Genomic DNA, 113,909 nt, shown 5'->3' on the forward strand with positions numbered 1-113,909 from the left:
GTTTTCTCTTTTAATTTAGAAAGGATTTCCGTATCCGAAGTATTAGTAATAATGGTTGCTCTCTTAACCGGAGCTACCTTGACAAAAGATGTCCGTCCAAGTTTCGACGAGTCTAGAAGAATATAAGTATTCTTTGCATTCTCTAGAATGGCGCGTTTAACGGCCCCCTCTTCAAGATCCGGTGTGCTGTACGACTCTAGGTCGACGCCATTCATTCCAATAAAAGCTCGATCAAAGCTCAACTGGCCGATTTGATTCAAAGCCATTCCTCCGATGCTAGCGTCAGTCGAAGTCTTGACCATCCCGCCGATGATGACCGTTGGAATGTCTCTCTCTACTAAACTAGCTGCATGGTGGATGGAATTAGTCACAACTGTTACGGTTGGGTTGGCCAATTCATGAACCAGTAATTCATTGGTGGTTCCTGCATCGATAAAGACAACTTCAAAATCTTTGATCAATTCTGCTGCTTTTTTTGCAATGGCAGATTTTTCTTGCACGTTTTTGATTGCTTTATCTTTATTGCTTTCTTCTTCCTGCAAGGAATGAAGACTTTCAGCCCCACCGTGAATTCGTCTCAGTTTATTCTCAGCTTCTAATTCATCCAAATCACGTCGAATCGTTGATTCTGAAGAGTTTAGCTCTTGAACCAAATCTTCAATAGAAACGATTCGCTCTTTGATAACCTTTTCTAAAATGATGTGTTTTCGTTCAGATTTTAACATACAAGCTCCTTTCGGAAACGATTACAAGGACTATTATACTATCTTATCTTTCAAAGTCAAGCATTAAATATCATTTTCTTTCATTTTTTGTCGTTTTTTCTATCAATTTCTTTCACTCTCTCTTTTAATCTCAGTATTTGACCATCCATCATAGCCCTGTGAATCCTTTTAAAAATCTTCAATTTCAACTTTCTTCACGTGAAAAAGAGAGTGGGACAGAAATCGGTCATTCGTTAGAATTCGATTTCGTCGTCCCACCTCCGCACAGTTGAGTAGGGCTGTAAAAGCTGATGAAATCAGCGTCATAGAGCCCACTCAATCACTGCGTCTTGCTCGATAATCCAAAGACAATTAAGAGGCTAGGACTTTTGTCCCAGCCTCTTTTTGTCATCAGAATAATCCTTCTTCCATTGGAAGTAATGATCCATCATGACTATTATTTATAATTGTAAGCCCAATAATAGTATCCATCTCCATTTACAACTGCTGCTACAGCTCCTTCAGTTGCGTTTGGATCTAGTAACAATTCACGCAAGCCACTGTTGAACCATTTTGTTGCCACAGTTGCTGAATCTTCTTCACGGCGAGCTACAAATCCAGTACTATCGTACTGTCTTGAGATTTGATTTGCTTTTGGAAGAGCAAGATTGTTGTAGATATCATCAGACCAAGTCAACTCTTTCAAGCCTTGAGCTTTTCTTAGTTCATTAATTTTGGTAAATGCTTCTTTAGCCTTATCTAAAGAAATATAGTTAGTGTCGTCTGTTGCTTCTACACGGAATACGAATTTCACATAGCCGAATTCAACGTCTTTGTATTCTTTTTCGTCAACACCACTCTTTAGATTAGCAATTAAGACATAGTCTTTTGCCCATGGGTTATCTTTTGATTGTTCAAAGAGTTCAGGGTCTTCAATTTCCCATTCTACTTTTGCATCCCAGCCAGCATTGTCAATGAACTTAGGATTCATTTTCTTAATGACATAGTCCTTAAACTCTTCGACGTTTTTAAACGGTAAAGGTTGGCCGGCTTTGACTGTTTCCACCACATTGGTAGAGTATAGTTTCACGCTTGAGTCGCGATCGCTATAAGCATACTCGTCATCTTTTGCATCTTCGTGGAATTTTGGATCGATGGCAGGGTCAGTTGGATCAGTCATACCTTGAAGTTTCCATTTTCCATCAATCCACTTCCAGTACGCAGAATATCCTGTAGCTTCAGTATCAGATGGTACATAGTAGTAATGAGTTGTCCCATCAAAGTAATAGTTCTTATCATTACGCAATGCAGCTGATCCAGGCTTACCAGGTGGGTAGACCAACTTAGGAACACGTCCGTTTGGTGCCCAAGGAAGGTGTTCTAATCCTTCTGCTGGTGCTTCAACATATGGTGGAATTTGGTTTTCACTTGGCTGATCTGTTGTTACTAAACCATCATTACCAGGTACTTCAGGTTGAACCGGCACTTCTGGCTTCGGATCCGCTGGATTCTCTGGAGTTGGAGTGAATGGATCAAACTCACCATCTGCACCTACAAATGGAGGATTCTCAGGGAAGACCAAGTTACCAGTATCTTCTGGTGTAGCCGGTTCTGAAGGTTCCACCGGTTGGTCCGGTTTATCAGTTGGGTTTGGTTCCTCTGGTGTTGGAGTAGGATTTGGAGTAGGTGTTGGAGTATCCGGCGTTACAGGGTTTTCTGTTTCAGTAGAATTTTTTACAAATACCCATTTACCATTCTCATAGTAATAGTAATCCCCATTCTCTAATAAATAATAATGGTAACCATTCTCATAAAGGTAATGCGGGTCGTTGGCTAGATTATTTCTAGAGTTATTACGATTGGTCAACGGTTGCCACTGGCCATTACGGTAGATCCGGTAAGTGCCATCATTCATGCGATAGTAGTGATTACCATTCCAGTAGATGTAGTTTTCATCACGTGTGAGATTGTTGTAGCCATAGTAGTTGTTCCAATTGTTATAACCATAGTTATAGCCATAGTTATAATTGTTGTAACCATAGTAATAATCATAATTATTATACCCATAGTTATAGTTGTAATTATTATATCCATAGTTACTGTAGCTTGGGGTATAGTAGCTATAGGCATAACGACTTGTATTCCAGCTATAGCTTTCAGCTTGAACGTTTGACGCAGCAAAAACTGGAACTGCTACAGCAGAGGCCAAGATAGCCCGAGTTACATATCTATATTTTTTATCCATATCAATAATCTCCATTGGGATAGTATTATAAATAAAAAGGATGAAAATACCTATGCATAAGTTTAATTTGGCTGTTTTTCCAGTTTATATAGGGTTTGAGAGCTCCTGAATGAGATATTCATTTATTTCTAAGGCCTATTTTTAAAATGAACACTTCAGTCAGATTCCCACATATTTTTGCCTAAAAAACTGATAACAACAGCATATTTAGTATCGACACTTTTTCTTCCTTTGTGAGAATTATAACACAGAAAGTTTTGAATAGCAAATAATTTGAGAACCTTCTTATTTTACTCATAGAACTATACTCATTCTTTATACAGCTATTATTTACTTCATTTTTAGCCTTTCAAATGGTATGGTTATAAAGGATAAAACAATAGGATAGTATTATACTATTGTTTTAGAAGAGCAGATTAGGCTTCACGCCTATGTAATTTTTTGCTGTTTCTACAATCATCTAGAATATACAAAAAGAGAGAACGAATTCGCTCTCTCTTTTAAGCAGTTGCTAGATGACATTTTTACAGCTATTGGTCTTTTTTAAACCCAAGTCCTCGGAACCATTTGGATAAGCCTTTTTTACTCTTGTGTTCTGCTCTTCCTGCAACTTCTGGTAAGTCATCTTCGACTTGTAACGGATACTCTGTTTGACTAGAATCATCTAGAGAAAGTTGAGCCGGATCAATTGCTTCCTCCTCTTCTCCTACTGCAGTTTTTTCTCCATCCTCAATTGACTGAATCTTCTCTATCCGACTCCTGAAATCTCTAGCCTCTTTTTGATAAGCCATAAAGGTTTCAAACTCTGCCTCAAATTGTACTTTTTTCTCCTCGACTTCAGTTTTAGCAGAGGCAACCAAGGCTTGCGCATCTACTAGCAATTCAGATGCATCGGTGAACAGTTTCAGATGCCCTTTGACTTGTGCTAATTGATTTTTTGCAAGTTGAAGTTGTGCCTGTGCTCCTTCAAGCTTAGATGCAGTCTCTCTCGCCGCATTTTGTAAAACTTCTAATTGCTTTTTATCTTCTTCTAATGCTAGAGTGGCATTTTTTAAGGCCTCTTCTTTTGGGATAATCGCTCCTTGTATCCGAGCTCGTGAAACCGCCAGTGAGCTTGCTGCTTCCTTGGCCTCTGTCGACGCAGCCTGCCATTTCTTCATCGCTAAAGCTAGGTTACTTTGAGCACGCGCTAATAGTTGCTCATGACTTGCAAGAGAAGTCTTGACATCGAATAAATGACCAGAAAGGATATTGATGCGGGATTCTTGATTTGTTCTTTCAACTTTTAGACTCTCCAAAGCATTTTTGACAGTCTTTACATCCGCTTTTGTCGTCCTTGCATTGGCAACGTTTCTCACCCACTTTGTCAGTTCTTCACTGGTATAAAGGGGGGATGACTCTTCAAAGAAAGCTACTTGAGATACCTCTAAATCTGGATCATAGGCAACTGAAATGGCCTTATATTGATTCCCCATCATTTGGACATAGTGTCCAATCTTAGCAAATAACTCCGCTCCCACTTTCTTAGAGATTTGGCTAGGATCTAGTTGACTTTCATCTATTGGTAAACCGTATTGATGAGCAATTTGATGATACAGTTCCTTTTCACTATACCAGAAGGCAACAGCCTCCCTAGGCCGATAGCCCCAAGCAATCAATTCATTCTCTTGCCAGTTGGACAGGGCTTGTCCATGGTTTTGATGATAGTGCGTTTGAAGTTGACTAACCGGTAATTGATAAGGAGCGACCAAGAGCTCACCTAAACCTGCCTGGCGACGGTACTGATTAATGGTATCTACAATTTCTAACGCTTTTAGGACGTTATCTAATCTAGTGGCCTTTCCACCTGTCAGCTGGTCCTCTACACGCCCACGATGATAAAGCGACATAGCTTCAACAGCACCTTGGTCACCAGCCTTGGCCCACTCCTCTAACAAAGTCTCATAGCTTGTCTGTTGAAGATTGATTGGACTAGCCATGGCCGCTTCACGGACTTTTTCTAACTCTACTAATTTTTGGGAGATTTGATAAGTTAATTTTTCAACTTTTTTCTGTACTCCCGCAATTTCGCTGGAAACTTGCTTTAAGACATAGGGCGCTTTGGATTGAGTTTCTGTCAGATTTAGCACTAAGGTTTGAGCTATTTTTAATTCGTTTTGCGCCTGCTCCTCTTTTAGCTGTGCCTGTGCTAATACTGCCTCATCATTCTGGATGGGTTGTTTGGCTTTTCTTAATTCATTTCCTGCGATATCAACAAGTAACTGCTGGGCAGCAATTTTATTCTCTTGACTCTTTATGGCAGAACGAACTTGACTATCAGCCTCACTTGCTTGGCGTACCTTTTCTTGTTCTAGAGTAACAACTGCCTCAGCAACCGCAATTTCATTTTCAGTTTTGCCAAGGGATGTTTGATTGGATTCTTCAATCATCGTTTCAGTTGTCTCTAGGTTTGCTTCAGCAGCTTCCAGACCTGATTTGGCGACATTGTATTCAGATTGAGCCTGGTTCAGCCGTAACCGTTGGTCTTCGACTCTTTTTTCAGCTTTTTGCAATTGGTCATGTAAGATATTTTTATCCATAAAACTTGAATCCATTTCAGTCACATCCGTCGATTGCTGATCGGCAGGATCGTTCTGGACAATCTCTTCAGCCTGTGCCTTATGGCCGGACAAACCTGAAAAGAGGGTTGTCGCTGCGACACCCGTTGTAAAGACTGATTTTCCTATTTTTTTGCCCATTGCAAACACCACCAACACTTTTTCATATCTGTTATCTCTCCATAAGGATACCACATTTTGTTACCAATAACTAGTAGGATGAGGAAGATTTTTTCTATTAATTTTAGGGCAAAAGAAAAACAGCAAATGCTGTTATTCTTCTTGTTTAATTTGCTCCAACATCTTCTCTTCTTCTGGAGTCAAGTCATAGTTTTCAAGCAGGTCTGGACGACGCTCTAGTGTCTTTTTCAAACTCTGATAGAGACGCCATTGACGGATATTTTCATGATGCCCACTCATGAGGACATCTGGAACTGTCATCCCTCGATATTCATAGGGCCGTGTGTATTGAGGGTATTCTAGAAGGCCGGACGAGAAACTATCATCCTGGTGGCTGGACTCTTTTCCGATCACTTCTGGAATCAAGCGTACGGTCGCATCAATCATGGTCATGGCAGCGAGCTCGCCACCGGTCAAGACATAGTCTCCAAGAGAAATCTCATCTGTCACCAGGGACTTGATCCGCTCATCGTAGCCTTCATAGTGGCCACAGATAAAGATCAATTCTTCTTCTTGAGCTAACTCTTCTGCATAACGTTGATCAAAAGTCCGCCCAGCTGGATCTAGTAAAATCACGCGCGGATTCTTTTTCTCAATGGCATCAAAGGCATCGAAAATCGGCTGAGCTCGCAAGAGCATGCCTTGCCCGCCACCATAGGGTTCATCATCCACATGCCGCGCCTTCTCTGCATTTTCACGAAAATTATGGTAGTTGATCTCAAGGAGTCCCTTTTCACGCGCCTTTCCGACGATGGAGTGCTCCAGGGGTGAAAACATCTCTGGAAAGAGGGTTAAAATATCAATCTTCATCGTCTAACCCTTCCAAGATATCTACATCCACTCGGTTTCCTGGGATATCAATATTGAGGACAACTGGCGGGATATAAGGCAAGAGAAGGTCTCGTTTACCTTTGCGCTTCACCACCCAGACATCATTGGCACCCGGTTGAAGGATCTCCTTGATTTGACCGATGAGTTGGTCATTTTCATAAACATCAAGGCCGATGATCTCGTGGTAATAAAACTCGCCCTCGTCCAAATCGGTCAAGTCCTCTTCGGCAACCTTGAGGCTAAAACCCTTGAACTTTTCGATGGCATTGATATGGTACATATCCTTAAACTTGATGATATCGAAGTTTTTGTGCTTGCGGTGACTGGCAATAGTCACCGTTTGGACAAACTGATCCTTCTCATCAAAGAGAGCTAACTCTGCTCCTTTTTTAAAGCGCTCTTCCGCAAAGTCTGTCACAGACAAGACCCGCATCTCACCCTGCAAACCCTGCGTATTGACGATTTTCCCAACATTAAAATAATTCATGATTTCTCCACTGTAGTTTATTCACTCTATTTTATCACGTTCAAAGGTTTTTCTCAAATGGACTTTTCCGCTAGAAACTGCTCTAAATCCTTCTCGTGCTGGTATTTGACAGCTGCTGTTTGATCCTTTTCAAAGACGGTTTTAGTAAGGTCGATGTTATTGATAGATGGGATGGCTACTGTATAGTGTATGATATCAGCCAGTTCTTTGGCCTCTTCCTCATTTGAGTACTGAACACCCTCTTTTCAAACGTCCATTTAAGACCTCAGCCACTTCCCCAACCTCTTCGACGAGCTTAATTAATAGACCTTCTTCTGTTCGAGTGTCTTTTAAATAAGCTTGTAATTGGCCAATGATGACTTCTTTCGGATCTACTGCTTGTAACAAAAAAAACGGGATAGAGTCCCGCCTTTTATTTTTCGTCAATAACGATTCTTACTTTTTTATCTTCAGTTGGGACAGAGTAGACAATCGTTCTTATCGCAGAAATGGTGCGACCTTTCCGACCGATCACTCGACCAACATCGCTAGGATCAAGGTCAAGGTGGTACTCCAAGAATTCAGGAGTATCTTCGATCTTGATGGTTAAAGCATCCGGTTGTGAAATCAAAGGTTTCACAATTGCAATAATAAGATTTTCAATCGTATCCATACATCAACCTACTTTATGATTATTTTGAGAATTTAGAATCGTGGAATTTCTTCAATACACCTTCTTTTGAAAGGATGTTACGAACTGTATCTGAAGGTTGAGCTCCATCAGCCAACCATGCAAGAACGCGATCTTCTTTCAAAGTTACTTGGTTTTCTTCAACAAGTGGATTGTAAGTTCCAACTGTTTCGATGAAACGACCATCACGTGGTGAACGTGAATCTGCTACGTTGATACGGTAGTAAGGTTTTTTCTTAGAACCCATACGAGTCAAACGAATTTTAACTGCCATTTTTATAATTCTCTTTTCTATATTTTAATTTTCGGTGAAATAGACAAGCTATTTAGCACATGATCTATTATAACACATTTTAAAGACCTGTCAAGAAAAAAACTTGACACTATTAAAAATTTTTTTATTCGATCTCAAAGCTATAAGATTCAGCCTTTGGGGAATTAGATTCAATCACATAGTTTCCAGAAGGAAGTCCGCTTACATCCAAGCGCTTCCCTTCAAATTCTTTAGGGAGAGATGTCACTGTGATGGTAAAGGAAAAGCCCTTTATTTGGCGGTAGTTAGCATAATCCAAGGTCAGAATCCCTCGAAGTTCTGTTTCTCCAGCTTTTTCAGCAGCTAGTAAGTCTGTTGCCAATTGATTTTCGAAATAGGGATTATCGATTGGGAACTGAAGACGAACCTCGCTTACCTCTAAGCCCTGTTTACGAAACTCTTCTTTTATTTCCTGAGTCAGTTTTTGAAAACCTTGAGATTCAGCGAAGGCTCTTTCGAAAAATGGTGCAACAAGCCAGCTTTTGGAATGGTAAGCTAGTTCTTCTGCCGTGTCATAGTTTTTCCCACTTTCTTCTTTGGATAGATGAGTAGCATAGGGAAAGTCAAACTGAACCGTTTTTCCCTCAACCCTTTCTTGATAGCTATAGGCATATTTAGTCGACATCCCATGGAGTTCAGCTGCTTTAAAACTTAGGTCTCCTTTAAATCCCGCTTCCTGATAAAAGCCAGAAATTTGCTCTTGGATTTCTTTTTCTTCTTGATTAGTAAAATAAAATAGAAAACAAATTAAGAGAGCGACCACTGTGGCGAATGCAAGAAGCAGATAGCGAAGCCATCTTTTGATGGTAACCCTTATTGATTTAAATTTATTCATTCCACCATGATACCAAAAAACTAGCTTAACAGCTAGTTTGAAATAAGTTTTTACTTAAGGATATCCAGTAACGCTTGATAGTCAGCAACGACATATGTCGGTACTGCTGGACTGGTATTTTCTTTGTGATCCGGATTATACCAGACGGTATCAATCCCCGCAGCATTGCCCCCAGCGATATCCGCCGTCAAAGAATCCCCTATCATAAGAGCTTGCTCCTTGGTAAAACCAGGGATCAAGTTACCGATCTTTTCATAAAAGGCTACTTCCGGTTTTTGAGTTCCTAATTGTTCAGAAATAAAGATCTCCTTGAAATAAGGGGTAATGGCTGACTGCTTCAAGCGTCCTTGCTGAATAGCAGTAACACCGTTGGTAGCCCCATAGAGTTGATAGCCCCTTTCTTCCAATTCCGCCAGCAAGTCTACTGCTCCAGGAAAGCTCTGTCCCTGTTGGCTAATATAATCTTGGTAGCGCAAAGCCATCTCTTCACCATCTACCTGTCTTCCAAAATGAGCAAAGGCAATCGCGAACCGGCTGTTAATCAAGTCTTTTTTGCTAATTTTCTTTTGTTCCAAATCCTTCCAGAGCCCTTGGTTCATAGGTTTGTAGTAATCCTTAAAGGCTTGAATATCTTGAACTCCCTGGTCCTTAAGAAATTGCGTTAAAGCCACTTCCTCCGCTGTATCAAAATCCAACAAGGTGTGGTCTAGGTCGAATAGTAAAAATGAATATGTCATTACAAACGATCCTTTAATTTTTCTACAAATAAATAGGCTGCTGGGCAAGTGAGGGTATTCTTGATAGTCAGATGGTTGATCTGGTAGATTTTCTTGCGGTCCGTATGAGGGAATTCTCGGCAAGCCTTGGGACGCACATCATAGATAGAACAGAGATTGTCGCCACCTAAGAAAGGGCAAGGCATGGATTTAAAAACCTTGTCTCCATCTTCATCGACTTCTAAAAACTCTGCTTCAAAGGCAGGCAACTTCATCTTGAAATACTTGGCAATGCGCGTGATATCTGCTTCCTTAAAATCGGGTCCTAGGATCTTACAGCAGTTGGCGCAGGCGGTACAATCAATTTCTTGAAAGACTTCATCGTGAATTTCATGCGCTATTTTATCTAAATTCTTAGGTGGCTTCTTTTTCAGATTCGCCAATACCTTGCGATGCTCCTTTTGCTTTTGAAGCGCTAACTGATGGTATTTTTCTAAGTCAATTTCTTGAGACATAAACTACTTTCTAATTGCTAAATGGATAAAAGCATTATACCATACTCGATAAAAAAGGGCAGGATAGAACAAATGGAGTTCACCATTTATTCTATCCTACCCCTCAAGTTAATCGATTAGGAAATTGCAATTCCCCATATTAGCTACTTTTCAATCGCCTCATGACTTTTATCAGACGCTTTTGAGTTTGGACATATTGGCTTATTCTTCTTCATAAAAACTTAGGCTTTTGGACCTTTCTCATCCAAACTCCAAGTTTCCTCAATGTAAGGAATAAATTGAGCCAAGGTTTCTGGATCCCCTTCAAAAGACATCAAGTATACCTTATCATCCTTTTGGAAGACCCAAGTAATGAGGTACTGTCCAGATTTAAGGATAATATTGAGCTGCAAGGCTTCATTCCCTGAGACAGTGGTCTTCGCTCCCCACATTTTCTCTACTTCTTTGTTGTCATTCCAATAGTAAGCAATTCGGTTCGCAATCAACTCTGCGTTGAAGACTTCCCCTTCACCGACATTTGCTTTCTCTTTAGTATACCCGTTCATGGTAACGATGTTGTAGGCACTTCCATCCGTAAATTGAATGCTATCTCCACCATCTATATCTGTAAATTTAATCCACTTGCTTGGGATATCGATATAACCATAATCTGCAGAACCAACCCGCTTGGTTTCGACAGAACTCTTGGTATCATCCGATGATTTTGACTCTACCTTGCTAGAAGTCTTTTTACTAGAGGATTTTTTGCTCTTTTTTACCACCTCAGTGGAACTAGATTCAGATGACAATGGTTTTCTAGACTCTTTTTTAGGTGTGCTACAAGCTACAAGGGCAATAGCTGATAAGACCGAGACAGTCGCTAGTAGGAACTTATTTTTCATCTTTCCTCTCCTTTGTGATGGGTTTTGATACCTCTAGTTTATCACGTTCAATGAAGATTTGAAAGCGCTATTTGTCTAGTCCGATACAAAAACGCCCCTAGCGGGACGTTTGATTTGTTGGAATATTTCAGAGAGAAGCTCACTCCTCATCCATTGAAAGAACTGACAAGAAGGCTTCCTGTGGTACTTCTACAGATCCGATAGCTTTCATCCGTTTCTTACCGGCTTTTTGTTTTTCAAGAAGCTTCCGTTTCCGTGAGACGTCCCCACCATAACACTTGGCCAAGACGTTCTTACGAAGAGCCTTGATATCTGTACGTGCAACGATCTTATGACCGATGGCTGCTTGGATAGGCACTTCAAACTGTTGCCGAGGGATAATCTTCTTGAGCTTCTCAACGATCAATTTACCACGTTCATAGGCAAAGTCCTTGTGAACGATAAAGCTGAGAGCATCGACGGTATCGCCATTAAGAAGGATATCCATTTTAACCAATTTAGAAGGACGGTATTCAGACAACTCATAGTCAAAGCTTGCATAGCCACGCGTAGAGGATTTCAATTTATCAAAGAAATCAAAGACAATTTCAGCCAGTGGGATTTGATAGATCACATTAACCCGATTTTCATCGATGTAGTCCATAGTCACAAAATCCCCACGTTTGCGTTGGGCCAATTCCATGACAGCTCCGACAAACTCTTGTGGCACCATGATTTGCGCTTTGACATAAGGTTCTTCGATTGAAGCAATCTTGGTTGGATCTGGGAACTCAGACGGGTTGGACACATCTAGCACTTCTCCATCTGTCAAATTGACCTTATAGATTACAGACGGCGCTGTCATAATCAAGTCAATATTGAACTCGCGCTCCAAGCGTTCCTGGATAACATCCATATGAAGGAGTCCCAAGAAACCACAACGGAAACCAAAACCAAGGGCTTGAGATGTTTCTGGCTCAAATTGAAGACTAGCGTCATTCAATTGCAACTTCTCCAAAGCTTCCCGAAGATCGTTATATTTGTTGGATTCGATTGGATAAAGACCTGCAAAGACCATTGGATTCATTTGTTTGTATCCATGAAGAGGCTCACTAGCAGGATTGGACGCCAAAGTTACAGTATCCCCGACACGAGTGTCCGCAACAGTCTTGATAGAGGCTGCAATATAACCAACATCTCCTGTCGCAAGGAAATCACGACCAACCGCTTTAGGAGTAAAAATCCCTACTTCAGTCACATCAAAGGTCTTGCCATTGCTCATCAACTGGATGGTGTCGCCAGGCTTCACCATACCATTGACCACCCGAACTTGAAGGATAACTCCACGATAGGGGTCGTATACTGAGTCAAAGATCAAGGCTTGCAATGGAGCAGCAACATCCCCAGTAGGAGCTGGAACTTTCTCGACGATTTGTTCCAAAATCTCTTCAATCCCGATACCAGCCTTGGCAGAAGCTAGAACTGCCTCACTAGCATCCAGACCAATGACATCTTCTACTTCTGTGCGCACCCGTTCTGGATCGGCAGCTGGCAAATCGATTTTATTGATAACAGGCAGGATTTCCAAATCGTTATCCAAAGCCAGGTAAACATTGGCTAGGGTCTGGGCTTCAATCCCTTGAGCCGCATCCACTACGAGAATGGCCCCTTCACAGGCAGCAAGTGAACGCGAAACCTCATAAGTAAAGTCCACGTGTCCCGGAGTGTCAATCAAGTGGAAGATGTAGGTTTCTCCGTCTTTTGCCGTGTAATTCAACTCGATGGCATTAAGCTTAATGGTAATCCCACGTTCCCGTTCCAAATCCATGCTGTCCAAGAGCTGGGCTTGCATTTCCCGACTAGAAACGGTCTCAGTTTTTTCTAAGATTCGGTCCGCCAAGGTTGACTTTCCGTGGTCAATATGGGCGATAATCGAGAAGTTCCGAATCTTCTCTTGTCGTTTCTTTAATTCTTCTAAATTCATTTTTTCATCCTTATAAAACTATTCAGTATATTATAACAAAAAAGATAGGCCTTTGCCTATCTTAATCCATTATTTTCAAAAATCGCTTCTGTGTTTTATTTCCTTCGTAGCCTATATGTTCATAAAAAACATGGGCTTCCTTACGATGAGAGGCAGAACTCAAACGAATAAAGGAATAGTTATGAGTTCGAGCAAGAGTTTCAACTCGCTCCATCAATTGCCGACCAATCCCACGTCCTTGAGCAGAAGGGAAAACAGCAAGTCCTAAAACATTTAAACCTGGATCGCTATATATACTCTCATAGGCTTCTGCTTCGACATAGCCTAAAATATTTCCAGTTTGGTCCTCTTCATAAACAAAGCAAAAGTGATCCGAATCTGGCTGATTGAATTTATCGATCTGAGCTGTTACTTTCTCAAGGGTCGAATCATACCCCAATACCTGGTGGCACAAATCACGAATTTGACCTGCATCTTTAATTTGAACGGTCCGAATCATACTTCTACCTCCATGAAGTCTTTTTCTTTATTTTAGACCTTATACCTAAAAATATCAAGTTTTACAATATATTAATAGAATATTTTGTATTTCTATTTAATTCGAATAAAAATAATTAATGAAGAATAAAGGATTTCTATTTACTTTTTCGATTTAATTCGCTATAATGAGTTGTAATGTAAAAAGGAGGTGAAGCTCTTGGCAAGAGGACGTGGAAAAGCAAGCCCACAAGATAAAGAGGCTTTGCGCATTATTTCCGAAAAAATAAGAGAACTATTAAAGGTTCAGAATAAGAGACAGGTCGATTTATCTCGTACTACTGGTATCCCAGCTAGTACTTTGACTGGCTATGTAAAAGGGACTTCTCTCCCAGTTAGTGAGAACTTAGAAAAGATTGCTAGCTTCTTTGAAATCCCCATTTCTGATTTAGATCCTCGTTATGGTCAACCAGATACCTTGGAGGATTCTAAGATTGAGTTTATCTATAAGCAACTGGATGAAGATTTTCAAAATACACTCTTAGAGGAAGCTAATCGCTTATTGGTTTTACAGGCTGAACGGAAACGTATCGAAAAGAAATACACACCATATACAGTCTTCGACAGTTATGCTGCAAGTCAAAGTGCTTCAAAGGGAGATTTGGTTTGGTTTGATCAAAAACTAGCTTATGATCTAGCACTTTGGATTCATACAGACTCGCTGGAACCTAAATATCCAAAGGGATCTGTTGCCCTAATCAAGCAAACTTTCTACGATACTGCTGGTGCCATCTATGCTATTGAGTACGATGGGCAGACCTTGATCAAGCGTGTCTTTCGTGAAGCCCAAGGGATTCGTCTCGTTTCCCTCAATAAAAAGTATAGTGATAAGATTATTCCTTTAGAGGAGGAACCGAGAGTCATCGGAAAAGTCATTGCTAGCTTTCTACCAGCTAAGGAGGATGAGCTATGATTCGATTAGTTGCTATTGATTTAGATGGGACCCTTTTATCACCAGACAAAACCATTAGTCCTGCTAATAAGCAGGCTCTTTTGGATGCTGAAGCTGCTGGTGTACACGTCGTTATCTGTACAGGTCGCCCTCTCTCTGGTGTACGTCCAATTTTTGAAGAAATTGGCTTCAAAAGTAATCACTCCTACTCTGTGATTAACAACGGTTGTACAACTGTCAAATCATCAGATTGGTCTGTCATCAGTTATAATGCCTTATCTGAAGAAGATTTGGTTTATCTTGATCAACTGACTCAGGAGATTTACCCTCAATTGAGTTTATTCGATTTAAATCGCTATATCATTTTGAATCGGAAACCTTCTGAAATAGCTAAAATGGATGCTAGCATTGTTTCTGCAGTCCCTGTGTCACTTGGCCTAGAAGAAATTCTTGAGGCACAACCGATTTTCCAAGGGATGTTTATTGATCAGATAGAGCAGATTGATGTCTTTCAAGAAACCTATGAAGAAGTATTAGCCCAGCGCTTCCACACTATTCGCTCCCAACCGATCCTATTTGAGATCCTTCCTAAGGAGGTAAATAAAGCGACCGGCTTAAAGGCACTGGCTGAATACTTGGGAATACCAAGGCAAGAGGTCATGGCTATCGGCGATGAGAACAACGATATTGAAATGATTGAGTACGCGGGTCTTGGAGTTGCTATGGGCAATGCTCCAGCTGCTATTAAAGCTTTGGCTGATGTCACTACTACTTCTAACGAAGAAGACGGTGTCGCTACTGCTATCAAGCGATATGTTTTACAAGCACAGAACTAGAAAAGGAAAAACAAATGAAATACCCAACATTATTAGAACGTTTTTTAACCTATGTCAAAGTCAACACTCGCTCTGATGAGACTTCAACAACAACTCCTAGTACAGCTTCTCAAGTAGAGTTTGCAAAGAATGTACTTCTTCCTGAAATGGAACGAGTTGGACTGCAAAAAGTTTATTATCTTCCAAACGGTTTTGCCATTGGAACTCTTCCAGCAAACGATCCAAGTCTTACCCGAAAGATTGGCTTTATCTCTCATATGGATACAGCCGATTTCAATGCTGAGAATATCCGCCCACAAGTCATCGAAAACTATGATGGTGGCACTATTGCTCTTGGTGATTCTGGTTATTCACTTGATCCAGCCGACTTTGCTAACCTCCATAACTACAAAGGTCAAACCTTGATCACTACTGACGGTACTACCCTTCTTGGTGCAGATGATAAATCAGGGATTGCTGAGATTATGACAGCCATCGAATACTTGAATGCTCATCCAGAAATCAAACACTGCGAAATCCGAGTTGGCTTTGGACCAGATGAAGAAATCGGAGCCGGAGCAGATAAGTTTGATGCAGAAGATTTCAATGTTGACTTTGCCTATACAGTTGACGGTGGTCCTCTTGGTGAATTGCAATACGAAACCTTCTCCGCTGCAGGAGCTGAAATTACCTTCAAAGGCCGCAATGTGCACCCTGGTACTGCTAAGAACCAAATGGTGAATGCACTTCAGTTAGCAATTGACTTCCACAATCAACTCCCTGAAGAAGACCGTCCTGAAAAAACGGATGGCTACCAAGGTTTCTACCACTTGATGAATGTAGATGGTACTGTTGAAGAAGCACATGCTAGCTACATCATCCGTGACTTTGAGACAGAGAATTTCGAAGCTCGTAAAGCCATGATGGAAGACATCGCAAACAAGTTGAACCAAGAACTTGGTGCCGAACGTGTTCTCTTGACTCTTAAAGACCAGTACTACAACATGAAACAAGTCATTGAGAAAGACATGACACCAGTCAACTTGGCTAAAGAAATTATGGAAGATTTGGGTATTACACCAATCATTGAACCAATCCGTGGTGGGACAGATGGGTCTAAAATTTCCTTCATGGGAATTCCAACTCCAAACATCTTCGCTGGTGGCGAAAATATGCACGGTCGCTTTGAATATGTCAGTCTTCAAACCATGGAGCGTGCCGTCGACACCATTATCGGTATTGTTAGCCATTCTTAATTCCATATACTTAACAAAAATGAGGCTGGGACAAAAGTCCTAGCCTCTTAATTGTTTTTGGATTGTCGAGCAAGACGCAGTGGTTGAGTGGGCTCTACTACGCTGATTTCATCAGCTTTTACAGACCTACTCAACTGTGCGGAGGTGGGACGACGAAATCGAATTCTAACGAATTACCGATTTCTGTCCCACTCTCTTTTAATTTCTTTTAATCCATGTATTCTACCCTAGCAAACTGTCCATCGATTTGACTCTGGTAACTTTCATAAACAGAAAGAGGAATTCGTAAGCAGGTATTAGCCACTTGGCCAACGAAAGGTAGATTACTAAGAAGGACTACTTTTCTCCCAGCTTCCTTCTCTGTTCTCAGACGTTCAATGATTTGTAGAATCCTTCTAGGTTCGTCTGGAGATCCTCGATCAACCAACAAGGTCCAGTCACTCCAATCTGATGCCTCGTCCTCTCCACAAATAGAACTAAAGAAGGTCACTCCTTCTCCAACATGACCAAATCCAGCTGTCAAATCCAAAGGGTGAAACTTTAAAGAATGATTTATTTGGGGCTTTTCTTGTCTCTCGTACAAGTAGATATTATACAAGAACTGGAGATAGAAAGGATCCATCCGACTCAAGTCACAAACTTCCTCCATTTCAAAACCTCTATGTAGAGCTTCTAAAATAGATGAAAATCTGTAGGGCATCCGTTTAGCAATCCGTTGAATCAATTCATCGTCCGAAACATCCTTTAGAATATTCTTAGGCCATTGGTCCGAACCAAAATTGTCAACAGCTTGCTGATAGGCTTCTTCTAGACTAGTCCCAAACCCATAGAGAGAACCGATTGAGTTAATCTGAGTATTGAGGACCCTTGAAATTTTCTCTATTGGAAAGACAGGGAGTTTAAACAAAATTCGGTCAAGACTCGGTTCAAACAAGGCTGTTAATCCCTTCATTGTTGGATGGGGCAGGTCTAAGAGATGATCCCCCAACTTGAGGCACAAAGCTTGATGATAAATCGAATAACCTAAGGCCATGGACATGGTCGAGAAGGAATCCGAAGCAAAAGGATTGACCTCAAGAATATAGAATTGGTAACTCTTTGGATCTAGCGCAAACTTGATGGATGTCGCTCCAACCAGTCTCAAGTGCCGGACAATAGACAAAGCTGCCTCTCTCAAGGTCTGATGCTCGGTATCTGTCAACGTCAGACTTGGGATGACTTGATAAGAATCACTGGAATGGATCCCCACCGGGTCGATACTCTCAATGTTTCCCGCAAGATAATAATTATCCTGACGATCTCGGACGACGATGTATTCCAACTCCTTGAAACCAACCGTTGAGAGCTCCAACAAACACTGAGCCTGTGGCGATACTTCTAGTCCTTTTTCGACAGCATCACATAAATCATCCAAGTTATTAGCAATCCGACGACCTTGCCCATGCTTGCTGGCAAGTGGCCAAACAACAATAGGGAATTGGATCTGCTCTGAGAACTCAATAGCCTCTCGCACTGTCGAAACCAAGGATGAGGAAGGAACTTGATAACCTAAGTCCTGTAGAAATGACTTTTGGTCTGCCTGGTGGTAAAAGGTACGGTACTGCCTAAGCGAAGTTCCTAGAATACGGATTTTGTGTTCCTTGAGAAACCCAATTTCTTCCAATCGGAATAAAAGACCAAGGACTTGCTTATCCGCAAATGACAGCAGTAAATTTTTTGTTTTCGTCGCTAGAAGGGCTTCTTTGAGACTGTCCAACTTTAAACGAATAACCGAAACAGCGTCTCCTGCTTCTTTGGTGACGTCGTTCTCGTCTCCACAATAGAGGATTTCTGTCTGGTAGCCACGTTCTTTTAATAAGGGACAAGACGTGAGTGCTCCAAGCAAACTGACATCATTGAAGGATTCTGCACACAAAAGCGTTACTTGATTCATGACCATAACTCCTCCCTTCTTTCGTCTAATTTACTTTCAATCAGATCCATAAATTCGTCATAGAAATAGAGACTTTCCCTTGGTCCTGGGCTGGACTCAATATGGTAGAGAACACCGATCAAGGGAAGATAGCGGTGACGAAAGGCCTCGATAGAGTGATCATGAAGCTCCTCATGGGTGATCAGAAAATCTCGTGGAAGAGTATCGCGTTCGATGTTGTACTGGTGATTCTGGCTAGTGATTTCGACTTTTCCAGTAGCCACCTCTTTTACAGGAATGTTAAGTCCTCGATGAGGGCTTTTTAGTTTGGTGAGGCTTCCTCCATGGGCAAGGGCCAGCAATTCTGCCCCTAAGCCGATTCCCATGATCGGAATATGAGGATCGATTTTAGCAATGACCTGGCAAATACCATCGATATGATGAGGATTCCCTGGACCACTGGATAGAATGATGCCATCTGGCTGCAAATCCTTCAATTCTTTCAATTTAACGGAATAGGGAACAACTGTTACATTACATCCTCTCGCGATTAATTGACGTAAAACGGAGTGGCGTAAGCCCAGGTCGATTAAGACAATACTCTTACCAAACCCTGGTGCAGCATAAGGGGTTTTAGTCGACACTTGACGGACTTGGTCAAAAGGCAAGACGGTTGCCCGAAGTTGATCTAGGATATGCTCAATCGCATCCCCTTCATTAACCACTGTAGCCTTCATGCTTCCATGTTCTGTAACAATTTTAGCCAGCTTTCGAGTATCCACTCCTTGAATCCCTGGAATGTTGTGTTTTTTCAGGTAAGCATCTAAGGACAGCTGTTTGCGCCAATTACTTGGATGGCTTGCTAATTGGTGCACTACCACTGCTAGACAACCTGGAAAAATCGATTCATAATCATCTCGGTTAATCCCTGTTGTACCGATAACTGGAAATGTAAAGGCTAAAATTTGCCCCTTATAGGACTGGTCGGTGATCAACTCCTGATAACCCGTCATGGCAGAATTCAAGACCAATTCCCCACTAACATAGGTATCCGCTCCAAAACCAGTTCCTTCAAAAACCGTCCCATCTTCTAATACTAAGAGACGTTTTACCATAAATTCTCCTTACAAACTCCAAAAAGAAAAGTGAGAAAAGACCACCAGATTGTAGACCCTCTCACTTCTCCTTTCTTTTTTTACTCTATTATTTACGTCCAGCCAATACTGCTTCGATGATAGCCATGCGGACGAAGACACCGTTGGTCATTTGCTCCACAATGCGTGATTTAGGAGCTTCTACCAAGTGGTCGGCAATCTCCACATCACGGTTTACTGGAGCTGGGTGCATCAAGATGGCTGTGTCTTTCATACGATCATAGCGTTCTTGTGTCAACCCATGCAAACGATGGTAGTTTTCTTTTGAGAAGAGAGACTCATAGTCATGACGCTCGTGTTGAACACGGAGGAACATCATCACATCAACCTCTTCAATCACTTCATCGATGGTGACAAAGGTTCCATACTCTTCAAATTCTTCACTTCTCCATTCGTCTGGACCAGCGAAGTAAAGGGTTGCCCCCAAGCGTTTTAAGATTTGCATATTGGATTTTGCAACCCGTGAGTGATCCAAGTCACCAGCGATACAAACCTTCAAACCGTCAAAGTGACCAAACTCTTGGTAGATGGTCATCAAGTCTAGTAAACTTTGGCTTGGGTGTTGACCAGATCCATCGCCCCCGTTGACAATAGAGGCTGTAATGGTTGGGCTTTCAATCAATTCCTTGTAATAGTCTACTTCTGGGTGACGGATGACGCAGATATCGACTCCTAGAGCTGACATGGTCAAAATTGTATCGTAAAGAGTTTCACCCTTGTTTACAGAGCTCGTTTTCACATCAAAGTCAAGGAGATCACAACCTAATTTCAACTCAGCCACTTCAAATGCTTTGTGCGTACGTGTTGACGACTCAAAGAAGAGGTTAGCCACGATATGTTGCTCGTCATAATGAGCTTTTGCTCCATTTTTAAACTCAATCCCACGCTTAATCAAGGCCATAACTTCTTCGTTTGATAAAGCTTCCATTGAGACAAGGTTTTTAAGTGCGATTTGATTTGTAGACATGTTGTAACTCCATTCCAAAGATATGCATATGTGAAAACGATACAGGAAGCTCCCTCAGTCGCTCCTGTATATAGCGACGATTTGAAAACTACCTTATTCACTCACCTCGATCAAGATACGATCTTGACCATCTAGCTCCGTCATTTCGACAATGATTTCCTCTGATCGACTTGTTGGAATGTTCTTCCCAACATAATCTGGTCGGATCGGCAATTCTCTATGACCACGATCCACTAGGACAGCCAGGCTGACGCGCGATGGACGTCCACGACTGACAAGATTATCGATGGCAGCTCGAATAGTCCGACCTGTATAAAGGACATCATCAATCAGGATGACATCTTTGCCAGTAATATCTACTGGTAAAAAGGTTGAATCTTCTGTTACTTTAATATCATCACGGAAAGGCTTGGTATCCAATTCACAGACTGGAACTTCTATTTGTTCTAGCTGTGCTAACCGTTCTTTGATGCGATTGGCAATGAATACGCCACGAGTTTTGATCCCTACCAAAACAATTTGGCTCAGATCCTTATTCCGTTCGATGATTTCATAGGTGATACGGGTGATGGCCCGTTTCATCGTTAAATCATCAACGACTTCTTTGATCTTCATCTTTTCCTCCTAATTGATAGAAAAAAGCCTCCCTTTGCAAGGAGGCTTCAGAAAAATGCTAAGAGATAGTATCTAGAACGCATCCAGTCTACCCCTTATTTTGATCAGACTCCTTGCCTGCCTCACGGGACAGGATTAAAGGACTATTTAATTATCCATACTATATCACAGTTTATAGAGCGATGCAAGAAAAAACTTATTTTTTTCTTGTAATGTTCGGATTTATGATCACAAAACTTCTATTCTATGGTGGTCCGTTCCTTTTTTCCAATTTTCTTCAAGGCAAACAAACCAAATCCAGCGACTAAATAAGCGACAAAAATGATAGACGCCATCTTAACAACATAGAGCCAGCCGAAACGATTGACATTGATAAAGAAATAAGGGAAAGGACTGTCTTTCGCGCCAGGTACTGGCCATTTAAGGACCAAACCGTTGAGAAGAGCAAAAAGCATATAAAGAACGGGAAGCACAGTCCAAGCCAACGGATCTAACTTCCGATACTGTTTTGGTTTATCAATCACCAGAGTATCAAAAAAGAACATCAAGGGAACAATGTAGTGACAGAGGAAGTTTTCCAAGCGGTAAAACTTCTCAGGTGTCGCGATGGGTGCTAGCATAAAGTGATAGATGACACAGGTGATCATGATAGACATGGTGACCCCACCCTTCAAGCGAAGATAGCCCTGGGTTTGGGTCGAACGACCACGAAGCATGCGCCAAACCATGTCACCCATGAAGAACATGACCAACATGTTGGATAAAATAGTGTAATAGAGCATCATCCCAAAGCCACCATGCTTGGTGAGTTGCAGATAAACACCAATGACACTCAAGATAAACAATAGAAAACGATAGCTAAACAATAGTTTGAATTTCATAGTATTCTCCTGAAAGAAAAGGGCCAGGCCCTTCTTCTTATTTTTAGATCTTCTTCACAAATTCTGATTTGAGTTTCATTGCGCCAAAGCCATCAATCTTACAATCGATGTTGTGGTCGCCTTCAACAATGCGAATGTTTTTCACGCGCGTTCCTTGTTTCAAATCTTTTGGTGCACCCTTGACTTTCAAGTCTTTGATTAAGGTGACGGTATCCCCATCAGCCAATTTGTTTCCATTGGCATCAATCGCAACGACACCATCTTCTTCAACGACTTCAGCTGGGTTCCATTCATAAGCACATTCTGGACAGACCAAGAGGGCTCCATCTTCATAGACATATTCTGAATGACATTTTGGACAGTTTGGTAAGTTATTCATTTCAATCTCCTTAGCAAAATTAACTCCCATAGTATACCATGAAAGGGACGTTTTGACAAATTCTGCTCAACTCTAACAGTTTATATAAAAGAGGAGGCAACTCGGCATCCTAGAATCGATGATAACCTTTAATCTTCTTGCAATTCTTGAATGCCTTGAATCACGCGCACGCCTGCTTGACTCTTATCTCGAAGTTCTTCGTCAGAGTATGGGAAGGTATTGATCAAGATACTTTGCATGCCGATACTTTTCGCCACAGCCACATCTGTAGTGAAGTCATTCCCTACCATGACCGTTTTATCTGGATTTAACTGGTGTTCTTTGATGACTTTCATGAGAAATTCGCGCTGAGGTTTGCGAATCCCTGCATCAGACGACAGATAAATATCATGGAAAATCTCTCTCAAGCCAACCAAATCAATCTCTGGGTTGGTAAAGTCCGCTTGGGCATTGGATAAGAGATAGATCCGACACCCTGCAGCCTTCATATCTTCTAAGACTTCTTTCGTGTGCGGATAGAGCTCCAATCGTTTGCGTGAGAGGACACGGAAGGTCCGAGCGATCAAGCGTCCCCACTCTTTGAGATGATGGACACTAGCTCCAGTTGGATGACTTTCTAGATAGAGTTGAACGAAAATCACAGTCAAGTCTATCTCCGGATAAGTGACCTGTTTTTCCCGAGCGATACTTTGCTCAGCTTGCTGCACCAGCTCCTTATAGCGGACTTGCAAACTTTCCCCTGTATAATGAGCTCCATAGGACTGGTAAATCTGGGCCATGGTCTCCCACAAGACTGGACTCGACTCATCGGTTTCGATATCGACCAAGGTTCCATAAAAATCAAAAATATAGTTTTTAAATGCGTACTTTTGCTGATTCATCTCTTTCTCCCGTTACAAACATGGTAAAGGTCGCCTTACAGACATTGGCACCTTCCTGATTGGTAATATCGACATCGACAACTCGAGTCGTCCGCCCACTATGGACACACTCCCCGTGAATCGTTAGGACATCTCCTAGACGCCCTGCTTTCAAATAATTGATAGATGACTGCAAGGTCACACCATCTACTCCCTGTGAAATCACGACCAAACCACTGATCTGGTCACACAAGGTAAAGAGATAGCCTCCGTGCGCGTTTCCATAATAATTAAGAGAGGATTCGACCACCTTGGTTGTCACCACCACATGGCCATCTCTCATGGTTTCGATCTCGTAATTTTCAAATGCTGCAATGGCATCAAAGTGAAAATCCTTCATATATAATAAATCCCCCTAGATCAGGTATTCCTAAACCCTTCCATCATACTACTTTTTTCCACTTCTTACAAGAATAAGAAAAGAGCTGGTCTACCCAACTCCTTAATAGCGAAATTTTTCCCAATCATCGTCTGTCCGTTTGCGATAATAGAACTCAGACAAGTCCGGGTCTTCCATCACTTCCAGCAGAGGAAGCATATCGTAGGACAAGTCCAACTGATCTAATTGGTCCTTCTCAACCCAAGAAACTTCTCCTTCTTCAGACGACCTTAGCTGGCCTGTAAATTCTGTCGCTTTGTAGCAAAAGACGATATAGCGGGTTCCATCATCTAACTGCCAGTTTTTAACAGCTGCCAAGTGGGGATGAAAGATAGTTAAGCCAGTTTCCTCTTCAATCTCACGGATGACGGACTCGACCAGACTCTCACCTTCTTCAATATGACCACCTGGAAAAGCATATCCTGACCAGTTATTCTTTTCAGGTGAGCGGTATTGAAGGACAACTTTTCCATTTTCAAGATCCTCAACCATACAAAGATTGCACAGTATAGTAGGCGTTGTACGTGACATAAATTTCCTTTCTAATATGTTGACAATTAATCAATATACACTTTTTTCTGTATTTCTTTCTCCATCACAAAGGGATTTACCAGCTCATGGTATTCATCGAAGGCATCTAAAAGGGAGCCTCTCTGAAAGACAATTGTTTTCTCTTTTATACAATATTCCAAATCAATCGTTACCGAACCATGACCATCACCTTGTAATTGAAAACGAAAAGTGTACTTGTCTTAAATAATGATCAATAGAATATGAACACCCAATCGTATCCAATGATCAACGAGAGGCGCATCCGGATCACTTTTTTTGCTATCTAAGTAAAGGCTAAAAGATAATAAAAGCAAAGCAAGAGCAATAACTATTTTAAGCGATAGCATCATACCGCCAATAGCCAGAGTCGCTAGAAATCCAAAAAATGGCAAAGGGCTAAATAAAAATGCCAAAAATCTGAAATAGAACATAAACAAAGAGAGAATCAATAGGCCGTAAACAATAAAATAAGTAAAAATAGAAACCCTTTGACCTTCTCTTTTCATTTTTGAAATTGAAGAAATGACATAGATTATATAGATAAATAGCAACATATTGGATCATCCCTATTTTTTATATTATATTGATAGTTTAACTAAATCCTATTCAAAACACAACTAAAGACACTAACTTATAAGAAGAAACTGACTTTTCATCAGAGTTTCTTCACTTCTACTGCTACCTTTTGGAGATGCTGTTCACGGACGCTAGCTGTATTAACATCCCGTCCAACTTCCCCTAAAATACAGACACGCTTGGTTTTAATCCCACAATGGTTCAAGACAGCATTTTTCAAGACAGAAATGCCGTAACTATCAGGAATGTTGAGAGGGCCTGAAAAAATCTTGTACCACCAAGTAGGGGCCATGGAAGTCGCATAAATACTGGCTGTTTTCCCTTTGAGCAACTTCTTAAATTGTTTGCCTCTGAGGTAATTCCAGATAAAGCTGCCCTGATCATTGGCCGAGTAGGCAATCCCCGGTGTAAAGACCCGATCAATCCAACCTTTCAGGAGACTGGGCATACTACTCCACCAGATGGGATAAACAAAGATCAGGTGATCCGCCCACTGGATCAATTCTTGGGAACGAAGGATAAAAGGATCTTCCTCCATCCGTTTTCGGTAACCATAACGTAAAACAGGATCAAAATCCTCTTCATTAAGATTAATAGTTATAATCTCATGACGGCTTGTATCCAAATTGCTTACAATTGTCTGAAAAATCGCTTGGCAGTAACTTTCCTTATCAGGGTGCCCATGGATGACTAATATTTTCATTCGTATTCTCCTCCAACTCTTTTTTTCGTTCTATCTCTTTCACTCTTTATACTTGATTAATTGATAATGGCTCAAAGATTGATAGATACGTCCTTTAGGAATTTTTATTTGAAGAACACATCATCCGCAATTCCTTAACAGGTTTTCCAAGTTCAAGTATTTTTTCTTGGCCATCAAAAGTAAAACCCATTTTTTGATAGAAAGCAATGGCTCGCTTATTCTCTTTTAATACCCATAAATAAATTTCAGAGAAATGATCAAGAGCACTCAGAACTTCCGTCATTAATTTCTGAGCAATACCTTTTCCGTAATAGTCTTTTAAAACATATAAGGCAATAATTTCACCAGCTTGAACAGCCTCATCACGAAAGTTTCCATAACTGATAAAACCAACTACCTTCTTTCCATCCATCGCAATCAAGGTATTTTCTGGATAGTTTTGACTAAAGAAACGACATCTATCTAATGTCATTGTCTCCTGAAATTCTGCAGGCAAAAGGTCGTCATAAGCCTCTCTCCACGTTTGCCAATGAACGAGGGACTTGCCTTCTATCTCTTCAGGAGTTTCCATTACTTTGATAGTGATGACCATTTGTTTCCTCCCATTCTTCTCTCAAAATACCGTATTTAATACTATCATAATAAACACCTTGATAATAACGAACTTTTGGAATATAAGCTTCTTTTTTCATTCTTAATTTTTCAGCCAATTTCATCATACCAAAATTTCCTGACCAAGTTGTTAAACCAAGATGCTCCAACTCCAAGTAATCCTGAAATGTCCGATCTATCCACTGTAGCATAGCAGTTTTTCCAATTCCAGAGTTCCAAAACTTGTTATCATAAATACAAATTCCCAATTCCATCCATCTTGTTTCTTTACATACCCAGTAGCGGGAAACAGTCCCAACTAGTTTATCATCAACAAAAATACCAAGTCGATTTGAGTTGTTTAGAGTGGATTCTGATTTTTTTAGTTTAAATTCTTGAAAATTAGGAAAATACTGATAATCGTCATAATAGGGAGCGTCATACTGCTTCCAAATTGGATTAGATTGTGAATAAGCAATTTCCCACAAAGACACCAAATCTTCTTCTATTAGTTTTCTTAAATAGATCATATTTATCCCTCAATCCAAGGCCTTGACTTCCAACATCATATCACGGATTTGAGCTGCCAACTCGAAGTCAAGCACTTCGACGGCTTCTTGCATTTGTTTCTCTAGTTTCTTGACCAATTCTTTGCGTTCTTGTTTATTGAGGCTATTGATGTCAACTTCCTTGTCCTCTTCCTTAGCAACTGCCTTAGTTACAGCAATCAGGTCACGGATTTCTTTCTTAATGGTTTGTGGGACGATGCCATGCTCTTCATTATAGGACATCTGAATCTGCCGACGACGAGCCGTTTCATCGATAGCTTTTTGCATGGATTGGGTCATTGTGTCCGCATACATAATAACGTGTCCTTCACTATTACGGGCAGCACGACCAATGGTCTGGATCAGCCCCCGTTCATTACGGAGGAAGCCTTCCTTATCTGCATCGAGAATAGCAACTAAGCTGACTTCCGGTACGTCAATCCCTTCACGAAGGAGGTTGATTCCGACCAAGACATCAAAGACTCCCAGACGCAAATCACGGATGATTTCTGTCCGCTCTAAGGTCTTAATGTCCGAGTGCATGTATTTGACCTTGACGCCCATTTCCTTAAAGTAGTCCGTCAAGTCTTCCGCCATCTTCTTGGTCAGGGTCGTGACAAAGGTCCGCTCTCCACGTTCCACACGCGCATTGATCTCACCCAATAGATCGTCCATTTGTCCCATGGTAGGACGTACTTCGACCTCAGGATCCAGAAGGCCGGTCGGACGAATGATCTGCTCGATGATGGTATCCGTTTGTTCCATCTCGTAGTCGCCTGGCGTCGCAGATACATAAACGATCTGGTGGACATGGCTTTCAAACTCCTCACGACGCAGAGGCCGGTTGTCCAAGGCAGACGGCAAACGGAAACCATAGTTGACCAACATCTCCTTGCGGGAGCGGTCTCCATTGTACATGCCCTTGATTTGCCCCATGGTCATGTGGCTTTCGTCAATCATAATGAGGAAATCTTCTGGGAAAAAGTCAAGAAGGGTGTACGGTGGCTCTCCTTCACTTCGTCCATCCATGTGGCGGGAATAGTTCTCCACGCCATTGGTGTAGCCCATCTCTCGCAACATTTCAATATCGTACTCGGTCCGTTGCTTTAGGCGTTGGGCTTCCAAGAGCTTGCCTTCTTTTTCAAAGACCTTTAACTGCTCTTCTAATTCAGCCTGAATCTTGGCAATGGCTACTTCCATATGGTCATCATTGGTCACAAAGTGAGTGGCTGGGAAAATCGCCAAATGGTCCACTTCACCAAGGACTTGACCAGTCAAAGCTTCAACCTCACGGATGCGATCAATCTCATCCCCAAAAAACTCAACCCGAAAGGCATGCTCATCCCGAGAGGCAGGGAAAATCTCTACTACATCCCCACGGACACGGAATTTCCCCCGTTGAAAGTCGATGTCGTTACGCTCAAACTGGATATCCACCAAGTCGTTGAGCAATTTATCACGAGAAATCTCCAGACCTGGACGCAGACTGACCACGCTATCCGCGTATTCCTTAGGCGAACCCAGACCATAGATACAGGAAACAGATGCGACGACAATGACGTCATTACGTTCTAAAAGAGCGGAGGTTGCTGAGTGACGAAGCTTGTCAATCTCATCGTTGACCGAGCTATCTTTTTCGATGTAGGTATCGCTCGATGGCACATAGGCTTCTGGCTGGTAGTAATCGTAGTAAGAGACGAAATACTCGACCGCATTTTCAGGGAAAAATTCCTTGAACTCCCCATAGAGCTGGCCCGCCAAGGTTTTATTGTGGGCGATAACCAGGGTCGGCTTATTAACCTGGGCAATGACCTGACTCATGGTATAGGTCTTTCCCGTACCAGTTGCCCCCATCAGGATTTGGGCTTTCTCGCCCCCCTCGATATTATCCACCAACTGCTCGATGGCCTGCGGTTGATCCCCAGACGGTTGGTATTTGGAGACGAGTTTAAATTTGTTGTCTGTGATTCTATTAATCATACTTTCTTCCTTCGACTGTACTTCCTTTATTTTACCATAATGAAGGATATTTCTCTGACTTTTGAGGAGAGGATCCTAGTAAAAACAAAGACAGGCTCTTGAGCCTGTCTTCGTATTCATCATCATTTCCTATCAGCCATTTCACATTTGTTCATCAACAACTCTTTCTCTTCTTTCCCCTAAGCGATAAACAATCACTATGGATAATAGAAGAACCAGAGTTGTGATGATAGATCCTTCTGCTCCAAATGCTCCTCCAGTCAGCCAGTCAGGGCCAGTTCCCATGGTAAAGCTAAAGATTGAGGCGTCTGCTCCCGTCCCACTAACTTGAAAACCAAGGAGATTTCCCTGTACATAGTTCCAAGTCCCGTGTTGGGCGACCACTAGCCAGATACTATCTGTGTAGATAAGGAGCAGACCAGCTAGCACCCCATCAAGAACAATATTCACTACGGATAAGAAGGTCACTCCTGAATTTCCCAGATGGAGAAAGCCAAAGAGACTACTAGAAATCGCGATTGCTAAGGGAAGATTCGCTCTTGCGGCAATCCGAGTTAGGAGCCAACCCCGCGTTGCTACTTCTTCCGTTCCTCCTTGAAGAAGCCAAAATGGAAATAACCCTAGAATAAAGAGGATGGGTTCTAAACTTAATTCATTTAGCTCAAAAGACCCGATTCCACTTACTTGGTAGACAAGGGCAATCACTCCCATTTGAAGAAGGGAAAGCAAAATCCCCCAGCCAAGATATTTAAGCCAGTTTCTTCTTACAAAACCTAAAGTCGATAAGGGATTCTTCTCAATGAACTTCACCCAAAAAATAAAGAGGATGAGAATAAATACGAAACTGAAGAGCTGATAATAGAGGATATAATGGTAGAAGAACTCTTGAACACTTGCGCCTCCATTTCCTGGTGAAAAGAGCTCTGTTAAAAACTCTATAACTAGAGAAAATGGTCCTACAAACTCACTCCCAAACCAAAGCCCACCTTCAACAAACAGGAAGGTTAAAAAGACATAGAATAGTGTAGAAATGAGTACTGGCCATGAGGTGTTAGTTTTTATATCTTGAATAATCAATCCTTTCTTCATCAGTAACCTCCATTTATCTAATAGGTCCATTGTAGCAAAGAAAATCCAGACCTGCAACATCCGTTCATGTTAGATAACCTAACATGAGTTGGCGGAAATTCTTGTTTTTAAGGTTGATTTATGATATAATAATTCTTGTAAAAAATAAATGATGAAATTCATACTTGTTTTCAGTATGAATTCTTTATTTTTTTAAACCCTCATAGGGTATTCCTTCCATTGCTCTTCACAAGACAATGGATTAGATATAAAGGAGAACGAAATGAAGAAAAAACTATTAGCCTATTTGCTTTTCTTATTTCCACTATTCGCCTTTGCAAGTCAAGCACAGGCTGAAACTGTTAAAGTCGTTTTCGATACGGCATATGCGCCCTTCGAATTCAAAGACTCAGACCAAGTATACAAAGGAATTGATGTTGAAATCTTGGATAAGGTCGCTGAAATCAACGGTTGGACCTTAGAAAAGTCTTTCCCAGGCTTTGACGCGGCCGTCAACATGGTCCAATCTGGTCAAGCCGATGCCATTATGGCAGGGATGACCAAGACCAAAGAACGTGAACAAGTCTTTACTATGTCCGATACCTACTATGATACAAAAGTCGTGATCGCAACCAAGAAAACTAACAAGATCACTTCCTATGACCAGCTCAAAGGAAAAACGGTTGGAGTCAAAAATGGAACTGCTGCCCAACGCTTCCTTCAGAAGAACAAGGACAAGTACGGTTATCAGATAAAAACTTTTGATACAGGAGATCTCATGTACAACAGTTTATCTACAGGTGCTGTAGATGCTGTGATGGATGACCAACCCATTATCGAATACGCGATTAAGCAAGGACAAGACCTTTCTATTAATATGGAAGGAGAAGCTGTCGGAAGCTTTGCCTTTGGGGTCAAGAAAGATGGTTCCCATGAAAATCTCATTAAGCAATTCAATACAGCTCTTGCTCAAATGAAGAAAGATGGTACGCTGGATCAGATTATTGAAAAATGGACTGGTAGCAGCCAATCATCGTCAGCAACCACCACCGCAAGTACTTCTGCTGTTCCAGAAACGAGCACAAAAGCAGGACAAAAGGCGACTCCTAAGAAGAAAACTTACAAAATTTCTAGTGATACCTCTTTTGCTCCCTTCGTTTTCCAAAATGATCAAAGCAAATACACTGGGATTGATATGGAATTGATTAAGGCAATCGCTAAAGACCAAGGCTTTACTCTAGAAATCAGCAACCCTGGTTTTGATGCCGCCATCAGTGATGTTCAGAATGGTAATGCTGATGGTATGATTGCAGGGATGACCGTTACAGATGCACGTAAGGCGACTTTCGACTTCTCAGATCCTTACTACACAACGAATTCGATCCTTGCAGTTCAAGAAAGTAGTACCATTTCTTCCTACGAAGATCTAAAAGGCAAAACAGTTGGTGTCAAAAATGGTACGGCTTCTCAAACCTTCCTCGAGGAAAACAAGAGCAAGTATGGCTACAAAATCAAAACCTTCTCAGATGGTGCCTCTATGTATGACAGCTTGAACTCTGGTTCTGTAGCTGCCATCATGGATGACGAACCGGTTATTAAATACGCCATTAAACAAGGACGTAAATTTAAAACGCCTATCGAAGGAACTCCAAGTGGGCAAATTGCCTTTGCCGTTCAAAAAGGTTCCAACTCTGAATTAATTGAGATGTTTAACAACGGCTTGGCCAACTTAAAAGAAAGTGGCGAATACCAAAAAATCTTGGATAAGTACCTTTCAAGTGATAGTGAAGAAAACACAGAATCTACTTCAGTAGATGAAACGACTATCTGGGGCTTGCTCCAAAACAACTACAAACAATTGTTAAGTGGACTTGGTGTCACTATTGCACTAGCACTTCTTTCATTTGCGATTGCTATGGTGATCGGGATCATCTTTGGAATGTTCAGTGTCAGTCCTTATAAATGGCTTCGTTGGACTGCTGAGATTTTCGTCGATGTCATCCGTGGTATCCCACTGATGATTCTTGCTGCCTTCATCTTCTGGGGAATTCCTAATTTAATCGAGTCCATGACGGGCCACCAATCCCCAATCAATGACTTCCTTGCAGGTACGATTGCTCTCTCACTCAATGCTGCTGCTTATATTGCCGAGATTGTTCGTGGAGGGATTCAAGCGGTACCTGCTGGTCAGATGGAAGCTAGTCGAAGCCTCGGGATTTCTTATAGCAAGACCATGCGCAAGATTATCTTGCCTCAAGCAACTAAACTGATGCTTCCAAACTTCGTCAACCAATTTGTCATTGCACTGAAAGATACGACGATCGTGTCAGCGATCGGTTTGGTCGAGCTCTTCCAGACTGGTAAGATTATCATCGCTCGAAACTATCAAAGTTTCAAGATGTACGCAATCCTTGCTGTCTTTTACCTCGTCATCATTACTTTATTGACACGCTTTGCAAAACAATTAGAAAAGAGGGCTAACTAATGGCTAAATTAAAAATTGATGTCCATGACCTCCATAAATATTACGGTGAAAATGAGGTCCTAAAAGGCATCTCAACAAAATTCTACGAAGGAGATGTAGTTTGTATTATCGGTCCATCTGGTTCTGGTAAGTCAACCTTCCTACGCAGTCTTAACCTTCTTGAAGAAGTAACTAAAGGACAAATTACTGTGAACGGTTATGACCTGACTGATCCTAAAACCAACATTGATATCGTTCGTGAAAATGTCGGGATGGTTTTCCAGCATTTCAACCTCTTCCCTCATATGAGTGTTATTGAAAACATCATGTTTGCTCCTTTGGAGCACAAACGGATGAGTCGTGAAGAAGCTAGAGAACTAGCAATGGAACTCTTGGAAAAGGTTGGACTGGCTGACAAAGCTGACGTCAGTCCTGATAGTCTATCAGGTGGTCAGAAACAGAGGGTGGCCATTGCGCGTGGTTTAGCAATGAAACCAGATGTCATGCTTTTTGACGAACCGACTTCTGCTCTTGACCCTGAGATGGTCGGAGATGTACTGAACGTTATGAAAGACTTGGCTAAGCAAGGGATGACCATGATTATCGTCACCCACGAAATGGGATTTGCCCGCCAAGTGGCCAATCGTGTCATCTTTACAGCTGATGGGGAATTCCTCGAAGACGGTAAACCAGACCAAATCTTTGATAACCCACAACACCCACGATTGAAAGAATTCCTGGATAAAGTGTTAAACGTTTAAAAAAATACAAAGTCCCATGTGGCTATAGTCTGAATTCATTATTGCTTCTTTCAGTATTCCTGAAGAAACTAATAATGATGTCGGATATCCGAAACTTTCCGCTGTGATTAAAGTTCTTGAAATGAGATCATTTCAAGAACTCGGGAGTATTGAGAGTAAAACAGTTTGGGAAACTGTTTTAGCCCGAGCCTAGAAATTAAAGAGCGAAGGGGCTCAAAACTAAGTCATGGAACTTCTTTGAAGTTCGCTGACGTCCGTACTCACCTTAGGAAAGTTTCTAGGAATACATTTTCTGCAATTTAAAACTGGAGTTAAAGCTCCAGTTTTTTCTTCTTCAAAATATAAAAAATATTAAGAAATTTCATTTAAATAACTTGCTAAATGAAGCAAAAAACTATACCATAGTAGAGTGTCTTTTGACCAAATATGTGACTGAAGGATGATTATGAAAAAATTATTAGAAAAGGTTAGTATCCTTTCTTTATCTCTTGTATTAACAACGTCTTTTTCGATTTCTAGCGCTCTTCCTTATATGTTCGAATACTATAAGGATCTCCCCAAAAGTCAAATCGAACTCTTGGTATCTCTTCCATCCGCAGGGATAATGGTCACCCTCTTCCTAAATACCATTATCGAACGCTACTTGGATGAGAGGAAGATGATTATTACAGGACTCTTCATACTCTCACTATTTGGTATGGTCCCTTTCTTTAACCAAGCCTATCCTGTTCTTTTCATTTCTCGTTTCATTTTTGGGATGGGGGTCGGTTTGATCAACGCTAAAGCCATTTCTATTATCAGCGAACGCTACCAGGGACGTGAACGGATCCAAACTCTCGGATTTCGTGGTTCTGCTGAAGTCGTAGGGACAGCCCTGGTCACTTTATTGGTCGGCTTCCTTCTCCAATTCGGCTGGACTTCTAGCTTTTTAGCCTACGGGGCTGGATTAATCGTTCTGTTTCTCTTCATGGCCTTTGTCCCTTACCACCAGCAAGAAGAAAGCCAGCATACACAAGCCAAACATAAAGAACCACTCCAAAAAGAAGAATGGAAATTAACCATTATCTTGGCTATTGTGGCTGCCGTGATTGTCTTATGTAATGTTGGAATAACTCTTCGTATCCCAAGCATTGTCGCTTACACTTTCAAGGATCAGCACAACTCAGCCAGCTTTATTCTAAGTGCTATGCAATTGATTGGAATTCTAGCTGGTCTCACCTTCTCTGGGCTCGTTCATTTGTTTAAGAGCAAATTGATTACTTATGCTGGGATTGCTTACGGATTCTCAATGATGGCTGTAGCCCTTTCTCCAAGCATTCCTCTCCTAGCTATTTCCGCCCTCTTCTCTGGCTATACATACAGCACTGCTCTCACCATGGTTTTCCAAATCTTGTCAGCCAAGATTCCTGCCAGACGATTAAACCAGGTGACCTCTGTAGCCGTCTTGGGCTGTAGCTTTGGAGCGGCTATTACACCTTTCGCCCTCAATACCATCGGTCTCATCTCCGACAGCAATGCTTTTATCTTTACTGTTTTAGGAATGGCCATGGCACTCCTCGCCTTCTCTCTTCTCTATCTTTTAAAAGATCATCATGAATAAACAAAAGAGGCTGGGACAAAAGTCCTAGCCTCTCAATTGTCTTTGGATTGTCGAGCAAGACGCAGTGGTTGACTGTGCTCTTTGTTCGCTTTTTAAGCTCCAAATATGACCTAATGAGGGAAACAAAGTTTCCTTTATCTGCAACCTTCAACAGTCTCCCAGACTGTTGAAGCTGTGCGGAGGTGGGACGACGAAATCGAATTCTAACGAATGACCGATTTCTGTCCCACTCTCTTTTCTGTCTTACTGATTCGAAAGTTGAGCAGTTTGCATCTGGTAATAGACACCTTTTAGCGCCATCAACTCCCTATGATTTCCATGTTCAACGATATTTCCAGTGACCATGACTAGGATGAGATCTGCATTTTCAATGGTAGACAGGCGATGGGCGATCACAAAGCTGGTCCGCCCTACCATTAACTTATTAAAGGCATCCTGAATAAGTAACTCTGTCCGCGTATCAATGGAAGACGTTGCCTCATCTAATATCAGAATCTTAGGCACCGCAAGAAAGACCCGAGCAATGGTTAGAAGTTGTCTTTGTCCTTGAGATAAGGAATCCCCTGCATCTGCTAGATAGGTATCATAGCCATCTGGAAGCTGTTGAATAAAGAAATCAGCATTGGCAGCCTTAGCTGCTTGAATCACGTCTTCCAGACTAGCATCTGGTCGACCAAATGCGATATTCTCATGAACCGTTCCCACTTTGAGCCAAGTCTCTTGTAGGACCATTCCAAACTGCTTGCGGTAGCTTGCTAGGCTATAGGTATCCACGGCTTTTTGGTCTAAGAGCAAGCGACCCTGATCTACATCATAAAATCGCATGAGAAGATTAATCATGGTTGATTTCCCAGCACCTGTTGGCCCAACAATGGCTACCTTACTAGCAGGCGGGATGGAAATGGAGAGATCCTTTATGAGGGGCTGGTCAGATCGATACCCAAAGCTGACATGATCAAATTGGACAGCTCCTTCGACAGCCTCTTCTTGCAAGTCTCTTTTTCCACTTTCTTTCACTTCCTCTTGGTCCAAGACACTATAGAGACGTTCCGCACAAGCTAGGGCGCTTTGCAATTCAGCAAGGACAGAGGAGATGTCATTAAAGGGTTTGGTGTACTGATTGACATAGTTGAGGAAGGTCACCAACTGGCCAACAGTGAAGCCAGTACCCGATAGGATACGGAAGGCGCCAAATCCCGTCACAAGCGCATAAATCAGGGCGTTGACAAAGCGCGTCGCAGGATTAACGGTAGAGGAATAAAAAATCGCCTCTTGAGAATAACCAGCATAGTCGCCATTAATTTCAATAAACTTGTCTTTAAACTGATCTTGAGCATTGAAAGCTTGAAGCAAGCTTTCTTGACTGAGAGATTCTTCAATCATCTGGGTCTGAGCACCACGCGCCTGGGTCTGCATCCGAAAGAGATGGTAGGACCGCTTGGCAATAAAACGAGCGATAAATAGAGATAAGGGGGTCAAAATCAAGACCATACCCATCATCATCCAATCCAATCGGGCCATACTAGCGATGGTCACTAGGATGGTTAAAAGACCAACAAAAAACTGATTAAAGACCATCAATAAACCATTATTCAGCTGTTCAACATCAGTGGTCAAACGACTGACCAAATCTCCAGTTCCTTGACGGTCCAGGTAAGATAGAGGAAGGACATGAACTTTCCGGATCACCTTCTCCCTCAAGGACTTACTATAGCGATAGATCAGCTGATTGTAAACCAAGGGATTCAACCATTGAATGAGACTTGCAAAGAGGATCACTAGACCCATTTGAAGGATAAGCGGCAACAAGAGATGACTAGCATCAGGAAGCACCACTATGTCCACTGCTCGACCAATCAGAATGGGGATATAGACGGTTAACAAGACTTGTAAAATGGTTCCTAGACTGGCCAAGATAAGCCAAATGGGCTGTCTGGCTATATCCGCAAGTAAGCGCCGTAAATAAGTCTTCTGTTTCATTCTGTCCCCTCCTCTCTCTTCTGTTGGGAGAAATGAATCTCTTGGTATAAAGGATTCGTTGACACCAGGTCTTCATGACTGCCTAAGCCGACCTGTTTACCTTTGTCTAAGACGAGAATTTGCTCAGCACTACGGAGACTATTGGTCCGCTGCGAGATGAGGGTGAGACTTGTCTTCGACAACTCCTCTTTTAGAGCCTGTAAAAGTCGTGCTTCTGTCAAATAATCCAAAGCTGAAGTGGAATCATCTAACACTAAAAATGGAGCTTGACGAAGGACAGCACGAGCAATGGTCAGACGTTGCCGTTGACCACCGGAAAAATTCCTTCCAAAAGCTTCTACGGGAGCCTCTAGTCCTCCTTCTTTCTCACGGACAAAATCAGCTGCTTGCGCAACTTCCAAGGCCCACCACAACTGCTCCTCACTTGGTTCTTTAGTTAATCCCAGTGTTAGGTTCGAACGAATGCTACCTTTAAAAAGCTCTGCATTTTGAGGAACCACTGCCACCCAGTCACGCCACTGACCAAGAGTCTTTGGGCTCTGTCCATCTTTAAAAATGGTTAGACTTCCTTGACTCGGGTCATAAAGATGTCCTAGCAATTGAACCAGGGTAGATTTCCCAGACCCTGTCCCCCCAATGATCCCCAAGGTTTGTCCCTTGTTTAATGATAAATGAATACCTTCTAAGGACGGTTTTGCCGCTAAAGGATAGGTAAAGATTAAATCTTGGATCTCGAGAGCCAGTTGAGGATTTGAAGCAGCTACCTCATCCAACTCTTGATCCAGATCTTCACTTTTCTCATCAAAGACTTGGACAATCCGCCCAGCAGCAATATAGCTTTGGTTGAGTGAGGTCACCAACATGGCTAACTTCAATAATTCTGTTAAGATTTGAAGCAAGTAATTGACCAAGGCGACCAACATTCCTTGGCTAAGCGTTCCCATTTGAATGGAGGCTTGTCCCTGCCAAAGAATACAAATCAAGGTTCCATTCACGACTAAGAAGGTTAGAGGACTAATCAAACTAGACCACTTGGATACTATTAATTGCCAGTTGGTATAGTCTTGGTTGACCTCATTAAACTCTGCTTCTTCATGAGCTGCCTGTCCAAAAGCGCGGATAACCCTCATCCCTTGTAACTGCTGACGCGTGATTGTAACCATTCGATCCGTTATCTTCCTGATGCGTCCATAAAGAGGATTAACCACACGCGACATAACGACAATGATCAGGGTCAATAGGGCAACCATTCCAATAAACCACAAGGTCAGTTGTGGACTAATGGTAAAAGCCATAAAAATAGAGCCAAAAACGACAATCGGCGCTCGGAGAAATAGACGTAAAAATAGATTAATCCCTGTTTGAATTTGATAGGTATCACTGGTTAGTCGCGTCACGAGGCTTGAGGTGGTTAGGCGATCCCTCTGCTCCTTAGACAAGCTGAGAATTTTCTCATACAAATCATTGGTCAATTCCTTAGTATAACCAACGGCTGCCTTCGATGAATAATATTGGGCTGTTATCGCTACGAGAACGCCAAAACCAGCAAAAATAAATAAAAGACCAACCACCCCAAGCATTCCAGCTTGGTCTTGACGAGGAATCAGCTGATCGACAAGATGAGCAATTAAAAGTGGAACCAGTAATTCAAAGATTGCTTCCAACAACTTGAAAAACGGTCCCAGTATGGTTTCTTTTTTATAATTCCTGAAGTATTTCAATAAGTCTTTCATACTACTCGTTTGTCTTTCTATAGGATTAACTTATTTTACCATAATTTTTAAAAATAAAAATAGCATAAAAATCTAGTTATCCGCATAAAAACTGGACTTATCACACTTTATCAAGGTCAAAACCACTCAATTTACTACTAATTTACTACTTATGAATGAGCTTTGATACGACGATTTATCCTTGAAAAGTGAAGATATAAAGATACTTCCAATAAAATTTGAATATTTAATAGGTAGACACTTCAAAAAATGAGGTGTCTATTTTTTTACCCGATTTTGAAAGGAAGTGAACTTATGAAAACAAAAAATCAAGAATCAAAAGGTCGTTCCCCACTCTTTAAGACCATCAAACATTCATTCAGCCAATAAAAAAGAAAGGATAGGTAAAAATATGGAACTTAAATTTGTGATTCCCAACATGGAAAAAACATTCGGCAATTTAGAATTTGCTGGCGAGGATAAAGTCGTTCAGCGAAGAATCAACGGACGGCTAACTGTCTTATCAAGAAGCTATAATCTCTATTCTGATGTTCAAAGAGCAGATGATATTGTGGTGGTGCTTCCTGCTGAAGCTGGCGAAAAACATTTCGGCTTTGAGGAACGTGTGAAGTTAGTCAATCCACGTATTACCGCAGAGGGCTACAAAATCGGCACTCGTGGTTTTACAAATTACCTTTTACATGCTGACGACATGATAAAAGAATAAAGAAAGAGAGGAAAAATGATGAGATTAGCAAATGGCATTGTATTAGATAAAGACACGACTTTTGGAGAATTGAAATTCTCTGCTCTACGTCGTGAAGTGAGAATCCAAAATGAAGACGGGTCGGTTTCAGATGAAATCAAGGAACGTACCTATGACTTAAAATCCAAAGGACAAGGACGCATGATTCAAGTAAGTATTCCTGCCAGCGTGCCTTTGAAAGAGTTTGATTATAACGCACGGGTGGAACTTATCAATCCCATTGCGGACACCGTTGCTACTGCCACCTATCAAGGAGCAGATGTTGACTGGTATATCAAGGCAGACGATATTGTGCTGACAAAGGATTCTAGTTCATTCAAAGCTCAACCACAAGCAAAGAAAGAACCGACACAAGACAAATAGTCGCTAGGTAGAAAGGAGACTTTTTCGCATGAAACAGCGTGGTAAAAGGATTCGCCCATCTGGTAAAGATTTAGTCTTTCATTTTACGATAGCGTCACTCCTGCCTGTTTTCCTGCTGGTTGTCGGACTGTTTCATGTGAAGACAATCCAGCAGATCAACTGGCAGGATTTTAACCTATCACAAGCAGATAAGATTGACATTCCCTATTTAATTATCAGTTTCAGTGTCGCAATTCTTATCTGCTTGCTGGTAGCGTTTGTATTCAAACGGGTTCGCTATGATACGGTTAAACAACTTTACCACCGTCAAAAACTGGCAAAGATGATACTTGAAAACAAGTGGTATGAATCTGAACAGGTCAAAACAGAGGGTTTCTTTAAAGATAGTGCTGGTCGTACAAAGGAAAAGATAACCTACTTCCCTAAAATGTATTATCGACTTAAAAATGGCTTGATACAGATACGGGTGGAAATCACGCTGGGAAAATATCAAGACCAACTCTTACACTTGGAAAAGAAATTAGAGAGTGGCTTGTACTGTGAGCTGACGGATAAAGAGTTAAAGGATTCCTATGTGGAATATACTTTGCTCTATGACACCATAGCCAGTCGTATTTCTATTGATGAAGTAGAAGCTAAAGATGGTAAACTTCGCTTAATGAAAAACGTATGGTGGGAATATGATAAGCTCCCTCATATGTTGATTGCTGGTGGTACAGGTGGCGGTAAAACTTACTTTATACTGACACTGATTGAAGCCTTGCTTCATACAGATTCAAAACTGTATATTCTTGACCCGAAAAATGCTGACCTTGCGGACTTAGGTTCTGTGATGGCAAATGTCTACTATAGAAAAGAAGACTTGCTTTCTTGCATTGAAACATTCTATGAAGAAATGATGAAACGTAGTGAGGAAATGAAGCAGATGAAGAACTATAAGACTGGCAAAAATTATGCTTACTTAGGTCTCCCGGCACACTTCTTAATCTTTGATGAATACGTCGCTTTCATGGAAATGCTGGGAACAAAAGAAAACACCGCAGTTATGAATAAGCTGAAACAGATTGTCATGTTAGGTCGTCAAGCTGGCTTCTTTCTAATACTGGCTTGTCAACGTCCAGACGCAAAATATTTAGGCGACGGAATCCGTGATCAGTTTAATTTCAGAGTGGCTTTAGGTCGTATGTCTGAAATGGGCTATGGCATGATGTTTGGCAGTGACGTACAAAAGGATTTCTTCTTAAAGCGAATCAAAGGTCGTGGCTATGTTGATGTAGGAACAAGTGTCATATCAGAGTTTTATACTCCCCTTGTACCAAAAGGATATGATTTCTTGGAGGAAATTAAAAAGTTATCCAACAGCAGACAGTCCACGCAGGCGACGTGCGAAGCGGAAGTCGCAGGTGTGGACTGATCTTGCTGGCTGGTGTGGCAATAGCCACGCCAGCACTTAACCCCCCGTTTCTAACTCCGAGAATTGATTTGAAATTAAAAAGAATGCTGATAAATTAACATTCTTTTTAAGTATTCTTTGATAAAAAATAGATGTTTTGTCTGTTTAGCTACCAAAAAGCTACCAATTCTTTTTTTCAAACCAACTCCATACGAACTAATGAATTTCTTTAATTCCTCTTTTGTATTTTTCATTTGGGCAAGAGATTTTTCTAGTTCTTTTTTATCTTTCTTGTCCATATCTAATTCAGTATCATAATCAAGATTTTCTAAACCTAAATTGTCAAATTAAGTTAGACTTTTCAAGTAACTCAGAATCTGGATGATGGGTAGATTTCACGTAGTTCATTTAAAGAAATTTCATATTTAAAATAGTTCAATATCATGGCACAGCATGCTAATCCACATTCTGAATTTTCCATTTGATATATCATTGGAACTTTCACAATACTCCCTCCTTGTTCAAAATAAAGTCGATAATTTCTTCTTGTCTAAAATCTACTAATTTCTTTTGATACTTAATCTTTTTTAAATATTTATTATTTTTCGAGTAAATATAGTTTGACAAGGTAAAAACAACTTCTTCTGAAGATAAGTTCTGTGGAATAAACCAATCAGAAGATTTATGTAGTAATTTATAGTACTCACGGATAATATTTTCCTGAATATTTGAATCAAAAACTTCATTATTAGCAATTGTGAATGCTGACCCTTCACCTTTTACTTCAAAGTAAAGGTTTATCAAACATTTTTCAAATTTTGAAAAAAAAGATTTTTCTTTAGAGGTTAATTTTGCAAAATCGTCGATTGTTATATGAGGATTATTATAGAAACTATTCGCAAAGAATCTCTGATATATTTTTGAATCTTTTGAATACAAAACTATCTCTCTAATAGCATTGCCATCTGTTCCATCAATTGGTAAACATACCGTAACTAGAAAAAGAATTATATTCAAAATAAAAAATTCTGATGCGTACGGCACAAATCCCAAAAGTGCTAATATTGCGACAATTAGGTTAGCTCCACCTCCCCCAAAGAAGTAGAACACCAAATTCCTATCACTATTTTTTTCATTAGTAATGTTTCTATTACTCATTTGACAATAACCGAATGCTAATAACACTGGAAATTTGAAATATATTTTTTTTCTGAAATAGAAGAAAAAGGGAGTAGCAAGCATCTCTAGTTTATAAGATAAACATCTTCCCACTAAAAAATGACCTAGTTCATGTAATGTAATTGATATTAACGAAATTAAAATCAATCGAAAATAATAGATTAATGAATCATTTGGAAAAATTATCAATAATAGGAACAATAACGGAATCAAACATAAATATATGACAGAGTTATTTAATATTTTCAACATAATACCATTCCTCTAAACTATTAGCTTCAAAAAGGCGTTTTTTCTCCCAATACATCTTCTCAAAATGTTCGGAATCATAATTTTCTTAGAGTTATGATTTCGCACTCCTGCATATATAAATATTTTATTCATTTTAATTCATCCTCTCAATTTGAATTTAGTAGATTTTTCAAGATAGTATGGTACAAAAACAGACTTTTGTTGGCTCACATTATTACATATGTTTTGTATTAAACCAAAATCAATACTATTTTTGGAGTAGTTTTGATTTTAGTTTAAAATCATTACAGTAAACTAACTTCCCTTTTTCATCAAAAATTGTTTTAAGATAATAATAATTTCATTTTTTTCTTCTTCTGTCAGTTCATATTCCTTCAATAAACTAACAATTTCTTCTAGTCCATCATCACGTCCTTTTAAAATCTCAAAAGATGCACCAAAGATATCAGCTAATTTTTCTATTGTTTCATCTTTCGGATTTCTCCCTCCGTTCTCCCACCTAGCATACTGTGCTTGAGCAACACCTAACTTTTCAGCAACTTCTAATTGAGTAAGTCCTGCATTTAGTCGGGCTTTTTTTATATTGTCTTTTAACATTTTAAAATTCCTTTCGTTTTCCTATTGACTTATAACCAAAATGGTTGTATTATACTTATATAACCAAAATGGTTATATAAAAACAAAGCATACAAAATAAGTGATACTAGTTAAATTTATGAGTATGCAAAAACACCCCAGAAAGCTCTGCAAAGCGTTCTGAGGCTTTCGTTTAAAACCAATACAATTATACCAAAATGGTAATAAAAAGTCCATAAAAAGCAAGATATGGCTAGATTGAGGATATTATGACATCAACACAGTTGGCATTTCAAAACAACAAAATTAACAATACTCATTCTTTTTATTCGCCTAGTTTAGAAGAATATATTCAAGTAAATGATGATGTATTTAACGATATTCGAGACGAAGAAATTGAACTTCGAGCACTTGAACTGCTCTCGAGTTTTCTAGACAAGTATTTTGGGTAGTTTAAAAACTAATAAATTAGAGATTGGGAGACAAGTGCAAGGGCGCGGGCCGAAGGCAGAGCGCCCGAAGCTCGAAGTTCTCCCAATCTCTAACATAAAAGCTGGCGTCTCTAACAGCCAGCAATCAGATACACTTAAGGCAACGCCCTAAGTAACGAGTCATCGGCAAAAATCAATAGTAGCAACGAATTACGCAGATTTTAAGCATAGAAAGGAGGCGTTACATTGAAAAATACCATTCAATCTCTACGAGAATATCAAAGTCAAGTAGATTTATCAAAACTAGAAAAATCTATTTATATCAGCATTGACAGATTAACAGTAATCTTTGATAGTGAGAACCAATCACTTAGACGAATATTTCGTGAATTACGAAAATCACTCGATAATATAATTCAAGAATTTAGTATTCAAGAAAATCTAAGAGAAGACTATTTTACTCTTTATAAAACAATAAACGAAGATAGTATAAATCTAATTTTCTTCCAACTATCGGATTATGGTGGTTATCAAGTCATACGCCTAGACTTCAACCCAAACTCACTAAAAGAATTTGAGGGTTTACAAGTGTGGAGGCAGATTATGAATTACGCTCGATTAAATCGATTAGAAATTAGACTGTCACGATTAGACCTTGCTTTTGATATCTTTAATAGGCCAGAAATAGTTTTTTTACAACATATCAAAGGAGGAGTTAGTCATAAAATATTCTACGGTAGAGGGGGCAATATAGAAAGTAAATACTGGGGTGCAAGTGGTAGCAACGTTCAAGTACGTTTATACGATAAGAATATAGAGGTATTAAGTCACAAAAGAGCTGATAAATTAAATATAGAAAGCAAACCTTTTTGGTGGCGGTTAGAGTTCCAACTTCGAACAAAAGCTATAAACGAGGAAACAATTTCAGAGATTTCTAAACGATTGGAGAATTTTAGCTTTTTTAGTCTTTCAAGTGTTCCAGATGATAGCAAAGCATTTGCTTATATCTTTCTCCATGAACCTGCACTCTTACCCGAATTATTCCCCTATCTGAAACCTAACACTATTAGAGTTAAAAAGACTAGGCTTAGAAAACATTTAAAAGCATTTGATAGTAGCTCATTTTCTTTAGAGCTACAAGATGCACTTAAAGAACAAACCCCACGATTAAATAATGAACTCAAACAATTAATAGGAGAATTCCTAGAACTTACTAGTAAAGGAGAAATTGATTTATGAACGATAAATTAACTATGACAGTACAAGAAATTATGGACTTAGGTTTTTCAAAATGGACTGCTTATAATATTTTACGGCAAGCAAAACATATTATGGTCGAGCGTGGTTTCGATTTCTATAACAATAAAGGACTTGGAACTGTTCCAGTATCAGTTGTAGCAGAGATACTTGGATTGGAGGAACTACATGTCAAAAACTAGATATACCGGTGTTACGAAAGATGATAAGACTGGCAAATATACTTATTATTTTAAAGCTGGAGTTGACCTAGCTACTGGTAAACCTTATCAAGAACGTAGACGTGGTTTTCAAACCGCAAAAGAAGCCTTTGAAGCACGTACAAGAGCCTTGAATAAGATACAACAAAAAGGAGGAATTAAGCATACTCAATGGACTTTTAAGCAGTTTATGGAAGAAGTTTTTATGCCAAATTATTACGCTACAACAAGTCCGGATCTCGAACGCAGACGTCAAGTTATATTCGATGAATTTATTCAATACTTTGGTAAGAAAAAACCTAGAGAAATTACTACTTATGATGTGATTAATTATAGAAACGGTTTATTAGAGAGATATTCAAATTCATATGCAAGAAACAAGATGACTTTGCTTAATCAAGTTTTGAAAACTGCAAAAAAATATGGGTTGATTTTTCATGAAATTCCCACAAGTAATATCAGTCCAATTCCAATCATAAAAAAACATATAGATTTTTGGACAAAAGACGAGTTCCAAAAAGTAATACAATCACTTGATAAAAAGAGTTATTTTGAACACTTTGTTTATACGCTTTTTTGGCTTTATTATTTTACAGGAATGCGTGTAAATGAGGCGACTGCTCTTTATTGGGAAGATGTAGATTTTGAAAAGAAAACTCTAGCAATCAATCACAACTTACAGTATATAAACCGTGAAAATTGGGTTCGGCGTAACAAACTAAAAACTGAAAGCTCCAGACGAACTATTGGCCTTGATGATAATACTCTAAACGTACTTAAAGAATGGAAAGAACGACAAGCAAAAGTTGACAAGATACCATTCATTCTATCACTTGATGGAAATCCATATCGTAAACGTAGTATTAGAGACCAGATTCTAAAATATTCTAAACGAGCAGGAGTTAAATACATTCAACCAAAAGGTTTAAGACACTCCCATGCGTCATTACTTATTAATGAATATAATGTAAATGCTCTATATATTCAAAGACGATTAGGTCATTCTGATGTCAAAACTACACTTAGCATTTATAGTCATTTATACCCAAACGCTGATTCCGAATTAACAGATAAACTCAATCTCATATCAAGTGATTTTATCGACTAAATCTCTTTGGCTACCAAATTAGCTACCAAAAAAAGAAAATACGCCTCAAAAGCCTCATTTTAAAGGGCTTTTTTTCATATTTTCCCACTATTTCTAACAGGGGGGTACAAATCGACAGGAAACAGTCAAAAAAACATTAGAAAATCCTTTGGTTACAAGGGATTTACAAAATTTCAGCGTATGTCAAATGGGCTTTAAAAGTTGACATACGCCTTTTTGATTGGAGGGATTTTTACTGAATGAACAAACTTGGTTACAGCATTTAAAAGAAAAACGCTTGGCTTATGGACTATCTCAAAACCGTTTAGCTGTTGCGACTGGTATTACAAGGCAGTATCTAAGCGATATTGAAACAGGAAAAGTCAAGCCATCAGAGGATTTACAGCAGTCCCTTTGGGAAGCTCTGGAACGCTTCAATCCCGACGCTCCCCTTGAAATGCTGTTTGATTATGTAAGGATTCGCTTTCCGACAACAGACGTACAGCAGGTGGTCGAAAACATCTTACAACTGAAACTGTCCTATTTTCTTCATGAGGACTATGGTTTCTATTCTTATTCAGAGCATTATGCTTTAGGCGACATATTCGTCCTTTGCTCCCATGAACTGGACAAAGGAGTTCTGGTGGAATTGAAAGGTCGTGGGTGCAGACAATTTGAAAGCTATCTTCTGGCACAACAAAGAAGCTGGTATGAGTTCTTTATGGACGTTTTGGTGGCTGGCGGTGTGATGAAACGCCTTGACCTTGCCATTAACGATAAGACAGGGATTTTGAATATCCCTGTACTCACTGAAAAGTGCCAACAGGAAGAATGTATCTCCGTCTTCCGCAGTTTTAAAAGCTATCGCAGTGGCGAACTGGTACGCAAAGAGGAAAAGGAATGTATGGGAAACACCCTCTATATCGGTTCATTACAAAGTGAAGTTTATTTCTGTATCTATGAAAAGGACTACGAGCAGTACAAGAAAAATGATATTCCCATTGAAGACGCAGAAGTAAAAAACCGTTTTGAGATTCGATTGAAAAATGAGCGTGCCTATTATGCAGTCCGTGATTTACTCGTCTATGACAATCCAGAGCATACCGCCTTTAAAATTATCAATCGGTATATCCGTTTTGTAGATAAAGACGATTCCAAACCTCGTTCTGATTGGAAACTGAATGAAGAATGGGCTTGGTTTATTGGGAACAATCGTGAACGATTAAAACTAACCACAAAACCAGAGCCTTACTCCTTCCAAAGGACGCTGAACTGGCTATCTCATCAAGTTGCCCCGACCTTAAAGGTTGCGATTAAACTTGATGAAATCAACCAGACGCAGGTTGTAAAAGACATTCTCGACCATGCGAAACTGACAGACCGACACAAGCAGATTTTGAAGCAACAGTCAGTAAAAGAACAGGACGTGATAACAACAAAAAAATAACTCAAATACAAATTCATTGAATATAGAGAGGAGAACATTTTTATGAATTTTGGACAAAACCTTTATAACTGGTTTCTATCAAACGCTCAATCACTGGTGCTTTTAGCAATCGTTGTGATTGGCTTGTATCTTGGCTTCAAGCGTGAGTTTAGCAAACTGATTGGCTTTTTAATTATTGCGATTATTGCGGTTGGCTTAGTCTTCAACGCTGCTGGAGTAAAAGACATTTTACTAGAGCTATTCAATCGCATTATTGGTGCTTAAATAAAACCGTTCTTTTGTGGAATATAAGTGGTTTTCTTATGTTCCGCAAAGGAATGGTACACCAAACGAAGTGCGGTAGGGATTTTTGAATCTCTACAAAGAAAGGACGTGAATATATGGACGATATGCAAGTCTATATTGCGAATTTAGGCAAATACAATGAGGGCGAATTGGTCGGTGCGTGGTTTACCTTTCCCATTGACTTTGAGGAAGTCAAAGAGAAAATCGGCTTGAATGATGAATATGAGGAATACGCCATTCATGACTACGAGTTACCCTTTACGGTTGACGAATACACTTCCATTGGCGAACTCAATCGACTATGGGAAATGGTATCGGAATTACCCGAAGAATTACAATCGGAGCTATCTGCTCTGCTCACTCATTTTTCAAGCATTGAAGAACTAAGCGAACATCAAGAGGATATTATCATTCATTCCGATTGTGATGATATGTATGACGTGGCACGCTACTACATTGAAGAAACGGGTGCTTTAGGCGAAGTACCAGCTAGTCTTCAAAACTATATTGATTATCAAGCCTATGGTCGGGATTTAGACCTTTCAGGAACGTTTATCTCAACCAATCATGGGATTTTTGAAATCGTCTATTAAATCTGTCGGTACATTACTACTGGCAGATTTTCTATTTTACGGGGTGGCTCAATCAGCTACCCCTATTTTTTATGAAAGGATTGATTACATGAAGAAAATACGAAGCTATACCAGTATCTGGTCTGTGGAAAAGGTACTGTATTCTATCAATGATTTTAGACTTCCGTTTCCCATAACCTTTACGCAAATGACATGGTTTGTCGTGTCACTCTTTGCAGTGATGATACTTGGCAACTTGCCCCCTCTTTCCATGATAGAGGGAGCATTTCTCAAATACTTTGGGATTCCTGTGGCTTTCACATGGTTTATGTCTACAAAAACTTTTGATGGTAAAAAGCCTTATGGATTTTTGAAGTCTGTCATTGCTTATGCACTGCGACCAAAGCTGACCTATGCAGGAAAAAAAGTAACGCTTGGCAGAAACCAGCCACAAGAAGCCATTACAGCAGTTAGGAGTGAATTTTATGGCATATCCAATTAAATACATTGAAAACAATCTCGTCTGGAATAAAGACGGGGAATGTTATGCTTACTATGAGCTTGTTCCTTACAATTACTCATTTCTAAGTCCAGAACAGAAAATACAAGTGCATGATTCTTTCAGACAGCTTATCGCACAAAATCGTGATGGCAAAATTCATGCTTTACAAATCAGTACAGAATCCAGCATACGTTCTGCACAAGAGCGTTCCAAAAATGAAGTCACTGGCAAGCTCAAAGCGGTTGCCTATGACAAAATCGACCAACAGACAGACGCTTTAATATCCATGATTGGCGAAAATCAAGTGAACTACCGTTTCTTTATCGGCTTTAAGTTGCTTCTCAACGATCAGGAGTTTTCTATGAAAAGTCTTACCGTTGAAGCAAAAAATGCTTTGTCTGATTTTGTCTATGATGTGAACCATAAGCTGATGGGCGATTTTGTTAGTATGAGTAATGATGAAATCCTGCGTTTTCAGAAGATGGAAAAGCTCTTAGAAAATAAAATCTCTCGTCGTTTCAAAATCCGCAGGTTAGATAAGGACGACTTCGGCTATCTGATTGAACACCTTTACGGACAGACAGGCACTGCCTATGAAGAGTATGAGTACCATCTATCAAAGAAAAAGCTGGATAATGAAACGCTGATTAAATACTATGACTTGATTAAGCCTACTCGCTGTTTGGTGGAAGAAAAACAGCGATATTTGAAAATCCAGCAGGAAGATGAAACCGTCTATGTAGCTTACTTTACCATTAACAGCATTGTCGGAGAACTGGACTTCCCGTCCTCTGAAATCTTCTACTACCAGCAACAGCAATTTACATTCCCGATTGATACGTCAATGAATGTGGAAATTGTAGCGAATCGTAAAGCCCTATCTACTGTCCGCAATAAAAAGAAAGAACTGAAAGACTTGGATAACCACGCTTGGCAAAGTGATAATGAAACCAGCTCCAATGTGGCGGAAGCTCTGGAAAGTGTGAATGAGCTGGAAACCAATTTAGACCAAAGCAAGGAATCTATGTACAAGCTGTCTTATGTGGTAAGGGTATCAGCAAATGATCTTGACGAACTCAAACGTCGTTGTAATGAAGTGAAAGATTTTTATGACGATTTAAGCGTAAAACTGGTACGACCATTTGGGGATATGCTCGGCTTACATGAAGAATTTTTACCTGCCAGCAAGCGTTATATGAATGATTATATTCAATACGTGACCTCTGATTTCCTCGCTGGTTTAGGTTTTGGTGCTACTCAAATGCTGGGGGAAAATGAGGGGATTTATGTTGGCTACAGCTTAGATACTGGACGCAATGTCTATCTGAAACCTGCTCTTGCCAGTCAAGGGGTTAAGGGTTCAGTAACCAATGCGTTAGCGTCGGCTTTTGTTGGTTCGCTGGGTGGTGGTAAATCCTTTGCGAATAACCTTATCGTCTATTATGCGGTGCTTTATGGGGCACAAGCAGTGATTGTAGACCCAAAAGCAGAACGTGGCAGATGGAAAGAAACCTTGCCAGAGATTTCCCATGAAATCAATATCGTCACTCTGACTTCTGATGAGAAAAACAAAGGCTTACTTGACCCTTATGTGATTATGAAAAATCCCAAAGATTCTGAATCACTGGCTATTGATATTCTGACATTCCTTACGGGGATTTCCTCTCGTGATGGGGAACGCTTCCCAATCCTTAGAAAAGCCATTCGTGCAGTAACCAATAGTGAAGTACGAGGGTTGATGAAAGTGATTGAGGAATTACGGGTTGAGAATACGCCACTAAGTACCAGTATAGCCGACCATATCGAAAGTTTTACAGACTATGACTTTGCACATTTATTATTCAGTAATGGTTATGTGGAGCAGTCTATCAGCTTAGAAAAACAACTGAACATTATACAGGTTGCGGACTTGGTACTTCCCGACAAGGAAACTTCCTTTGAGGAATATACCACTATGGAGCTTTTATCCGTTGCTATGCTGATTGTCATTAGTACCTTTGCTTTAGACTTTATCCATACAGACCGAAGCATTTTCAAGATTGTAGATTTAGACGAAGCATGGAGCTTTTTACAGGTAGCACAAGGAAAAACACTATCTATGAAGCTGGTTCGGGCTGGTCGTGCTATGAACGCTGGGGTATATTTCGTGACCCAAAATACAGACGACCTCTTAGATGAAAAACTGAAAAATAACCTCGGCTTAAAATTTGCATTTCGTTCCACTGACCTTAACGAGATTAAAAAGACCTTAGCCTTTTTTGGTGTAGACCCAGAGGACGAAAACAATCAGAAGCGATTGCGTGATTTGGAAAACGGGCAATGCCTTATCAGTGATTTATATGGTCGTGTCGGTGTGATACAGTTCCACCCTGTATTTGAAGAACTGCTCCATGCCTTTGATACCAGACCACCTGTGCGAAAAGAGGTGTAAATGTGAAACCATCAATAGTAAACAGAATAAAATCAAACTGGACGCTGAAACGTCTAGGTAAAGTGGCAATGACAGTGGCTTTCACACTTGTGATTGCCATTTTTCTTTTAGCCATGCTGGGAACGGTGGTTCAAGCTGCGGGCTTGGTAGATGATACGGTCAATGTGGCAAATGAATACAGCCGATACCCACTTGAAAACTATCAACTGGATTTTTATGTGGATAATAGCTGGGGCTGGCTTCCGTGGAACTGGTCGGACGGGATTGGAAAACAGGTCATGTATGGACTATATGCCATTACCAATTTTATTTGGACAATCAGTTTGTATGTTTCCAATGCGACAGGTTACTTAGTACAGGAAGCCTATTCCTTAGACTTCATTTCCGCTACAGCAGATTCCATTGGTAAGAATATGCAGACCTTAGCTGGTGTGAGTGCAAACGGATTTTCAACAGAGGGTTTCTATGTTGGATTCCTCTTACTCTTGATTTTGGTTCTTGGGGTTTATGTTGCCTATACGGGACTGATAAAGAGAGAAACCACAAAGGCAATTCATGCCATTATGAATTTTGTGCTGGTGTTTATCCTATCGGCTTCCTTTATTGCCTACGCTCCCGACTACATTAAAAAAATCAATGACTTTTCATCAGACATCAGTAATGCCAGTTTATCACTTGGCACGAAGATTGTCATGCCCCATTCCGATAGTCAAGGCAAGGACAGCGTGGACTTAATCAGAGATAGCCTGTTTTCCATACAGGTTCAGCAACCGTGGCTACTGCTTCAATACAACAGTTCAGACATTGAAAGTATCGGTATTGACCGTGTGGAAAGCCTGCTCTCCACCAGCCCAGATTCCAACAATGGCGAAGACAGAGAAAAAATTGTTGCGGAAGAAATTGAAGACAGAAGCAATACCAATCTAACCATTACAAAGACCATTAACCGTTTAGGTACAGTCTTCTTCCTATTTGTCTTCAATATTGGGATTTCCATATTTGTATTCCTATTAACAGGAATCATGATTTTCTCGCAGGTACTTTTTATCATCTATGCTATGTTTCTGCCTGTGAGCTTTATTTTAAGCATGATTCCATCATTTGATGGTATGTCAAAACGAGCCATAACAAAGCTCTTTAATACCATTTTGACACGAGCTGGAATCACATTGATTATTACGACAGCATTTAGTATTTCAACCATGCTCTATACCTTATCGGCTGGTTATCCGTTCTTTTTGATTGCTTTTCTACAGATTGTGACCTTTGCAGGAATCTACTTCAAGCTGGGCGATTTAATGAGTATGTTTTCTCTACAGAGTAACGATTCTCAAAGTGTGGGAAGTCGTGTGATGAGAAAACCTCGTATGCTTATGCACGCTCACATGCACCGTCTACAGCGGAAACTTGGACGTTCCATGACTACTCTAGGGGCTGGGTCTGCCATTGTTACAGGTAAAAAAGGACAGTCGGGTTCGGGGAGTTCTGCAAGGACACAAGCAGATCACTCCCGACCAGACGGAAAGGAAAAATCAACACTTGGAAAACGTATCGGTCAAACCATCGGTACAGTAGCTGATACCAAAGACAGAATGGTAGACACTGCTAGTGGTTTGAAAGAACAGGTTAAAGATTTGCCGACCAATGCAAGATATGCAGTATATCAAGGAAAATCCAAAGTAAAAGAGAATGTCCGTGATTTAACCAGTAGTATTTCTCAAACCAAAGCGGACAGAGCCAGTGGACGCAAGGAACAGCAGGAACAAAGGCGAAAAACCATTGCGAAGCGTCGCTCTGAAATGGAACAGGTCAAACAGAAAAAACAGCCTGCTTCTTCTGTTCATGAAAGACCGACTACAAGACAAGAACAATATCATGATGAACAGACCTCAAAACAGTCTAATATTCAGACTTCATATAAGGAATCTCAACAAGCCAAACAAGAGCGTCCAGCAGTTAAGTCCGATTTTTCAAGTCCAAAAGTGGAACGCCAAGGCAATACCGTTCAAGAAAAAACCGTTCAAAAGCCAGCAACTTCAACCACTACAGCAGATAGAACTTCACAACGTCCAATCACAAAAGAACGTCCGTCTACTGTTCAAAGAGTACCACTACAAAATACAAGAAGTAGACCACCAATCAAAACCGCCACCATTAAGAAAGTCGGTAAGAAACCATGAAGTTGAAAACTTTAGTGATTGGTGGTTCTGGATTATTCTTGATGGTCTTCTCACTGCTTCTGTTTGTTGCCATTTTATTTTCAGATGAACAGGACAGCGGAATTTCCAATATTCATTATGGAGGTGTGAATGTTTCCGCAGAAGTGCTGGCTCATAAGCCTATGGTAGAAAAATATGCCAAAGAATATGGCGTTGAAGAATATGTCAACATACTTCTTGCGATTATACAGGTGGAATCGGGCGGTACTGCGGAAGATGTTATGCAGTCCTCGGAATCCCTCGGTCTTCCACCTAATTCATTGAGTACAGAAGAATCCATTAAGCAAGGTGTGAAGTATTTCAGTGAATTATTAGCCAGTAGCGAAAGGCTCAGTGTAGATTTAGAATCGGTTATCCAGTCCTACAATTATGGTGGTGGTTTCTTAGGGTATGTGGCTAATCGTGGAAATAAATATACCTTTGAACTGGCTCAAAGTTTCTCAAAAGAGTATTCAGGTGGCGAAAAAGTGTCTTACCCCAATCCCATAGCCATACCTATCAATGGGGGCTGGCGATACAACTATGGCAATATGTTTTATGTGCAACTGGTAACGCAGTATCTTGTCACAACAGAGTTTGATGATGATACGGTACAAGCCATCATGGACGAAGCACTGAAATATGAGGGCTGGCGATACGTTTACGGTGGAGCTTCCCCGACTACTTCTTTTGATTGTAGCGGACTGACACAATGGACGTATGGAAAAGCTGGAATTAACTTACCACGAACCGCACAACAGCAATATGATGTGACCCAGCATATCCCACTATCGGAAGCACAAGCTGGCGATTTGGTTTTCTTTCATTCTACCTATAACGCTGGCTCTTATATTACTCATGTTGGGATATACCTTGGCAATAACCGTATGTTTCATGCAGGCGACCCAATCGGTTATGCCGACTTAACAAGCCCCTACTGGCAACAGCATTTAGTGGGAGCAGGACGAATCAAACAATGAGAAAGGAAGATTTAATGATGAAATTTAGAAAAAATCAGAATAAAGAAAAACAGATACCAAAGGAAAAGAAACCTCGTGTCTACTATAAGGTCAATCCTCATAAAAAGGTTGTGATTGCCTTGTGGGTACTTTTAGGGCTTAGTTTCAGCTTTGCGATATTCAAGCACTTTACAGCTATAGATACTCATACTATTCACGAAACAACTATCATAGAAAAGGAATACGTTGATACTCATCATGTAGAAAATTTTGTAGAGAACTTTGCGAAAGTCTACTATTCATGGGAGCAATCCGATAAGTCCATTGATAATCGAATGGAAAGTCTAAAAGGCTATCTGACAGATGAACTTCAAGCTCTCAATGTTGATACAGTACGCAAAGATATTCCTGTATCGTCTTCTGTAAGAGGATTTCAGATATGGACGGTAGAGCCAACTGGCGACAATGAGTTTAATGTAACCTACAGTGTAGACCAGCTCATTACAGAGGGAGAAAATACAAAGACCGTCCACTCTGCTTATATAGTGAGTGTCTATGTAGATGGTTCTGGAAATATGGTACTGGTTAAGAATCCGACCATTACCAACATACCTAAGAAATCAAGTTATAAACCAAAAGCCATTGAAAGTGAGGGGACGGTTGATTCCATTACAACCAATGAAATCAATGAGTTTTTAACGACGTTCTTCAAGCTCTATCCTACAGCGACAGCCAGTGAACTTTCCTACTATGTGAATGACGGGATATTAAAACCAATCGGAAAAGAGTACATCTTTCAAGAACTGGTAAATCCTATTCACAATCGTAAGGATAATCAAGTCACGGTATCGCTGACAGTGGAGTATATCGACCAGCAGACCAAAGCAACGCAGGTATCTCAATTTGATTTGGTACTTGAAAAGAACGGGAGTAATTGGAAGATTATAGAATAACAAATATTGGTACATTATTACAGCTATTTTGTAATCACGTACTCTCTTTGATAAAAAATTGGAGATTCCTTTACAAATATGCTCTTACGTGCTATTATTTAAGTATCTATTTAAAAGGAGTTAATAAATATGCGGCAAGGTATTCTTAAATAAACTGTCAATTTGATAGTGGGAACAAATAATTGGATGTCCTTTTTTAGGAGGGCTTAGTTTTTTGTACCCAGTTTAAGAATACCTTTATCATGTGATTCTAAAGTATCCGGAGAATATCTGTATGCTTTGTATGCCTATGGTTATGCATAAAAATCCCAGTGATAAGAGTATTTATCACTGGGATTTTTATGCCCTTTTGGGCTTTTGAATGGAGGAAAATCACATGAAAATTATTAATATTGGAGTTTTAGCTCATGTTGATGCGGGAAAAACTACCTTAACAGAAAGCTTATTATATAACAGTGGAGCGATTACAGAATTAGGAAGCGTGGACAGAGGTACAACGAAAACGGATAATACGCTTTTAGAACGTCAGAGAGGAATTACAATTCAGACGGCGATAACCTCTTTTCAGTGGAAAAATACTAAGATAAACATCATAGACACGCCAGGACATATGGATTTTTTAGCAGAAGTATATCGTTCATTATCAGTATTAGATGGGGCAATTCTACTGATTTCTGCAAAAGATGGCGTACAAGCACAAACTCGTATATTGTTTCATGCACTTAGGAAAATAGGTATTCCCACAATCTTTTTTATCAATAAGATTGACCAAAATGGAATTGATTTATCAACGGTTTATCAGGATATTAAAGAGAAACTTTCTGCGGAAATTGTAATCAAACAGAAGGTAGAACTGCATCCTAATATGCGTGTAATGAACTTTACCGAATCTGAACAATGGGATATGGTAATAGAAGGAAATGATTACCTTTTGGAGAAATATACGTCTGGGAAATTATTGGAAGCATTAGAACTCGAACAAGAGGAAAGCATAAGATTTCATAATTGTTCCCTGTTCCCTGTTTATCACGGAAGTGCAAAAAACAATATAGGGATTGATAACCTTATAGAAGTGATTACGAATAAATTTTATTCATCAACACATCGAGGTCAGTCTGAACTTTGCGGAAAAGTTTTCAAAATTGAGTATTCGGAAAAAAGACAGCGTCTTGCATATATACGTCTTTATAGTGGCGTACTGCATTTGCGAGATTCGGTTAGAATATCGGAAAAGGAAAAAATAAAAATTACAGAAATGTATACTTCAATAAATGGTGAATTATGTAAAATCGATAAGGCTTATTCCGGGGAAATTGTTATTTTGCAGAATGAGTTTTTGAAGTTAAATAGTGTTCTTGGAGATACAAAGCTATTGCCACAGAGAGAGAGAATTGAAAATCCCCTCCCTCTGCTGCAAACGACTGTTGAACCGAGCAAACCTCAACAAAGGGAAATGTTACTTGATGCACTTTTAGAAATCTCCGACAGTGACCCGCTTCTGCGATATTATGTGGATTCTGCGACACATGAAATCATACTTTCTTTCTTAGGGAAAGTACAAATGGAAGTGACTTGTGCTATGCTGCAAGAAAAGTATCATGTGGAGATAGAAATAAAAGAGCCTACAGTCATTTATATGGAAAGACCGTTAAAAAAAGCAGAGTATACCATTCACATCGAAGTTCCACCGAATCCTTTCTGGGCTTCCATTGGTCTATCTGTAGCACCGCTTCCATTAGGGAGCGGAGTACAGTATGAGAGCTCGGTTTCTCTTGGATACTTAAATCAATCGTTTCAAAATGCAGTTATGGAGGGGATACGCTATGGCTGTGAACAAGGATTGTATGGTTGGAATGTGACGGACTGTAAAATCTGTTTTAAGTATGGCTTATACTATAGCCCTGTTAGTACCCCAGCAGATTTTCGGATGCTTGCTCCTATTGTATTGGAACAAGTCTTAAAAAAAGCTGGAACAGAATTGTTAGAGCCATATCTTAGTTTTAAAATTTATGCGCCACAGGAATATCTTTCACGAGCATACAACGATGCTCCTAAATATTGTGCGAACATCGTAGACACTCAATTGAAAAATAATGAGGTCATTCTTAGTGGAGAAATCCCTGCTCGGTGTATTCAAGAATATCGTAGTGATTTAACTTTCTTTACAAATGGACGTAGTGTTTGTTTAACAGAGTTAAAAGGGTACCATGTTACTACCGGTGAACCTGTTTGCCAGCCCCGTCGTCCAAATAGTCGGATAGATAAAGTACGATATATGTTCAATAAAATAACTTAGTGTATTTTATGTTGTTATATAAATATGGTTTCTTGTTAAATAAGATGAAATATTTTTTAATAAAGATTTGAATTAAAGTGTAAAGGAGGAGATAGTTATTATAAACTACAAGTGGATATTGTGTCCTGTATGTGGAAATAAAACACGATTAAAGATAAGGGAAGATACTGAATTAAAAAAATTCCCCCTCTATTGTCCGAAATGCAGACAAGAAAATTTAATTGAAATAAAGCAGTTCAAAGTAACTGTGATTACAGAGCCAGACGCAAAGACGCAGAGCCGATAAAATGAGATTAATACAATCTCATTTTATCGGCTCTTTCCGTTATGTATGGATTCTTTTAATTAGTCTTCGATGTTTCTTGCTTCGTTGATACCGCTGGCTAAAGATTCCATTAAGGATAGTTCTTTGTCTGTAAAGCTATCCATGTATTTCTCTATCTGTAATCGTCGGGTGCTTTTTACCAAGTTATTAGCAGGTAAGAAAAATTCATCAACGGAAACATGAAGTAACGATACAAGGTCATAAAGAACTTGTATGCTGGGGTGTTGCCCTTTATTTTCAATATTAGTTAAGTACCGTGGGTCAATTTCAATCAATGCTCCCACTTGTTCACGAGTTAAACCTCGTTTCAATCGAGCTTCTTTAATGGCTAAACCAAAGGCTCTAAAATCATATTTATCTTCTTTTTTACGCATAGTAGACCACCTCTATACATTTTATTGTTCCTACTGAATTAAAAACAGGTATAGAAAAACGTGTTATATGGTTTATAGGTTTATATTTAATAAAAAGCACTACTAAACGCCAATAAAAAAAACCGTTATATGGTAGTGCTATTTACGCTGTTAAAATATTGTATATTACTTCCAAATGGCGGTTTGTTGGAGGTCAACGTCGCCATGAAGTACATCATATACAATAAATTTCCTTACATTGGGTTCTTGTCAAAAAAAGTCGTCTATCTGCAATAGATAAGTACGTCCACCAATGTGGTTTTATAAATCATATAGATAGAATAACAGAAGCATGTAAACAGAGAAATAAATCTGTTTATATGCTTTTTTGGCTATTCAGAACTTTTTTACAAAGTTTATTTATCAGTAATGCAACAAATCCCCCTTTCACATTGGGACTAAGAGTGAAAGGAGATAAACGAGCAAGGCTCACTTCCTTTCCTAGACAGAAAGGGGGTGAGAAACATGAAACCATCTTCTTTTCAGACCACAATAGAAAATCAGTTTGACTATATCTGTAAACGTGCTATGGAAGACGAGCGAAAGAATTATATGCTTTATCTTTCAAGGATTGCAAAGCGTGAGGTGTCCTTTTCGGATGTTGGCGATTATCTTGTTAGCCAGTTTGCGACAACAGATAACTATTCAACTGACTTTCAGATTTTTACACTCAATGGGTTATCAGTAGGCGTTGAAAATGATTTGTTGAGTGAAGCATTACGTGAGTTGCCAGACAAGAAACGTGAAATTCTACTGCTGTTTTACTTTATGGACATGAGCGATTCAGAAATTGCAGACCTGTTGAAATTGAACCGTTCTACTGTCTATCGGCATAGAACCAGTGGACTAGCCTTAATTAAAAAGTTTATGGAGGAATTTGAAGAATGAAAACACAATATCCTATGATTCCCTTTCCTCTCATTGTAAAGGCAACAGATGGCGATACCGAAGCGATTAACCAGATTCTACATCATTACAGAGGGTACATAACGAAGCGTTCCCTACGACTTATGAAAGATGAATATGGCAATCAAAGTATGGTCGTTGATGAAGTCTTACGTGGAAGAATGGAAACCAGACTGATTACAAAGATTTTGTCATTTGAAATTAAGTAATATCCTCTCTCCTTTCGTGGAAGCGTGCTAAACCATTCCACGCTTCCCGAACAGGGAGGTTTGTTATTCCACCAAAGCATATTGAGCTTTCAATGTGTTTTGATAGGCTAACGAGCCATTGTTCTTTGAAAACTGAATAAAAGTAATCGAATACGTTTCGATAAGAAAAGAGCCAACGGAACTAACCGCCATGACCTATCTTATAAAGATAGCGAGCGATTCATGTTAGTGATCCGAGAAGCAATCTTTAGCAGGATTGCCTGCAACGACATTCTTATCGTGATAATGATACTCCCATACAGTCAATAGTCCGAGCGTGATAAAACCGTCGCAGGCAATGAGTATGGCTACATGAGAACCATGCAGGGGTGGAACTCCCGTGAGCTTTGCTAAAGCTGTTCGATTGCTGGTAAAACAACTTTTATGAAATCCAAATAAGTGATTTGGAAAGGAGGATTTTATGAAGCAGACTGACATTCCTATTTGGGAACGTTATACCCTAACCATTGAAGAAGCGTCAAAATATTTTCGTATTGGCGAAAACAAGCTACGACGCTTGGCAGAGGAAAATAAAAATGCAAATTGGCTGATTATGAATGGCAATCGTATTCAGATTAAACGAAAACAATTTGAAAAAATTATAGATACATTGGACGCAATCTAGCGTCGCCAAAGGGTCTTGTATATGATAAAATAGTATTAAGTCGTATCAAGGCTCTTTCCATAAAGGAAAGGAGCAAATGCCATGTCAGAAAAAAGACGTGACAATAAAGGTCGAATCTTAAAGACTGGAGAGAGCCAACGAAAAGACGGAAGATACTTATACAAATATATAGATTCATTTGGAGAACCGCAATTTGTTTACTCGTGGAAACTTGTGGCTACAGACCGAGTACCAGCAGGAAAGCGTGATTGTATCTCACTTAGAGAGAAAATCGCAGAGTTACAGAAAGACATTCATGATGGTATTGATGTTGTAGGAAAGAAAATGACACTCTGCCAGCTTTACGCAAAACAGAACGCTCAAAGACCAAAGGTTAGAAAAAACACTGAAACTGGACGCAAATATCTTATGGATATTTTGAAGAAAGACAAGTTAGGTGTAAGAAGTATTGACAGTATTAAGCCATCAGACGCTAAAGAATGGGCTATTAGAATGAGTGAAAATGGTTATGCTTATCAAACCATCAATAACTACAAACGTTCTTTAAAGGCTTCATTCTATATTGCTATACAAGATGATTGTGTTCGGAAGAATCCATTTGACTTTCAACTGAAAGCAGTTCTTGATGATGATACTGTCCCTAAGACCGTACTAACAGAAGAACAGGAAGAAAAACTGTTAGCCTTTGCAAAAGCTGATAAAACCTACAGCAAAAATTATGATGAAATTCTGATACTCTTAAAAACAGGTCTTCGTATTTCAGAGTTTGGTGGTTTGACACTTCCAGATTTAGATTTTGAGAATCGTCTTGTCAATATAGACCATCAGCTATTGAGAGATACTGAAATTGGGTACTACATTGAAACACCAAAGACCAAAAGTGGCGAACGTCAAGTTCCTATGGTTGAAGAAGCCTATCAAGCATTTAAGCGAGTGTTAGCGAATCGAAAGAATGATAAGCGTGTTGAGATTGATGGATATAGTGATTTCCTCTTTCTTAATAGAAAGAACTATCCAAAAGTGGCAAGTGATTACAACGGCATGATGAAAGGTCTTGTTAAGAAATACAATAAGTATAACGAGGATAAATTGCCACACATCACTCCACATAGTTTGCGACATACATTCTGTACCAACTATGCAAATGCAGGAATGAATCCAAAGGCATTACAGTACATTATGGGACATGCTAATATAGCCATGACGCTGAACTATTACGCACATGCAACATTCGATTCTGCAATGGCAGAAATGAAACGCTTGAATAAAGAGAAGCAACAGGAGCGTCTTGTTGCTTAGTAGTACAAATGAATTTACTACTTATTTACCACTTCTGACAGCTAAGACATGAGGAAATATGCAAAGAAACGTGAAGTATCTTCCTACAGTAAAAATACTCGAAAGCACATAGAATAAGGCTTTACGAGCATTTAAGAAAATATAAAAAGATAATTAGAAATTTATACTTTGTTTAAAGATAAAAAAAATCTCCCTGCAAAGCAGAGAGAGTGTAAACGTAGACAAGTGCTCATTTATAAAAATCTATTAACTTCAATAAAGATAAATAACTTTATTGGTTAGGGTTATTCAGTCATCTACTGAAACTTTCCGCCGTGAGAAAAGTGCTAGAAACAATATTGTTTCTAGCACTCGGAATTATTGAGACCTCAGGCTCAATAATTAGTCATGGAACTTCATAGAAGTTCGCTGACGTCCGTTCTCGCCTAAGGAAAGTTTCTAAGATGACTTTGTCTTCAATCTTATTCTTCTAAACACATAGAAAATTCGTTTAGTTCTTGTCCCATTTAATCTTGTTTAGACAAATGAAGGTTAGGAATATTATTCCATCTTTGTCCCCTTATTTAAAATATTGCCCATTTTTCCTAGTCCCATCAGTAAGAGAGGGAAAGTGATAAGTGTTATAAGTCCTAGCCCAAGAAAAACAGCTACAAATCCACAAGTATCGATAAACCAACCAGTCAGTGGGAAGATAACGATCATGGATAGACTAAACATCATCGAATTGATACTAAGCATGGTTGCTCGAACACTAGATGGTAAATAGCCTTGTAAATCATTGTAGTAAATGGGTTGATAAACCGCGTATAGGGCATTGGTTAGAAGATAAACACTCAGATAGGCCAATGGAGTATTCAACCCTACCAAAAACAAGGCCAGACCTGTCAGTGCAACTAAAATTGGAAAGACTTGATTGCTATTCCATTTTTTACCGATTTGACTAGCCAGATAAACCGCTAGAAGATTTAAGAGACTACCAACAAGCATGATGAGCGATACTTGCCAACTGGCTAGGTCACTGATTTTCTGTTGGTAGTAAAAATAAAACATACACATGATGGTTCCTACCAGCTGAAAGGTGAACATCCAGTAAAACAAGACTGGTTTCTCCTGCCATTCTTGTTTCACTACCACCAATATCCGTTTTAAGGTTAAGTGATTTCTTTCACCACTCTTGCTCTCTGGCTCTTTCATTAGAAAAATCAAGAGAATGGATAGCGATGAAAGGCCAATAGCAATCAAGTAAGTCCAAGCCAATGCTCCGTGAATAAAGAAGCCTGCCACCACTGTCCCTAAAGTTCGGGTGACTTCAGCCACACCAGACAAGAAGCTAGAAATCTGAAGATAATGGTCCTTTTGACCCGCTTCTACAGCTGAATCATATAAGAAAGCCGTACTGGTCCCCGAATCAAAATTGTAGGACCAAGCACTGACCATCATGGCAAGCGCATAGATCCAAAAATTCCCTTGACCAAACAAAATCAAGATAGAAGACACAATACTAGCCAAGCGAGCCAAATAGAGATTGGTCTTGTAGCTAAACCGATCGGCCAACATACCAGATGGGATCTCACACAAGAGACTTGTCCCATGGAAGATACTTTCTAATAGACCGATTTGAAGTAAGGAAAGACCATTCTGAATGAAAAATAAAATCCAAAAACTAGTGATTCCAAAATAAGATGTGAATTCCAGTCCTGCTAGGAGTGGAATATTGCCTTTGTAAGTTCTTTTAAACATTGTTTTCTCTCTTTCAATATGTAGGATGATTGTTTCTAAAAGACTTACCTAGATTTGCCTACATTTCCTCCACCTCTTTCATTTAAAGTAAAAACGCCAACTGGCGTTTTTAGAGTTATTAAGGCTTGATACGGTGCAACATACGTGGGAATGGAATAGCTTCACGGATATGTTTTGTTCCAGCTGCGAAGGTTACCATACGCTCGATACCAATACCAAATCCACCGTGTGGTACGGTACCGTATTTACGTAGGTCAAGGTAGAATTCGTATTCTGTACGATCCATACCAAGTGATTCCATCTTAGCGACAAGAGCATCGTAGTCTTCCTCACGCATTGAACCACCGATGATTTCTCCGTAACCTTCTGGTGCAAGCAAATCTGCACAAAGCACGCGATCTGGATTACCAGGAACTGGTTTCATGTAGAAGGCCTTGATAGCTGCTGGGTAGTTGATTACGAAGGTTGGCACACCAAAGTGGTTTGAAATCCAAGTTTCGTGTGGAGAACCAAAGTCATCACCATGCTCAAGATGCTCGTAGTCAGCATCTTCATCATTTTCATGCTCTTGCAAGAGATCAATGGCTTCATCGTAAGTAATACGTTTGAACGGCTCAGCAATATAGCGTTTCAAGAGCTCTGTATCACGTTCCAAAGTTTCCAAGGCTTGAGGAGCACGATCCAGAACACCTTGAAGCAACGCTTTAACATAAGCTTCTTGCAAGTCAAGTGACTCGTCGTGTGTCAAGTATGAATACTCCGCATCCATCATCCAGAACTCTGTCAAGTGACGGCGAGTCTTAGATTTCTCTGCACGGAATACTGGACCAAAGTCAAAGACGCGACCAAGGGCCATAGCTCCAGCTTCAAGGTAAAGCTGACCAGATTGGCTCAAGTATGCTGGTGTACCAAAGTAGTCTGTTTCGAAAAGTTCTGTAGAATCTTCAGCTGCATTTCCTGAAAGGATTGGGCTATCAAATTTCATGAAGCCGTTCTTGTCAAAGAACTCATAAGTTGCATAGATAATAGCGTTACGGATTTGCATAACAGCGACTTGTTTGCGTGAACGCAACCACAAGTGACGGTTATCCATCAAGAAGTCTGTCCCGTGCTCTTTTGGAGTGATTGGGTAATCTTGAGATTCACCGATGACTTCAATGTCTGTAATATCGAGCTCATAACCAAATTTAGAACGCTCGTCTTCTTTGACAATCCCAGTCACAAAGACAGACGTTTCCTGGCTCAAGCGTTTGATGGTATCAAATTTTTCAAGCCCCACTTCTTCACCAAATTTTTCGATAAAGTTTGGTTTGAAAGCTACACCTTGGAAGAAGGCAGTCCCGTCACGCAATTGCAAGAAGGCAATTTTCCCTTTTCCTGATTTATTCGCCACCCAAGCACCGATAGTCACTTCTTGACCGACATAGTCTTTTACTTCGATGATGGTAATCCGTTTTGTCATAATACATCTTCCTTTTCTCATTGTACTTGTCCGAAGACATGGTCACCTTTCATTTTACCACAAATAAGAGCCGATAGCTATCTCTCACAATCTAAAAATCCGGCTTTTTTAACGAAAACAGACTTTTTTTAAAAAAAGTAAATTAACTTTCTCAAATTCTTGAACCGATTTAAATATTTCATCCTATATTTTGATTATTCAAAGGAAAATCCTGTTATTTTAACCTTTCTAGCAGACATTTTTGACAAGCAAAAAGCTTGCAAGTTATACTATCAGTATGTATAAGGAGGAAAATATGAAAAAGAAACTTCAACTCACTACGGGATTGTGTGCAGCTGTTTTAGCCCTCAGTCTCGCAACAACCACTTTTGCGGATGAGCAGACAGCACCTGTCACTGCTCCTATCTCTGAACGACAAGATACGGTTGCTCCTGTCTCAGTAGATACAGATGGTTCAGCTGCTGCCGTTTCCGACCAAGCACTAGCGCCACTTCCTAGCGAAGAAACAACTAGCTCAACAGTTGAGGAAGCAACTCCAGCTCCTGCTGAGACTCCAGTGGATCCACGAATCTCTGAAATCCGTGTGATCCATCGTCGTCGGACTCTTAAACCAGACTATTATCCAGTCGCTACTTCAACAGATGTCGTCTACAAAACAGTTGAAGCCCATGCTTTTACTGAATATGACGTCTCTGGGAATGGTCCAGCAACAGTTACAGACGAAAACGGAAAAACATGGTACCGAGTGAGATATTCTGATCTTGGCATCAAAGATGGTTTCCATTACAATAGCGCTCCTGAAAAAGGGACTACTACAGCACCAGTCATTGAAGTCATTCATCTCTATGACGATATTGATTTGAATCCAGATGTTATTAAACGAGCTCGTTATGTAGATGAAAATGGACAAGAAATTGCGCCTGCACAAGAAAACAGCGTTGAGCGTAGCCTTGATCTGGCTTATGAAGCTGGTCTTCCAACAGCACCCGCTCAGATCCAAGCTAATGGAAAAACATATGTCTACCAATCTGCTAACAAAGAAGAATTAACCTCCCACAAACTTCATGTTTCTAACTTGGTGACTGTGACCTATTTCTATAAAGAAATCACTACACCTGTTGTTGAAAAACCTGTGACTCCTTCTGTTCCAGAAAAACCTAGTCAAAAACTTCGTCTTCCAAAAGGAAATAAGGGAGTGAAAACACGTGTACCGGTTAGCAAGAAGACTCAATCAAAACCTTCTAGTCCAGAAGTGAAAAAGTTCCGCCTTCCAAAAGGGAACAATGGGGTTAAGACCCGTGTAGCTGTGAAAAAAGGAAGCACAATTCTTTCTGTTGATTACTTATAATTCTATAGAAAAAAACCTTGGTCAACTCAACCAAGGTTCTTTTCTTTTAATTTTCCATAAATTGATGCAAGCGACGAACAGCTTCCTTTAGAGTCTCCAGGTCAGTAGCATAGCTAAGACGGACATTTTCTGGAGCTCCAAATCCAGCACCTGTAATAAGGGCAACCCCTACTTCTTCCAGAATAGCAGTTGCAAACTCTGTCACATCTGAATAGCCCTTCATCTCCATGGCTTTTGTGACATTAGGGAAGAGATAGAAGGCTCCCTGGGGCTTGATCACATCAAAGCCAGGAACTTCACACAGGAGAGGATATATAGTATTCAAGCGCTCCTCAAAGGCTTGACGCATGACTTCTACAGAGTCTTGCGGACCAGTTAGAGCTTCGATTGTTGCGTACTGTGAAACAGCTGTCAGGTTCGAAGTTGTCTGACCAGTCAATTTACTCATGGCTGCGATAATCTCTGGGTCACCAACCGCATAGCCAACCCGCCAACCAGTCATGGCATAGGCTTTAGAAACTCCATTAATCACAATCGTTTGTTTGCGGATAGCTTCGGATAAGCTTGAGATTGGAACGAACTCATTCCCGTTATAAACCAGGCGACCATAGATATCATCTGCAAGGATAAGAATATCATGCTCTACAGCCCAATTTCCAATCGCTAAGAGTTCTTCTTTGCTATAAATCATTCCAGTCGGATTAGATGGTGAGTTCAAAACCAAGACCTTAGTCTTTTCTGTTCTAGCCTCTTCTAATTGCTCCACTGTGACTTTAAAGTTATTGGCTTGAGTTCCTTTCACATAAACAGGAACACCTTCTGCCATCAGAACTTGGTCCCCGTAACTAACCCAGTAGGGGGTCGGAATGAGCACTTCATCGCCAGGATCGACCACAGCCATAAAGAAGGTATAAAGTGAGAACTTAGCACCTGTCGCGAAGGTAACTTGGTTGGGTGATACTGAATATCCATAGTAGCGTTCGAAATAGGTATTGACTGCAGCCTTTAATGCAGGCAAACCGGAAGCAACCGTATAAAAGGAAGCACGCCCATCTCGAATGGCTTCAACTGCAACATCTTGAATGTTCTCTGGAGTGTGAAAGTCAGGCTGGCCCAAAGTTAGAAAGAGGACATCTTTCCCTTCTGCCTTTAGTTTTTTCGCTTTGGCGTCACTTGCCAGGGTGACACTTTCTTCCATCTTTAATACACGATCAGAAATTTTCATACCTTACCTACTTTCTATCTGGGACCCCTATCGGACCTATCCTACTTAGACTTAGATTCTACCAGAAACTGGCTACAATACCTATATTATACACCATACATCTGACTTGGAGCAAGATTTTACTAAGGCTTGCAAAGAAACTTTACTACTTCTTACTATTCGACGGGAAAATTATTTGAGGTTAAAGTTAACAGACCGATTTCTTCTGTTCATAATTCCCTTACCTTGTCACCCACCTGTAATCTATTTGATATTAAGGCTTAATAGCGTCTAATACTATTTATTGCTAAAATGATACTATGAAGAATTTAGAGAAACTATTTGAAGAAGCCCAAACAGAATTAAAAACCATGATTGTCTTTCACAAGGCAGAACGGACTTTTCGTGCAGCAGAGTCCCATGTCTTTAAGGATCATCAGTTGACCCCTACTCAGTTTTCCGTTTTGGAAACCTTGTACAGTAAGGGGGATCTCCGTATCCAAAACCTGATTGACAGTATTTTAGCGACCTCTGGAAATATGACCGTCGTAATTCGAAATATGGTGCGTGATGGATGGATCAAGCGGGAAACCGATCCAGACGACCGTCGTGCCTGTATTGTTTCTTTGACAGAAAAGGGCCGAAAAAAAATTATCGAAGTTCTTCCTGATCATATCCGAAATGTTCAAAAAGTCATGAGTGTCTTTAGCGAAGAAGAGCACAAACAACTGCAAACTCTTCTGAAGAAGTTAAAGGGCTCCCACTAAATTCTATCCATTCCTTCAGCTGTGTTCATCGCCAACTTCCTTTAGTAGCGAGCTAGGAACACAGCTTTTTGATTCTCAAAAACAAAATGTACTAGTCACTGTTGACTAGTACATGAGATTAGAGGTAAGGTCCTCTTAAAAACTTTCCTTAGGTGAGTTCGGACGCCAGCGAACTTCTTCAAAGTTCCATGACTAAATCAAGATACTAAGGGCGTCTGCGGATAAAGTCAAAATAGGAAGTTTGACGCAGAATCTTTAGATTCTAGGAAGACTTATCTTTTTGACACAATCCGCAGCCCGTGTTCAATTTGTATTGAGCCTCTTCGCTCTTTAATTTCTTGGCTCAGGCTAAAACAGTTCCCCAAACTGTTTTACTCTCAATAATTCCGGGTGCCTGAAACATAATTGTTTCAGGCACTTTTCTCACGGCGGAAAGTTTTAGCTATGACTAAACAACTTAAATAAGTTCGTTTATTTAAATCAGATAGCTATTTTATGTAAAAAATAGTTTGAACACATTTTTAGGTACTAGCCAACAATGACTAGTACCTTCTATTTTACTCATATTTCACAAAGACTAATTGTTTTTCAGTCGATAACTCAGACTGGTATGCAAAGCCATTAAAGGTTAGCTGCTTCAAGTCTTCAACTGTCGTGACCTGCTTCTCGAGTAAAGCTGTCACAAAAGCCCCACGCGCTTTCTTAGATATGGTCGAATGAACCTTTAACTGACCATTCTTTTCTTCAAGAAATTTAAAGGTCACCATCCGATCTTGAATCTCCTTAGAAAAGACTGTCTCAAACTCACTGGAAAGTAAAGAAATAATGAGGTCTTCATCCTGAAGGGCTTGATCATAGCTGGCCTTCCAAAAAGCCTTTAAGGATTTCCCCTGGACCTTGAGCTTCATTAGAAAGTCCAAACGATGGGGAGCAATCGTAGCAAGGGCTGGAATCACCCCATAAAGAGCTGAGGTGATCAAGAGGTGTTCTTTTACGTAAGCTTCTTCTGCTTCTGTCCAGTCTGTCCGGCGGATATTCCGATACATGAGGCCGTCGAAGAGCCTCAAAGCAGGGTAGGTCGAAGCCGATCCAGACAGGAGCGCCTGAATCCGTTGCTCCTCTTCGCTTGCTCGCTCTTCTGAAATCTTATAGAGAGAGGCTAACTCTTCTAGAGATAATGCAGCTAAGGCATGAATAACCTCTTGAGTTTCACTCGATACAGGACTCCCAGATCTTTGAGGGGTATCCAGATTCATTTCTTTTGCGGTTGGAATTAATAGTTTCATAGTGTTATTGTACCATATTTCATTTTCACTTGACATAAAATCGCCTTCATGCTATCATCTAGTTATCGAAACTAGGTATTAAAGAGGTAATAACTATTTTGTTTAACTACAACTATCCCAAGTGGGAAGAAATTCCAGAGATCGACCTCTATCTGGACCAAGTCCTCCTCTATGTTAATAAAGTCTGTTCGCCTTTTATTACCGAAACAGACAAGGGCTTGACGGCCTCCATGGTTAATAACTATGTCAAACACGGCTACTTGCCAAAACCAGATAAGAAGAAATACAAAAGACAACAGGTCGCACGCCTCATTGCTATTACAACCTTAAAAACAGTCTTTTCCATCCAGGAGATTGTAGCAACTTTGAATCTCTTGCAGAAGCAAGCCGATTCCGCAAACCTCTATAATAGTTTTGTAGACTTCCTACACGAGGAAAAAGAACCTTTAGCGCCTATTATCGAATCTGCCTGTCGTACTGTTCTGCTCTACCAAGAAACCCTATCCTATATCCATGTTCGTTCAGAGGAGGAAAATGAAAGTGAATTATGCCAGTAAACTAAGCAAGCGCCTGTCTTTTGGAGAGGAAGTCGCAAATAGTGTCACCCATGCAGTCGGTGCCGTTTTGATGCTCTTTCTTCTACCAACTTCTGCCATCTATAGTTATGAAACACACGGAACCCTTGCAGCTATCGGGACTTCGATTTTTGTCATCAGTCTCTTTCTCATGTTTCTCTCATCGACCATCTACCATGCCATGGCCTATGACTCTCCTCAGAAGTACGTCCTTCGAATTATCGATCACTCCATGATCTATATTGCTATTGCAGGAAGCTATACGCCTGTCGTTCTTTCTCTCATGAATAACTGGTTTGGTTATGCCATTATTCTGATTCAATGGGGGACGACCATCTTTGGGATTCTCTACAAGATTTTTGCTAAGAAGGTGAATGAAAAATTCAGCCTAGCTCTCTATTTGATTATGGGATGGTTGGTGATTTTTATCATTCCTCAGATCATCAGCCAGACAAGTCCAACCTTCTGGGGCTTAATGCTGATGGGGGGCCTATGCTACACAGTTGGAGCTGGATTTTACGCCAAAAAGAAACCCTATTTCCATATGATTTGGCATCTCTTCATTCTAGCTGCTTCTGCTCTGCAATATATCGCGATTGTGTACGTCATGTAAGACACGAGGCTAGGACAAAAGTCCTAGCCTCTTAATTTTCTTTGGATTGTCGAGCAAGTCGCAGTGGTTGAGTGGGCTCTACTAGGCTGATTTTATCAGCTGTTACAGCCCTACTCAACTGTGCGGAGGTGGGACGACGAAATCGAATTCTAACGAATGACCGATTTCTGTTCCACTCTCTTTTAGTTGCTTTTTTACCTCAAATTGACTACAATAAAGAAAAATTGTACGGGGACAGTTATGACGACCAAATACCAAAAGATTATTACAATATTAAAAAACCAGATTGATCAGGGGATCCTAAAAACCGGAGACCGCCTGCCTTCTGTTCGCCAACTGGCCAGTCAGTATGCCTGTAGCAAGGACACTGTCCAACGGGCCTTGCTCGAGCTCAACTATAAAAACTACATCTATGCCAAGCCCCAAAGTGGCTATTATGTCTTGGAGGAAGAGACTGGAAAACATACCGATCTGCCTCTACGCCTCAAGGAAGATCGCTTCCAGGCCTTTGAAGACTTTCGGACTTGTATCAATGAAACCTTGGTAGGTCGTGACAATTACCTCTTCAACTACTATGAAAAGCAGGAAGGGCTAGTCGATCTCCGTCAGTCTATTGCCACCCTTCTTCGAGAAGATGCGATATACACCCAGGAGCAACAAATCATTATTACCTCAGGAACCCAGCAGGCCCTCTACCTCTTAAGCCAGGTTGCCTTTCCCAACCAAAAAGAAGAAATCCTTGTAGAGCAACCAACCTACTACCGCATCAACAAGTTAATTCAGGACCGAGACTTGCCATACCAAAGCATCAATCGCTTGCCTCATGGTATTGATTTTGACCAACTGGAAGCTATCTTCAAAACTGGCAAGATCAAATTTTTCTATACCATTCCGCGTCACCATTACCCGCTAGGAAATAGTTATAGCAAGCAAGAGAAGGAACAGATACTAGCCTTAGCGGACCTCTATGATGTCTACATTGTCGAGGACGATTACCTGGGGGATTATGATCCATATTTCTCTCCTAGCTTTCATTACCTGGATGCCTCTGACCGGGTCATCTACATCAAGTCCTTTTCTACCAGCCTCTTTTCTGCCCTTCGGATCACTTCTATGGTCCTGCCCCAAGCCCTCCTTGCTCCTGTCTTAAAACTAAAAGGAACACTTGACTACGAAAGTAACTTGGTCATGCAGAAGGCTTTGAGCCTCTATATTGATAATGGCATGTTTGCCAAAAACAAAAGGCTCCTTCACCAACAGCAAGTCATCCAAAAAGAGCAAGCTGCTTCCATTCTCCACCACCATTCCCTGTCCATCCCCGCTTGGCCTGTTATTGGAGGAGTCTTGCTAGATTTGAGACAAGTTCCTTCTGTCGCACGACTAAAGCATAGCGGTCTCCCTCTTCACTTCTTTGAATCAGCCTATATCCAAACTTGTCCCTATGCCTTTGCCCGTATTAATCAGGACAAACTGGAAGATGTATTGGTAAAGATCCAAGCTTATCTGTGATGTATTCTCAGCCGATTATCTCATGATTTATTTTTATATATAAAACTATGTTACGAAAATATTTCATTTATTACAAAAAAACTTGATATCTGTAACAATAGGAGTATAATCTAAGTCAGAAAGATATAGAGGTGATCTTATGAAACGATCTATTATTCGTTGGACTGCAGCCTCTCTTGCGGCTGCATCACTTGGACTTGCTTTGGGAGGATGTGGCACAAAAACAAAAACTACTGCTTCATCCGAAAAAGCTTCTAGCTCAAAAGTTGAGAAAAAACCAAAAGCTAGTTTGAACAAGAAAACGACAGTTTCTTCTTCTCAGACAAAAGAAGGGGTCGATTCTTCAAATCAGGGAAGTAGTACACCCGCTTCATCTGAAGCAAGTAAGGCGGGAGATACCGCTTCAACTAATCAAACTGTCGTTCCTGCAGATCTTGTCGGTACTTGGGTAGGCTCTAGTCCTCAAGCAGATAGCATCAAAATGACTGTTGAAGCCAATGGTGATATCACAACTGTTGTGAGCTTTAAAAATGATAGTGAACCAACCCGCACAGCTACCTATACTTCAAAAGCTATTCAAGCATCTGGGAATGTTTATTACTGGGATTCAGAAGGACTAAATGGTGCAGATGCACTACTTCCCGGTATTACCGGTTTAGGAGTTGCAAATTTCCGTTTCAAACCAGGATTTATCCTAGAGGAAGGACATTATACTCCAATAGCCTTCACTACTGATATCAACACAGATTTTGACTACAATAATTATAGAGATTTCCATTTCTCATTGACCAAAGAACAATAGGATAGGAAATTCTTAACGATAAAAGAGGCTAGGACTTCTGTCCTAGCCTCTTTATATCTTTCATTCACTTTTACTTATGAGTGGCTTAACCCTTTACTTCTTGGTCAAGGACCAGCTCTTTCCTACAAGCTCAAAGAGTAGATCGTCCTCTACTCGTCCATCCAAGGGGATGCTAATCCAGTATTTCTTGTTCATATGATAGGCTGGATAGAAAGGACGTTCTTCTAAGAGTTGGCTGACATGGTCCAGTTTAAGATTTAGAACCTCAATCTTCCCCTCTTGCCTCGCATCTAGCTTGGACCAGTCTATCTTGATTAAGACACCAAACCATTTGAGATCTTTTTGATGACGAAAGACACCCGAGTCTGGTGAGCGGTCCCAGAGGTATTCAATGGGCCGGTCATATTTCTGGCTGATCCAATCCACCAAGCGCTTGGTCTGAGGGTATAGAAAGTCTTTGACAGCAAAACAGGAGCTTCTGATGTCTTCTAAGACTTGCTGGCAAGCTTCTCTAACTTGACCCACATATTGACCTACCATCTGGTCCATATGCAATTGCACATAGTCATCACCTGTCTCTTGATCCACCAACCAAAAATGCACTTGCTTACCTTGGACAGTCACATAGAGCTTGAAATCTCCATCTAGGATTAGTTGTTGATAGTGAAACTTCTCTCCCTGCTTTGAAAATCCATAAGCCAGGGCTTTTTCTTTATCTATACTATATTTCTCAAAATAATCTGGTAAAAACACTGGTCTACTCCTTTTCCTCCAGTATACCAAAAAGAAGCAAAAAATGAGCTGAGAATGGTTCTCAACTCATATGGATTTAAAAGACAACGCGAGTTCCATGAACCTGATCCACCCCCGGAACATCAAGGAAAAGCTGTCGATTCTCCAAAGAGATACCACCACCTGCCAAGATTTCCAACTGGCCATCCGCTAGGTCTGCATACTCTTCATACCGTTTCAAACGTTGGTCTAAATCGGTATCTGGACTTCCAGCTCTCGTTAATAGTCGCGTCACGCCCTCTTTCTTCATCCATTCAATCGTCGACGCTTGATCTTCTAAAGGAATCTGGTCAAATGCCATATGCATGGTCAACTCGAAGCCTTGACTGGCTTCGATGAAACCCAGCATGGCGGCTTTATCCAGCTGATTGTCTGCAGTTAAGACCCCAATAGCCAAGCCATCAACACCCAAGTCACGAGCAACTTTCCAGTCTTCTAACATGATGTCTAGCTCTTGCTTAGAATAAACGAAGTCTCCACCTCGCGGACGGATCATGACGATAACCTTGGCCTGATAGTCTTTAGCAATCCTAACAGCTTCTTTAATCACCGCATAGCTTGGAGTCGTACCTCCAACCGCTAAGTTATCACATAATTCTACACGACGTGCTCCTGCTTGAAAAGCCTTCTCTAACAGAGTTATGTTCTCTGCACAAAATTCATATAGTGGCATCCTAAATCTCCCTGTATTTGAAATCGGTTTCTTGTTCTACCTTACTCTTTTTTAAAGGCTTTGTCAATTAGAAAAACCATCGGCCTCATCAGAAACCAATGGTTGATTCTTAATAAGAAATTGGAACAATAATTTGTAGAAGCATGTTCCCTTTTTCGACCTTGGCAGAATGGATTTGATACCCACTTGTCGGCAAGGTCAGTTGAATGTGATTCCCTGTCATAGTAGCTCCTGTTCCCTCTTGGTTAACTTTTTCTGCAATCTTTGAAGCGACCAAGCTACGTGGAATCGGCAGATGACCTAGTCGAGCCCGTTCTAAGTTCAAGGTCAATTGCTGATCCGTCACACTCGTTGTAAAGTCCATACTCACCATGGTTTCAACCGGTCCTAATTCAATTGGAACTTGAACATTGACATACTCTCCATTCATAGAGACCGCTGTATTGAGTATAGTTTCATCCGTCATTTCCCCTGCCGTGGATTTAATAACTTGGCGCAATTGAGGAGAATTTAGTTGAAGCTCTGTTTGGAGCCCAGAAGCTGTCACGTTTGCTGTAGAGAGGCCTTCTTGAGCCAGGTCTACTAGGGATGTATTCACTGTCACATTTTTAAATTGCTCTTGAGTCGAAACCTTTGCCGGTATCAAGAAAACTGCTAAGACTATCACTAAGAGGAAAGTCAGTCCAATGAGTCGTTTAATCCATTTCCACATATGGTCACCTCTTTTCAATTTTATAAATAAGAGAAATCTTCTCTTCAATAAAGGTCCATTCTTTTTCAAAATATGACTTCTATTCTACCCTAATTTCTAAAAAAAAGCGACTCGAAGGAGCATAATCTAAATAAGAAAAGAGGCTGGACAAGGTCCCAACCTCTTGCTTTATCTTAATGGAATTGCATTCCACCATCCACGATGATGGTTTGTCCTGTAATGTAGTTTGAATCAGGACCAGCAAGGAAGCTAACCGCTGCAGCGACATCCTCTGGTTCAGAAAGACGTTTCAAAGTGATATCTTTCGCGAAGGTTTGCATACCCCATTCGTCGTCTTTACCTGCGTTCTTACCAACTTCATGAGCAACATTGAATTAAATAAGATAACTGCTGAATAACTGGTAGTTTTTATGACAAAATTCCTCGTGTATATATACTTTGAGGATTATTTCGTGCTACACTAATCATAAGAAAATCAAACAATAAGCTGATCAGAATAATGAAAGAATTCACGGATCAATTGAATAACTTACCTAAGCCAGTTCAATATGTAATTGCTATCATTATTTTCTTTTTAGCTTTCTACCTAACCTATAGCTTGTTCTAAGAAATGGAAAGTAACAATACTCATTAAAACAGCACCCTGGATTTATCCAGAGTGTATTTTATGTTCTAATTGCAATCAGAATAATTACATACTATAGTCATTAATAACTAACTATCTCTTTCTTCATTTTCTCTGATTTTCTTGATGATGCTTCCCATCTGAACACCACCATCTTTATAGTTTCTATAATAACGGCCAGCGCCATCTCCAATATAGCTGATCGGTGAGAAAGTATCGCTCTTGAAGCTACCATCTTCGTCAATCAAGTCTTCTTCTACTTCACGACGGGTTACTCGAGCGATAATATTGGTCAATGCTCCGCATTCTACAAATTCAACAACTTGGCATTCAATGGAAACTGGACAAGCCGTCACCATTGGGGCGTCTACTGTCTCCCCAATTGTATAATCTAGACCTGTAAGAGCAAACTTGTCCTTGCGGCTATTAAAACCAGCAATTTCAACCTCTGTTAAGAGCTCCTCGGTAGGGATATTCACGGTGAAGGAACCGTGTTTTTTAATTTCTGTGACGGCATTCCCTTTCGTTCTCATAGCGACCACCATCATACTTCCCAGAGTATAGGCTGAGCTAGAGGTCGAAATATTATAGCCATGTACCTCATCCTTGTATCCTAAGAAAAATATAGGAAATCCAAAATATAATTTACGTGTTTCGAATGTTTGTTTCACACATTTCTCCTTTTTATTGCTTCTTGTTTCCTTGGAAGATCAGGTCGCTCCTGCTACATCCTGAAGTTCGCGGGTAAATTGACCATTTTCTAAGATCAGGGTGCGATCACAAATGGCCCGGCACAATTGCTCATCATGTGCGATGAAGATAAAGGTATTCTGATACTTACCATGAATCTTATAAAGCAATTGTAAAATCTGAACCTGGGTTTTGGGATCTAAACCACTGAGGGATTCATCAAAAATAATGATATCTGGGTTTAGGAGCAAGGTTCTGGCAATACAAACTCTCTGCAGCTGGCCACCACTTAATTCTCTTGCTCTTTTTTCTAGTACTTCTGATGGTAGACCGACCTCTTTTAAAACAGTGTGGACCTGATCCATCGGAAAATCCTTGGGAAGAGCTTCTAACAAGATTTCTTGAACACTAAATCGTGGATTCACTGCGTGAAAAGAATCTTGGAAAACAACTAAGATGCGAACGCCATCCTCTTTGATGGAATAGGTTTTACCATCTAAGAGAACCTGGCCTTGAGTTGGCTTTTCAATTCCTAAGATGACTCTTGCCAGGGTGGACTTGCCACTCCCACTTTCTCCCATAATTCCGACAATTTCACCTTTTTTTATGGATAGATTACAATGGTCTAATACAGTTTTTCCTTGATAGTTGACCGTAATATCTTTACATTCCAGCATTATTTCTGATCACCTGCTTCAAATCTTGTTCTAAGAATAATTCCTTGGTATAGCTTTCTTTTGGAGCTGTCAAAAGATCCTCAGTTTTGCCAAATTCAACTACCTTCCCCTTCTCCATGACCAACATATTGCCTCCGAGTTCCTTCGCCAAATAATAGTCATGGGTAACAGTAATAACCGTCTTGTGCTGAGCCAGTAAGACTTTGATCAAACTAAGAATCATCTCACGGTTCACACGATCGACTGCTGAGGTTGGTTCGTCGAGTATAATCGTTTCTGGATCTAGACATAAGATAATGCCTAACATAATCCGTTGGAGCATACCTCCACTCAGTTCAAAGGAATATTGATGGAGAACCGCTTCCGGATTTGCGATCCGAACCTTTTCTAAAACGTCGAGAGCTTTCTTGTGGCATTCACTTTTGGAAAGAGTTGAATGACTTTTTATGGTTTCATAGAAATGCGTCCAAATCGTTTGAAAGGGATTAAACATAGACATGGGATTTTGAACCAAGTAGGCGATCTTCTGCCCTCTAAAGGCGTTCCAGTCTTTGTCTGAAAAAGAATCGAGATGGAGATCTCCATAATGAATCGATCCGGTCTGTTTCATGTTCCGAGGAATAATCCCTATTAAAGCCTTGGTTAAGAGAGTTTTCCCTGATCCACTTTCTCCCACCACTAATAGGGATTCTCCTAAGGGATGGGTGAAAGAAACCCGATCTAGACGAGACTCCTCCTGATCTACAAGAGAAAGATCTTTAATGATGAATGATGCCATTCTTCTCTCCTTTCTCTTCGATATATTCACCAAATAGGTTAAAAGAAATAACGGTTAAAAAGATAGCTAAGCCAGGTGCGATCATCATCCAAGGTGCAACTCGGAAATATGCACGCGCATCATGTAGCATTAAACCCCACTCCGAAACATTTGGTTGAACACCAATTCCTAAGAAAGAAAATCCAGAAATCATCAGAATGATATTCCCGATGTTCATGAGAAGGATCACCAGTACTGGCTTGTAGATAAAAGGCAAAATATGCTTTTTGAGGATATGAAATGATCCCATTCCCATGATCTGAGCACTAATCACATAGGGCTCTTGTTTGGTAGAAATAACCAGATTTGTCACAATCCTTGCATAGTAGATCCATTCGATAATGACAATGGCAATGATCATATTGCTCATCCCTTGTCCTAGAATTCCAACAGTAGCTAGGGAGAGAAGAAAACTCGGGAAGGCCATCAAGACGTTGGTAAACCAAAGAAAGGCTCCTTCCAATTTTCCCTGATACCACCCTACAACCAAGCCTACGATAAAGCCAGTCACTACTTCCAAGATGCTAATCGCAACAGCTAAGAATAAGGAATAGCGTGCCCCGTACAAGAGTCTAGAGAAAACATCCCTTCCCAATTGGTCTGTTCCTAAAAGATGTTGAGAACTCGGACTTAGGAGCTTATTGGAAACATCCACATACTGAGGATCATAAGGCGCTATAAAGGAGGCAAACAAAGCAAGAAAAAGCAAGAGACCTAATATGAAAATAGAAAACATCACACTTTTTTTCACGAACTATCTCCTCTCTTCCTTACTCGTGGGTCTATCCAGTGGTTGACAGCTTGCATCACACCGTTGTTCAATAAGAATAGCAAGCCAAATAACATCATACATCCCTGAATTAAGGGAGTATCGATCGATCGAATCGCCTCTACAAACAAACTCCCTAATCCATTCCAAGCGAAGACTTCTTCAACAATCAAGGAACCGGTCATTAAATAAACAAAGGTTAGACTTAAGCCAGTCGCAATGGAGGGCAAAGCATTTCGAAGAATATGATTGGGTAAAAGATAGCGTAGTTTAACCCCTCTCATGCGCGCATTCTCAACATGAGGACTTTCAAGCTGGGTCGATACGGCTTTTCGCACCAAGGCAATATATTGGCCAATCAGTGAAAAGCTTAAAGTGATGCTTGGTAAGACGATGCTTAAAGGTTCATTTTTACCCGATACAGGCAATAAGCCTAATTTCACAGAAAAAATAAAAATCAACATGTACCCTAACCAAAAGGCAGGCATGGATACTGAGCTAAAAGCAAGGAACCGAATACATTTGTCAAAGAAGGAATTGGTCTTCAAACCACTGATAACCCCAATGGGAATAGAAACGACAATAATCAGAATAAAGGATGTCACTCCTAAATAAAAAGTAGACAGGAAGCGACTAGCAATTAAACTGACAACTGATTCCTTCAGTAAATAAGAGGTCCCAAAATCCAAGTGAAGGACCTTAACAAACCAAGAAAAATACTGTTCAATCCAGGATTTATCCAAGCCCAAATAGCTTCTAGCATTTTCAAGAGCTGCAGGGGTGATCGGCAAATGCCGGATTCGAAGATAATTTTCTGCTGGATCCTGCGATGTAAATTTGGTCAGGATAAAGGTGATAATGGAGATAACAAGTAAACCACTTATAAAACTAATAATTTTTTTAAAAATAGCTTTCATATCATATAAACTTAGATCCTAAAAACAATGTGACCCGGTTTAAAAGATCCACAAAAGATCCTTTAAACCGGAAGTCCCCTAACAAAGTGAAAGGAGGATCACTTTAAATGAGGCCACATTGTTTCCTTCAGTCAAGATCTTTTACTTATTTGTTCACTTTTTCAATGTAGCGAACTGGAAGGGCATTTTCTTCTGGAGCGAAACGAACATTTTTCAACTCACCTGTACGATAAACAGAGACAACTGATTGGTAAGTCAATGGGATATACACCGCTTCTTCATGGAGCAAGGTCAAAGCTTTCTTATAGCCAGCATCTACTTTTTCTTCATTAGCTTCTGTTAAGGTTTGTTTGATGGTTTCATCCAATTCTTTCTTGATTGGAAGTGCTTCAAGGGAAACATTTTCTGGGTGACCATGAGCAGACTCAGCTGTCAAAGCTGTCATCCAAGCGTGAGGATCCCATGGTGCTCCCCAAGAGAAGGTGAGCATCATATCAAAGTTTCCTGTTTTCGCATTTTCCCAATAATCATCTTCTTCCATAGCTGTCAATTTGACTTCGACACCAATTTTCTTCAATTCGCCTTGGAAATATTCAGCTAGGTCTTTATCAGTTGCTTTGGTAGAAATGTAAGGGAAATTCAATTCCATCTTCTTGCCATCTTTTTCACGGATGCCATCAGAACCCATCTTCCAACCAGCAGCATCCAACATTTTTTCTGCTTCTTTCTTATCAAATTTATATGGTGTTAATCCAGCATCTGAGTGAGGAGTTGATTTAGAGAAGATGGTGTCAGCAGGAGTTTCTGTCCCCATGAACAATTTCTCTGCAATTTCTTTTTTGTTAATCGCGTGGTTAATAGCCTTCCGAACATTCTTATCTTTGAAGATATCTTGTTTGGCATTCAAAAGTAACAAACGAGAAGACATTGGTTGCGAAACATCCGTTGTATATTTCTTATCTTTCTTGTATTGAGCGAAGGTATTTAAACCAATCACACCATTTCCATACAGCAAATCTACTTTACCAGATTCAAATTCTAGTGCGCGTGTTTGAGCATCAGGAATAATCTTGATGGTCACTTCTTTCAGTTTTGGTTTTTCACCCCAGTAGTTTTCGTTACGTGCGAAGGTAATGTATTCGTTCGATTTCTTTTCTTTGACCACCCATTGACCAGTACCGATTGAAGATTTCAACTTGTTTTTGGTCGTATCATCACCATCTGGGAAGCTGGCATCTGCGATGAAACGAATTGGACGAATCATAGAAAGATCGTAAAGTGTGGCACTGTAAGGTTCTTTCAGGGTAATTTCAAAAGTGTGATCATCGACAACTTTGTAGCTATCCAAGACATTGGTAAAGTTAAACCATTCATGATTTCCTTTGTTTTCTTTTGAGAAGATCGTATCGAAATTCCGCTTTACATTGGCTGCGTTGAAATCAGAGCCATCTGAGAATTTCGCTTTTCTCAAATTGAAGGTATAGGTTTTCCCATCTTCACTTACTTTCCAGCTCTCTGCTAAGGCTGGCTCAATTTTCCCATTGTCTCCGTAACGAACAAGCCCTTCATAAACCAAATCTTGAATAACAAATTGATCTGGATTATACACGTGAGGATTGACATCTCCGAAGTCTTCTCCCCATGCAAGGGTGATCTTATCTTTTTCAGCACTACTATCTGCAGACTTGCCATTCTGCTGGCAGGCAGCTAAACACAAAACTGCTAAACTAGTAACAGCTAATTTCCAAAATTTCTTCATTATAAAAACCTCATGATTGATTATTTTTATTGACACTAGTATGTAAGGCATCTCCAAATTTTGTAACCAATAAAATGATCCCGATTAAGAAGATGCACGGGAAAGCGACGATCCAGGGAGCTTCCTGGATATAGGTTCGACCATCATTCATCATGGCTCCCCATTCTGGAGACGGAGGCTGCGCGCCTAGTCCAACAAAACTCAGGCCAGCAATCTCCATGATGATGGTTGAGACATTAAAGATCATGGTGGTGACAATTTGTGGAAATAGACTAGGAACATAGTAATGTTTGATGGTCTTCCAAAAACTATTTCCATACATTTTTGCTGACTGAATATAGAATTCATTTTTTAAACGCAGGGTCAGCGACCGCGTGATATAGGCATACTTGGTCCAAGCCGTTAAGCCAATGGCTATGACCGTTTGTTGCAAACCTACTCCTAATAGGCTCACAATAGCAATCACTAAGATTATGGATGGCAAGGACTGAAAAGTCGTAATGAACAAGAAAATAGCACGATCCAACTTACCGCCTATCAAGGCACTGGTCACTCCAATCAAGGAACCAACAAGGGTTACAAAGAGGAGGATCCCGACTGCAGGAACAATGGTTTGTACTCCACCACTCAGAGTTCGAGCAAATACAGACCGGCCCACAGCATCTGTACCAAACCATTCTTGACTATTGGGTGCTTGGAGGGCATTTTCTAAATGGACCTTGGTGATGCTGTCTCCTAAAAAGAAGGGAGACAGACAAGAAACCACTAGAACCAAGAGAAGGCAGCCAGCCAAGAGATAGAGGTTGCGGTGACTAACTTTTTTCATCACTTAGCCCCTCCATTTCCTTTAGGACTGACCTCTTTTTTAAAAAGAAGGAAGGGGGTTGGTTGCGATAGACGGGACTTCGGATTTAGCAACGTGATCAAGGCTTGGGTGGTAAAATTGACAAGCAATACCCCAAGTGTAATCACCAGAACAGCACCTTGGACCAGAGGATAATCCCGATTGACCACAACTGCAATCAGCATTTTTCCAATTCCTGGCCAAGAGAATAAATACTCTATGATAGCAACACCTCCTAACAAAGAACCCAGTGACAAACTCACCAATGTCAACAAAAAGGGAAGGGTATTATACAAGACATCCTTAAATAGAATGCGACCTTCCGGTATGCCACGTCCTCTGGCACCTTCTACTGCAGGTGACTGCAGCTCATCTATGAAGGCCGTTCTTAATTGAGGAATATAGCGCGTAGACATGGTCAGGGCCATGGTAGAAATCGGTAAAATTAACCCCCATTCATTTGCGGTTGACTGAATAGGAAACCAGCCAAGCTTGACCGAAAAGACAAGCATTAAGAGAATTCCAATGACAAAACTAGGAATGGCATTTAAAAATGCGCAAACTGTCATTATAAATCGATCCAGTCGACTACCGATATGATAGGCTGTATATATCGCGAGAGGAAGGGAAATGGCAAGCGTTGCTAACAAGATATGGATCCCTAGATAGATCGTATTTGGAAAGTAAAAGACCAATTGATCCCAAACTGGGGCTCCTGTATGGTAGCTGATCCCGAAATTCCCTTGAAGGATGTTTCCTAACCATCTCAGATATTGAAGGATAAAACTATCATTTAAGCCCATCTCAGCCCTTTTTATCTCTAGTAGTTCTTTGGTATAAGGAATTCCTTGCGCATTTAAGATACTTTCTGCAGGATCCCCTTTTGCCAAATAAACGAGTAAAAATGAAAGAAAGCTGACACAGAACAGAATCAAAACCATTTGAAACAGTAATTTGATGAAATATCTTATCATAGCTCCCTTCCTTCTTCCTGATATGGTTTCATCAACATTTTGGTGTAGTCCGATTGAGGATTTCGTAAAACGTCTGACATCACCCCTTTCTCTTGAATTTTTCCATCTTTTAATACCATGATTTCATCACAAAATTGGCTGACCAGCGCAATATCGTGTGAAATAAAGAGAAAAGATGTTTGGGAGCTATTCTGAATCTCTTGTAGAAGGTCCATCACTCCCTCTTGGACAGTCACGTCTAAGGCACTGGTGATCTCATCACAAATCAATAAGTCAGGCTGGACCAAGAGAGCTCTGGCTATAGCCATCCGTTGACATTCTCCGCCACTTAATTGGTGGGGAAACTGCTGCGCCAGATCCGGATGCAAGCCAACCCTTTCCAAGAGTTGGTGAATCTGCTCTTCCATCTCCTTCTTAGTCTTACAAATCTTAAAATTCTTACAAACCTCTTCTAAACTTGCTTGTAAGGTCCTTTTGGGATGAAAGGCTTCTTGGGGCTGTTGAGAAATGTATTGCACTTTTTTGTAAAACTCAAAGTCTGTATAAGTCGTCAGCGATTGTCCCAAGAACTGAATACTTCCCTCTTGCACATTCAGGAGTCGACTCAGAATTTTGGCAATGGTACTTTTACCCGAACCGGATTCTCCAACCAAACCAAGTCGATGCCCTTTTTCTAGCGTAAAGGAGACATCAAAAACACCAGTCTGATGATGAAGTGAATCATTATAATGATGAGTGAGATCTTTACATTCGAGTAAATAGGTCATTTGGTGACTCCTGCTACAATTTTAATTTTGGAATAGCCCTTAGTAACTTCTGGGTGTAGGGATGTTGCGGATTTTGGAAAATTTGGTCGCGACTTCCTTCTTCCACAATCTTCCCCTCCTTCATAACCAAGATCCTATCTGCCAACTTTTTGGCAACACTCATATCATGAGTGACAAATAAGAGGCTGGATTCTTCGGTCCTTAGCAATTGAATCAAGGTTTGAATAAACGATTCCTTAGAGAGAACATCAAGGGCACTGGTCGGCTCATCTGCCAAGAGCAATATAGGATGACTGGCTAAGGCCAAAGCAATGGCCACTCGTTGCATCATACCTCCACTAAGTTCAAAAGGGTACTTTGATGGAACCTGAGCTGGATCTAAGCCAACCATCTGGAGGCATTCCTCTAACGATCTCATCTTTTCTACTTGAGAGCCATGACTCTTGACGAGATCCTCGTAATGGTGCTTGATTTTACGGTTGTTGTTAAAACCGAGACTGGACTGTTGGGTAATCCAGGCCAGTTCTGTCCCCACAAAGGGGTAAGAAACCCGCTTCTTTTGTGGGCTGATGGCCTGATCCCTATAAGAAATCCTGCCTTGGGTAAAGACTAAGTCATTCAAGGGAAGACCCAAAAGCAGCTTTAAAACCGTTGTTTTGCCACTTCCGCTTTCTCCGACGATTCCGACTGCTTCACCTGCCGAAACGGTTAGAGAAAGTTGATCTAAAATAACCTTTGACGGGGAAGAAACCGTGACATTCGTCAGTTGCAACATAGCTTTACTCCTTCGAGAGTTTGTTGGTTACATGATAATAATCTGTTGGATGGGATTCCAAATGAGAAATAGATTTGTCCATGACGATGGCAACTTTATAAAATCCAATGATCGTATACCCATGATCCTTATCCATAAGGGCTTGAATGTCCTTGCTCAATTGGATCCGTTTTTTCTGATCGGTCTCAGTTGCTAGGGCTTCGATCTTCTGATCAGCTTCTGCATTGCTATAATGACCGATATTTCCTACTCCCCCAGTTTTGACAGCTGAGTTAAAGTAAGCATATGGATCGCCAATCGGAGCAGCTACGACGGCATAAGGCGTGAAGGCGTAATCTATCTCCTTTGCGACAGCACTCACTTCCACCTTACGAATCTTCGCTTCAATTCCAACCTCTTTTAATTGTTGTTGAGAGGCTTCAACGGCTAAGGGCATTTCTGGTAAACGAGTAAAGGAGAGCAATTCAATCGTGACTTTCTTTCCATCTTTTTCACGGTAGCCATCTCCATCGGTATCCTTATAGCCGGCCTCATCCAACAATTTCTTAGCTTTTTCTACATTAAACTCATGAACACTTTTATCTAAGGCAAAATCGGAGCTAGAAGGGAGCGGTCCAGTAGCTGGAACAGCCGCACCTTTAAAGAGGGATTCTGTGAAAGTTTTCTTGTCGACCAAGGTATCCAAAGCTTGACGGAACTGATCATCAGCTACATAGGGATTTTCAAAGTTGTAGACATAGCTTAAGTAACGGCCACCTTCTTTTTCAGAAATTTTATACTGGCTGTCCTTCTTATAGCTTGCTAAATTAGCATATGGGAGCCCATAAACAGCATCGACTTCTTTGGATTGAAGGGCAGCAGAAATAGCTGTCGGATCAGAGAAATATTTAATCTGAACCTGTGCCACCTTCGCTTTACCACCCCAATAGTTTTCATAGGCCTCTAAAGTAGCTCCTGTTTCTGGAGTATAGGTCTTGATAAGAAACGGACCTGTCCCTACTGGAGATTTGTCAGAGGCAGCCTTCCCATCTACGTCTACAATAACAGAATAAGGCTCTGCTAATAGATTCTTCATGATCGGCTGTTCTATTTTTGTTTTAATGGTGACGGTTTGACCATCTGAATGAATGCTCTCAATTCCAAGGTCATCCGCTGCACGTTTACTCTTTTCAATGAGTCGTTTTAGAGAGGCCTCTACCTTAGCACCTGTCATTTTTTCCCCATTTTGGAAAGTAACATCATTGCGAAGGGTAATTTTCCACTCCAATTGAGAGGGTTGTTCGATTTTTTCAGCTAGCCAAGGTTGTGGTTCTAACTGATCATCCATTTTAAATAAAGTTTCACCAACTCCGTAACGAACAGTAAACCAGCCATTGTACTCATCTGCCGGATCAATATTGGTAGGAAACTGGGTGTACCCAATGGTGACTGTTTGAGCTTTTTTTGCTTCCTCAGGTGAGGAAGGTTGATTCGTTTTTGCACAACCAAGAAGAGCGACGCTCACTAAAGCTGTTCCTAAAAATAATTTCCATTTTTTCATTTGTATCTTCATCCTGTTAATATAGTTTAATTGGCAAGAAAATAAAACGAAGAGATGACCTATCCCAATAACCACCGTCTTACTTTCTATATCATTTTGTGTTTTGATCACTTGTCCTGTGAATGCTTCAAGTCATCTTCTTGGTTGATGAGCCTTTCTTCCCAAGGATCATTGTCCTCTAATAGCAAGACCGTTCCTTGTGGGATATCGATCGACCAGAAATCAGCTTCCATATTAACTAAAAACTGGTAAATCAGGCGTAAGACTCCTAAATGTCCTACAATCACGATTTCGGGATCTTCTGTTTCGCGAATCTCCTTGACAATCGACCAGACCCGTTCTTTAAATTTTTCAAAGGGTTCAGCCTTAGACGGCGTCACCTCAAAGGGGCTTTCCAGCCATTCTTCCCAAACCAAGGGAAAGGCCGCTTGAATTTCGTTGGCTGTCCTTCCCTCCCATAAGCCGAAATCTCTTTCGTTCAAGGCTTTATAAGCTGTGGGATTCTGATCTGGGAAAATGATGGTAGCTGTTTCTTGCGTTCTTTTGAGCTGACTAGTATAAACTCGAGAAATGCTTCTTCCTTTCATCAATTGATGAAGGAGGGCAGCTTGTTCTTTTCCCGTCTCATTAATTGAGACATCCGCTTTTCCATAGAAAAACCGTTTTTTATTAAAGTCTGTTTCTCCATGGCGAATCAGGTACCACTTTTTTACTGTCATATGATCATTCCTATCAAAAATAATATCTGGGCTACTTCTACTGATGCTCCTAAGGTATCCCCTGTCTCCCCGTCAATCTTTTGATAAACGAACCAGCGAAAGGCTAGAGTTCCAAGAATGACCAAACTATAAGCAAGGAGCCCTTTGAGCCAAAAGCCAGCCATAAGAACAGCCAGTGGGACAATCTGAGCTAAGAGGATGGAACTGGTCTTGGTTCCGGAAAAGAAGTTTCCAGAGCCACCAGATTCTCTAGCATAGCGCATCTTGTAGAGCTGAATGGTCAAACCAACCTTTCCAATCATTGATAAAGAAGCGACAATCAGCCACTTGGGCTGGGGAAGATAAGGTCCCATGGCGATCATGAGGCCGTAATAGAAAATTAAGGCCAAGACACCGTTACTACCGATACGGCTGTCTTTCATGATTTCCAACATCCGTTCCTTGGAACGAGAAGAGAATAAGCCATCAGCTGTATCAGCAAGGCCGTCTAAATGGAAGCCTCCCGTTAAAAGAACATCAAAGAACAAGGTCAAAATCCAGGCAATGGTGTCAGGAAGTACCAAAGATGTCAAAACAAAAAATAAGGAGGAAATGAGCCCTAATAAGAGACCAAAGAGCGTTAAAATGGGAACTCCTTTTCGAACATAGGAGAGATCAACCGCTTTTGGAATCACAATCCGACTAAAAAATTGTGTATAGATAATCAGTGCTGAAATCATTTTAACTGCTGTGCCAGTCCACAAATAACTAAGTAGACTTCACTTGCCTCCTTTGCAATCATTTGATTGACCCGACCTTGAAGATCTCTAAAGTAACGTCCTAGACGCGTGTCTGGAACAATACCCAGACCCACTTCATTGGTGACAATCCAAAAAGTAGCTTGGCGCTCTTTCATGGCAGAAAGTATCTGAGACCACTCGGCTTCCATGGCTTCCAAAATTCGGGCTTGTTCGGCTTTACTTAAAAACTGCTCGTCTGATAAGTAGCCTTTCTCGGGATACCACTCATTGACCAAATCAAAAAGTCGATTGGTGGTTAACATGGTCGCACAATCTACTAAGTAATCACCATGATCATCTTGTTCAATCCAAGTCGCTAAGTCCCGGTATTGCTCGAGCGTATCCCAGCTTTGTGGTCGTCTTTCTTGATGCAGCTTGACCCGCTCCTGCCATTCTGGATCCTCTTTCATCACGAGACCAGTTGCTATGTAACAAACCCCTTCCTTCTGCAAAAGTTTGGATTCAGCGAAGGAGGATTTGCCACTACGAGCACCACCCGTGACTAAAACAATCTTCCCCATAATCTTCCTTTCATGACAAGTGGCTAAAGACTTTGTCAAAAGCAGCTAAAGTACGGTCCAGATCTTCAAAGGAATGAGCACTTGATAAGAAGTTGCTTTCATACTGAGATGGTGCAATATAAACACCTTCTTCTAAAAGCAAGCCATGGACCTTGGCAAAAAGCTGATGATCTGCTTCTTTGGAATCTTCAAAATTCAAAACTGGTTTTTCTGAGAAGAAAAATCCAAACATGGTTCCAACAGAGACTACTTGAAGGGCTACGCCATGCTTTTCTGCCAACTGGCGAAGCCCCTGACAGAGATAGTCTGTCTTTTCAACTGTTTGATCAAAGACTTCCTTGGTTAATAGGCGCAAGTTTTCATAGCCCGCTGCCATGGCAATTGGATTCCCTGATAGAGTTCCTGCTTGATAAATATCTCCTAAAGGAGCAATTTGATTCATGTATTGAGCTTTCCCACCAAAGGCAGCAACTGGGAAACCACCACCGATGACTTTTCCTAGACAGATCAAATCTGGATCGACTTGATACAAGCCCACTGCCCCTTGGTAATGAGCCCGAAAACCAGTCATGACTTCATCCATGATGAAGAGTGAACCTGCTTCTGTCGTGAGACGGCGAATCTCCTCAATAAATTCTTTGTGGCCTGGAATCAAGCCCATGTTGCCGGCAACAGCTTCTACGATGACACAGGCAATTTCTGCCCCGTGTTCTTCAAAGCAGGTCCGTAAAGCTTCTAGATCGTTATAAGGAAGAGCAATGGTCTCACGCGCTACCTCAGGAATTACACCTGCTGAATCTGCAATCCCAAAGCTTGCTACACCAGAGCCAGCTTGTACCAAGAAAGAATCACTATGTCCATGGTAGCAACCAATAAATTTCACTACTTTTGGTCGTTTGGTAATCCCACGCGCTAAACGAATGGCACTCATAGTTGCCTCTGTTCCTGAATTGACCATACGGATTCTCTCAACGAAAGGCAAGCGTTCTTTAATCAGTTTGCCTAATTTGATCTCACGTGGACTTGGAGCACCGTAACTGGTTCCTTCCCATAGAGCCTCTTGCACTTCCTCAAGCACTTCTTTTCGAGCATGTCCTAAAATCATAGGTCCCCAAGAGAGCACATAATCCACAAATTGATTACCATCCACATCATAGAGGTAAGCTCCTTGAGAATGGTCAATGAAAAGAGGATTGCCACCTACTGCCTTAAAAGCTCGTACAGGGCTATTGACACCTCCTGGGAAAATAGATTCTGCTTCCTTGAAGTAATCATTTGATTGTGTTCGTTTCATCTTTCATCCTAGCCTTTCAAATATCCTGCTACATCCTTGGCAAAATAAGATATGATTAAATCCGCTCCTGCTCGCTTCATTCCGATAAGACTTTCCATGACAACGGCACGCTCATCAATCCAACCTTGGGCAGCAGCAGCCTTCACCATACTGTATTCCCCACTGACATTATAAGCGACTAGAGGAAGATCACTTTGATTTCTTAGATCTCTCAAGACATCTAAGAAGGCAAGAGCGGGTTTCACCATGAGGAAATCTGCTCCTTCTTCTTCATCACTTTGAGCTTCTCGAAGAGCTTCTAAACGGTTTGCTGGATCCATCTGGTAAGTCTTTCTGTCTCCAAAAGCTGGTGCACTTTCACCGGCATCCCGAAATGGTCCATAAAAACTAGAGGCAAACTTAACCGAATAAGACATAATGGGTACCATGTCAAAGCCAGACTTATCTAAGCCTTCACGAATCGCCGCTACGTAACCATCCATGGCATTCGAAGGAGCAATAATGTCTGCTCCGGCTTCTGCTTGGCTTATGGCTACTTGAACTAAGCGGTCCAAAGAAAGATCATTGACAACCGTTTCACCATCTAGGATGCCACAATGTCCATGACTAGTAAATTCACAGAGGCAGGTATCTGCAATTAGTATGAGATCTGGATAGTGTTGTTTGATCAAGCGAAGGGCTTTTTGAACGATCCCGTCTGGGCTAGAAGCCTGTGAACCAACTTCGTCTTTTTCTGCAGGGATTCCAAACAGAATAAAGGCTTTAATCCCAAGTTGCACACAAGATTCCACCTCTTCTAAAAGATCCGTCAAAGCAAATTGAAAGACACCTGGCATGGAAGTCACTTCTTCTTTTTTCTCTAGATTTTCTTTTATAAAAAGCGGTTGAATAAAGTCATTGACGCTTACAGTCGTTTCTCTGACCAAATCTCTCATGAGAGAATTTTTTCTAAGTCTACGATGTCTTTTAAAATTCATGATCTTGTATCTCCTTTATAATCACCTCTACCAATTGTAGCATGGATGGACTAGAAGGCATATAGTTTACCGAGACACCACAATCTAAAACAGCTTTTGCTGTGGTCTCTCCAATCACCCCAATTTGGTGATACTCTGGTAAAGAAAGCCCCTCTTGATAAAAAAAATCCCAGGCTGACGGACTGGCAAAGGTCCAAACGCATGTTTCCTTTAAGGACAAGATGTCTCTTATTTTAGCGATTCCCTCTTGATTGGCGACCGTTTGATAAAGAGGCCAAGCGTAAACGTCATGTCCCAATTCCTGTAACATCTTTGGATAGGTCGGATTGGCCAAATCACTATGAGGGAAGAGAATGTTTTGCGGATCCCCATATTGACTAGCCCACTCCTTGATAAAATCCACTCCATACTGACTACTGGACTCAAAGGTGACATCTAGTTGATGCTCTCTCAATAACTTACTGGTCTGACTTCCGATCGAGGCAATCTTTAAATCAGGTCTCAAATAGGGAAGAAATAACTGAACTGTATTGGCACTCGTAAAGAAGACCCAATCAGCTTTGGCCAGTTTTTCTTCAAAAATGAGTGGAAGGGGATTGCCTTGGGTGCAAATGAGGGGCGCATGCAACCATTTGACTTGGTTCCGGTCTAGTAAAGTCTGTAATTCGACAGAGGGCTCTTGTTCTCTTGTAAAAATAATTAAGCTTCCCACCATTTGTCCGTTAAGGCTCCTTTTTCCATTAGTTGCTCCAAAGCCAGTTTGGGAAGATCGCTCCCATTCTCAGAAGTGAGAGACACATACAAGCAACGATCCTTACCATCTGCCAACATGGTCTTCAACTGGTATTGCCCCTCGATATATTGAGCATGGGCTCCGACCGGGAAGGTACAATCCGCATTCATCAAGCTTAGAAAGCTTCTTTCCAATTGGATGCAGTTTTCTACTTCCTGATCATGAATCGCAGCCAATAGATGCAGGACTTCCTCATCATCTTCCCGGCATTCGACGGCTAAGGCCCCTTGTGAAACAGCAGGAATAAATGTATAAGGATCTAAAAATTCTAAATTCAAAGAAGGTGACTGATCTAAATACCCGATCCGTTTTAGGCCAGCAGCAGCTAGCACGATAGCATCGCATTCGCCTTCTTGTAACTTGCGGATGCGCGAATCAATATTTCCACGTAAAGGTTTGAATTGGAGATCACTTCTTAGACTCTGAAGTTGGACCTGGCGTCGAATACTACTGGTCCCTACAACTGCCCCTTGCGGAAGAGTTTCAAGAGTCATGCCTTCTTCTCTAAAGATCAGACAGTCTCTGACATCTTCTCGCTCCGGAATGGCACCAATGGTACATCCGTCCACAAGGATAGAAGGAACATCTTTTAAACTATGGATGGCGATATCGATGTCTTGATTTAAGAGCGCCTGCTCAATTTCCTTGACAAAGACCCCTTTTCCACCAATGGTTTGCAGAGAAACATGAACCAACCGATCTCCTTGGGTTTTATAGGGGACCAATTCAAACTCCACATCAGGATGGCATTCTTTTAAGCGCTCTACCACCATTTTGGTCTGGGTCATGGCCAACTGACTTTTCCTGGTTCCGACTTTAATGCTTCTCATGGTTCACTCCCTTTCCACTATGAAGATCGAAAATTTTAGCAATTAGGGCAATATCATATTCCGAATTTTCACCCACAGACATTTCTTTCAATTGCAACAAAGGCTCCTTTAAGATCTGATTGATGATGCTCTTCATATGCTTCGAAATTTGTTTCTTTTCTCGATCAGTAAGATCTGGAAGTTTGCGTAATAAGCTTTCCATAGCTGACTGCTGAGCCTGGATGGCTTTTTCTCGAATCTCTTGAATCAGGGGAATAATGCCTAACTGCTGCTTCCACTCTTCAAAACTCACCAGTTCACTGGAAATCTCTGCTTCGATACTCTTAGCAATCTCATTTCTTTCCTCAAAAAATGCTTGCAATTCGCTGGTGATATTTTCGATATTGTGAATGGTAATGGACGAATTTGGATGACAGGTCCGTGGCAAGCATAAGTCGAAAACAATCGCACCTGCTTTCACCATATGCGGATAGAGAATATAGCCTTCAGACTTGATAGCAGTGAAAATGATATCCGCATCTTTCACGGCTTCTTCTAAATCATCCCAAGAATAAGCCTGAATACGATCTTCTGTTAAATAAGGATTGGCCTTGGAAAGGGTACGATTCACCAAGCGGATAGACTGAAAGGGACGTTGTAGAACGTACTTGGTTACCAATTGCCCGATTTCCCCTAATCCGATGACCACGATTTTTGTATTCTCATAATCAAGGTCTTCCTTATCCAACATTTGTAAAGAGGTCAAACCGATGGACATAGGCCGGGCATTGATCCGGTAGACATCGTGCATTCTTTTAGCAAAGGTCACGGCTTGCCTAAAAGCTTGATTGAGGACGATTCCTGTCGTACCAGTTTCTTGGGCGCTCAAAAAGGCCTGCTTTAATTGACCGAGAACTTGTGTTTCACCTACAATCTTGGAATCTAAGCCAATGGATACTCTAAATAAATGTTCTAAAGCCTCATTGCCTTCTTTAAAGGTAAGATAAGGCTCAAGTTCCTCGATGTCAATCTGAAACCAATCTGCCAAAAAATGCTTGGAATAATAGCGACCGGTATGCAGTTGGTCAACAACCAGATACAACTCTGTCCGGTTACAGGTTGAAAGGATGACATCTTCCAGAATACTCTTTTCCTCTTTTAATTTGAGTAGAGCTTCTTTTTTTTCTTCATCAGAAAAATGAACCCGCTCTAAAATGGATAATGGTGCTACACGATGAGTGACACCAACATATAATAAATACATTCTGTCCGCCCCGTTCTTACAATTGATCTAAAAGTTGTTCGATCTTTTTTCTGACTTCTTTTGAGCGCGATGGCGATAAGCCGTTTGTAGAGATCATGACGGAAAGTTCCTTATTTGAAGCAATAGCCACATTATAAAAATCGGAATTTTTCTTATCCCCAGTATTATTGACGAACTGACTAGGGTGCGCCTCTTCCATCACTTTTTTATTGACTTCCTGGTTATCTGTGCAGGCAAATACCAATTTTGCCCCTTCCAAATCCCCAGTTTGGTAGCTTCTTTGAATCCATTCAACCTGCGATTTAGGAATCACTTCATTGATTTCAGGACTAATGACTGTAACCTTGGCCCCTTCTGACAACAAAGTCTTAATCTTGCGGGCTGCTACTTTTCCCCCACCAATAATAACGACTGGTTTATTTTGGATATTCATCATGACAGGATACATGACTATTCTCCCTCTTTTCTTTCTCTAAAAATCTTAGCACTTCGTTTATAGACTGTATCTTTGACTTCTAGGCGATGGTTGACCAAGCGAGCTATGACAAAGAAGTAATCTGACAAGCGATTGATATAGATCAAGCCGACTTCATTGACCATTTCATCTGCTTCAATGACAGCGACCATTTTTCGCTCCAATCGACGGGTCATAGTACGAGCAACATGACAGAGACTGGCGATCCGATGGCCGCCAGGAATAATGAAGCGATCAATCTTTTCTGGAATGTGCATATAAGCATCCATTTTTTCTTCTAGGAAGGTAATATCTGACTCCTTTTGTTTATAAGGTCTCAATTCTCTAGGAGTAGCAAGATCGCTTCCACAGTCAAATAAATGTTGCTGAATCTCCTCACATTCTTCTCTGATATCATCTAATTCTTTGTATTCCTTCATTTCAGATACCAGGTAGCCAACTTGAGAACACAATTCATCCATGGTCCCGTATGCCTCCACACGAATATGTGTTTTAGACACACGATCCCCACCATATAGTCGGGTAAACCCTTTATCCCCATACTTTGTGTAAATTCTCATTAAAGCTCTTCTCCGTTCATAATCTGGTAAATCTTTTTCATATCGACTGCATCACGAATAACTGCTGCCAGTTTATCATATTGCAAATCCTTAAATTCTTTGAGATCAATCGCCTGATCTGTGATAGGTTCCAAGCCCTTTTCCAGGCGGATTTGGTTCAAATAATCGCGCGTCCATTGAGAATTATCAAAAACTCCGTGAAGATAGGTTCCTTGGATTCGTTTATCTGGTGAAACGGCACCATCATACCTACTAGTCTCTTCGCCATTCTGAAGAACAATGCGAGAAAAAGGCGATACCTGATCTGAAATTTCAGTTTCTCCCATATGGATTTCGTAACCTTCCAAGAGTTGCCCCTCATGTTCTGCTTGAACTTGAGTGGTGCGTTTGGTTCCTTGCATCTGGGTTTCAACATCAAGAAGTCCCAATCCTTCAATTTCATCCAATTCTGATTCGACATGGTTTGGATCTGAAATTTTCTTTCCTAAAAGTTGGAAGCCCCCACAAATTCCAAAAATGCGAATACCCTGATCAGCGCACTGACGGATTTGATCAACAATCCCTGAATCTTGGAGAACTTGCATATCTTCGATAGTATTTTTGCTTCCAGGTAGAATCAAGAGATCCGGATTTCCAATGGCATCCCCTGGCATGACATAACGAACTGAAACGTCCGGTTGAATTTCCAAACTATGAAAATCTGTGAAGTTGGAGATGCGTTTTAGGGTGATAATGGCCACATCCAGGTCTTTTTCATGATTAAAGCTGCGTCCTTTACTACCTAAAGCGACACTATCCTCACTATCAATATCGATATCTGCATAAGGGACCACACCTAGGACAGGCACGTGGGTAAGCTCTTCGATCATATCGATTCCAGATTGAAGGAGGGCAACATCTCCCCTAAATTTATTAATCAGAACCCCTTTGATCCGTTTTCGGTCCTCTTCTGGCATTAATTCGATTGTACCATAAATAGAGGCAAATACGCCTCCCTTGTCAATATCCGCAACTAAGATGACCGGAGCATCAACCAGACGAGCCATCCCCATATTGACGATATCGCGTTCATTTAAGTTGATTTCAGCTGGACTACCCGCACCTTCCAAGATAATGGCATCATACTCCTGGTCCAATTCTTGGTAGACTTCTTTGATTTTAGGCAGTAACTCTTGCTTAAATTCATGGTAATCTACTGCATCCATATCTTTTAGGACTTTCCCCATAAAAACCACTTGAGATTTGCGGTCTGAAGTGGGCTTGAGTAAGACCGGATTCATACGGACATCTGGATCGATGCCCGCTGCTTCTGCTTGTACCACCTGTGCTCGCCCCATCTCAAATCCTTTTTTGGTGATAAAGGAGTTCAAGGCCATATTTTGAGATTTAAAGGGAACGACCGTGTAGCCATCTTGCTTTAAAATACGGCACAAGCCCGCAGCAATTAAACTTTTACCAGCATCTGAAGCTGTTCCCTGAATCATTAACGATTTTGCCATAGATATCCTTCTTTCAACTGCTCAAATAGAATCTCTTCATTTTCAACAAGGGGTGTCTGGATTGCCTGATGAAGTTTGACAATCCATGGCACAGAAAGTCCAGCATCTAACAACAATTTTTCTTCCTGGAATACTTCATATTTTGTTCCTTGGGTCATAATCTGGCCTTTTTTGATGAGGTAGGCATAGTCACAACAGTCATACATGAGATCCATGTCGTGGCTGGTAACAATAATGCTGGTTCCATTGGAAACAAGTTTTTTCATAATCATGGCCATTTGGTCCCGCCCTTTAGGATCCAATCCAGCAGTCGGCTCGTCTAACAATAGAAAACGTGGTTTGAGAGCTAACATCCCCGCAATGGCTACTTTTTTCTTTTGGCCGTAACTCAAATATTGCACCGGTCGATCCTGCAACTCTTCGATGTCCATCAGTTCAATGGCTTCTTGAACCCGTTTCTCACACTCCTCTTTGGAGTATCCTAAATTCTCTAATGCCATGCCAATATCATCTTTGGCAATGGTATAAAACAATTGCTGCTCCGGATTTTGAAAGACCATATTGACTTCTTGCCGGTAAGCAAACAAAGCTTTCTTCTTATCTTGAATGACCTGATTATCCAAACTCACACTGCCTTCTTGGGGCTTGAGCAGTTTGGTCATGACCTTCATCAGGGTAGATTTCCCGGAACCATTGGTTCCAATAATTCCAGTAATCTTTCCTTCCATGAATTCCATATTCACATGGTCCACAGCTTTCAAATCATCAAATAAAACCGTAATATTCTCTAATTTTAACATATTTTTATTCCTCTTCATCAATTTCTTTAGCTTGAGCAAATTTCAGGGTTAGGACATCATTTAAGCGCTGATTATCCGCCAATAATTTTACAAATAAGGTATTGGCTAATCTTCCCCAGCCAAGATAACTTTTTTTCTTATTTACAAATGAAAACTTCAAATCTAAGGTATCTCGAATGGTTAAAAATTCGATTAATACTAGAAAGATAAAGCGATACATAAGAACGATTAATTCCATTAAGATAGCCGGCAAATGAAGGGTTTTACAAAGCTTCATCATCTGGTTAAAGGGAATGGTTAAAGCCATAAAATAGGTTGAAATTAAAGAACAGTAAATTCTCATAACAATCGGTCCAACTTGTTTGGCAGAAGAATGAAAAACTCCTAAATAGCCATGACTTCCAACTGGAATGGCCATTAAAAACTGATGACTATTTTCACCATAGCTAATGACAAAGGTCGCCATACTTAATAAAATGAAAATAGACGGATAGCGAAACCAGCTCAAGTATTTTAAAATAGGAAGTCTAGCAATATAACACGTCAAGGGGACCATGATAGCAATTAGTAGAATTTGTAAGGGGAGGAAACCAGAGAAAGAAATAATCATTAACAAAATATACAAACTGAACTTATGCAGTTCTGGAACTGCAGTCCAACGGTTATTATACGCATAGCGATCAATTACAAACATAGTTTCCTCCCATACAAATACTTACTAAACTAAATTATTTTTCCTGATGTTTTTTTCCTCTTTGGTAACCGATGACATAGAAGATAATCCCCGCACCGATACTACCTTGAAGGGTAAAGAGTAGGCTTTCAACTTCTGATCCTGGTGGTTCAAACAAAGGTGAAAACCAAGGTTTATAGTCCTTTTGAATAGTCGAAATAGCATTTTCTGCAGCATCATCCGTACCACTATATTCTACTCCTTTAGGAGCAAATAAGAAAGCACCGACAATAATCACAATAATGGCAGCTAATAACAAAAGATTCTTGTGTTTTTTCATAGGAAGAGTCCCTCTCTTTCTGTCGCATTTTCAGAAATCAAGTTATAGAAGATAACTGTAAGTAGTCCTTCTACAATGGCAATTGGAATTTGCGTAATCAGAAAGACTCCTAAGAACTTAATGGTTGAACCCACAAATCCAGTAGTTGGATCTGGGAAGACCAATCCAAGTTGAAGCGAAGTTGTTGCGTAAGTCGCTAAATCTGCAATCATCGCACACAAGAAGAGTGAGACTGGTTTAGATAGTTTCAAAGAACGACTGAATTTATAAACTGCAAATCCAACAAAAGGACCTACGACTGCCATTGAAAAGGCATTGGCTCCAAGGGTTGTCAACCCACCGTGGGCAAGAAGAAGAGCTTGGAACAACAAACAAATCGTTCCTAGTACACTAATAACAGATGGCCCAAACATAGCAGTTCCCAAACCAACGCCGGTTGGGTGAGAGCTAGATCCTGTTACTGAAGGGATCTTCAATGAGGATAAGATAAAGATAAAGGCACCGGATAAGGCCAACATGGTTTTTGAATTTGGATCTTTTGAAATAATCTTCTTAATTTTGACCAATCCAAAAATGAAGAATGGTAAAAATAGCAAGAACCAGACAATACACCATACTAAAGGTAGATAGCCTTCCATAATATGCATGGCAGCGACCGGTTGAGGTCTAAAAATAATCAGCAAAGCTAGGATAGCAATTGCTAGCATTTTATTATTACGTTTCATAATAGAATTCCTCTTTTCTTACCCCAAGGGGCTTTTTTTTACTAATAACGTTGTAAAATAATCCAATCTATCATCGACTGTTAAGTCCGATACTCCGTACAAAATCCTTTGCTTTTCAGTAGAGGCATGACTGACTAAAAATGTTTTTTCAATCAGGTCGTACTTCTCCAACAAGGGAAGAATCACATCCAAATGATTGGCCACTTTCATAATCACAACTGTATCATGAATCGCCAGTGCTTGGTCAATCTTATCCGCATCTGCTGTAGCAGGAACAACTGCAAAGGACTCTTCATCCATGGTCAACGGTTGGCCCAAAACAGAAGCCATGCTACCAAATGAGGTAATCCCAGGAATGGTTTGGGTATCAATGCTATTCCCAATTAGTCTCAAGAGGTAACTATAGGTACTATAGACCATCGGATCCCCTAATGTGATAAAGCCAACATTCTTCCCAGCCTTTACATCTTCTACAATTTCAGCAGCAATTTGTTCCCATTGAGGTTCTTTCTTTTCTAGCGAACGAACCATTGGAAAATGGCGTTGTTTAATCTCAAGTTGATCGCTGACATAGGGACTCGCAATCGTCAATGCCACACTCTTGGAGCCGCGTTTGGCTTCTGGAGTGTATAAAATATCCAAGGTTTCCAAAATATTTTTAGCTTTAACGGTTACGAGCTCACTGTCTCCTGGACCAATCCCAATACCGTAAAATGTTGCCATTTTTGACCTCCTATTGAATAATTTTTTCTAGGTGTTGAACATAGAGTTCTTGAACACTTGGGTATTCACCAAGTCCAATCAAGTGTGTCTCTACTTGGTATCCTTTTTCTGTAAAGAAGTGCTTCCATGATCCTTCTTCATCCGAACACAAATCATTGGTAGCATGATCCCCAGCCACTAACATAAAGGGAGCAAGATGAACTTTTTTAACGCCTTTAGCTTCCAGACGTTTTTCAAGTAACTCTACCGGAGGATAAGACTCGACACAACCGATATAGACAGCTTCATCCGTCAGCATATGGTCTAAAGCAGCATAGGCAGTAAAGGCATAATGCTGACTACCATGTCCCATAAGGATGGTTGCTTCATCTACATTATTATTATTGTATTCTTTTACAAGAATATTTGCAACATTTTCATAATCTTCTTCACTAAAAAGAAGAGGTTTCCCGATTTTTAGAAGTTCAAAATCTTCTTTAAACTGGTTGGCTTGGTGAACCACTTTTTCATATTCACTTCCCAAGATAATGTGGAGTGGTTGAATATAAACTTCCTTGACACCATCCTTTTTCAATTGTTCCAATAATTGGTTCACAGTTGGAACTGAGATTCCTTCATTTTCTTTAATGCGCTTAATGACAACATTCGAAGTGAAGGCACGGTGGACCTGAAAATCTGGGAACCGCTGTTGGATCGTTTCTTCACAGGCTTGAATGGTTTTCTTTCGTGTTTCAGGATAGGTGGTTCCAAAACTGACGACAATAATTGCTTTACTCATTTTCACTTTCCCTTCTAAAAAAAGTTTGGCAAGCTTTACAAACCGATTTTAAGGTTCTTTCTTCTGTTTCAATCAATTGATGATAGCCAGCTTTTTCCAATACAGATCTGGTATTGTCTCCCATTATGACAATTGGTTTCTCTTTCCAATTCTCTTGGGTTTTCTCCGCCATCAAAATAAAGTGGTAGGCTGCAGCAGAGTTTGGTAAACAAATCAGCTGAATATCCTCTGCATGATAAGTGAAAGATTCACTTTCAAAGGCCACAGAATGAGTGGTGTGGATTGGGAAGCTTAAAACTTCTGCTACTGCTTTTTCCTTAATATCAGAAGTGAGAATGATCCAGTTTCCTTCTTGCTCCCTCATCCGTTTCACAAAATTCTCTTCTGCGAAATCATTGATTTGATCATACAGGCGAATACCTGCTTCTTTAATGGTCTTGATGGTATGATGACCACTTGCTACAATCTTCAGATGGCTGAGAGTCCGAATATCCAGATCTTTTTGTTGCAAATAAGCAACAAAGAAGTTCCAAGAGCTTGGGTCTGTCACTACTAAACCGTCGATATTAGAAAGTTGAGGAAGTTGCAGTTCTTTTGCAAGCAATTTACTTGGAGAATGGAATGCATACACTGTCGCCCCAGCATCCCTCAATAGTTTAGGAAGTTTGGCATTAGGTGTTTCTTGCACCAAGAGGGTTCGACCGAACAAAGGCAGATTTTCATGGTAGTTTAATTCCTCACGAAAAGCAACAACGTCCCCAATCACAATCAAACTTGGTGCTTTCATCTGGTGTTTTTCAGCCAGTTCAACAATGGTCTCTAATTTTCCATCAATGGAACGTTGTTGAGGGTGAGTAGCCCATTCGATAATCGCTACTGGAGTTTCCTTATCGTAACCACGAACCAACAATTCCTCACAAATAGTTTGCAAGTTTTTCATTCCCATAAGGAAGACTAGAGTTCCTTTTAAGTGGGAAATCGCATCCCAATTCAGTGCTTCACTGGCATCTTGTAGATGCCCAGTAAAGACATGAAAGCTAGTCGCGACATTTCTAAAGGTCATGGGAATGCCTGCATAGGCAAGGCCTGCTATAGAAGAGGTAATTCCTGGTACAACTTCAAAGGGAATCCCTTCTTGGATAAGAGTTTGAGCTTCCTCTCCTCCTCGGCCAAAAATATAGGGATCGCCACTTTTTAGGCGAACAACTTTTTTCCCTTCTTTGGCTTTTGCAACCAAGACTTCTTCAATTTTTTCTTGAGAAACACAAGGTTGATTAGGAATCTTACCAACATAGATCTTTTCACAGTTCGCTTTTGTGTAGGACAGAAGCATAGGATTTACTAAGCGGTCATAGATAAGCACTTCCGCTTCTTCAAGTCTCCGTGCTCCTTTAATAGAGATTAATTCTTCATCCCCTGGACCCGCACCTACTAAACTTACAAAACCACTCATCCATTCACCTCTTTCTTTAAATGGGTCTCCAATTCCTCAATAGTTGACACTACTTTAGGATAGTTGACAATAGGTCGTGAAATAATCACACAATCCATTCCAAGTTCTTGACATCCTTCGATTTTTTCTCGAATCCCACCAATACTTCCACTTTCTTTGGAAACAAATACTTCTGCTTTCGAGCGAGCCAGCAATTCTTTGTTGCACTCTTTAGAGAAAGGAGCCTTAATCGCATCAATTTGATCCGGAACAAGTCCCAACTCTTCACAACCTTTTAGAACTTCTGAAGTCGGAAGAACACGAACCACAATACGCGACTCTGGTAAACCATGAACAAAAAGTGGCAAGGTTTTGCTTCCAGTTCCTAAATAGACTGTTTTATATTCTTTCTCTTTGATGTATGCAATGGCTTCTTCTGTCGAATGAACAACGGTAGCACCCGATAAGTCGATGGTAGCTTGTCTTTCAAAGCGCACATATGGAATTCCAGCCTGATTCGCTGCTTTCATCGCTTCTTGAGAGACAATATCCGCAAAGGGATGGGAAGCATCAATAATTTCATCAACGTCATTCTCTTTGATGAAAGCAACCATTTGGTCAGCGGACATTCTTCCTTGGACCACGTTCTGCCCAAATTTAGAAGCTAAATGGCGGCCATAATCCGACACAACAGAGGTAGTCACCGGGATATTCTGTTGCGAGAGGAATTCAAGAATCTCTGTACTTTCAGCTGTTCCACCGAAAAGTAGTTTCATCATAGTGTATATCCTCGAGGTGTGATCATGCGTCCATTTTTCACATAAGTCTCTTTGTTTCCAACAATGACAATTGTAGTCATGTCTACAAGAGTTTCATCCAAGTCTTCAATCGTAGTAAGCACAATTTGTTCTTCCTTACGTCCGATATCCTTACCGATACCGACAATCGTATCTTTGGCTTTGAATTGAGACATAATTTCAAGCGCTCTTGCTAAGTGCTCTGGACGACCTTTACTTCTTGGATTGTACAGACAAACAACAAAGTCACCTTGTGCTGCTGCATGAAGACGTTTTTCAATCATTTCCCATGGAGTCATCAAGTCACTAAGTGAAATATGACAGAAGTCGTTCATGAGAGGTGCTCCCATCACTGCAGCTGCTCCAAGGCTTGCTGTAATTCCTGGTACAACCTTCACTTCAAGCGTATCGTTTTCTTCTAATAACTCGAGGATCAAACCAGCCATCCCATAGACACCGGCATCCCCACTCGAAACAACCCCAACATTTTTTCCAGTTTCGTGAGCTAGATCAATGGCTTTTTGACAGCGTTCAATTTCATGACGCATCCCAGTCGCAACCATTTCTTTATCTTTTACAAGATCTTTGATCAAACGCATGTAGGTAGAATACCCTACAATAATTTCACAATCTTTGATTGCTTGCAATGCCTCTTGAGACATCAATTCTTCTTTACCTGGGCCAAGTCCAATAACGTATAACATATTTATTTCTCCTTGTTTTTAATATTTAATAATTGTTAACTAATTTACCAAGTGCAAATGTTGCACCATTTTGTGCGAACCGTTGGGTTAGCACATTTCCTTTACTTGCAAGATCAGCGCTAGCAAGCGCAACACTTCCAACCCCAACAGTCTTCTTAACAAATTCCGATTGCGGATATTTATCCGCCACCACTAGCAGTTCCTCCTTGGAGTAGGTTTGGAAAGGACAGTCAAGGTGTTGGGCTAATTCTAGTATCGCCTGTTCATTTTTTTTGACATCAATACTAGCAATTTTTGCGATTTCTGAACCGGAGATTCCCTCTTGTTCACAAAATGCATGAAAAGATTCCATAAATGTGGAAGGTGGAAGATCCTTCTTTGCCCCAACTCCTAAAACATAGGGTTTTGGATGAATCAGGGCGACCACTTCTTCGTCAACCTCAACTGCTTGAGAGGTCAACCAAATAAATGGGCTCTTATTAGCAAGGACTTCCTGAATCTGATTTTCTTCAATTACTGTTAAACCTCTCAGGTCAGATACCCAAGGCTTTTCTTGATAAAAATAGACACAGTCCTTATTCGCTAGATAAGAATTAAATACTTTTACTAAGTGGCGCAATTCTTCCCGCCACCCATTTACTTCTTTAGCAATATTATCTAGCGCTACAACATTTTGTGTATCTGTTGCGGTCGTGATTACTGGATTTGAATCTAATAATTCAGCAATTTTAAGTGTAACCTGATTGGCCCCACCTAAGTGACCACTTAACAAACTAATCACATGATTGGCTTTTTCATCCATAACGATCACAGCAGGGTCAGTTGTTTTATCTTTAATAACTGGGGCAATGCCTCTGACAACCGCACCAATCGCCATGATACAAATTAAGACATCGACCTCTTGGAATACCGTCCGAAGTCCTTCAATGACACGCCCTTCAATCGGTACCGTTCGTGAGTCAGCGATTTTCACAGTGGTATAGACCGGACAATCAATCCCAAGTTTTTCCTTGAGCTCTAGTCCTAGATTTTTTGCATTGTTGGTAACCGCCACAATGGCATAACGAGGGGAATCATTTAGCATGCGAACTCAATCCTTTACGGAATTCATGGTGAAAATCTTTGTGATAGAGCTTAGAGTAGTAAAACTCTTCACCCAAGAAATCTCCAACTAAAATCAAGGCAGTTTTTCTAATTTTAGCTTCTTTGACCTTCTCAGCAATGGTCTCCAATGTCCCAAAGACTTTGCGTTCATCTGGCCAAGTTGCCTTATAAATCACAGCGACAGGGGTTTCTTTTGGATAGCCACCCTCGACCAATTCAGCCACCACTTTTTCAATACCCTGTACAGATAAGAAAATGGCCATCGAGGTTCTGTGTTGAGCATAACTTCGGAGTGATTCCCGGTCAGGAACAGGGGTCCGTCCAGCCATACGAGTGATAATCACACTCTGAGAAACTTCAGGGACTGTATATTCTGTTCCGATACTTGAGGCAGCTCCTAGGAAAGAGCTCACTCCAGGAATACAGTCAAATTCAATTCCTCTCTTCTTCATCTCTTCTGTTTGCTCACGAATGGAACCATAGATAGAGAAATCTCCTGTTTGTAAGCGAACGACATCTTTTCCAGCTTTAACTGCTTCCTCCATGACATCGATAATTTCCATCAAATGCATAGACGCGCTATCATGAATCTCAGCACCTTCCTTACAATATTGAAGGAGATCAGGATTCACGAGTGAACCCGCATAAATGACCACGTCCGCTTGGGATAATTTTCGATAACCTTTTAGGGTAATGAGTTCCACATCACCAGGTCCTGCACCTACAAAATGTACAATTGACATACCTTTATTTCCTTTCTGGTTTTACCGCTGAAACAATAATCGTTGGGTTTTGCTGTTTGAAATAATGCCCTTTTCCTAAGGCAGACCATCTGCTCGCTTGGATGGATACGACGTCTAAGTCTTGCCATTCCAGCTCTTCAGCAAGTTGAATTGCTTCCATTGCATTTTCCAAGAGGATAAAGTTTAAAACAAAGCGGCCACCTGGAACTAACAGATCTTCACACCACTCAAAGATTTCTGCCATGTTACCACCGGTTCCACCGACAAAAATAGCATCAAATTGGCCTTCAAGCTCAACAGGAGCTTTGCCCTTTATCAGAGTAATATTCTGACACCCAAAGTATTCAATATTCTCCTGTGTCAAGGCAACAGCGTCCTCATTTTGTTCAATGGCAACGACTTCCAAATTTGGAAAGGAAACGGCTGCTTGAATCGTTACACTGCCCGTACCAGAGCCAACATCCAACATTCTCTTAGCCTTATGTAAGTCTAATTTATCAATACTGATTGCTCTGACTTCTTCTTTGGTCATGGGAACCTTTGCTCTAATAAATGCCGAATCCTTCATTTAGTATTACCACCACATTCATTTCATATTGACGATCGATTACTTGATCTTCTGCTAAAATTTCAATTTTTTCATCTTCATAGCTAAGATTTTCACCAATGACTAAGACTTTTTTCAATCCCCGTTTCATCGCTTCTTGGGCTATTTCATAGGGACCAATTTTCTTATCCGTCACCATAAATACCTTGGGTAGAGAAAGCAAGAAATCAAAATCAGGAATTTTTGCATGACTACTTGTTAAGTAGGCATCATTCATAGGGAGAAAGACTTTGCTTGCGAGGTACTGGAAGGAAGAAATTCCTGGTTGAACCACCACGCGCCCTTTAAATTTCTCAGACAACCATTTTCCCAAACCATAGATCAGGGGATCGCCTGATGCTAGATAGAGGATGGTTGAATCTTCTGGATAAGACTCTATTAGTTGAGCTAACTCAGCCAGTTTCTTTGGTGGTACAATCCCTTTTTCTTGATAGGCAGCTGGAAGGATTTCTAAATGTCGCTCACTTCCAAGAATATAATCTGCCTTCTTATATATTTCTTCACTTCCTAAAAGTCCATAGGAAGGGGCTCCTGGCCCTATTCCAATTACATAGATCACGTCCATTCCTCCGCTATTTCTTCTAATGTTTGAGTTGAAGCTAGATAGCCAGCTTCTGTCCCAAAGGTTACTACATCAATACTGACTTCCGGCTTCCGATTTCGCAGCAACCGCTCCGATCGGAATTTCATCTTGTCCACTAGCACTTGATAAACTTCTTCGTAGTGATACTCCTCAATTAAAGTTCCCGCTGCATCTGTTGTAATGCACTGATCCACTTTCTCAAGAAGTTCAACTGGAGCACCCAACAAGGCGAGATTGGCCATAATGATTTCCATTCGCGCATCTGAGTCTTTACTATGAGTTGAGAAAATCCCACCAGCCACCTTGACAAATTTACCCATATGACCAACCATCAGGACCCGAGTAAAGCCGATCCGCTGGACTTCTTTTAGGACATGACCAACAAAGTTACTCATATTCACAATTCGATGAGGTGGAATCCCCAGCACATTGGTCGCAAAGTCCTCGCCGTAATTTCCGGGAGCTAACACAACCGATCGATAGCCTTGATTGTACAGCATGGTTAATTCAATCGTAATGGACGCCTTCCAACTCTCTTCTGACATGGGATTAACAATTCCTGTCGTCCCCAAAATGGAGATCCCTCCTACAATTCCTAAGCGTGAATTATAGGTCAACTTGGCTGTTTCTTCTCCACCCGGTACCGAAATTATAATTTTTGCACCGCAGTTTGGACCAAGTAATTGTCGGGCTGTTTTTTCAATCATCGCCCGAGGAGTTGGGTTGATCGCTGCCATTCCAACATCACATTTCAGTCCTTTTTGTGTGACGCGCCCCACACCTTCTCCTCCATCGATCTCAATGTCGTTTGAATCCGGCAAGAGAGTCACTGTCGAATAAATCAGGAGTCCGTGCGTCGCATCTGCATCATCACCACCATCCTTTTCGACAGCGGCACTGGCAGTAAGTTCACCAAAAGAAGGATCTTTGATATCCATTGTTACTTCGACACCATTCGCCGTAGAAACTGTAACTTTTTCTTCGATATCTTGATTCAAAATCATACTAATCGCTGCAGCTGTCGCAGCGGTCGCACAGGTTCCAGTAGTGAAACCTTTTCTTAGTTTTTTTCCATTGACATATGCGTAATGATCCATATAGTTCCATTTCCTTCACTACTTAATTATTTGGGACTACGAAGCGTTGGTAATCATCCATTTCTTGTTTGTACTGGTACAGAATAGCATTTACTACTGCTGCTGCAATCGTACTTCCACCCTTACTTCCCAATGCAACAATAGAAGGAATTGGGCTTTCATGGAGTTTTTGTTTTGATTCAGCCGCACCGACAAAGCCAACCGGAACACCAATAACAGCATCAGGGACTAATGTTCCTTCTTCTACCATATCCAAGACTTTAAAGATAGAAGTTGGGGCGTTTCCGAATACAAACAACTTAGGACCCAACTCATTGGCCGCATGTTCTACCGCTGCCATAGAACGAGTGATCCCTTTTGCCTTAGCTTCTTCAAAGATTGCTGGTTCATTGACCAAGCATCTGTAGGCCACCCCTAGTTCATCCAAGATTCTTTTATTAAATCCACCTAGAACCATGGTCGTATCTGTAAAAATGGTCCCCTTATTTTTGATAACATCCAAAATATGGTCGATGGCATCATTTGAAAATTTGATATTGTAGAGGTAATCGAAATCCGCACTCGCAAAAACAACGCGTTTCCAAACCGCTTCATGAAATGGATTATCAAAAACAATATCTGGGTGTTCTTGATCAATAATTTCTTGAATCTTTTTAAAACTAGCTTCTTCAATCTGATTTGATACTTTTATATAGTTCATAAATACCCTATCCTTTTTTATCATTTAAAGCTGTTGAATAACGAACATAGTCTTCTGTTACGATTGTTTGCATTTGATAGATAATCGCATTAATAATGGCCACGACAAGGGTGCTTCCCCCTTTACGTCCTTCATTGACCATGGCAGGCAAGTCGGTCTCTAATAAAGCTTCCTTAGACTCTATGACATTAATAAATCCAACAGGTACACCGATAATCGCATCTACCTCAACTTTTTTCTCTTTGATCAAATCAAGGAGATGGAACAAAGCAGTCGGAGCTCCACCAAAAGCAAATACTTTAGGTCCTTCGATCTCTGTTGCTTTTTCAACAGCAGCCATTGCTCGAGTAATGTTTTTTTCCTTAGCAAGTTGGATGACATCTTCATCATTAATGAGGCAACGGTAGGAAACACCCATTTGGTCCAATACGCGTTTATTGATCCCATTTAAAGAAATGCTGGAATCAACAATGATGGTCCCTTTATTCTGAATCACGTCAACAATTCGCTCATTGACATGATTGATAAATTTCATGGTATAGAGATAGTCAAAATCACCTGTGGTATGAATGGCGCGTTTAATAATAGCCTCTTCCATGTCTTCATGAAATTCATAGCCAGGATGATCCTGATCGATCACCGATTGAATGATCTGAAAACTTTTTTCCTCAATTGAGGAAGGGTTTTTAATATAGGACATACATACTCCTCTTTTAATAAATTACAAGAATAAAATAAATAATTGACAAAACGAAAGTTGAAACTGTCGTCGTCATATAAAGCATAGAAATGGAGGTTAAAATATCCTCTGCTTCTACATTTCTAACTGGGTCTCCAATGGTTGGTTTGGAAATCAACTCGCCATGATAAACATGAGCTCCCCCTAGTTGAATCCCTAAGGCGCCTGCAACAACCGATTCAGGGAAAGCACTATTTGGACTTGCATGTTGGTAGCGATCTCTCCAGCCAATTTTTAAGGCATTCCTGAAATCCAATTGCAAAATTCTAGCACTGGCTAACATAAAGAACCAGGTTAAACGAGCAGGGATGAGATTGACCAAATCATCCATCTTAGCTGAAACAAAGCCAATCTTACGATATTTAGCTGTTTTATAGCCCACCATTGAATCTAGCGTATTAATAGCCTTGTAGCCCATTGCTAAAACTGGTCCACCAAGAAATAGGCATAATAAGGGACCGATTACGCCATCACTAGCATTTTCTGCTACCGTTTCGATGGTCGCATTACAAATTTCAGGAATGGAAAGATGATTTGTTTCTCTCCCCACAATCATGCCAACCTGATATCTAGCCTGTTCAATGGAACCAGACTGAACCGCTTTGTAGACCTTAAGAGCTTCAAAAGCAAGAGAACGAGTTGCCAAACAAGTGTAAGCCAGATAAATCCAAGCGATCCAATAGAGAATAGGGTGAAGTTGACTAGCGCCCCACAAAATTCCATAAGTAATGGAAACTGTTAAAGTAACCGTGGAGAACCACAGAAGGATTCCAAACAGAAAAGGAAATTTTGATTTTAGGTTCTCTAGTTTCAAACAAGCATAAATAAAATTTCCAATCAGCTTAACGGGGTGGGGCCAAGAATAAGGATCTCCAATTAACCAATCCAGAAGGAGAGCGATAAAAATTGCAATAACTATCATTTCTTAGACTCCAAGATATAATCAAGCCAATTCATAAGGAGTTGTTCCTTTTGATAAAAGTGAACATGGAGGTAACTTGCAAAAGTTTTCCCTTTCTGGTAGCCCCCAGTCCAATTGGAAACCACTTCTCCGTCTCTTTCTTTTCTAAGGTTTAAAACTGTTTTTTCAGAAGTATTGAAGATGGAATGATGGAACTCATGACCTCGAACTTCCGTACCAGACGGACCAAATAAAGAATTTTCGTTGGTGGTTGCAAAACAGTAACCAAACCGTTTTAGACCATTAGTCATCACACTCGTGCCATCAAATATCCCAACCATTTCATAAGAATGATCTTCGATCTCAAGATTTTTTCCAAGATACATCAAGCCTCCACATTCAGCATAAATGGGGATTCCTTTTTGATGAGCTTCTAGAACGGATTCTCTAAAGGAGCGATTATCAGATAATTCTTTTGCAAACAACTCCGGATATCCCCCACCAAAATAATAGGCATCAGCTTCCGGTAACCGTTCATCTTTTAAGGGACTAAATGGAATGAGCTCGACATTAGCACTTCTTAACAAATCCAGATTGTCTTCGTAATAAAAATGAAAGGCGTCATCCAGTGCATAAGCAATGGTTAACGGGGTAGAATTCTCAAGTTTGAATGGAGAAGAAAGTTCAATTGACTCTCTATCAACCTTCTCCAATAGACGCTCAAACTGAATGGTTTTTTTAGCCTGCTCTCCAAGAATAGCAAACTTTTCTTCAAGATCATCCATCTCCACATCCGGAATCAATCCCAAATGCCTTGAAGGTAGTTCAACTTGAACATTTTTTGGAAAATAACCCAAGACTTCTATATCAGTGTAGCGCTCAATCGCCCCCTTAATCAGCTGATAATGGGTTTCCGAAGCCACACGATTGACAATGACACCAACAATATTTACCGCTGGATCAAATGAAGAAAAGCCATGGACAATTGCTGCCGCTGAAGTCGAGGTTGATTTCCCATCAATAATTAAAACAACAGGTAGATTTAGCTGTTTGGCAACAGAGGCAGAAGAGGCACAATCTTTATCTATTCCTAAACCATCATAGAGTCCCATCACCCCTTCTACCACTGCGACATCAGAATTATGATGCCAACGATAATAAGACCAATTCAAGTGATCTGTTTCTGGAATTAAAAAACTATCTAGGTTACGAGATGGATTTTTCGTGATACGGCTATGGTAGGAAGTGTCAATATAATCAGGGCCTACTTTGTAAGGTTGAACGATATAACCCATATCTGTTAAAGCTTTCAAGACAGCCAGTGTAATTGTTGTTTTTCCAACACCACTTGATACACCAGCCAACATAAACTGCTTCATCTAAACACTCCTTTAATCTCTAAAAAAACGGAGCCAAAAAAAATACGACTATCTTTTGTAGCTCCGTTGCTTTATTATTTTACTTAACACTTCGTTGTGCTTAACTTGAAATTTATCGAGACAAGTTAATATTATTTTAATATAAATTATAGTAAATGTCAATAATTTTCGGAAAACGTTCACAAAAAAGGGCATGATAAACATGCTCTTTCTCCTTTATATGTTTAGTCTTATCCTTGCCAATCTGCTGGATAAGTCACATAAATAAAGCGCGCTTTATCCTTAACAGAGAACTGAATATCGCTTCCCTTTGGAATAAAGATGATTTCACCCGGACCAGCACTCATCACTTCATCACCAGAGATAACATCCAAACGACCTTCGATCACATAATCAACTTCATCATAGTCTAAATGCCAAGGGAATGTTGTCTTGTCCATTGTCATCAATCCTAAGCCAAGTCGAGGACTTTCTTCAAGAGTCAAAAGATCACGTGTATAGACTTGATGTTCAGGATTTCCTGTGTCCAAACGATCTTCAGGACGAACATCTAAGCTTGGTAGTGAAATAGAAGCTACACCCGCTTTACTAACACGTTTAGCAGAACCTTTACCTGCCAATTCTTCTAGAAGAATTTTGCGAACCAAAGATTCAATATCTGTACGATTATAATCCATTTACCAATACCTCCGATTAGGCTTCTTTCTTAGTCAAGAAGTAGGCAAGTAATAGGGCAGTAACCCCACCTACAAACTTACCAATCATCATTGGAACAATCATCTTAGGAGCTTGTCCAGCTGTAAATCCTAAGTGGTCCCCGATAACAAATGAAGCAGATACAGCAAAGGCAATATTTAAGATCTTACCACGTTTGTCCATATCTTTTAACATCTGGAACATAGCAATGTTGTTTGCCAAAGAAGCAACCAAACCAGCAGCTCCTACTTCGTTCATTCCCAATGATTTACCGATTGCTGAAAGAGGTTTGTTAGCTACTTTAGTAAAGACAGCAACTAAACCAAATGCACCAGCCAAGGTTACAGCGATTGAACCAACAACGACAAATGCTTCTTGTAGGGTTTCTGCACCTTTTGGATAAAGTTCAAGCAACCATTTATTACCAGTCAAGAGTTGTGCAGCACCAAATGCCAAACCTAAAGTTGCGATCACAACAATGATTTGACCAAAGATTTCAAAACCTTTAATCATTCCATTTGGAATAAGAAGTAAACCTAGGAAAATAAGAGCAGAGACGATTACGATAGGGATCAAGTTGATTAACAAAGTACCAAATGATAAACCTGGAACTAGAAGTCCACCAACTAAACATCCGACAGGTACGGTTACCAATCCGTACAAGATACCACGGGCTAAGAATGGACGATCTGATTTTTCAATAATCCCTAAAGCAACAGGTATCGTAAACACAATTGTTGGTCCCATCATAGAACCTAAAACATAGGCTGCAAAATCACCAACAGCTTTATCTTGTGCCAAACTTAAGGCTAAAGGAGCTCCCCCCATATCATTCGCAATAAAGGTAGTCGCAAAAATAGAAGGATCCGCACCAACCATTCCATAAAGTGGAACAATTACAGGTTTCAATAAATCTGCAAGCAAAGGAGCTACAACCATGATCCCAGCCATTGACAAAGCCAAGGCTCCCATAGCCATAATACCTTCTTCAAACTTTTCACTTAATCCTAGTTTCCCACCGATACATTTATCAACTGCACCGACAAGCATAAACAGAACCATAATGTAAATGATAATTTCATTTATACTCATAAATTAATCCCTACTTTCAATAATCATCCAGTTGATACTCAACTTTATCAATGATACCTACTATGACCATATCTACTGGGACATCCTGTCTATTCAAACTCACACGAGCTGAACTTCCTGTAGTGACCAACACTTGATCACCTTCACCAGCACCAATACAATCAGCAGCAATGACTAAGGCAGGATCTGTTTGATGGTCATCCAGTTGTCGTTCGACCACTAAAAACTTTAATCCATTAAGTTTTTCATCTTTTCTCGTAGCCCATAGACTTCCTTTCACTTTCCCAACAAACATCTCGCTACTCCTTATTCTTCTATTATAATATTGTGACGTTTCAAATAGTCTTTCGCAAGAGCGGTCACAATCATTCCTTTTTTAATCCGAATCCTATCATGATCAGATAGGTTCATTTCAATTAACTTTTTTTCAGTTAATAAGCCAACCTTTTCAACAGATTTCGGTTGAGTTTCATTCTTTGTCACATCATTTAAAGGTTTATTGTTTTCTCCACCAGTAGATTCTTCTAGCAATGATAGCAATTCTTCTTTTTTATAGAATTGAACACCATATCGAAGAAGTTTTTCGTATTGTTCTTGAAGATCTTGAAACAATAAGGCTTTTGAGGTTTGTTTAAACTGATGGAAGTCAAATGATTCTACTGGAACCAAAACTTTCTTTCCTTTCAACAAACTTTTAATGACAACAGCTTCATCAGCATTTAGCGGACACAAAGAAGCGATTCGCATCATTGCATCAAAACCAATTGATTCTACTAGAATGATGTCAGCACTACTTGATTGTTTCACAACTTGATAACCTTCTTTCGTTACGATTTCAGGAATATCAAATGCTCCGATAACAAATATTGAGGCCTTATGCGTTTCAACCTGTATTTTATCCATTAAACGGTCTGTAATCAAGTCTACGATCTTATCTAGATTCTCCATTTTTGACCTACCTCCAACAACCAATACTAGTCTTTAATAATCCGACCACGGATTCCTTTGCTAAAACCACAAGCATTGGCTTCATCGTAATCGATATGCATATAAGTTGCAAATTTTGGACTCACACGAATCACAACGTCATCAAAGATTAAAGGTCTTGCTCCTTCAACTTTAACTTTTACAATATCATGATTTTTTACGCCCAATTTTTCAGCATCTTCAGGTGTCATATGAACATGGCGTTTAGCAACAATCAAGCCTTTGTCCAAAGAGACAGACTTATCACCATTTACTAAGACAATACCTGGAGTACCTTCGATATCACCACTTTCTCGAATAGGAGCTTTAACACCTAATTGCAAGCAGTCCGTAAGTGATACTTCAACTTGTGATTCTTTTCTAACAGGACCTAAAATAACTACATTATGATAGGCTCCTTTTGGTCCCACTACCGTTAATCGTTCCTTTGAAGCATACTGACCAGGTTGAGATAAGTCTTTCGCCTTTGTCAATTCATATCCTGTTCCAAACAGTGCATCTAATTCCTTACGACTTAAATGGACATGTCTACCACTAGCTTCTACTTCAAACGAACCATCAAGTTCATTTTGAATCCTATCAATAACTTTATCAATTAAATTTTCTAATGACATTGTTATTCTCCACATTCTATTCTAAAGTAAGCCATACTAATACTTCAATCGATTTCAATAATGCGATCAGTTTCTCAGCATAAATATCCTGAGTACCGGATACTACAAGAGCTAATTCCTTTCGAATATTAGCAATCTCAATATATAACTCATAACACGAAAGTTTCCAACTCTCACATTTGAAATCAACTTGTACACTTCCTTGATCCAACTGTTTAATCACCCG

123 protein-coding genes and 3 pseudogenes (2 of these 126 cut by a window edge) are annotated in these 113,909 nt (G+C 40.4%); 35 read left to right on the forward strand and 91 right to left on the reverse strand.

Annotated features, from left to right (window positions below; translation table 11 throughout):
* The 14 genes and pseudogenes from I2D56_RS01690 to I2D56_RS01750 all read right to left on the reverse strand — a co-directional run.
* A protein-coding gene (locus tag I2D56_RS01690; protein ID WP_023023334.1) for a DeoR/GlpR family DNA-binding transcription regulator crosses the window boundary here: on the reverse strand, window positions 1-725 show its 5' portion. The gene continues 19 nt to the left of window position 1, outside the view; 725 of the gene's 744 nt are visible here — the first part of the coding sequence; it begins with the start codon at window positions 723-725; the stop codon falls past the left edge of the window.
* A 436-nt stretch (window positions 726-1,161) separates the two neighbouring features.
* On the reverse strand, window positions 1,162-2,949 hold the full coding sequence (locus I2D56_RS01695) for a CAP domain-containing protein (RefSeq protein ID WP_195347831.1): 1,788 nt from the start codon (window positions 2,947-2,949) through the stop codon (window positions 1,162-1,164).
* Window positions 2,950-3,479: 530 nt separating this feature from the next.
* Window positions 3,480-5,687, reverse strand: coding sequence for a CAP domain-containing protein (locus I2D56_RS01700; protein ID WP_195347832.1), 2,208 nt, complete (start codon window positions 5,685-5,687; stop codon window positions 3,480-3,482).
* Between the two features lie 132 nt (window positions 5,688-5,819).
* Complete coding sequence (gene trmD / locus I2D56_RS01705) at window positions 5,820-6,536, reverse strand: tRNA (guanosine(37)-N1)-methyltransferase TrmD (RefSeq protein WP_195347833.1); 717 nt, start codon at window positions 6,534-6,536, stop codon at window positions 5,820-5,822.
* Window positions 6,526-7,044: a ribosome maturation factor RimM gene (gene rimM / locus I2D56_RS01710; RefSeq protein WP_023023341.1), complete on the reverse strand. Its 519-nt coding sequence runs from the start codon at window positions 7,042-7,044 to the stop codon at window positions 6,526-6,528. Before rimM ends, trmD begins: the two co-directional genes overlap by 11 nt.
* A 53-nt stretch (window positions 7,045-7,097) precedes the next feature.
* Window positions 7,098-7,431 (reverse strand): annotated as a pseudogene (locus tag I2D56_RS09785) (nucleotide pyrophosphohydrolase).
* Between the two features lie 25 nt (window positions 7,432-7,456).
* Window positions 7,457-7,696 (reverse strand): RNA-binding protein KphA, encoded by a 240-nt coding sequence (gene kphA / locus I2D56_RS01715; RefSeq protein WP_003001620.1) that lies wholly within the window; start codon window positions 7,694-7,696, stop codon window positions 7,457-7,459.
* Window positions 7,697-7,715: 19 nt separating this feature from the next.
* Window positions 7,716-7,988: a 30S ribosomal protein S16 gene (rpsP, locus tag I2D56_RS01720; RefSeq protein WP_006596292.1), complete on the reverse strand. Its 273-nt coding sequence runs from the start codon at window positions 7,986-7,988 to the stop codon at window positions 7,716-7,718.
* Between the two features lie 124 nt (window positions 7,989-8,112).
* Entirely contained in the window at window positions 8,113-8,862 is a 750-nt protein-coding gene (locus I2D56_RS01725) for a hypothetical protein (protein WP_195347834.1), read from the reverse strand.
* A gap of 50 nt (window positions 8,863-8,912) precedes the next feature.
* Window positions 8,913-9,599, reverse strand: coding sequence for a YjjG family noncanonical pyrimidine nucleotidase (locus tag I2D56_RS01730; protein ID WP_195347835.1), 687 nt, complete (start codon window positions 9,597-9,599; stop codon window positions 8,913-8,915).
* Window positions 9,599-10,093, reverse strand: a complete 495-nt coding sequence (locus I2D56_RS01735) for a YkgJ family cysteine cluster protein (RefSeq protein ID WP_195347836.1) — start codon at window positions 10,091-10,093, stop codon at window positions 9,599-9,601. The genes I2D56_RS01730 and I2D56_RS01735 overlap by 1 nt, the downstream gene beginning before the upstream one ends.
* A gap of 221 nt (window positions 10,094-10,314) precedes the next feature.
* Entirely contained in the window at window positions 10,315-10,974 is a 660-nt protein-coding gene (locus I2D56_RS01740) for a hypothetical protein (protein WP_195347837.1), read from the reverse strand.
* 139 nt (window positions 10,975-11,113) lie between these two features.
* Window positions 11,114-12,937 carry a translation elongation factor 4 gene (gene lepA, locus I2D56_RS01745; protein ID WP_048788851.1) on the reverse strand — a complete coding sequence of 608 codons (1,824 nt, stop codon included), beginning with the start codon at window positions 12,935-12,937 and terminating at the stop codon, window positions 11,114-11,116.
* 61 nt (window positions 12,938-12,998) lie between these two features.
* Entirely contained in the window at window positions 12,999-13,436 is a 438-nt protein-coding gene (locus I2D56_RS01750) for a GNAT family N-acetyltransferase (protein ID WP_195347838.1), read from the reverse strand.
* Window positions 13,437-13,634: 198 nt separating this feature from the next.
* Between I2D56_RS01750 and I2D56_RS01755 the strand changes: the two genes are divergently transcribed.
* The 3 genes from I2D56_RS01755 to pepT are packed head-to-tail and all read left to right on the forward strand — an operon-like array spanning window position 13,635 to window position 16,437.
* Window positions 13,635-14,387: a LexA family transcriptional regulator gene (locus tag I2D56_RS01755; protein ID WP_048690652.1), complete on the forward strand. Its 753-nt coding sequence runs from the start codon at window positions 13,635-13,637 to the stop codon at window positions 14,385-14,387.
* Window positions 14,384-15,202: a Cof-type HAD-IIB family hydrolase gene (locus tag I2D56_RS01760; protein WP_195347839.1), complete on the forward strand. Its 819-nt coding sequence runs from the start codon at window positions 14,384-14,386 to the stop codon at window positions 15,200-15,202. The genes I2D56_RS01755 and I2D56_RS01760 overlap by 4 nt, the downstream gene beginning before the upstream one ends.
* A 14-nt stretch (window positions 15,203-15,216) precedes the next feature.
* On the forward strand, window positions 15,217-16,437 hold the full coding sequence (gene pepT, locus I2D56_RS01765; RefSeq protein ID WP_195347840.1) for a peptidase T: 1,221 nt from the start codon (window positions 15,217-15,219) through the stop codon (window positions 16,435-16,437).
* A 208-nt stretch (window positions 16,438-16,645) separates the two neighbouring features.
* Here the strand turns inward: pepT and I2D56_RS01770 are convergent, their stop codons facing one another.
* From I2D56_RS01770 to I2D56_RS01840, 15 genes are all read right to left on the reverse strand, one after another.
* A complete protein-coding gene (locus I2D56_RS01770) occupies window positions 16,646-18,370 on the reverse strand; it encodes an ATP-grasp domain-containing protein (RefSeq protein WP_229050161.1) in 1,725 nt (574 codons plus the stop codon).
* Entirely contained in the window at window positions 18,367-19,464 is a 1,098-nt protein-coding gene (locus tag I2D56_RS01775) for a carbamoyl phosphate synthase small subunit (RefSeq protein ID WP_048690643.1), read from the reverse strand. The genes I2D56_RS01770 and I2D56_RS01775 overlap by 4 nt, the downstream gene beginning before the upstream one ends.
* A gap of 88 nt (window positions 19,465-19,552) precedes the next feature.
* Complete coding sequence (locus I2D56_RS01780; RefSeq protein WP_023023366.1) at window positions 19,553-20,470, reverse strand: aspartate carbamoyltransferase catalytic subunit; 918 nt, start codon at window positions 20,468-20,470, stop codon at window positions 19,553-19,555.
* Window positions 20,471-20,563: 93 nt separating this feature from the next.
* Window positions 20,564-21,085, reverse strand: coding sequence for a bifunctional pyr operon transcriptional regulator/uracil phosphoribosyltransferase PyrR (gene pyrR / locus I2D56_RS01785; RefSeq protein WP_123159143.1), 522 nt, complete (start codon window positions 21,083-21,085; stop codon window positions 20,564-20,566).
* Between the two features lie 239 nt (window positions 21,086-21,324).
* Window positions 21,325-21,966, reverse strand: coding sequence for a Pr6Pr family membrane protein (locus tag I2D56_RS01790; RefSeq protein ID WP_195347842.1), 642 nt, complete (start codon window positions 21,964-21,966; stop codon window positions 21,325-21,327).
* Window positions 21,967-22,009: 43 nt separating this feature from the next.
* Window positions 22,010-22,345: a zinc ribbon domain-containing protein YjdM gene (locus I2D56_RS01795; RefSeq protein ID WP_006597346.1), complete on the reverse strand. Its 336-nt coding sequence runs from the start codon at window positions 22,343-22,345 to the stop codon at window positions 22,010-22,012.
* 128 nt (window positions 22,346-22,473) lie between these two features.
* On the reverse strand, window positions 22,474-23,226 hold the full coding sequence (locus I2D56_RS01800; protein ID WP_195347843.1) for an HAD family hydrolase: 753 nt from the start codon (window positions 23,224-23,226) through the stop codon (window positions 22,474-22,476).
* Entirely contained in the window at window positions 23,201-23,605 is a 405-nt protein-coding gene (locus I2D56_RS01805; protein ID WP_006596274.1) for a PaaI family thioesterase, read from the reverse strand. Before I2D56_RS01805 ends, I2D56_RS01800 begins: the two co-directional genes overlap by 26 nt.
* 102 nt (window positions 23,606-23,707) lie before the next feature.
* On the reverse strand, window positions 23,708-24,175 hold the full coding sequence (locus tag I2D56_RS01810) for an 8-oxo-dGTP diphosphatase (RefSeq protein ID WP_195347844.1): 468 nt from the start codon (window positions 24,173-24,175) through the stop codon (window positions 23,708-23,710).
* Between the two features lie 221 nt (window positions 24,176-24,396).
* Window positions 24,397-24,750: a diacylglyceryl transferase gene (locus tag I2D56_RS01815; RefSeq protein WP_195347845.1), complete on the reverse strand. Its 354-nt coding sequence runs from the start codon at window positions 24,748-24,750 to the stop codon at window positions 24,397-24,399.
* A 101-nt stretch (window positions 24,751-24,851) separates the two neighbouring features.
* Window positions 24,852-25,475 (reverse strand): NAD(P)H-dependent oxidoreductase, encoded by a 624-nt coding sequence (locus I2D56_RS01820; RefSeq protein WP_123159138.1) that lies wholly within the window; start codon window positions 25,473-25,475, stop codon window positions 24,852-24,854.
* A 94-nt stretch (window positions 25,476-25,569) separates the two neighbouring features.
* The gene (locus tag I2D56_RS01825; protein ID WP_023026876.1) at window positions 25,570-26,067 is read right to left on the reverse strand and encodes a GNAT family N-acetyltransferase; all 498 of its coding nucleotides are present in this window, start codon (window positions 26,065-26,067) and stop codon (window positions 25,570-25,572) included.
* Window positions 26,033-26,596 carry a GNAT family N-acetyltransferase gene (locus tag I2D56_RS01830; RefSeq protein ID WP_195213869.1) on the reverse strand — a complete coding sequence of 188 codons (564 nt, stop codon included), beginning with the start codon at window positions 26,594-26,596 and terminating at the stop codon, window positions 26,033-26,035. The genes I2D56_RS01825 and I2D56_RS01830 overlap by 35 nt, the downstream gene beginning before the upstream one ends.
* Before the next feature lie 9 nt (window positions 26,597-26,605).
* On the reverse strand, window positions 26,606-28,594 hold the full coding sequence (gene uvrB, locus I2D56_RS01835; protein WP_195347846.1) for an excinuclease ABC subunit UvrB: 1,989 nt from the start codon (window positions 28,592-28,594) through the stop codon (window positions 26,606-26,608).
* Window positions 28,595-28,735: 141 nt separating this feature from the next.
* Window positions 28,736-29,683: a CPBP family intramembrane glutamic endopeptidase gene (locus I2D56_RS01840; RefSeq protein ID WP_195347847.1), complete on the reverse strand. Its 948-nt coding sequence runs from the start codon at window positions 29,681-29,683 to the stop codon at window positions 28,736-28,738.
* 262 nt (window positions 29,684-29,945) lie between these two features.
* On the opposite strand from I2D56_RS01840, the gene I2D56_RS01845 reads away from it, so the two are divergent.
* From I2D56_RS01845 to I2D56_RS01855, 3 genes are all read left to right on the forward strand, one after another.
* Complete coding sequence (locus tag I2D56_RS01845; protein ID WP_195347848.1) at window positions 29,946-32,147, forward strand: ABC transporter substrate-binding protein/permease; 2,202 nt, start codon at window positions 29,946-29,948, stop codon at window positions 32,145-32,147.
* The gene (locus I2D56_RS01850) at window positions 32,147-32,887 is read left to right on the forward strand and encodes an amino acid ABC transporter ATP-binding protein (RefSeq protein WP_023026884.1); all 741 of its coding nucleotides are present in this window, start codon (window positions 32,147-32,149) and stop codon (window positions 32,885-32,887) included. Before I2D56_RS01845 ends, I2D56_RS01850 begins: the two co-directional genes overlap by 1 nt.
* A gap of 445 nt (window positions 32,888-33,332) precedes the next feature.
* The gene (locus tag I2D56_RS01855) at window positions 33,333-34,487 is read left to right on the forward strand and encodes an MFS transporter (RefSeq protein ID WP_195347849.1); all 1,155 of its coding nucleotides are present in this window, start codon (window positions 33,333-33,335) and stop codon (window positions 34,485-34,487) included.
* 243 nt (window positions 34,488-34,730) lie between these two features.
* Here I2D56_RS01855 and I2D56_RS01860 read toward each other — a convergent pair whose 3' ends face one another.
* Window positions 34,731-36,467, reverse strand: coding sequence for an ABC transporter ATP-binding protein (locus tag I2D56_RS01860; RefSeq protein ID WP_195347850.1), 1,737 nt, complete (start codon window positions 36,465-36,467; stop codon window positions 34,731-34,733).
* Window positions 36,464-38,200, reverse strand: coding sequence for an ABC transporter ATP-binding protein (locus I2D56_RS01865; RefSeq protein ID WP_195347851.1), 1,737 nt, complete (start codon window positions 38,198-38,200; stop codon window positions 36,464-36,466). The genes I2D56_RS01860 and I2D56_RS01865 overlap by 4 nt, the downstream gene beginning before the upstream one ends.
* A 391-nt stretch (window positions 38,201-38,591) precedes the next feature.
* Between I2D56_RS01865 and I2D56_RS01870 the strand changes: the two genes are divergently transcribed.
* The 3 genes from I2D56_RS01870 to I2D56_RS01880 are packed head-to-tail and all read left to right on the forward strand — an operon-like array spanning window position 38,592 to window position 40,722.
* Complete coding sequence (locus I2D56_RS01870) at window positions 38,592-38,906, forward strand: YdcP family protein (protein WP_000420682.1); 315 nt, start codon at window positions 38,592-38,594, stop codon at window positions 38,904-38,906.
* A 15-nt stretch (window positions 38,907-38,921) separates the two neighbouring features.
* Window positions 38,922-39,308, forward strand: a complete 387-nt coding sequence (locus tag I2D56_RS01875) for a YdcP family protein (protein ID WP_000985015.1) — start codon at window positions 38,922-38,924, stop codon at window positions 39,306-39,308.
* A 28-nt stretch (window positions 39,309-39,336) separates the two neighbouring features.
* Window positions 39,337-40,722 (forward strand): FtsK/SpoIIIE domain-containing protein, encoded by a 1,386-nt coding sequence (locus I2D56_RS01880; protein ID WP_000813488.1) that lies wholly within the window; start codon window positions 39,337-39,339, stop codon window positions 40,720-40,722.
* A gap of 74 nt (window positions 40,723-40,796) precedes the next feature.
* Here I2D56_RS01880 and I2D56_RS01885 read toward each other — a convergent pair whose 3' ends face one another.
* The 4 genes from I2D56_RS01885 to I2D56_RS01900 form a co-directional block, all read right to left on the reverse strand.
* A complete protein-coding gene (locus tag I2D56_RS01885; RefSeq protein WP_195347852.1) occupies window positions 40,797-41,000 on the reverse strand; it encodes a hypothetical protein in 204 nt (67 codons plus the stop codon).
* A gap of 71 nt (window positions 41,001-41,071) precedes the next feature.
* Window positions 41,072-41,194 carry a cysteine peptidase family C39 domain-containing protein gene (locus tag I2D56_RS01890; RefSeq protein WP_267472195.1) on the reverse strand — a complete coding sequence of 41 codons (123 nt, stop codon included), beginning with the start codon at window positions 41,192-41,194 and terminating at the stop codon, window positions 41,072-41,074.
* Window positions 41,195-41,202: 8 nt separating this feature from the next.
* Window positions 41,203-42,132 carry a M50 family metallopeptidase gene (locus tag I2D56_RS01895; protein WP_195347853.1) on the reverse strand — a complete coding sequence of 310 codons (930 nt, stop codon included), beginning with the start codon at window positions 42,130-42,132 and terminating at the stop codon, window positions 41,203-41,205.
* A gap of 294 nt (window positions 42,133-42,426) precedes the next feature.
* Window positions 42,427-42,729 (reverse strand): helix-turn-helix transcriptional regulator, encoded by a 303-nt coding sequence (locus tag I2D56_RS01900; protein WP_195347854.1) that lies wholly within the window; start codon window positions 42,727-42,729, stop codon window positions 42,427-42,429.
* Between the two features lie 248 nt (window positions 42,730-42,977).
* Here I2D56_RS01900 and I2D56_RS01905 point away from each other — a divergent pair, with 248 nt between their 5' ends.
* The 16 genes and pseudogenes from I2D56_RS01905 to I2D56_RS01980 all read left to right on the forward strand — a co-directional run bounded on the left by I2D56_RS01905 (window position 42,978) and on the right by I2D56_RS01980 (window position 57,612).
* Window positions 42,978-43,160, forward strand: a complete 183-nt coding sequence (locus I2D56_RS01905; RefSeq protein ID WP_000204837.1) for a hypothetical protein — start codon at window positions 42,978-42,980, stop codon at window positions 43,158-43,160.
* A gap of 225 nt (window positions 43,161-43,385) precedes the next feature.
* Window positions 43,386-44,378, forward strand: coding sequence for a replication initiation protein (locus I2D56_RS01910; RefSeq protein ID WP_195347855.1), 993 nt, complete (start codon window positions 43,386-43,388; stop codon window positions 44,376-44,378).
* Window positions 44,375-44,578 carry a DUF3173 family protein gene (locus I2D56_RS01915; protein ID WP_000998327.1) on the forward strand — a complete coding sequence of 68 codons (204 nt, stop codon included), beginning with the start codon at window positions 44,375-44,377 and terminating at the stop codon, window positions 44,576-44,578. The genes I2D56_RS01910 and I2D56_RS01915 overlap by 4 nt, the downstream gene beginning before the upstream one ends.
* Window positions 44,565-45,704, forward strand: coding sequence for a tyrosine-type recombinase/integrase (locus I2D56_RS01920; protein WP_195347856.1), 1,140 nt, complete (start codon window positions 44,565-44,567; stop codon window positions 45,702-45,704). Before I2D56_RS01915 ends, I2D56_RS01920 begins: the two co-directional genes overlap by 14 nt.
* A 78-nt stretch (window positions 45,705-45,782) precedes the next feature.
* Window positions 45,783-45,902: a conjugal transfer protein gene (locus I2D56_RS01925; protein ID WP_079261586.1), complete on the forward strand. Its 120-nt coding sequence runs from the start codon at window positions 45,783-45,785 to the stop codon at window positions 45,900-45,902.
* A gap of 22 nt (window positions 45,903-45,924) precedes the next feature.
* Window positions 45,925-47,130, forward strand: a complete 1,206-nt coding sequence (mobT, locus tag I2D56_RS01930; protein ID WP_000398284.1) for a MobT family relaxase — start codon at window positions 45,925-45,927, stop codon at window positions 47,128-47,130.
* A gap of 42 nt (window positions 47,131-47,172) precedes the next feature.
* The gene (locus tag I2D56_RS01935) at window positions 47,173-47,394 is read left to right on the forward strand and encodes a hypothetical protein (RefSeq protein WP_001009056.1); all 222 of its coding nucleotides are present in this window, start codon (window positions 47,173-47,175) and stop codon (window positions 47,392-47,394) included.
* 116 nt (window positions 47,395-47,510) lie between these two features.
* Entirely contained in the window at window positions 47,511-48,008 is a 498-nt protein-coding gene (locus I2D56_RS01940; RefSeq protein ID WP_000342539.1) for an antirestriction protein ArdA, read from the forward strand.
* Window positions 48,009-48,096: 88 nt separating this feature from the next.
* Complete coding sequence (locus I2D56_RS01945) at window positions 48,097-48,489, forward strand: conjugal transfer protein (RefSeq protein ID WP_000723888.1); 393 nt, start codon at window positions 48,097-48,099, stop codon at window positions 48,487-48,489.
* Complete coding sequence (locus tag I2D56_RS01950) at window positions 48,473-50,920, forward strand: ATP-binding protein (RefSeq protein WP_000331160.1); 2,448 nt, start codon at window positions 48,473-48,475, stop codon at window positions 50,918-50,920. The genes I2D56_RS01945 and I2D56_RS01950 overlap by 17 nt, the downstream gene beginning before the upstream one ends.
* A 2-nt stretch (window positions 50,921-50,922) precedes the next feature.
* Window positions 50,923-53,100: a CD3337/EF1877 family mobilome membrane protein gene (locus I2D56_RS01955; RefSeq protein WP_000804748.1), complete on the forward strand. Its 2,178-nt coding sequence runs from the start codon at window positions 50,923-50,925 to the stop codon at window positions 53,098-53,100.
* Window positions 53,097-54,098, forward strand: a complete 1,002-nt coding sequence (locus I2D56_RS01960; protein WP_000769868.1) for a lysozyme family protein — start codon at window positions 53,097-53,099, stop codon at window positions 54,096-54,098. The genes I2D56_RS01955 and I2D56_RS01960 overlap by 4 nt, the downstream gene beginning before the upstream one ends.
* A complete protein-coding gene (locus I2D56_RS01965) occupies window positions 54,095-55,030 on the forward strand; it encodes a conjugal transfer protein (RefSeq protein ID WP_001224320.1) in 936 nt (311 codons plus the stop codon). Before I2D56_RS01960 ends, I2D56_RS01965 begins: the two co-directional genes overlap by 4 nt.
* A 313-nt stretch (window positions 55,031-55,343) precedes the next feature.
* A pseudogene (locus tag I2D56_RS09910) lies at window positions 55,344-55,391 on the forward strand (hypothetical protein); the annotation flags it as partial.
* 15 nt (window positions 55,392-55,406) lie between these two features.
* Complete coding sequence (gene tet(M), locus I2D56_RS01975; protein WP_195347857.1) at window positions 55,407-57,326, forward strand: tetracycline resistance ribosomal protection protein Tet(M); 1,920 nt, start codon at window positions 55,407-55,409, stop codon at window positions 57,324-57,326.
* Between the two features lie 118 nt (window positions 57,327-57,444).
* A complete protein-coding gene (locus tag I2D56_RS01980) occupies window positions 57,445-57,612 on the forward strand; it encodes a cysteine-rich KTR domain-containing protein (RefSeq protein WP_000336323.1) in 168 nt (55 codons plus the stop codon).
* A gap of 59 nt (window positions 57,613-57,671) precedes the next feature.
* Here I2D56_RS01980 and I2D56_RS01985 read toward each other — a convergent pair whose 3' ends face one another.
* Complete coding sequence (locus tag I2D56_RS01985; RefSeq protein ID WP_001227347.1) at window positions 57,672-58,025, reverse strand: helix-turn-helix transcriptional regulator; 354 nt, start codon at window positions 58,023-58,025, stop codon at window positions 57,672-57,674.
* A 504-nt stretch (window positions 58,026-58,529) separates the two neighbouring features.
* Between I2D56_RS01985 and I2D56_RS01990 the strand changes: the two genes are divergently transcribed.
* Together I2D56_RS01990 and I2D56_RS01995 are read left to right on the forward strand one after the other, a co-directional pair.
* Complete coding sequence (locus tag I2D56_RS01990) at window positions 58,530-58,952, forward strand: sigma-70 family RNA polymerase sigma factor (protein WP_000804885.1); 423 nt, start codon at window positions 58,530-58,532, stop codon at window positions 58,950-58,952.
* Window positions 58,949-59,179, forward strand: coding sequence for a helix-turn-helix domain-containing protein (locus I2D56_RS01995; protein ID WP_000857133.1), 231 nt, complete (start codon window positions 58,949-58,951; stop codon window positions 59,177-59,179). The genes I2D56_RS01990 and I2D56_RS01995 overlap by 4 nt, the downstream gene beginning before the upstream one ends.
* A 225-nt stretch (window positions 59,180-59,404) precedes the next feature.
* On the opposite strand, the gene I2D56_RS09790 is transcribed toward I2D56_RS01995, so the two are convergent.
* Window positions 59,405-59,656 (reverse strand): hypothetical protein, encoded by a 252-nt coding sequence (locus tag I2D56_RS09790; RefSeq protein ID WP_001845478.1) that lies wholly within the window; start codon window positions 59,654-59,656, stop codon window positions 59,405-59,407.
* Here I2D56_RS09790 and I2D56_RS02000 point away from each other — a divergent pair.
* Together I2D56_RS02000 and I2D56_RS02005 are read left to right on the forward strand one after the other, a co-directional pair.
* Window positions 59,640-59,843 carry an excisionase gene (locus tag I2D56_RS02000; RefSeq protein WP_000814511.1) on the forward strand — a complete coding sequence of 68 codons (204 nt, stop codon included), beginning with the start codon at window positions 59,640-59,642 and terminating at the stop codon, window positions 59,841-59,843. The genes I2D56_RS09790 and I2D56_RS02000 overlap by 17 nt on opposite strands.
* Window positions 59,844-59,924: 81 nt before the next feature.
* Window positions 59,925-61,142, forward strand: coding sequence for a tyrosine-type recombinase/integrase (locus tag I2D56_RS02005; RefSeq protein ID WP_001291561.1), 1,218 nt, complete (start codon window positions 59,925-59,927; stop codon window positions 61,140-61,142).
* Between the two features lie 540 nt (window positions 61,143-61,682).
* Here the strand turns inward: I2D56_RS02005 and I2D56_RS02010 are convergent.
* Window positions 61,683-62,882, reverse strand: coding sequence for an MFS transporter (locus tag I2D56_RS02010; RefSeq protein WP_195347858.1), 1,200 nt, complete (start codon window positions 62,880-62,882; stop codon window positions 61,683-61,685).
* 118 nt (window positions 62,883-63,000) lie between these two features.
* On the reverse strand, window positions 63,001-64,344 hold the full coding sequence (gene asnS / locus I2D56_RS02015; RefSeq protein ID WP_120701873.1) for an asparagine--tRNA ligase: 1,344 nt from the start codon (window positions 64,342-64,344) through the stop codon (window positions 63,001-63,003).
* Between the two features lie 295 nt (window positions 64,345-64,639).
* Between asnS and I2D56_RS02020 the strand changes: the two genes are divergently transcribed.
* On the forward strand, window positions 64,640-65,692 hold the full coding sequence (locus tag I2D56_RS02020; protein WP_195347859.1) for a cell surface protein: 1,053 nt from the start codon (window positions 64,640-64,642) through the stop codon (window positions 65,690-65,692).
* 46 nt (window positions 65,693-65,738) lie between these two features.
* On the opposite strand, the gene I2D56_RS02025 is transcribed toward I2D56_RS02020, so the two are convergent.
* Window positions 65,739-66,917 carry a pyridoxal phosphate-dependent aminotransferase gene (locus I2D56_RS02025; RefSeq protein ID WP_195347860.1) on the reverse strand — a complete coding sequence of 393 codons (1,179 nt, stop codon included), beginning with the start codon at window positions 66,915-66,917 and terminating at the stop codon, window positions 65,739-65,741.
* A gap of 299 nt (window positions 66,918-67,216) precedes the next feature.
* Here I2D56_RS02025 and I2D56_RS02030 point away from each other — a divergent pair, with 299 nt between their 5' ends.
* Window positions 67,217-67,663, forward strand: a complete 447-nt coding sequence (locus tag I2D56_RS02030) for a MarR family winged helix-turn-helix transcriptional regulator (protein WP_023023420.1) — start codon at window positions 67,217-67,219, stop codon at window positions 67,661-67,663.
* 557 nt (window positions 67,664-68,220) lie between these two features.
* On the opposite strand, the gene yaaA is transcribed toward I2D56_RS02030, so the two are convergent.
* Window positions 68,221-68,949: a peroxide stress protein YaaA gene (yaaA, locus tag I2D56_RS02035; RefSeq protein WP_195347861.1), complete on the reverse strand. Its 729-nt coding sequence runs from the start codon at window positions 68,947-68,949 to the stop codon at window positions 68,221-68,223.
* A gap of 98 nt (window positions 68,950-69,047) precedes the next feature.
* On the opposite strand from yaaA, the gene I2D56_RS02040 reads away from it, so the two are divergent.
* The 4 genes from I2D56_RS02040 to I2D56_RS02055 all read left to right on the forward strand — a co-directional run bounded on the left by I2D56_RS02040 (window position 69,048) and on the right by I2D56_RS02055 (window position 72,448).
* On the forward strand, window positions 69,048-69,506 hold the full coding sequence (locus I2D56_RS02040; RefSeq protein WP_229050162.1) for a DUF1836 domain-containing protein: 459 nt from the start codon (window positions 69,048-69,050) through the stop codon (window positions 69,504-69,506).
* A complete protein-coding gene (gene trhA, locus I2D56_RS02045) occupies window positions 69,490-70,137 on the forward strand; it encodes a PAQR family membrane homeostasis protein TrhA (protein ID WP_125374867.1) in 648 nt (215 codons plus the stop codon). The genes I2D56_RS02040 and trhA overlap by 17 nt, the downstream gene beginning before the upstream one ends.
* A 240-nt stretch (window positions 70,138-70,377) precedes the next feature.
* Window positions 70,378-71,646: a PLP-dependent aminotransferase family protein gene (locus I2D56_RS02050; RefSeq protein WP_195347862.1), complete on the forward strand. Its 1,269-nt coding sequence runs from the start codon at window positions 70,378-70,380 to the stop codon at window positions 71,644-71,646.
* A 139-nt stretch (window positions 71,647-71,785) separates the two neighbouring features.
* Window positions 71,786-72,448, forward strand: coding sequence for a hypothetical protein (locus I2D56_RS02055; protein WP_195347863.1), 663 nt, complete (start codon window positions 71,786-71,788; stop codon window positions 72,446-72,448).
* A gap of 93 nt (window positions 72,449-72,541) precedes the next feature.
* Here I2D56_RS02055 and I2D56_RS02060 read toward each other — a convergent pair whose 3' ends face one another.
* The 50 genes and pseudogenes from I2D56_RS02060 to I2D56_RS02305 all read right to left on the reverse strand — a co-directional run.
* On the reverse strand, window positions 72,542-73,201 hold the full coding sequence (locus I2D56_RS02060) for an MmcQ/YjbR family DNA-binding protein (RefSeq protein ID WP_195347864.1): 660 nt from the start codon (window positions 73,199-73,201) through the stop codon (window positions 72,542-72,544).
* Window positions 73,202-73,277: 76 nt separating this feature from the next.
* Window positions 73,278-73,913 (reverse strand): copper homeostasis protein CutC, encoded by a 636-nt coding sequence (locus I2D56_RS02065; protein WP_195347865.1) that lies wholly within the window; start codon window positions 73,911-73,913, stop codon window positions 73,278-73,280.
* A 109-nt stretch (window positions 73,914-74,022) separates the two neighbouring features.
* Window positions 74,023-74,625 carry a hypothetical protein gene (locus I2D56_RS02070; RefSeq protein ID WP_195347866.1) on the reverse strand — a complete coding sequence of 201 codons (603 nt, stop codon included), beginning with the start codon at window positions 74,623-74,625 and terminating at the stop codon, window positions 74,023-74,025.
* 173 nt (window positions 74,626-74,798) lie between these two features.
* Window positions 74,799-74,999, reverse strand: a pseudogene (locus I2D56_RS02075) (SDR family oxidoreductase); the annotation flags it as partial.
* A gap of 340 nt (window positions 75,000-75,339) precedes the next feature.
* Window positions 75,340-75,921 carry a flavin reductase family protein gene (locus I2D56_RS02080; protein WP_195347867.1) on the reverse strand — a complete coding sequence of 194 codons (582 nt, stop codon included), beginning with the start codon at window positions 75,919-75,921 and terminating at the stop codon, window positions 75,340-75,342.
* A gap of 39 nt (window positions 75,922-75,960) precedes the next feature.
* Window positions 75,961-76,617, reverse strand: coding sequence for an ABC transporter ATP-binding protein (locus I2D56_RS02085; protein ID WP_195347868.1), 657 nt, complete (start codon window positions 76,615-76,617; stop codon window positions 75,961-75,963).
* A complete protein-coding gene (locus tag I2D56_RS02090; RefSeq protein ID WP_195213850.1) occupies window positions 76,604-77,395 on the reverse strand; it encodes an ABC transporter ATP-binding protein in 792 nt (263 codons plus the stop codon). The genes I2D56_RS02085 and I2D56_RS02090 overlap by 14 nt, the downstream gene beginning before the upstream one ends.
* Complete coding sequence (locus I2D56_RS02095; RefSeq protein ID WP_229038985.1) at window positions 77,376-78,170, reverse strand: ABC transporter permease subunit; 795 nt, start codon at window positions 78,168-78,170, stop codon at window positions 77,376-77,378. Before I2D56_RS02095 ends, I2D56_RS02090 begins: the two co-directional genes overlap by 20 nt.
* 11 nt (window positions 78,171-78,181) lie before the next feature.
* Window positions 78,182-79,120, reverse strand: coding sequence for an ABC transporter permease (locus I2D56_RS02100; RefSeq protein WP_123160322.1), 939 nt, complete (start codon window positions 79,118-79,120; stop codon window positions 78,182-78,184).
* A 145-nt stretch (window positions 79,121-79,265) separates the two neighbouring features.
* The gene (gene nikA / locus I2D56_RS02105; RefSeq protein ID WP_165852121.1) at window positions 79,266-80,879 is read right to left on the reverse strand and encodes a nickel ABC transporter substrate-binding protein; all 1,614 of its coding nucleotides are present in this window, start codon (window positions 80,877-80,879) and stop codon (window positions 79,266-79,268) included.
* Window positions 80,880-80,889: 10 nt separating this feature from the next.
* Window positions 80,890-81,705: an ABC transporter permease gene (locus tag I2D56_RS02110; protein WP_195347869.1), complete on the reverse strand. Its 816-nt coding sequence runs from the start codon at window positions 81,703-81,705 to the stop codon at window positions 80,890-80,892.
* Window positions 81,705-82,697, reverse strand: coding sequence for an ABC transporter permease (locus I2D56_RS02115; RefSeq protein WP_195347870.1), 993 nt, complete (start codon window positions 82,695-82,697; stop codon window positions 81,705-81,707). The genes I2D56_RS02110 and I2D56_RS02115 overlap by 1 nt, the downstream gene beginning before the upstream one ends.
* Window positions 82,694-83,464 carry an ABC transporter ATP-binding protein gene (locus I2D56_RS02120; RefSeq protein ID WP_195347871.1) on the reverse strand — a complete coding sequence of 257 codons (771 nt, stop codon included), beginning with the start codon at window positions 83,462-83,464 and terminating at the stop codon, window positions 82,694-82,696. The genes I2D56_RS02115 and I2D56_RS02120 overlap by 4 nt, the downstream gene beginning before the upstream one ends.
* A 13-nt stretch (window positions 83,465-83,477) precedes the next feature.
* Entirely contained in the window at window positions 83,478-84,239 is a 762-nt protein-coding gene (locus I2D56_RS02125; protein WP_195347872.1) for an ABC transporter ATP-binding protein, read from the reverse strand.
* Window positions 84,240-84,243: 4 nt separating this feature from the next.
* Complete coding sequence (locus tag I2D56_RS02130; protein ID WP_195347873.1) at window positions 84,244-85,779, reverse strand: ABC transporter substrate-binding protein; 1,536 nt, start codon at window positions 85,777-85,779, stop codon at window positions 84,244-84,246.
* 107 nt (window positions 85,780-85,886) lie between these two features.
* Window positions 85,887-86,498, reverse strand: a complete 612-nt coding sequence (locus I2D56_RS02135) for a histidine phosphatase family protein (protein WP_009730890.1) — start codon at window positions 86,496-86,498, stop codon at window positions 85,887-85,889.
* Window positions 86,495-87,217 carry an adenosylcobinamide-GDP ribazoletransferase gene (gene cobS / locus I2D56_RS02140; protein ID WP_009730889.1) on the reverse strand — a complete coding sequence of 241 codons (723 nt, stop codon included), beginning with the start codon at window positions 87,215-87,217 and terminating at the stop codon, window positions 86,495-86,497. The genes I2D56_RS02135 and cobS overlap by 4 nt, the downstream gene beginning before the upstream one ends.
* Window positions 87,214-87,798, reverse strand: coding sequence for a bifunctional adenosylcobinamide kinase/adenosylcobinamide-phosphate guanylyltransferase (gene cobU, locus I2D56_RS02145; protein ID WP_009730888.1), 585 nt, complete (start codon window positions 87,796-87,798; stop codon window positions 87,214-87,216). The genes cobS and cobU overlap by 4 nt, the downstream gene beginning before the upstream one ends.
* Window positions 87,799-87,808: 10 nt before the next feature.
* Window positions 87,809-89,092: a glutamate-1-semialdehyde 2,1-aminomutase gene (hemL, locus tag I2D56_RS02150; protein ID WP_009730887.1), complete on the reverse strand. Its 1,284-nt coding sequence runs from the start codon at window positions 89,090-89,092 to the stop codon at window positions 87,809-87,811.
* An 8-nt stretch (window positions 89,093-89,100) separates the two neighbouring features.
* Window positions 89,101-90,069 carry a porphobilinogen synthase gene (gene hemB / locus I2D56_RS02155; protein WP_195347874.1) on the reverse strand — a complete coding sequence of 323 codons (969 nt, stop codon included), beginning with the start codon at window positions 90,067-90,069 and terminating at the stop codon, window positions 89,101-89,103.
* Window positions 90,059-90,784 carry a uroporphyrinogen-III synthase gene (locus tag I2D56_RS02160; RefSeq protein ID WP_195347875.1) on the reverse strand — a complete coding sequence of 242 codons (726 nt, stop codon included), beginning with the start codon at window positions 90,782-90,784 and terminating at the stop codon, window positions 90,059-90,061. The genes hemB and I2D56_RS02160 overlap by 11 nt, the downstream gene beginning before the upstream one ends.
* A complete protein-coding gene (gene hemC, locus I2D56_RS02165; RefSeq protein ID WP_195347876.1) occupies window positions 90,769-91,692 on the reverse strand; it encodes a hydroxymethylbilane synthase in 924 nt (307 codons plus the stop codon). Before hemC ends, I2D56_RS02160 begins: the two co-directional genes overlap by 16 nt.
* Entirely contained in the window at window positions 91,679-92,935 is a 1,257-nt protein-coding gene (gene hemA / locus I2D56_RS02170) for a glutamyl-tRNA reductase (RefSeq protein WP_009730883.1), read from the reverse strand. Before hemA ends, hemC begins: the two co-directional genes overlap by 14 nt.
* 16 nt (window positions 92,936-92,951) lie before the next feature.
* Window positions 92,952-93,383, reverse strand: coding sequence for a precorrin-2 dehydrogenase/sirohydrochlorin ferrochelatase family protein (locus I2D56_RS02175; protein WP_009730882.1), 432 nt, complete (start codon window positions 93,381-93,383; stop codon window positions 92,952-92,954).
* Window positions 93,384-93,385: 2 nt separating this feature from the next.
* On the reverse strand, window positions 93,386-93,970 hold the full coding sequence (locus tag I2D56_RS02180; RefSeq protein ID WP_006596220.1) for a cob(I)yrinic acid a,c-diamide adenosyltransferase: 585 nt from the start codon (window positions 93,968-93,970) through the stop codon (window positions 93,386-93,388).
* Window positions 93,970-95,469: a cobyric acid synthase gene (locus I2D56_RS02185; RefSeq protein ID WP_195347877.1), complete on the reverse strand. Its 1,500-nt coding sequence runs from the start codon at window positions 95,467-95,469 to the stop codon at window positions 93,970-93,972. Before I2D56_RS02185 ends, I2D56_RS02180 begins: the two co-directional genes overlap by 1 nt.
* Window positions 95,454-96,269 (reverse strand): energy-coupling factor ABC transporter ATP-binding protein, encoded by an 816-nt coding sequence (locus I2D56_RS02190; RefSeq protein ID WP_009730880.1) that lies wholly within the window; start codon window positions 96,267-96,269, stop codon window positions 95,454-95,456. Before I2D56_RS02190 ends, I2D56_RS02185 begins: the two co-directional genes overlap by 16 nt.
* A gap of 4 nt (window positions 96,270-96,273) precedes the next feature.
* The gene (locus tag I2D56_RS02195; RefSeq protein ID WP_195347878.1) at window positions 96,274-96,963 is read right to left on the reverse strand and encodes a CbiQ family ECF transporter T component; all 690 of its coding nucleotides are present in this window, start codon (window positions 96,961-96,963) and stop codon (window positions 96,274-96,276) included.
* A 34-nt stretch (window positions 96,964-96,997) separates the two neighbouring features.
* Window positions 96,998-97,282 (reverse strand): energy-coupling factor ABC transporter substrate-binding protein, encoded by a 285-nt coding sequence (locus tag I2D56_RS02200; RefSeq protein WP_195347879.1) that lies wholly within the window; start codon window positions 97,280-97,282, stop codon window positions 96,998-97,000.
* Complete coding sequence (locus I2D56_RS02205; RefSeq protein ID WP_195347880.1) at window positions 97,279-98,007, reverse strand: energy-coupling factor ABC transporter permease; 729 nt, start codon at window positions 98,005-98,007, stop codon at window positions 97,279-97,281. The genes I2D56_RS02200 and I2D56_RS02205 overlap by 4 nt, the downstream gene beginning before the upstream one ends.
* A gap of 18 nt (window positions 98,008-98,025) precedes the next feature.
* On the reverse strand, window positions 98,026-98,730 hold the full coding sequence (locus I2D56_RS02210; RefSeq protein WP_006596210.1) for a cobalt-factor II C(20)-methyltransferase: 705 nt from the start codon (window positions 98,728-98,730) through the stop codon (window positions 98,026-98,028).
* Window positions 98,731-98,740: 10 nt separating this feature from the next.
* Window positions 98,741-99,508: a sirohydrochlorin cobaltochelatase gene (locus tag I2D56_RS02215; RefSeq protein WP_195347881.1), complete on the reverse strand. Its 768-nt coding sequence runs from the start codon at window positions 99,506-99,508 to the stop codon at window positions 98,741-98,743.
* Window positions 99,501-100,961, reverse strand: a complete 1,461-nt coding sequence (cobA, locus tag I2D56_RS02220; RefSeq protein WP_195347882.1) for a uroporphyrinogen-III C-methyltransferase — start codon at window positions 100,959-100,961, stop codon at window positions 99,501-99,503. The genes I2D56_RS02215 and cobA overlap by 8 nt, the downstream gene beginning before the upstream one ends.
* Window positions 100,958-101,719 (reverse strand): precorrin-6A reductase, encoded by a 762-nt coding sequence (gene cobK, locus I2D56_RS02225; RefSeq protein ID WP_195347883.1) that lies wholly within the window; start codon window positions 101,717-101,719, stop codon window positions 100,958-100,960. Before cobK ends, cobA begins: the two co-directional genes overlap by 4 nt.
* On the reverse strand, window positions 101,716-102,441 hold the full coding sequence (gene cobJ / locus I2D56_RS02230; RefSeq protein WP_195347884.1) for a precorrin-3B C(17)-methyltransferase: 726 nt from the start codon (window positions 102,439-102,441) through the stop codon (window positions 101,716-101,718). The genes cobK and cobJ overlap by 4 nt, the downstream gene beginning before the upstream one ends.
* Window positions 102,442-102,466: 25 nt before the next feature.
* Window positions 102,467-103,525: a cobalt-precorrin 5A hydrolase gene (locus I2D56_RS02235; protein ID WP_003006927.1), complete on the reverse strand. Its 1,059-nt coding sequence runs from the start codon at window positions 103,523-103,525 to the stop codon at window positions 102,467-102,469.
* Window positions 103,515-104,288 (reverse strand): cobalt-precorrin-4 methyltransferase, encoded by a 774-nt coding sequence (locus I2D56_RS02240; protein ID WP_023023490.1) that lies wholly within the window; start codon window positions 104,286-104,288, stop codon window positions 103,515-103,517. The genes I2D56_RS02235 and I2D56_RS02240 overlap by 11 nt, the downstream gene beginning before the upstream one ends.
* Window positions 104,289-104,292: 4 nt before the next feature.
* A complete protein-coding gene (locus I2D56_RS02245; RefSeq protein WP_042507465.1) occupies window positions 104,293-104,856 on the reverse strand; it encodes a decarboxylating cobalt-precorrin-6B (C(15))-methyltransferase in 564 nt (187 codons plus the stop codon).
* Window positions 104,834-105,460, reverse strand: a complete 627-nt coding sequence (locus I2D56_RS02250) for a cobalt-precorrin-7 (C(5))-methyltransferase (protein WP_023023494.1) — start codon at window positions 105,458-105,460, stop codon at window positions 104,834-104,836. The genes I2D56_RS02245 and I2D56_RS02250 overlap by 23 nt, the downstream gene beginning before the upstream one ends.
* On the reverse strand, window positions 105,451-106,575 hold the full coding sequence (cbiD, locus tag I2D56_RS02255) for a cobalt-precorrin-5B (C(1))-methyltransferase CbiD (RefSeq protein WP_195347885.1): 1,125 nt from the start codon (window positions 106,573-106,575) through the stop codon (window positions 105,451-105,453). Before cbiD ends, I2D56_RS02250 begins: the two co-directional genes overlap by 10 nt.
* Window positions 106,576-106,597: 22 nt before the next feature.
* Entirely contained in the window at window positions 106,598-107,275 is a 678-nt protein-coding gene (locus tag I2D56_RS02260) for a cobalt-precorrin-8 methylmutase (protein ID WP_195213824.1), read from the reverse strand.
* A gap of 7 nt (window positions 107,276-107,282) precedes the next feature.
* Window positions 107,283-107,975: a cobalt-precorrin-8 methylmutase gene (locus I2D56_RS02265; RefSeq protein WP_023023500.1), complete on the reverse strand. Its 693-nt coding sequence runs from the start codon at window positions 107,973-107,975 to the stop codon at window positions 107,283-107,285.
* A gap of 13 nt (window positions 107,976-107,988) precedes the next feature.
* Complete coding sequence (cbiB, locus tag I2D56_RS02270) at window positions 107,989-108,936, reverse strand: adenosylcobinamide-phosphate synthase CbiB (protein WP_195347886.1); 948 nt, start codon at window positions 108,934-108,936, stop codon at window positions 107,989-107,991.
* Window positions 108,933-110,294 (reverse strand): cobyrinate a,c-diamide synthase, encoded by a 1,362-nt coding sequence (locus I2D56_RS02275; RefSeq protein ID WP_195347887.1) that lies wholly within the window; start codon window positions 110,292-110,294, stop codon window positions 108,933-108,935. Before I2D56_RS02275 ends, cbiB begins: the two co-directional genes overlap by 4 nt.
* Window positions 110,295-110,524: 230 nt before the next feature.
* Entirely contained in the window at window positions 110,525-110,971 is a 447-nt protein-coding gene (locus I2D56_RS02280; protein ID WP_003006908.1) for a cupin domain-containing protein, read from the reverse strand.
* A gap of 16 nt (window positions 110,972-110,987) precedes the next feature.
* Window positions 110,988-112,082, reverse strand: a complete 1,095-nt coding sequence (locus I2D56_RS02285; RefSeq protein WP_195347888.1) for an ethanolamine utilization protein EutH — start codon at window positions 112,080-112,082, stop codon at window positions 110,988-110,990.
* Between the two features lie 16 nt (window positions 112,083-112,098).
* A complete protein-coding gene (locus tag I2D56_RS02290; protein ID WP_003006905.1) occupies window positions 112,099-112,377 on the reverse strand; it encodes a EutN/CcmL family microcompartment protein in 279 nt (92 codons plus the stop codon).
* Between the two features lie 11 nt (window positions 112,378-112,388).
* Entirely contained in the window at window positions 112,389-113,030 is a 642-nt protein-coding gene (locus tag I2D56_RS02295) for an ethanolamine utilization protein (protein WP_195347889.1), read from the reverse strand.
* Between the two features lie 26 nt (window positions 113,031-113,056).
* Window positions 113,057-113,683, reverse strand: a complete 627-nt coding sequence (eutD, locus tag I2D56_RS02300; RefSeq protein WP_023023508.1) for an ethanolamine utilization phosphate acetyltransferase EutD — start codon at window positions 113,681-113,683, stop codon at window positions 113,057-113,059.
* A 16-nt stretch (window positions 113,684-113,699) separates the two neighbouring features.
* On the reverse strand, window positions 113,700-113,909 hold the end of the coding sequence (locus I2D56_RS02305; protein WP_195347890.1) for a hypothetical protein. The gene runs 432 nt beyond the window's last position; 210 of the gene's 642 nt are visible here — the last part of the coding sequence; its start codon lies beyond the right edge, outside the window; its stop codon occupies window positions 113,700-113,702.

The sequence above is a fragment of the Streptococcus australis genome, assembly GCF_015553625.1.
GTDB lineage: Bacteria > Bacillota > Bacilli > Lactobacillales > Streptococcaceae > Streptococcus > Streptococcus australis_B.

What these genes read in the sequence shown, in the direction of transcription:
- I2D56_RS02195 (WP_195347878.1), bottom strand. Translation starts at nt 96,963, where the DNA reads ATGTTTGTAATTGATCGCTATGCGTATAATAACCGTTGGACTGCAGTT.
- I2D56_RS01805 (WP_006596274.1), bottom strand. Translation starts at nt 23,605, where the DNA reads ATGAAGGATTTTCACTTTGATGCCATTGCAGCATTTGAAAATTACGAG.
- I2D56_RS01845 (WP_195347848.1), top strand. Translation starts at nt 29,946, where the DNA reads ATGAAGAAAAAACTATTAGCCTATTTGCTTTTCTTATTTCCACTATTC.
- rpsP (WP_006596292.1), bottom strand. Translation starts at nt 7,988, where the DNA reads ATGGCAGTTAAAATTCGTTTGACTCGTATGGGTTCTAAGAAAAAACCT.
- hemB (WP_195347874.1), bottom strand. Translation starts at nt 90,069, where the DNA reads ATGAATTTTAAAAGACATCGTAGACTTAGAAAAAATTCTCTCATGAGA.
- I2D56_RS01740 (WP_195347837.1), bottom strand. Translation starts at nt 10,974, where the DNA reads ATGAAAAATAAGTTCCTACTAGCGACTGTCTCGGTCTTATCAGCTATT.
- I2D56_RS01920 (WP_195347856.1), top strand. Translation starts at nt 44,565, where the DNA reads ATGTCAAAAACTAGATATACCGGTGTTACGAAAGATGATAAGACTGGC.
- I2D56_RS01995 (WP_000857133.1), top strand. Translation starts at nt 58,949, where the DNA reads ATGAAAACACAATATCCTATGATTCCCTTTCCTCTCATTGTAAAGGCA.
- I2D56_RS02160 (WP_195347875.1), bottom strand. Translation starts at nt 90,784, where the DNA reads ATGGTGGGAAGCTTAATTATTTTTACAAGAGAACAAGAGCCCTCTGTC.
- kphA (WP_003001620.1), bottom strand. Translation starts at nt 7,696, where the DNA reads ATGGATACGATTGAAAATCTTATTATTGCAATTGTGAAACCTTTGATT.
- I2D56_RS02265 (WP_023023500.1), bottom strand. Translation starts at nt 107,975, where the DNA reads ATGTCCTATATTAAAAACCCTTCCTCAATTGAGGAAAAAAGTTTTCAG.
- I2D56_RS01915 (WP_000998327.1), top strand. Translation starts at nt 44,375, where the DNA reads ATGAACGATAAATTAACTATGACAGTACAAGAAATTATGGACTTAGGT.
- cobK (WP_195347883.1), bottom strand. Translation starts at nt 101,719, where the DNA reads ATGATGAAACTACTTTTCGGTGGAACAGCTGAAAGTACAGAGATTCTT.
- I2D56_RS01780 (WP_023023366.1), bottom strand. Translation starts at nt 20,470, where the DNA reads ATGTCTACAAATCAAATCGCACTTAAAAACCTTGTCTCAATGGAAGCT.
- I2D56_RS01940 (WP_000342539.1), top strand. Translation starts at nt 47,511, where the DNA reads ATGGACGATATGCAAGTCTATATTGCGAATTTAGGCAAATACAATGAG.
- I2D56_RS01935 (WP_001009056.1), top strand. Translation starts at nt 47,173, where the DNA reads ATGAATTTTGGACAAAACCTTTATAACTGGTTTCTATCAAACGCTCAA.
- I2D56_RS01750 (WP_195347838.1), bottom strand. Translation starts at nt 13,436, where the DNA reads ATGATTCGGACCGTTCAAATTAAAGATGCAGGTCAAATTCGTGATTTG.
- I2D56_RS01985 (WP_001227347.1), bottom strand. Translation starts at nt 58,025, where the DNA reads ATGCGTAAAAAAGAAGATAAATATGATTTTAGAGCCTTTGGTTTAGCC.
- trmD (WP_195347833.1), bottom strand. Translation starts at nt 6,536, where the DNA reads ATGAAGATTGATATTTTAACCCTCTTTCCAGAGATGTTTTCACCCCTG.
- I2D56_RS01775 (WP_048690643.1), bottom strand. Translation starts at nt 19,464, where the DNA reads ATGGTAAAACGTCTCTTAGTATTAGAAGATGGGACGGTTTTTGAAGGA.
- uvrB (WP_195347846.1), bottom strand. Translation starts at nt 28,594, where the DNA reads ATGATTAATAGAATCACAGACAACAAATTTAAACTCGTCTCCAAATAC.
- I2D56_RS01830 (WP_195213869.1), bottom strand. Translation starts at nt 26,596, where the DNA reads ATGATCTATTTAAGAAAACTAATAGAAGAAGATTTGGTGTCTTTGTGG.
- I2D56_RS01820 (WP_123159138.1), bottom strand. Translation starts at nt 25,475, where the DNA reads ATGAAAATATTAGTCATCCATGGGCACCCTGATAAGGAAAGTTACTGC.
- I2D56_RS02275 (WP_195347887.1), bottom strand. Translation starts at nt 110,294, where the DNA reads ATGAAGCAGTTTATGTTGGCTGGTGTATCAAGTGGTGTTGGAAAAACA.
- I2D56_RS02135 (WP_009730890.1), bottom strand. Translation starts at nt 86,498, where the DNA reads ATGACAGTAAAAAAGTGGTACCTGATTCGCCATGGAGAAACAGACTTT.
- I2D56_RS02000 (WP_000814511.1), top strand. Translation starts at nt 59,640, where the DNA reads ATGAAGCAGACTGACATTCCTATTTGGGAACGTTATACCCTAACCATT.
- cobS (WP_009730889.1), bottom strand. Translation starts at nt 87,217, where the DNA reads ATGATTTCAGCACTGATTATCTATACACAATTTTTTAGTCGGATTGTG.
- I2D56_RS02100 (WP_123160322.1), bottom strand. Translation starts at nt 79,120, where the DNA reads ATGAAAGCTATTTTTAAAAAAATTATTAGTTTTATAAGTGGTTTACTT.
- I2D56_RS02095 (WP_229038985.1), bottom strand. Translation starts at nt 78,170, where the DNA reads ATGTTTTCTATTTTCATATTAGGTCTCTTGCTTTTTCTTGCTTTGTTT.
- I2D56_RS01700 (WP_195347832.1), bottom strand. Translation starts at nt 5,687, where the DNA reads ATGGGCAAAAAAATAGGAAAATCAGTCTTTACAACGGGTGTCGCAGCG.
- I2D56_RS02130 (WP_195347873.1), bottom strand. Translation starts at nt 85,779, where the DNA reads ATGAAAAAATGGAAATTATTTTTAGGAACAGCTTTAGTGAGCGTCGCT.
- I2D56_RS02250 (WP_023023494.1), bottom strand. Translation starts at nt 105,460, where the DNA reads ATGGACGTGATCTATGTAATTGGAATAGGGCCAGGAGCCCCTTCCTAT.
- I2D56_RS01795 (WP_006597346.1), bottom strand. Translation starts at nt 22,345, where the DNA reads ATGAATAACTTACCAAACTGTCCAAAATGTCATTCAGAATATGTCTAT.
- I2D56_RS01890 (WP_267472195.1), bottom strand. Translation starts at nt 41,194, where the DNA reads ATGATATATCAAATGGAAAATTCAGAATGTGGATTAGCATGCTGTGCC.
- I2D56_RS02055 (WP_195347863.1), top strand. Translation starts at nt 71,786, where the DNA reads ATGAAACGATCTATTATTCGTTGGACTGCAGCCTCTCTTGCGGCTGCA.
- I2D56_RS01790 (WP_195347842.1), bottom strand. Translation starts at nt 21,966, where the DNA reads ATGAAATTCAAACTATTGTTTAGCTATCGTTTTCTATTGTTTATCTTG.
- I2D56_RS02260 (WP_195213824.1), bottom strand. Translation starts at nt 107,275, where the DNA reads ATGAACTATATAAAAGTATCAAATCAGATTGAAGAAGCTAGTTTTAAA.
- I2D56_RS02020 (WP_195347859.1), top strand. Translation starts at nt 64,640, where the DNA reads ATGAAAAAGAAACTTCAACTCACTACGGGATTGTGTGCAGCTGTTTTA.
- I2D56_RS02190 (WP_009730880.1), bottom strand. Translation starts at nt 96,269, where the DNA reads ATGTTAAAATTAGAGAATATTACGGTTTTATTTGATGATTTGAAAGCT.
- I2D56_RS02005 (WP_001291561.1), top strand. Translation starts at nt 59,925, where the DNA reads ATGTCAGAAAAAAGACGTGACAATAAAGGTCGAATCTTAAAGACTGGA.
- cobJ (WP_195347884.1), bottom strand. Translation starts at nt 102,441, where the DNA reads ATGTTATACGTTATTGGACTTGGCCCAGGTAAAGAAGAATTGATGTCT.
- I2D56_RS01810 (WP_195347844.1), bottom strand. Translation starts at nt 24,175, where the DNA reads ATGTCACGTACAACGCCTACTATACTGTGCAATCTTTGTATGGTTGAG.
- I2D56_RS02180 (WP_006596220.1), bottom strand. Translation starts at nt 93,970, where the DNA reads ATGAGAATTTACACAAAGTATGGGGATAAAGGGTTTACCCGACTATAT.
- I2D56_RS02210 (WP_006596210.1), bottom strand. Translation starts at nt 98,730, where the DNA reads ATGGCAACATTTTACGGTATTGGGATTGGTCCAGGAGACAGTGAGCTC.
- yaaA (WP_195347861.1), bottom strand. Translation starts at nt 68,949, where the DNA reads ATGAAACTATTAATTCCAACCGCAAAAGAAATGAATCTGGATACCCCT.
- I2D56_RS01735 (WP_195347836.1), bottom strand. Translation starts at nt 10,093, where the DNA reads ATGTCTCAAGAAATTGACTTAGAAAAATACCATCAGTTAGCGCTTCAA.
- I2D56_RS02065 (WP_195347865.1), bottom strand. Translation starts at nt 73,913, where the DNA reads ATGCCACTATATGAATTTTGTGCAGAGAACATAACTCTGTTAGAGAAG.
- I2D56_RS01730 (WP_195347835.1), bottom strand. Translation starts at nt 9,599, where the DNA reads ATGACATATTCATTTTTACTATTCGACCTAGACCACACCTTGTTGGAT.
- hemL (WP_009730887.1), bottom strand. Translation starts at nt 89,092, where the DNA reads ATGAAACGAACACAATCAAATGATTACTTCAAGGAAGCAGAATCTATT.
- I2D56_RS01850 (WP_023026884.1), top strand. Translation starts at nt 32,147, where the DNA reads ATGGCTAAATTAAAAATTGATGTCCATGACCTCCATAAATATTACGGT.
- I2D56_RS01855 (WP_195347849.1), top strand. Translation starts at nt 33,333, where the DNA reads ATGAAAAAATTATTAGAAAAGGTTAGTATCCTTTCTTTATCTCTTGTA.
- I2D56_RS01770 (WP_229050161.1), bottom strand. Translation starts at nt 18,370, where the DNA reads ATGAATCAAGTAACGCTTTTGTGTGCAGAATCCTTCAATGATGTCAGT.
- I2D56_RS02025 (WP_195347860.1), bottom strand. Translation starts at nt 66,917, where the DNA reads ATGAAAATTTCTGATCGTGTATTAAAGATGGAAGAAAGTGTCACCCTG.
- I2D56_RS02120 (WP_195347871.1), bottom strand. Translation starts at nt 83,464, where the DNA reads ATGACCTATTTACTCGAATGTAAAGATCTCACTCATCATTATAATGAT.
- I2D56_RS01815 (WP_195347845.1), bottom strand. Translation starts at nt 24,750, where the DNA reads ATGTTGCTATTTATCTATATAATCTATGTCATTTCTTCAATTTCAAAA.
- I2D56_RS02295 (WP_195347889.1), bottom strand. Translation starts at nt 113,030, where the DNA reads ATGGAGAATCTAGATAAGATCGTAGACTTGATTACAGACCGTTTAATG.
- I2D56_RS02285 (WP_195347888.1), bottom strand. Translation starts at nt 112,082, where the DNA reads ATGAGTATAAATGAAATTATCATTTACATTATGGTTCTGTTTATGCTT.
- cobA (WP_195347882.1), bottom strand. Translation starts at nt 100,961, where the DNA reads ATGAGTGGTTTTGTAAGTTTAGTAGGTGCGGGTCCAGGGGATGAAGAA.
- I2D56_RS01825 (WP_023026876.1), bottom strand. Translation starts at nt 26,067, where the DNA reads ATGGTCATCACTATCAAAGTAATGGAAACTCCTGAAGAGATAGAAGGC.
- eutD (WP_023023508.1), bottom strand. Translation starts at nt 113,683, where the DNA reads ATGTCATTAGAAAATTTAATTGATAAAGTTATTGATAGGATTCAAAAT.
- I2D56_RS02070 (WP_195347866.1), bottom strand. Translation starts at nt 74,625, where the DNA reads ATGTGGAAATGGATTAAACGACTCATTGGACTGACTTTCCTCTTAGTG.
- I2D56_RS01875 (WP_000985015.1), top strand. Translation starts at nt 38,922, where the DNA reads ATGATGAGATTAGCAAATGGCATTGTATTAGATAAAGACACGACTTTT.
- I2D56_RS02090 (WP_195213850.1), bottom strand. Translation starts at nt 77,395, where the DNA reads ATGGCATCATTCATCATTAAAGATCTTTCTCTTGTAGATCAGGAGGAG.
- I2D56_RS02215 (WP_195347881.1), bottom strand. Translation starts at nt 99,508, where the DNA reads ATGAGTAAAGCAATTATTGTCGTCAGTTTTGGAACCACCTATCCTGAA.
- asnS (WP_120701873.1), bottom strand. Translation starts at nt 64,344, where the DNA reads ATGACAAAACGGATTACCATCATCGAAGTAAAAGACTATGTCGGTCAA.
- I2D56_RS09790 (WP_001845478.1), bottom strand. Translation starts at nt 59,656, where the DNA reads ATGTCAGTCTGCTTCATAAAATCCTCCTTTCCAAATCACTTATTTGGA.
- I2D56_RS02085 (WP_195347868.1), bottom strand. Translation starts at nt 76,617, where the DNA reads ATGCTGGAATGTAAAGATATTACGGTCAACTATCAAGGAAAAACTGTA.
- I2D56_RS02050 (WP_195347862.1), top strand. Translation starts at nt 70,378, where the DNA reads ATGACGACCAAATACCAAAAGATTATTACAATATTAAAAAACCAGATT.
- cbiD (WP_195347885.1), bottom strand. Translation starts at nt 106,575, where the DNA reads ATGGATCATTACGCATATGTCAATGGAAAAAAACTAAGAAAAGGTTTC.
- I2D56_RS02280 (WP_003006908.1), bottom strand. Translation starts at nt 110,971, where the DNA reads ATGGATTATAATCGTACAGATATTGAATCTTTGGTTCGCAAAATTCTT.
- I2D56_RS01725 (WP_195347834.1), bottom strand. Translation starts at nt 8,862, where the DNA reads ATGAATAAATTTAAATCAATAAGGGTTACCATCAAAAGATGGCTTCGC.
- I2D56_RS02290 (WP_003006905.1), bottom strand. Translation starts at nt 112,377, where the DNA reads ATGTTTGTTGGGAAAGTGAAAGGAAGTCTATGGGCTACGAGAAAAGAT.
- I2D56_RS02110 (WP_195347869.1), bottom strand. Translation starts at nt 81,705, where the DNA reads ATGAAAAAAGTTAGTCACCGCAACCTCTATCTCTTGGCTGGCTGCCTT.
- I2D56_RS01960 (WP_000769868.1), top strand. Translation starts at nt 53,097, where the DNA reads ATGAAGTTGAAAACTTTAGTGATTGGTGGTTCTGGATTATTCTTGATG.
- I2D56_RS02030 (WP_023023420.1), top strand. Translation starts at nt 67,217, where the DNA reads ATGAAGAATTTAGAGAAACTATTTGAAGAAGCCCAAACAGAATTAAAA.
- hemA (WP_009730883.1), bottom strand. Translation starts at nt 92,935, where the DNA reads ATGTATTTATTATATGTTGGTGTCACTCATCGTGTAGCACCATTATCC.
- I2D56_RS01760 (WP_195347839.1), top strand. Translation starts at nt 14,384, where the DNA reads ATGATTCGATTAGTTGCTATTGATTTAGATGGGACCCTTTTATCACCA.
- pepT (WP_195347840.1), top strand. Translation starts at nt 15,217, where the DNA reads ATGAAATACCCAACATTATTAGAACGTTTTTTAACCTATGTCAAAGTC.
- I2D56_RS02175 (WP_009730882.1), bottom strand. Translation starts at nt 93,383, where the DNA reads ATGTATCCTGTCATGATGAATATCCAAAATAAACCAGTCGTTATTATT.
- I2D56_RS01965 (WP_001224320.1), top strand. Translation starts at nt 54,095, where the DNA reads ATGAGAAAGGAAGATTTAATGATGAAATTTAGAAAAAATCAGAATAAA.
- I2D56_RS01880 (WP_000813488.1), top strand. Translation starts at nt 39,337, where the DNA reads ATGAAACAGCGTGGTAAAAGGATTCGCCCATCTGGTAAAGATTTAGTC.
- pyrR (WP_123159143.1), bottom strand. Translation starts at nt 21,085, where the DNA reads ATGAAGATCAAAGAAGTCGTTGATGATTTAACGATGAAACGGGCCATC.
- I2D56_RS02235 (WP_003006927.1), bottom strand. Translation starts at nt 103,525, where the DNA reads ATGCTAAATGATTCCCCTCGTTATGCCATTGTGGCGGTTACCAACAAT.
- I2D56_RS01865 (WP_195347851.1), bottom strand. Translation starts at nt 38,200, where the DNA reads ATGAAAGACTTATTGAAATACTTCAGGAATTATAAAAAAGAAACCATA.
- I2D56_RS01840 (WP_195347847.1), bottom strand. Translation starts at nt 29,683, where the DNA reads ATGAAGAAAGGATTGATTATTCAAGATATAAAAACTAACACCTCATGG.
- I2D56_RS02240 (WP_023023490.1), bottom strand. Translation starts at nt 104,288, where the DNA reads ATGTCAATTGTACATTTTGTAGGTGCAGGACCTGGTGATGTGGAACTC.
- I2D56_RS02245 (WP_042507465.1), bottom strand. Translation starts at nt 104,856, where the DNA reads ATGAAGGATTCGGCATTTATTAGAGCAAAGGTTCCCATGACCAAAGAA.
- I2D56_RS01905 (WP_000204837.1), top strand. Translation starts at nt 42,978, where the DNA reads ATGACATCAACACAGTTGGCATTTCAAAACAACAAAATTAACAATACT.
- I2D56_RS01885 (WP_195347852.1), bottom strand. Translation starts at nt 41,000, where the DNA reads ATGGACAAGAAAGATAAAAAAGAACTAGAAAAATCTCTTGCCCAAATG.
- I2D56_RS02125 (WP_195347872.1), bottom strand. Translation starts at nt 84,239, where the DNA reads ATGTTGCAACTGACGAATGTCACGGTTTCTTCCCCGTCAAAGGTTATT.
- nikA (WP_165852121.1), bottom strand. Translation starts at nt 80,879, where the DNA reads ATGAAGAAATTTTGGAAATTAGCTGTTACTAGTTTAGCAGTTTTGTGT.
- I2D56_RS01870 (WP_000420682.1), top strand. Translation starts at nt 38,592, where the DNA reads ATGGAACTTAAATTTGTGATTCCCAACATGGAAAAAACATTCGGCAAT.
- lepA (WP_048788851.1), bottom strand. Translation starts at nt 12,937, where the DNA reads ATGAATTTAGAAGAATTAAAGAAACGACAAGAGAAGATTCGGAACTTC.
- I2D56_RS02200 (WP_195347879.1), bottom strand. Translation starts at nt 97,282, where the DNA reads ATGAAAAAACACAAGAATCTTTTGTTATTAGCTGCCATTATTGTGATT.
- rimM (WP_023023341.1), bottom strand. Translation starts at nt 7,044, where the DNA reads ATGAATTATTTTAATGTTGGGAAAATCGTCAATACGCAGGGTTTGCAG.
- I2D56_RS02205 (WP_195347880.1), bottom strand. Translation starts at nt 98,007, where the DNA reads ATGAAACGTAATAATAAAATGCTAGCAATTGCTATCCTAGCTTTGCTG.
- I2D56_RS01945 (WP_000723888.1), top strand. Translation starts at nt 48,097, where the DNA reads ATGAAGAAAATACGAAGCTATACCAGTATCTGGTCTGTGGAAAAGGTA.
- I2D56_RS01950 (WP_000331160.1), top strand. Translation starts at nt 48,473, where the DNA reads ATGGCATATCCAATTAAATACATTGAAAACAATCTCGTCTGGAATAAA.
- I2D56_RS01990 (WP_000804885.1), top strand. Translation starts at nt 58,530, where the DNA reads ATGAAACCATCTTCTTTTCAGACCACAATAGAAAATCAGTTTGACTAT.
- cobU (WP_009730888.1), bottom strand. Translation starts at nt 87,798, where the DNA reads ATGGGGAAGATTGTTTTAGTCACGGGTGGTGCTCGTAGTGGCAAATCC.
- hemC (WP_195347876.1), bottom strand. Translation starts at nt 91,692, where the DNA reads ATGAGAAGCATTAAAGTCGGAACCAGGAAAAGTCAGTTGGCCATGACC.
- I2D56_RS02185 (WP_195347877.1), bottom strand. Translation starts at nt 95,469, where the DNA reads ATGGCAAAATCGTTAATGATTCAGGGAACAGCTTCAGATGCTGGTAAA.
- I2D56_RS01895 (WP_195347853.1), bottom strand. Translation starts at nt 42,132, where the DNA reads ATGTTGAAAATATTAAATAACTCTGTCATATATTTATGTTTGATTCCG.
- I2D56_RS02115 (WP_195347870.1), bottom strand. Translation starts at nt 82,697, where the DNA reads ATGATAAGATATTTCATCAAATTACTGTTTCAAATGGTTTTGATTCTG.
- I2D56_RS01900 (WP_195347854.1), bottom strand. Translation starts at nt 42,729, where the DNA reads ATGTTAAAAGACAATATAAAAAAAGCCCGACTAAATGCAGGACTTACT.
- I2D56_RS01860 (WP_195347850.1), bottom strand. Translation starts at nt 36,467, where the DNA reads ATGAAACAGAAGACTTATTTACGGCGCTTACTTGCGGATATAGCCAGA.
- I2D56_RS01800 (WP_195347843.1), bottom strand. Translation starts at nt 23,226, where the DNA reads ATGAATCAGCAAAAGTACGCATTTAAAAACTATATTTTTGATTTTTAT.
- cbiB (WP_195347886.1), bottom strand. Translation starts at nt 108,936, where the DNA reads ATGATAGTTATTGCAATTTTTATCGCTCTCCTTCTGGATTGGTTAATT.
- I2D56_RS02010 (WP_195347858.1), bottom strand. Translation starts at nt 62,882, where the DNA reads ATGTTTAAAAGAACTTACAAAGGCAATATTCCACTCCTAGCAGGACTG.
- I2D56_RS01695 (WP_195347831.1), bottom strand. Translation starts at nt 2,949, where the DNA reads ATGGATAAAAAATATAGATATGTAACTCGGGCTATCTTGGCCTCTGCT.